Annotated in this window: 116 protein-coding genes, 1 pseudogene and 4 riboswitches (2 of these 121 cut by a window edge); of the genes and pseudogenes, 75 read left to right on the top strand and 42 right to left on the bottom strand. The window is 29.8% G+C overall.

Annotated elements, in window-relative coordinates; all coding sequences use genetic code 11:
- From H3N56_RS04615 to H3N56_RS04600, 4 genes are all read left to right on the top strand, one after another.
- Positions 1-423 carry the 3' portion of a hypothetical protein gene (locus H3N56_RS04615; protein ID WP_185880099.1) on the top strand. It extends 744 nt beyond the left edge of the window, so only the last 423 of its 1,167 coding nucleotides appear in the window; its start codon lies off the left edge, out of view; it ends in the stop codon at positions 421-423.
- 35 nt (positions 424-458) lie between these two features.
- Entirely contained in the window at positions 459-1,937 is a 1,479-nt protein-coding gene (lysS, locus tag H3N56_RS04610) for a lysine--tRNA ligase (RefSeq protein ID WP_185880098.1), read from the top strand.
- Between the two features lie 61 nt (positions 1,938-1,998).
- Positions 1,999-2,346, top strand: a complete 348-nt coding sequence (locus H3N56_RS04605; RefSeq protein WP_185880097.1) for a CidA/LrgA family protein — start codon at positions 1,999-2,001, stop codon at positions 2,344-2,346.
- Positions 2,343-3,035, top strand: coding sequence for an LrgB family protein (locus H3N56_RS04600; protein WP_185880096.1), 693 nt, complete (start codon positions 2,343-2,345; stop codon positions 3,033-3,035). Before H3N56_RS04605 ends, H3N56_RS04600 begins: the two co-directional genes overlap by 4 nt.
- Positions 3,036-3,325: 290 nt before the next feature.
- Here H3N56_RS04600 and H3N56_RS04595 read toward each other — a convergent pair whose 3' ends face one another.
- The 3 genes from H3N56_RS04595 to H3N56_RS04585 all read right to left on the bottom strand — a co-directional run bounded on the left by H3N56_RS04595 (position 3,326) and on the right by H3N56_RS04585 (position 4,569).
- The gene (locus H3N56_RS04595) at positions 3,326-3,571 is read right to left on the bottom strand and encodes a hypothetical protein (RefSeq protein WP_185880095.1); all 246 of its coding nucleotides are present in this window, start codon (positions 3,569-3,571) and stop codon (positions 3,326-3,328) included.
- 78 nt (positions 3,572-3,649) lie between these two features.
- Positions 3,650-4,144 carry a toxin-antitoxin system YwqK family antitoxin gene (locus H3N56_RS04590; protein WP_185880094.1) on the bottom strand — a complete coding sequence of 165 codons (495 nt, stop codon included), beginning with the start codon at positions 4,142-4,144 and terminating at the stop codon, positions 3,650-3,652.
- Between the two features lie 5 nt (positions 4,145-4,149).
- Positions 4,150-4,569 (bottom strand): SoxR reducing system RseC family protein, encoded by a 420-nt coding sequence (locus H3N56_RS04585; RefSeq protein WP_185880093.1) that lies wholly within the window; start codon positions 4,567-4,569, stop codon positions 4,150-4,152.
- A 141-nt stretch (positions 4,570-4,710) separates the two neighbouring features.
- Here H3N56_RS04585 and H3N56_RS04580 point away from each other — a divergent pair, with 141 nt between their 5' ends.
- The 11 genes from H3N56_RS04580 (at position 4,711) to H3N56_RS04530 (ending at position 14,279) form a co-directional block, all read left to right on the top strand.
- Entirely contained in the window at positions 4,711-5,613 is a 903-nt protein-coding gene (locus tag H3N56_RS04580; RefSeq protein WP_185880092.1) for a hypothetical protein, read from the top strand.
- Positions 5,588-6,166, top strand: a complete 579-nt coding sequence (locus H3N56_RS04575; protein ID WP_185880091.1) for a nucleoside triphosphate pyrophosphatase — start codon at positions 5,588-5,590, stop codon at positions 6,164-6,166. The genes H3N56_RS04580 and H3N56_RS04575 overlap by 26 nt, the downstream gene beginning before the upstream one ends.
- A gap of 21 nt (positions 6,167-6,187) precedes the next feature.
- Entirely contained in the window at positions 6,188-7,234 is a 1,047-nt protein-coding gene (locus tag H3N56_RS04570) for a rod shape-determining protein (RefSeq protein WP_185880090.1), read from the top strand.
- Positions 7,235-7,245: 11 nt separating this feature from the next.
- On the top strand, positions 7,246-8,817 hold the full coding sequence (locus H3N56_RS04565; RefSeq protein ID WP_185880089.1) for a hypothetical protein: 1,572 nt from the start codon (positions 7,246-7,248) through the stop codon (positions 8,815-8,817).
- Positions 8,818-8,831: 14 nt separating this feature from the next.
- Positions 8,832-9,362 carry an SMC-Scp complex subunit ScpB gene (gene scpB, locus H3N56_RS04560; RefSeq protein WP_185881070.1) on the top strand — a complete coding sequence of 177 codons (531 nt, stop codon included), beginning with the start codon at positions 8,832-8,834 and terminating at the stop codon, positions 9,360-9,362.
- Positions 9,352-10,056: a pseudouridine synthase gene (locus tag H3N56_RS04555; RefSeq protein ID WP_185881071.1), complete on the top strand. Its 705-nt coding sequence runs from the start codon at positions 9,352-9,354 to the stop codon at positions 10,054-10,056. Before scpB ends, H3N56_RS04555 begins: the two co-directional genes overlap by 11 nt.
- Before the next feature lie 36 nt (positions 10,057-10,092).
- Entirely contained in the window at positions 10,093-10,383 is a 291-nt protein-coding gene (gatC, locus tag H3N56_RS04550) for an Asp-tRNA(Asn)/Glu-tRNA(Gln) amidotransferase subunit GatC (protein WP_185880088.1), read from the top strand.
- A gap of 27 nt (positions 10,384-10,410) precedes the next feature.
- Positions 10,411-11,847 (top strand): Asp-tRNA(Asn)/Glu-tRNA(Gln) amidotransferase subunit GatA, encoded by a 1,437-nt coding sequence (gene gatA, locus H3N56_RS04545; protein WP_185880087.1) that lies wholly within the window; start codon positions 10,411-10,413, stop codon positions 11,845-11,847.
- On the top strand, positions 11,847-13,292 hold the full coding sequence (gatB, locus tag H3N56_RS04540; RefSeq protein WP_185880086.1) for an Asp-tRNA(Asn)/Glu-tRNA(Gln) amidotransferase subunit GatB: 1,446 nt from the start codon (positions 11,847-11,849) through the stop codon (positions 13,290-13,292). Before gatA ends, gatB begins: the two co-directional genes overlap by 1 nt.
- Before the next feature lie 3 nt (positions 13,293-13,295).
- Complete coding sequence (locus H3N56_RS04535) at positions 13,296-13,916, top strand: helix-turn-helix transcriptional regulator (RefSeq protein WP_370521054.1); 621 nt, start codon at positions 13,296-13,298, stop codon at positions 13,914-13,916.
- A 78-nt stretch (positions 13,917-13,994) separates the two neighbouring features.
- Positions 13,995-14,279 carry a DUF1540 domain-containing protein gene (locus H3N56_RS04530; RefSeq protein WP_185880084.1) on the top strand — a complete coding sequence of 95 codons (285 nt, stop codon included), beginning with the start codon at positions 13,995-13,997 and terminating at the stop codon, positions 14,277-14,279.
- Between the two features lie 61 nt (positions 14,280-14,340).
- On the opposite strand, the gene H3N56_RS04525 is transcribed toward H3N56_RS04530, so the two are convergent.
- Both H3N56_RS04525 and H3N56_RS04520 read right to left on the bottom strand, forming a co-directional pair.
- Positions 14,341-14,670: a DUF1904 domain-containing protein gene (locus H3N56_RS04525; RefSeq protein WP_185880083.1), complete on the bottom strand. Its 330-nt coding sequence runs from the start codon at positions 14,668-14,670 to the stop codon at positions 14,341-14,343.
- 4 nt (positions 14,671-14,674) lie between these two features.
- Positions 14,675-17,446 carry a pitrilysin family protein gene (locus tag H3N56_RS04520; RefSeq protein ID WP_185880082.1) on the bottom strand — a complete coding sequence of 924 codons (2,772 nt, stop codon included), beginning with the start codon at positions 17,444-17,446 and terminating at the stop codon, positions 14,675-14,677.
- A gap of 133 nt (positions 17,447-17,579) precedes the next feature.
- Here H3N56_RS04520 and H3N56_RS04515 point away from each other — a divergent pair, with 133 nt between their 5' ends.
- The 4 genes from H3N56_RS04515 to H3N56_RS04500 all read left to right on the top strand — a co-directional run bounded on the left by H3N56_RS04515 (position 17,580) and on the right by H3N56_RS04500 (position 22,787).
- The gene (locus H3N56_RS04515) at positions 17,580-19,109 is read left to right on the top strand and encodes a putative glycoside hydrolase (protein WP_185880081.1); all 1,530 of its coding nucleotides are present in this window, start codon (positions 17,580-17,582) and stop codon (positions 19,107-19,109) included.
- A 72-nt stretch (positions 19,110-19,181) separates the two neighbouring features.
- On the top strand, positions 19,182-20,039 hold the full coding sequence (gene truB / locus H3N56_RS04510) for a tRNA pseudouridine(55) synthase TruB (RefSeq protein ID WP_185880080.1): 858 nt from the start codon (positions 19,182-19,184) through the stop codon (positions 20,037-20,039).
- Positions 20,040-20,061: 22 nt separating this feature from the next.
- Entirely contained in the window at positions 20,062-21,867 is a 1,806-nt protein-coding gene (gene typA / locus H3N56_RS04505) for a translational GTPase TypA (RefSeq protein ID WP_185880079.1), read from the top strand.
- A gap of 74 nt (positions 21,868-21,941) precedes the next feature.
- A complete protein-coding gene (locus H3N56_RS04500; RefSeq protein WP_185880078.1) occupies positions 21,942-22,787 on the top strand; it encodes an ankyrin repeat domain-containing protein in 846 nt (281 codons plus the stop codon).
- A gap of 21 nt (positions 22,788-22,808) precedes the next feature.
- On the opposite strand, the gene H3N56_RS04495 is transcribed toward H3N56_RS04500, so the two are convergent.
- The 10 genes from H3N56_RS04495 to H3N56_RS04450 form a co-directional block, all read right to left on the bottom strand.
- Entirely contained in the window at positions 22,809-23,843 is a 1,035-nt protein-coding gene (locus tag H3N56_RS04495; protein WP_185880077.1) for an asparaginase, read from the bottom strand.
- 42 nt (positions 23,844-23,885) lie between these two features.
- Positions 23,886-25,310, bottom strand: a complete 1,425-nt coding sequence (locus H3N56_RS04490) for an aspartate ammonia-lyase (protein ID WP_185880076.1) — start codon at positions 25,308-25,310, stop codon at positions 23,886-23,888.
- 210 nt (positions 25,311-25,520) lie between these two features.
- Complete coding sequence (locus H3N56_RS04485; RefSeq protein ID WP_185880075.1) at positions 25,521-26,063, bottom strand: peptidylprolyl isomerase; 543 nt, start codon at positions 26,061-26,063, stop codon at positions 25,521-25,523.
- A 123-nt stretch (positions 26,064-26,186) separates the two neighbouring features.
- Positions 26,187-26,840: a hypothetical protein gene (locus H3N56_RS04480; RefSeq protein WP_185880074.1), complete on the bottom strand. Its 654-nt coding sequence runs from the start codon at positions 26,838-26,840 to the stop codon at positions 26,187-26,189.
- A gap of 13 nt (positions 26,841-26,853) precedes the next feature.
- Positions 26,854-28,068, bottom strand: coding sequence for an NAD(P)/FAD-dependent oxidoreductase (locus H3N56_RS04475; RefSeq protein WP_185880073.1), 1,215 nt, complete (start codon positions 28,066-28,068; stop codon positions 26,854-26,856).
- Positions 28,068-29,192, bottom strand: a complete 1,125-nt coding sequence (locus H3N56_RS04470) for a class I SAM-dependent RNA methyltransferase (protein ID WP_185881069.1) — start codon at positions 29,190-29,192, stop codon at positions 28,068-28,070. Before H3N56_RS04470 ends, H3N56_RS04475 begins: the two co-directional genes overlap by 1 nt.
- Positions 29,193-29,214: 22 nt before the next feature.
- Positions 29,215-30,300 (bottom strand): AI-2E family transporter, encoded by a 1,086-nt coding sequence (locus H3N56_RS04465; protein ID WP_185880072.1) that lies wholly within the window; start codon positions 30,298-30,300, stop codon positions 29,215-29,217.
- 9 nt (positions 30,301-30,309) lie between these two features.
- Positions 30,310-30,702: a NusG domain II-containing protein gene (locus tag H3N56_RS04460; RefSeq protein ID WP_185880071.1), complete on the bottom strand. Its 393-nt coding sequence runs from the start codon at positions 30,700-30,702 to the stop codon at positions 30,310-30,312.
- A complete protein-coding gene (locus H3N56_RS04455; protein ID WP_185880070.1) occupies positions 30,680-31,585 on the bottom strand; it encodes a phosphatidylserine decarboxylase in 906 nt (301 codons plus the stop codon). Before H3N56_RS04455 ends, H3N56_RS04460 begins: the two co-directional genes overlap by 23 nt.
- A gap of 9 nt (positions 31,586-31,594) precedes the next feature.
- Positions 31,595-33,109 carry a nicotinate phosphoribosyltransferase gene (locus H3N56_RS04450; RefSeq protein WP_185880069.1) on the bottom strand — a complete coding sequence of 505 codons (1,515 nt, stop codon included), beginning with the start codon at positions 33,107-33,109 and terminating at the stop codon, positions 31,595-31,597.
- Between the two features lie 132 nt (positions 33,110-33,241).
- Between H3N56_RS04450 and dtd the strand changes: the two genes are divergently transcribed.
- Together dtd and H3N56_RS04440 are read left to right on the top strand one after the other, a co-directional pair.
- Positions 33,242-33,697 carry a D-aminoacyl-tRNA deacylase gene (dtd, locus tag H3N56_RS04445; protein WP_185880068.1) on the top strand — a complete coding sequence of 152 codons (456 nt, stop codon included), beginning with the start codon at positions 33,242-33,244 and terminating at the stop codon, positions 33,695-33,697.
- A 20-nt stretch (positions 33,698-33,717) separates the two neighbouring features.
- On the top strand, positions 33,718-34,737 hold the full coding sequence (locus H3N56_RS04440; RefSeq protein WP_185880067.1) for an alpha-hydroxy-acid oxidizing protein: 1,020 nt from the start codon (positions 33,718-33,720) through the stop codon (positions 34,735-34,737).
- Positions 34,738-34,785: 48 nt separating this feature from the next.
- Here the strand turns inward: H3N56_RS04440 and H3N56_RS04435 are convergent, their stop codons facing one another.
- The gene (locus tag H3N56_RS04435; protein ID WP_185880066.1) at positions 34,786-35,526 is read right to left on the bottom strand and encodes a DUF368 domain-containing protein; all 741 of its coding nucleotides are present in this window, start codon (positions 35,524-35,526) and stop codon (positions 34,786-34,788) included.
- Between the two features lie 10 nt (positions 35,527-35,536).
- The gene (locus H3N56_RS04430) at positions 35,537-36,613 is read right to left on the bottom strand and encodes a Mu transposase C-terminal domain-containing protein (RefSeq protein ID WP_185880065.1); all 1,077 of its coding nucleotides are present in this window, start codon (positions 36,611-36,613) and stop codon (positions 35,537-35,539) included.
- Positions 36,614-36,807: 194 nt separating this feature from the next.
- Here H3N56_RS04430 and ptsG point away from each other — a divergent pair, with 194 nt between their 5' ends.
- The 3 genes from ptsG (at position 36,808) to H3N56_RS04415 (ending at position 40,102) form a co-directional block, all read left to right on the top strand.
- Positions 36,808-38,286: a glucose-specific PTS transporter subunit IIBC gene (gene ptsG / locus H3N56_RS04425; RefSeq protein ID WP_185880064.1), complete on the top strand. Its 1,479-nt coding sequence runs from the start codon at positions 36,808-36,810 to the stop codon at positions 38,284-38,286.
- A gap of 102 nt (positions 38,287-38,388) precedes the next feature.
- Positions 38,389-38,784, top strand: a complete 396-nt coding sequence (locus H3N56_RS04420; protein ID WP_185880063.1) for an META domain-containing protein — start codon at positions 38,389-38,391, stop codon at positions 38,782-38,784.
- A gap of 136 nt (positions 38,785-38,920) precedes the next feature.
- A complete protein-coding gene (locus tag H3N56_RS04415) occupies positions 38,921-40,102 on the top strand; it encodes an SH3 domain-containing protein (RefSeq protein ID WP_185880062.1) in 1,182 nt (393 codons plus the stop codon).
- A 25-nt stretch (positions 40,103-40,127) separates the two neighbouring features.
- On the opposite strand, the gene H3N56_RS04410 is transcribed toward H3N56_RS04415, so the two are convergent.
- On the bottom strand, positions 40,128-41,006 hold the full coding sequence (locus tag H3N56_RS04410) for a lysophospholipid acyltransferase family protein (protein ID WP_185880061.1): 879 nt from the start codon (positions 41,004-41,006) through the stop codon (positions 40,128-40,130).
- 109 nt (positions 41,007-41,115) lie between these two features.
- Between H3N56_RS04410 and H3N56_RS04405 the strand changes: the two genes are divergently transcribed.
- The 7 genes from H3N56_RS04405 to H3N56_RS04375 are packed head-to-tail and all read left to right on the top strand — an operon-like array spanning position 41,116 to position 47,424.
- Positions 41,116-41,811, top strand: coding sequence for a 5'-methylthioadenosine/adenosylhomocysteine nucleosidase (locus tag H3N56_RS04405; protein ID WP_185880060.1), 696 nt, complete (start codon positions 41,116-41,118; stop codon positions 41,809-41,811).
- A gap of 22 nt (positions 41,812-41,833) precedes the next feature.
- Positions 41,834-43,072: a folylpolyglutamate synthase/dihydrofolate synthase family protein gene (locus tag H3N56_RS04400; RefSeq protein WP_255492148.1), complete on the top strand. Its 1,239-nt coding sequence runs from the start codon at positions 41,834-41,836 to the stop codon at positions 43,070-43,072.
- Entirely contained in the window at positions 43,065-43,265 is a 201-nt protein-coding gene (locus H3N56_RS04395) for a hypothetical protein (RefSeq protein ID WP_185880058.1), read from the top strand. Before H3N56_RS04400 ends, H3N56_RS04395 begins: the two co-directional genes overlap by 8 nt.
- Positions 43,249-45,195 (top strand): HPr(Ser) kinase/phosphatase, encoded by a 1,947-nt coding sequence (hprK, locus tag H3N56_RS04390; RefSeq protein ID WP_185880057.1) that lies wholly within the window; start codon positions 43,249-43,251, stop codon positions 45,193-45,195. The genes H3N56_RS04395 and hprK overlap by 17 nt, the downstream gene beginning before the upstream one ends.
- A 17-nt stretch (positions 45,196-45,212) precedes the next feature.
- A complete protein-coding gene (locus H3N56_RS04385) occupies positions 45,213-46,109 on the top strand; it encodes a YitT family protein (protein ID WP_185880056.1) in 897 nt (298 codons plus the stop codon).
- A 27-nt stretch (positions 46,110-46,136) separates the two neighbouring features.
- Positions 46,137-47,081 carry a bifunctional oligoribonuclease/PAP phosphatase NrnA gene (locus H3N56_RS13525; RefSeq protein WP_332478564.1) on the top strand — a complete coding sequence of 315 codons (945 nt, stop codon included), beginning with the start codon at positions 46,137-46,139 and terminating at the stop codon, positions 47,079-47,081.
- Positions 47,082-47,106: 25 nt separating this feature from the next.
- Entirely contained in the window at positions 47,107-47,424 is a 318-nt protein-coding gene (locus H3N56_RS04375; RefSeq protein ID WP_185880055.1) for a cell division protein SepF, read from the top strand.
- Between the two features lie 32 nt (positions 47,425-47,456).
- On the opposite strand, the gene H3N56_RS04370 is transcribed toward H3N56_RS04375, so the two are convergent.
- Positions 47,457-48,098: a toxin-antitoxin system YwqK family antitoxin gene (locus H3N56_RS04370; protein ID WP_185880054.1), complete on the bottom strand. Its 642-nt coding sequence runs from the start codon at positions 48,096-48,098 to the stop codon at positions 47,457-47,459.
- Positions 48,099-48,252: 154 nt separating this feature from the next.
- Here H3N56_RS04370 and H3N56_RS04365 point away from each other — a divergent pair, with 154 nt between their 5' ends.
- From H3N56_RS04365 to pyrE, 8 genes and pseudogenes are all read left to right on the top strand, one after another.
- The gene (locus H3N56_RS04365) at positions 48,253-49,221 is read left to right on the top strand and encodes a thiamine ABC transporter substrate-binding protein (RefSeq protein WP_185880053.1); all 969 of its coding nucleotides are present in this window, start codon (positions 48,253-48,255) and stop codon (positions 49,219-49,221) included.
- Positions 49,222-49,284: 63 nt separating this feature from the next.
- Positions 49,285-49,455 carry a hypothetical protein gene (locus H3N56_RS04360; RefSeq protein WP_185880052.1) on the top strand — a complete coding sequence of 57 codons (171 nt, stop codon included), beginning with the start codon at positions 49,285-49,287 and terminating at the stop codon, positions 49,453-49,455.
- Between the two features lie 18 nt (positions 49,456-49,473).
- Positions 49,474-50,535, top strand: a complete 1,062-nt coding sequence (pyrB, locus tag H3N56_RS04355) for an aspartate carbamoyltransferase (RefSeq protein WP_185880051.1) — start codon at positions 49,474-49,476, stop codon at positions 50,533-50,535.
- Between the two features lie 28 nt (positions 50,536-50,563).
- On the top strand, positions 50,564-51,364 hold the full coding sequence (locus H3N56_RS04350; protein ID WP_185880050.1) for a dihydroorotate dehydrogenase electron transfer subunit: 801 nt from the start codon (positions 50,564-50,566) through the stop codon (positions 51,362-51,364).
- Between the two features lie 16 nt (positions 51,365-51,380).
- Positions 51,381-52,304 (top strand): dihydroorotate dehydrogenase, encoded by a 924-nt coding sequence (locus H3N56_RS04345; protein ID WP_185880049.1) that lies wholly within the window; start codon positions 51,381-51,383, stop codon positions 52,302-52,304.
- A 4-nt stretch (positions 52,305-52,308) separates the two neighbouring features.
- Positions 52,309-53,031: an orotidine-5'-phosphate decarboxylase gene (pyrF, locus tag H3N56_RS04340; protein ID WP_185880048.1), complete on the top strand. Its 723-nt coding sequence runs from the start codon at positions 52,309-52,311 to the stop codon at positions 53,029-53,031.
- A pseudogene (locus tag H3N56_RS04335) lies at positions 53,025-54,152 on the top strand (dihydroorotase family protein); the annotation flags it as partial. The gene pyrF and the pseudogene H3N56_RS04335, both read left to right, overlap by 7 nt.
- Before the next feature lie 66 nt (positions 54,153-54,218).
- Positions 54,219-54,842 carry an orotate phosphoribosyltransferase gene (gene pyrE, locus H3N56_RS04330; protein WP_185881067.1) on the top strand — a complete coding sequence of 208 codons (624 nt, stop codon included), beginning with the start codon at positions 54,219-54,221 and terminating at the stop codon, positions 54,840-54,842.
- Between the two features lie 54 nt (positions 54,843-54,896).
- Here pyrE and H3N56_RS04325 read toward each other — a convergent pair whose 3' ends face one another.
- The 3 genes from H3N56_RS04325 to H3N56_RS04315 all read right to left on the bottom strand — a co-directional run bounded on the left by H3N56_RS04325 (position 54,897) and on the right by H3N56_RS04315 (position 56,283).
- Positions 54,897-55,160: a glutaredoxin domain-containing protein gene (locus tag H3N56_RS04325; protein ID WP_185880047.1), complete on the bottom strand. Its 264-nt coding sequence runs from the start codon at positions 55,158-55,160 to the stop codon at positions 54,897-54,899.
- A gap of 130 nt (positions 55,161-55,290) precedes the next feature.
- The gene (locus H3N56_RS04320) at positions 55,291-55,923 is read right to left on the bottom strand and encodes a hypothetical protein (RefSeq protein ID WP_185880046.1); all 633 of its coding nucleotides are present in this window, start codon (positions 55,921-55,923) and stop codon (positions 55,291-55,293) included.
- 105 nt (positions 55,924-56,028) lie between these two features.
- Positions 56,029-56,283, bottom strand: coding sequence for a hypothetical protein (locus H3N56_RS04315; protein ID WP_185880045.1), 255 nt, complete (start codon positions 56,281-56,283; stop codon positions 56,029-56,031).
- Positions 56,284-56,385: 102 nt separating this feature from the next.
- Here H3N56_RS04315 and H3N56_RS04310 point away from each other — a divergent pair, with 102 nt between their 5' ends.
- Positions 56,386-57,072, top strand: coding sequence for an SIMPL domain-containing protein (locus H3N56_RS04310; protein WP_185880044.1), 687 nt, complete (start codon positions 56,386-56,388; stop codon positions 57,070-57,072).
- A gap of 34 nt (positions 57,073-57,106) precedes the next feature.
- On the opposite strand, the gene H3N56_RS04305 is transcribed toward H3N56_RS04310, so the two are convergent.
- Genes H3N56_RS04305 through H3N56_RS04290 form a run of 4 tightly spaced genes read right to left on the bottom strand, consistent with a single transcriptional unit; the run spans position 57,107 to position 61,647 of the window.
- A complete protein-coding gene (locus H3N56_RS04305; RefSeq protein ID WP_185880043.1) occupies positions 57,107-57,904 on the bottom strand; it encodes a Cof-type HAD-IIB family hydrolase in 798 nt (265 codons plus the stop codon).
- A gap of 12 nt (positions 57,905-57,916) precedes the next feature.
- Complete coding sequence (locus tag H3N56_RS04300) at positions 57,917-58,723, bottom strand: MipA/OmpV family protein (protein WP_185880042.1); 807 nt, start codon at positions 58,721-58,723, stop codon at positions 57,917-57,919.
- Positions 58,724-58,736: 13 nt separating this feature from the next.
- Complete coding sequence (locus H3N56_RS04295) at positions 58,737-60,518, bottom strand: polysaccharide deacetylase family protein (protein WP_185880041.1); 1,782 nt, start codon at positions 60,516-60,518, stop codon at positions 58,737-58,739.
- Positions 60,519-60,531: 13 nt separating this feature from the next.
- Positions 60,532-61,647 (bottom strand): aminopeptidase, encoded by a 1,116-nt coding sequence (locus H3N56_RS04290; protein WP_185880040.1) that lies wholly within the window; start codon positions 61,645-61,647, stop codon positions 60,532-60,534.
- 142 nt (positions 61,648-61,789) lie between these two features.
- Positions 61,790-61,907, top strand: a riboswitch (FMN riboswitch).
- Between the two features lie 84 nt (positions 61,908-61,991).
- Here H3N56_RS04290 and ribE (H3N56_RS04285) point away from each other — a divergent pair.
- The 8 genes from ribE (H3N56_RS04285) (at position 61,992) to H3N56_RS04250 (ending at position 70,219) form a co-directional block, all read left to right on the top strand.
- Positions 61,992-62,456, top strand: a complete 465-nt coding sequence (gene ribE, locus H3N56_RS04285; RefSeq protein WP_185880039.1) for a 6,7-dimethyl-8-ribityllumazine synthase — start codon at positions 61,992-61,994, stop codon at positions 62,454-62,456.
- A gap of 9 nt (positions 62,457-62,465) precedes the next feature.
- Positions 62,466-63,557, top strand: coding sequence for a bifunctional diaminohydroxyphosphoribosylaminopyrimidine deaminase/5-amino-6-(5-phosphoribosylamino)uracil reductase RibD (gene ribD, locus H3N56_RS04280; protein ID WP_185880038.1), 1,092 nt, complete (start codon positions 62,466-62,468; stop codon positions 63,555-63,557).
- 11 nt (positions 63,558-63,568) lie between these two features.
- Entirely contained in the window at positions 63,569-64,225 is a 657-nt protein-coding gene (gene ribE / locus H3N56_RS04275) for a riboflavin synthase (RefSeq protein WP_185880037.1), read from the top strand.
- A gap of 17 nt (positions 64,226-64,242) precedes the next feature.
- Positions 64,243-65,439: a bifunctional 3,4-dihydroxy-2-butanone-4-phosphate synthase/GTP cyclohydrolase II gene (locus H3N56_RS04270; protein ID WP_185880036.1), complete on the top strand. Its 1,197-nt coding sequence runs from the start codon at positions 64,243-64,245 to the stop codon at positions 65,437-65,439.
- A gap of 225 nt (positions 65,440-65,664) precedes the next feature.
- Positions 65,665-67,113 carry a hypothetical protein gene (locus H3N56_RS04265; protein ID WP_185880035.1) on the top strand — a complete coding sequence of 483 codons (1,449 nt, stop codon included), beginning with the start codon at positions 65,665-65,667 and terminating at the stop codon, positions 67,111-67,113.
- 122 nt (positions 67,114-67,235) lie between these two features.
- Complete coding sequence (locus H3N56_RS04260) at positions 67,236-68,111, top strand: carbohydrate ABC transporter permease (protein ID WP_185880034.1); 876 nt, start codon at positions 67,236-67,238, stop codon at positions 68,109-68,111.
- Complete coding sequence (locus H3N56_RS04255) at positions 68,108-68,947, top strand: carbohydrate ABC transporter permease (protein ID WP_185880033.1); 840 nt, start codon at positions 68,108-68,110, stop codon at positions 68,945-68,947. Before H3N56_RS04260 ends, H3N56_RS04255 begins: the two co-directional genes overlap by 4 nt.
- Positions 68,948-68,965: 18 nt before the next feature.
- Positions 68,966-70,219 carry an ABC transporter substrate-binding protein gene (locus tag H3N56_RS04250; RefSeq protein WP_185880032.1) on the top strand — a complete coding sequence of 418 codons (1,254 nt, stop codon included), beginning with the start codon at positions 68,966-68,968 and terminating at the stop codon, positions 70,217-70,219.
- 7 nt (positions 70,220-70,226) lie between these two features.
- Here H3N56_RS04250 and H3N56_RS13520 read toward each other — a convergent pair whose 3' ends face one another.
- A complete protein-coding gene (locus H3N56_RS13520; RefSeq protein WP_370521069.1) occupies positions 70,227-70,415 on the bottom strand; it encodes a DUF454 family protein in 189 nt (62 codons plus the stop codon).
- Between the two features lie 141 nt (positions 70,416-70,556).
- A riboswitch (purine riboswitch) is annotated at positions 70,557-70,654 on the top strand.
- Between the two features lie 80 nt (positions 70,655-70,734).
- Between H3N56_RS13520 and H3N56_RS04240 the strand changes: the two genes are divergently transcribed.
- The 3 genes from H3N56_RS04240 to H3N56_RS04230 are packed head-to-tail and all read left to right on the top strand — an operon-like array spanning position 70,735 to position 73,479.
- The gene (locus tag H3N56_RS04240; protein WP_185880031.1) at positions 70,735-71,694 is read left to right on the top strand and encodes a BMP family protein; all 960 of its coding nucleotides are present in this window, start codon (positions 70,735-70,737) and stop codon (positions 71,692-71,694) included.
- Between the two features lie 34 nt (positions 71,695-71,728).
- The gene (locus H3N56_RS04235; RefSeq protein ID WP_185880030.1) at positions 71,729-72,529 is read left to right on the top strand and encodes an outer membrane protein OmpK; all 801 of its coding nucleotides are present in this window, start codon (positions 71,729-71,731) and stop codon (positions 72,527-72,529) included.
- A 29-nt stretch (positions 72,530-72,558) separates the two neighbouring features.
- Entirely contained in the window at positions 72,559-73,479 is a 921-nt protein-coding gene (locus H3N56_RS04230) for a nucleoside hydrolase (protein WP_185880029.1), read from the top strand.
- Between the two features lie 23 nt (positions 73,480-73,502).
- Here the strand turns inward: H3N56_RS04230 and H3N56_RS04225 are convergent, their stop codons facing one another.
- Entirely contained in the window at positions 73,503-73,958 is a 456-nt protein-coding gene (locus H3N56_RS04225) for a threonine/serine exporter family protein (RefSeq protein WP_185880028.1), read from the bottom strand.
- On the bottom strand, positions 73,958-74,746 hold the full coding sequence (locus tag H3N56_RS04220; RefSeq protein ID WP_185880027.1) for a threonine/serine exporter ThrE family protein: 789 nt from the start codon (positions 74,744-74,746) through the stop codon (positions 73,958-73,960). The genes H3N56_RS04225 and H3N56_RS04220 overlap by 1 nt, the downstream gene beginning before the upstream one ends.
- A 158-nt stretch (positions 74,747-74,904) precedes the next feature.
- On the opposite strand from H3N56_RS04220, the gene H3N56_RS04215 reads away from it, so the two are divergent.
- Positions 74,905-76,215: an APC family permease gene (locus H3N56_RS04215; protein ID WP_185880026.1), complete on the top strand. Its 1,311-nt coding sequence runs from the start codon at positions 74,905-74,907 to the stop codon at positions 76,213-76,215.
- A 65-nt stretch (positions 76,216-76,280) separates the two neighbouring features.
- Here the strand turns inward: H3N56_RS04215 and H3N56_RS04210 are convergent, their stop codons facing one another.
- Positions 76,281-76,691: a single-stranded DNA-binding protein gene (locus tag H3N56_RS04210; RefSeq protein WP_185880025.1), complete on the bottom strand. Its 411-nt coding sequence runs from the start codon at positions 76,689-76,691 to the stop codon at positions 76,281-76,283.
- 142 nt (positions 76,692-76,833) lie between these two features.
- Between H3N56_RS04210 and polA the strand changes: the two genes are divergently transcribed.
- The 6 genes from polA to corA are packed head-to-tail and all read left to right on the top strand — an operon-like array spanning position 76,834 to position 84,649.
- Entirely contained in the window at positions 76,834-79,491 is a 2,658-nt protein-coding gene (polA, locus tag H3N56_RS04205) for a DNA polymerase I (protein WP_185880024.1), read from the top strand.
- A gap of 9 nt (positions 79,492-79,500) precedes the next feature.
- Entirely contained in the window at positions 79,501-80,400 is a 900-nt protein-coding gene (gene whiA, locus H3N56_RS04200; protein ID WP_185880023.1) for a DNA-binding protein WhiA, read from the top strand.
- Between the two features lie 13 nt (positions 80,401-80,413).
- Entirely contained in the window at positions 80,414-81,373 is a 960-nt protein-coding gene (locus H3N56_RS04195; protein WP_185880022.1) for a bifunctional riboflavin kinase/FAD synthetase, read from the top strand.
- Positions 81,348-82,028, top strand: a complete 681-nt coding sequence (locus H3N56_RS04190; protein WP_185880021.1) for a ScpA family protein — start codon at positions 81,348-81,350, stop codon at positions 82,026-82,028. Before H3N56_RS04195 ends, H3N56_RS04190 begins: the two co-directional genes overlap by 26 nt.
- Before the next feature lie 17 nt (positions 82,029-82,045).
- Complete coding sequence (locus H3N56_RS04185; RefSeq protein WP_370521053.1) at positions 82,046-83,575, top strand: TaqI-like C-terminal specificity domain-containing protein; 1,530 nt, start codon at positions 82,046-82,048, stop codon at positions 83,573-83,575.
- 9 nt (positions 83,576-83,584) lie between these two features.
- Entirely contained in the window at positions 83,585-84,649 is a 1,065-nt protein-coding gene (gene corA, locus H3N56_RS04180) for a magnesium/cobalt transporter CorA (RefSeq protein WP_185880020.1), read from the top strand.
- A gap of 42 nt (positions 84,650-84,691) precedes the next feature.
- Here corA and H3N56_RS04175 read toward each other — a convergent pair whose 3' ends face one another.
- Both H3N56_RS04175 and H3N56_RS04170 read right to left on the bottom strand, forming a co-directional pair.
- On the bottom strand, positions 84,692-85,894 hold the full coding sequence (locus H3N56_RS04175; protein ID WP_185881120.1) for a hypothetical protein: 1,203 nt from the start codon (positions 85,892-85,894) through the stop codon (positions 84,692-84,694).
- Positions 85,895-86,519: 625 nt separating this feature from the next.
- The gene (locus tag H3N56_RS04170; RefSeq protein ID WP_185880019.1) at positions 86,520-86,921 is read right to left on the bottom strand and encodes a hypothetical protein; all 402 of its coding nucleotides are present in this window, start codon (positions 86,919-86,921) and stop codon (positions 86,520-86,522) included.
- Positions 86,922-87,122: 201 nt separating this feature from the next.
- On the opposite strand from H3N56_RS04170, the gene H3N56_RS04165 reads away from it, so the two are divergent.
- On the top strand, positions 87,123-87,665 hold the full coding sequence (locus H3N56_RS04165) for an HD-GYP domain-containing protein (RefSeq protein WP_185880018.1): 543 nt from the start codon (positions 87,123-87,125) through the stop codon (positions 87,663-87,665).
- Between the two features lie 66 nt (positions 87,666-87,731).
- Here the strand turns inward: H3N56_RS04165 and H3N56_RS04160 are convergent, their stop codons facing one another.
- From H3N56_RS04160 to H3N56_RS04145, 4 genes are all read right to left on the bottom strand, one after another.
- Entirely contained in the window at positions 87,732-88,910 is a 1,179-nt protein-coding gene (locus H3N56_RS04160; protein WP_185880017.1) for an NADP-dependent malic enzyme, read from the bottom strand.
- Positions 88,911-88,912: 2 nt separating this feature from the next.
- Positions 88,913-89,449, bottom strand: coding sequence for a Fe-S-containing hydro-lyase (locus H3N56_RS04155; RefSeq protein WP_185880016.1), 537 nt, complete (start codon positions 89,447-89,449; stop codon positions 88,913-88,915).
- Positions 89,446-90,288, bottom strand: a complete 843-nt coding sequence (locus H3N56_RS04150) for a fumarate hydratase (protein ID WP_185880015.1) — start codon at positions 90,286-90,288, stop codon at positions 89,446-89,448. Before H3N56_RS04150 ends, H3N56_RS04155 begins: the two co-directional genes overlap by 4 nt.
- A gap of 72 nt (positions 90,289-90,360) precedes the next feature.
- Positions 90,361-90,858, bottom strand: a complete 498-nt coding sequence (locus H3N56_RS04145) for a PTS glucose transporter subunit IIA (protein ID WP_185880014.1) — start codon at positions 90,856-90,858, stop codon at positions 90,361-90,363.
- A 143-nt stretch (positions 90,859-91,001) separates the two neighbouring features.
- Between H3N56_RS04145 and clpB the strand changes: the two genes are divergently transcribed.
- Entirely contained in the window at positions 91,002-93,569 is a 2,568-nt protein-coding gene (clpB, locus tag H3N56_RS04140) for an ATP-dependent chaperone ClpB (protein WP_185880013.1), read from the top strand.
- An 83-nt stretch (positions 93,570-93,652) separates the two neighbouring features.
- Positions 93,653-93,750, top strand: a riboswitch (purine riboswitch).
- Between the two features lie 110 nt (positions 93,751-93,860).
- A complete protein-coding gene (locus H3N56_RS04135) occupies positions 93,861-95,147 on the top strand; it encodes an NCS2 family permease (RefSeq protein WP_185880012.1) in 1,287 nt (428 codons plus the stop codon).
- A gap of 43 nt (positions 95,148-95,190) precedes the next feature.
- Here the strand turns inward: H3N56_RS04135 and lepA are convergent, their stop codons facing one another.
- A complete protein-coding gene (gene lepA, locus H3N56_RS04130) occupies positions 95,191-96,993 on the bottom strand; it encodes a translation elongation factor 4 (RefSeq protein ID WP_185880011.1) in 1,803 nt (600 codons plus the stop codon).
- A gap of 154 nt (positions 96,994-97,147) precedes the next feature.
- On the opposite strand from lepA, the gene H3N56_RS04125 reads away from it, so the two are divergent.
- The 4 genes from H3N56_RS04125 to H3N56_RS04110 are packed head-to-tail and all read left to right on the top strand — an operon-like array spanning position 97,148 to position 99,860.
- Positions 97,148-97,600, top strand: coding sequence for a YhcH/YjgK/YiaL family protein (locus H3N56_RS04125; protein WP_185880010.1), 453 nt, complete (start codon positions 97,148-97,150; stop codon positions 97,598-97,600).
- A 34-nt stretch (positions 97,601-97,634) separates the two neighbouring features.
- The gene (locus H3N56_RS04120) at positions 97,635-98,294 is read left to right on the top strand and encodes a YoaK family protein (protein WP_185880009.1); all 660 of its coding nucleotides are present in this window, start codon (positions 97,635-97,637) and stop codon (positions 98,292-98,294) included.
- Positions 98,295-98,306: 12 nt separating this feature from the next.
- Positions 98,307-98,504 carry a hypothetical protein gene (locus H3N56_RS04115; protein WP_185880008.1) on the top strand — a complete coding sequence of 66 codons (198 nt, stop codon included), beginning with the start codon at positions 98,307-98,309 and terminating at the stop codon, positions 98,502-98,504.
- 30 nt (positions 98,505-98,534) lie between these two features.
- Positions 98,535-99,860, top strand: coding sequence for an MATE family efflux transporter (locus H3N56_RS04110; RefSeq protein ID WP_185880007.1), 1,326 nt, complete (start codon positions 98,535-98,537; stop codon positions 99,858-99,860).
- 16 nt (positions 99,861-99,876) lie between these two features.
- On the opposite strand, the gene H3N56_RS04105 is transcribed toward H3N56_RS04110, so the two are convergent.
- On the bottom strand, positions 99,877-101,178 hold the full coding sequence (locus H3N56_RS04105; RefSeq protein ID WP_185880006.1) for an asparaginase: 1,302 nt from the start codon (positions 101,176-101,178) through the stop codon (positions 99,877-99,879).
- A gap of 23 nt (positions 101,179-101,201) precedes the next feature.
- A complete protein-coding gene (locus H3N56_RS04100) occupies positions 101,202-101,912 on the bottom strand; it encodes a sulfite exporter TauE/SafE family protein (RefSeq protein ID WP_185880005.1) in 711 nt (236 codons plus the stop codon).
- 156 nt (positions 101,913-102,068) lie between these two features.
- Here H3N56_RS04100 and H3N56_RS04095 point away from each other — a divergent pair, with 156 nt between their 5' ends.
- The 5 genes from H3N56_RS04095 (at position 102,069) to H3N56_RS04075 (ending at position 107,197) form a co-directional block, all read left to right on the top strand.
- On the top strand, positions 102,069-103,730 hold the full coding sequence (locus tag H3N56_RS04095) for an amidohydrolase (protein ID WP_185880004.1): 1,662 nt from the start codon (positions 102,069-102,071) through the stop codon (positions 103,728-103,730).
- A gap of 27 nt (positions 103,731-103,757) precedes the next feature.
- Positions 103,758-104,576: a nitroreductase family protein gene (locus H3N56_RS04090; RefSeq protein WP_185880003.1), complete on the top strand. Its 819-nt coding sequence runs from the start codon at positions 103,758-103,760 to the stop codon at positions 104,574-104,576.
- Between the two features lie 67 nt (positions 104,577-104,643).
- Complete coding sequence (locus H3N56_RS04085; protein ID WP_185880002.1) at positions 104,644-104,865, top strand: hypothetical protein; 222 nt, start codon at positions 104,644-104,646, stop codon at positions 104,863-104,865.
- A 178-nt stretch (positions 104,866-105,043) separates the two neighbouring features.
- Positions 105,044-106,111, top strand: coding sequence for a hypothetical protein (locus H3N56_RS04080; protein WP_185880001.1), 1,068 nt, complete (start codon positions 105,044-105,046; stop codon positions 106,109-106,111).
- 603 nt (positions 106,112-106,714) lie between these two features.
- Positions 106,715-107,197, top strand: coding sequence for a hypothetical protein (locus H3N56_RS04075; protein ID WP_185880000.1), 483 nt, complete (start codon positions 106,715-106,717; stop codon positions 107,195-107,197).
- Positions 107,198-107,227: 30 nt separating this feature from the next.
- Here H3N56_RS04075 and guaA read toward each other — a convergent pair whose 3' ends face one another.
- Complete coding sequence (gene guaA, locus H3N56_RS04070; RefSeq protein ID WP_185879999.1) at positions 107,228-108,766, bottom strand: glutamine-hydrolyzing GMP synthase; 1,539 nt, start codon at positions 108,764-108,766, stop codon at positions 107,228-107,230.
- A 71-nt stretch (positions 108,767-108,837) separates the two neighbouring features.
- Positions 108,838-108,935: riboswitch (purine riboswitch) on the bottom strand.
- Between the two features lie 83 nt (positions 108,936-109,018).
- Here guaA and rnmV point away from each other — a divergent pair.
- Positions 109,019-109,570 carry a ribonuclease M5 gene (rnmV, locus tag H3N56_RS04065; protein ID WP_185879998.1) on the top strand — a complete coding sequence of 184 codons (552 nt, stop codon included), beginning with the start codon at positions 109,019-109,021 and terminating at the stop codon, positions 109,568-109,570.
- Between the two features lies 1 nt (position 109,571).
- Entirely contained in the window at positions 109,572-110,276 is a 705-nt protein-coding gene (locus H3N56_RS04060) for a radical SAM protein (protein ID WP_185879997.1), read from the top strand.
- A 24-nt stretch (positions 110,277-110,300) separates the two neighbouring features.
- Here H3N56_RS04060 and H3N56_RS04055 read toward each other — a convergent pair whose 3' ends face one another.
- Entirely contained in the window at positions 110,301-110,447 is a 147-nt protein-coding gene (locus H3N56_RS04055) for a hypothetical protein (RefSeq protein ID WP_185879996.1), read from the bottom strand.
- Between the two features lie 201 nt (positions 110,448-110,648).
- On the opposite strand from H3N56_RS04055, the gene H3N56_RS04050 reads away from it, so the two are divergent.
- Entirely contained in the window at positions 110,649-111,980 is a 1,332-nt protein-coding gene (locus tag H3N56_RS04050) for an APC family permease (RefSeq protein ID WP_185879995.1), read from the top strand.
- Positions 111,981-112,034: 54 nt separating this feature from the next.
- Here H3N56_RS04050 and H3N56_RS04045 read toward each other — a convergent pair whose 3' ends face one another.
- Positions 112,035-112,865: an N-acetylmuramoyl-L-alanine amidase gene (locus H3N56_RS04045; RefSeq protein WP_185879994.1), complete on the bottom strand. Its 831-nt coding sequence runs from the start codon at positions 112,863-112,865 to the stop codon at positions 112,035-112,037.
- Positions 112,866-113,080: 215 nt separating this feature from the next.
- On the opposite strand from H3N56_RS04045, the gene H3N56_RS04040 reads away from it, so the two are divergent.
- Together H3N56_RS04040 and fusA are read left to right on the top strand one after the other, a co-directional pair.
- Positions 113,081-113,356 carry an HU family DNA-binding protein gene (locus H3N56_RS04040; RefSeq protein WP_185879993.1) on the top strand — a complete coding sequence of 92 codons (276 nt, stop codon included), beginning with the start codon at positions 113,081-113,083 and terminating at the stop codon, positions 113,354-113,356.
- Between the two features lie 153 nt (positions 113,357-113,509).
- Positions 113,510-115,343, top strand: the 5' portion of a protein-coding gene (fusA, locus tag H3N56_RS04035) for an elongation factor G (protein WP_185879992.1). It continues 227 nt past the right edge of the window; 1,834 of the gene's 2,061 nt are visible here — the first part of the coding sequence; the start codon lies at positions 113,510-113,512; its stop codon lies beyond the right edge, outside the window.

The following is a 115,343-nucleotide window of genomic DNA, read 5'->3' as shown; positions in this document are numbered from 1 at the left end:
GAGGATAGTATAACTCCAACTGAAATCTTACCAAATAAGGTAGAAGAAGTTAGAGTATCACCAGCACAATTTGGCAAAAATTTTGAAGATGGGAAAAGAGCTTTGGACCAATCTAGTTATGCAGAGGCTTTAGTACTATTTGAAAAAGCTAAAGTTAGAGCGACCGAAGATGAAAAAACAGCATTGAATTTTTATTTAGGAAAAGTTTATTACATGAGTGGAGATTATAATTCAGCAAAATTAAGTCTTCAAAATGTAAAAGATATAGATCAGAATATGGCAGAAGCAAACTACTATTTAGGAGTTATTGCTCATAAAGAAGGAAATATATCTAAGGCAAAAGATTATTTGAATAAATCTAGAAACAATAACCCAAGTAGTACTTGGGGAAGAAAAAGTAGTATATATTTAATGAAATTATAAATATTAAAAATTCGTAGTGAAAGGGAGAATGTTTTATGGAAAGATACTTCGATAGAGTAGCAAAAGAACATCTTGTGATGGAACAATGGGAAAAAGTTAAAGAGATAGAAGAACTGGGTGTATATCCATTCGGAAAAAGATATGATAAGAAAAATATGGTAGGAGAAATTTTAGCTTCTTCACCTGAGGCTGAGGTTGAATTTAAAACTGCTGGAAGAATCATGGGATTCAGAGAGCAAGGTAAAGCTGTATTTGCTCATATAGAGGATCAAACTGGGAAAATCCAAGTTTATATAAGACAAGACCAAATTGGAGAAGAAAACTTTAATGTTATCAAAAAAATTGGTGTTGGAGATATTCTTGGTGTAACAGGAAAACTTTTCATGACTCAAAAAGGTGAATTAACTTTAAGAGTTTCTGAGTGTGAACTTCTTTCAAAAAATGTAAGACCTTTACCAGATAAGTATCATGGATTAACAGATGTTGAAACAAGATATAGAAAAAGATATTTAGATCTAATAATGAATAGAGAAGTAAAGGATACTTTCATAAAAAGAATTAAAATAATAAATGGAATTAGAAGCTTCCTAAATACTAAAGGGTTCTTAGAAGTTGAAACTCCTATGATGCATCCAATAGTTGGAGGAGCAGCAGCAAAACCATTTATAACTCATCACAATGCTCTAGACATGGAACTATACTTAAGAATAGCTCCAGAACTTTATTTAAAAAGACTAATAATTGGTGGATTTGATAAGGTTTATGAAATAAATAGAAACTTTAGAAACGAAGGAATGTCTACAAGACATAATCCAGAGTTTACAATGATGGAACTTTACCAAGCATATGCAGATTATAATGATATGATGGATTTAACAGAAGAATTATTTAAATACTTAGCTAAAGACGTTTTAGGAACAACTCAAATTGAATACAATGGAAAAGAAATAAACCTTGATGTATTTAAGAGAGTTCATATGGTAGATATGGTTAAGGAAGTTACAGGTGCAGATTTCTGGCAGCAACTTACTGTAGATCAAGCTAAAGAGCTTGCTAAAGAGCATGGAGTTGTAGTAGCAGGTCATATGACTTCAGTAGGACACATAATAAATGAGTTCTTTGAACAAAAATGTGAAGAGACTATAGTACAGCCAACATTTGTATATGGACATCCAGTTGAGATATCACCTCTAGCTAAAAGAAACTCTCAAGATTCAAGATTTACAGATAGATTTGAACTATTTATAGACGCAAGAGAATACGGAAATGCTTTCTCAGAGTTAAATGATCCTGCGGATCAAAGAGGAAGATTTGAATCTCAAGTTGAAGAAGCTCTATTAGGAAATGATGAAGCAACAGCGGTTATAGATGACGATTATATCGAAGCTTTAGAGTATGCTCTTCCACCAACAGGAGGACTTGGAATAGGTATTGATAGAACAATAATGTTACTAACTGGTGCACCATCAATTAGAGACGTAATCTTCTTCCCTCAAATGAAGAAGAGAGACTAGTTAATATACATGAGGCTGATCATAATGATCAGCCTTTATTTTATTATTAAGGGAGAACTATATGATATTTCAACTATTATTATTATTAGGAATAAATTATGCAGGAATGATTATTGGAGAAGGATTAAAGTTACCTACCCCTGGAGCAGTAAATGGATTATTACTCCTATTTTTTCTTCTTTATACAAAAGTATTGAAGGTAAATGATATAGATAAGGTTTGTGATTTTTTACTTATAAACATGATAATAACATTTCTTCCAGCAGGCGTAAGATTGATAGATTCATTAAATCTATTACAAGAAAGTTTTTTTAAACTAATTATGCTTCTTATAATAACTACAGTTCTTACAATGGCTGTAACAGCTCTGAGTGTAGATTTTTTAATTAAAAGGAGAGATAAAAAATGAGAGATATTATTTTTAATACACCATTCTTCGGAATTATAATAAGTTTTTTATGTTTTGAAATAGGGAAAAGAATATTTGTGAGAACAAAAAATCCTTTGTTTAATCCACTTTTAATAGCAATAATATTAGTGATAAGTTTTTTAAAAGTATTTAATGTACCTCTTGAAGAATATGAGTTAGGAGGAGGTATAATAGGATTTTTCTTAGCTCCAGCAACTGTTGCACTGGGTCTTCCACTTTACAGACAATTTGATACTTTAAAAAAAAATTTTTTACCGATAATGGTGGGATCTGTGATAGGTTCAATAACAGCAATTTTATCAGTTATTGTGTTTGGTAAATTGTTAGGAGTAGAGAAGATACTTTTAGTTTCTTTCATCCCAAAATCGATTACAACACCTATAGGAATAGAAGTTAGTAAATATTTAGGAGGACTTCCAGCAATAACGGTATTTGCCATAATAGTAACTGGAGTAGCAGGAAATATATTTGCTCCAATTGTATGTAACGTTCTAAAAATAAAAAGTCCTGTTGCAAGAGGTCTTGGAATAGGTGTTTCAAGTCATGCTGTTGGAACAGCAAAAGCTATGGAAATGGGAGAGGTTGAAGGTGCAATGAGTGCTCTTTCAATAGTTATAGCTGGAATAGTAACGATATTTCTTGCTCCTTTATTAGTATCATTAGTCTAGAATTGTAGTACAGAATATCTGAGAAATATAAAAAACCTCCTGAAAAACAGGAGGTTTTTTATATAACACGGGGGAGTGTTAAAAATAAAAAAGATTAAAATAGATTTTGGGGGGTTATTAATTATCTACTTAAATCAAATTTGGTCTCATGAAAGAGTATACAATAAATATTGTGTTTAGTCAAGAATAAATTGCATAATATTTGAAATGAAATATTAATTTCCCATTCATAAAACATATGTTAAAAAACCAATTAAAATGGATAATTGTACTACAATTATCCATCAAAATTAATCTATTGTTTTTTCTTTCTTTATAACAGCTAAAGCAAATTGATGAGCATCAACTAATGCTGAAGAATAAGCAAATTTTGTTTCACCTTCAAATAATCCATTTAAAAGTATTTGTTGCTGTTCTGTTATGTTCATTTCTAAAGTTTCAACACTTAATGAACCTTCTTTATATTCTTCCATAAGAGCGTAGTAAATAGAATCAAAAGTACTGTTATAGATTTCCTCTTCAATATTTGCAAACATAAATTTCCACCTCACATTTATTAGTTTAATTTGATTTTATAATAACATTGTTTACCAAAATTGTCAATTATTATACTGCTAATTATTTTGGTCAAAATAATTTTGTTTTTTTCCATAATTAACTTTTCCTGTTAATTTACCTTCCTTACTATAATAGTTCCAAACTCCATAAGGATTTCCGTTTGAAAACATTCCTAAAATTTGAAGCTGACCATTGTCATGATAAAGTTTAAAGAGTCCATTATCTTTTCCTTCTTTGTAAACAGTCTCAAAAGTTTTTGTTCCATCTTTTCTGTATATTACATACTTTCCATCTAAAGATCCTTTTTTCCAATTCTCAATAGATTTAAGTTTTCCATTAGGGTAAAAGGTTAACCATTTTCCATCAGGAATACCCTTTGTGTAAAATTCTCGATCTTTTTTATCTATCACCATTCCAGTAAAGGGAGTAGATTCTTTTGTAACATGTACTATTCCATTTTTTTCAATTGTTTTTGACACATCGACATTTCTTAATTTAGCATGTGCTAGTATTGTTGATATAAAAAAAAGAAACATTAATTTTTTCTTCATTTTAATTACTCCTTACCTTCAACTTTTTTAATAGATGAAATTACAATATCATTTTCAAAATGATTTTTTCCAAGTTTTTTGTCATAGAAATAAACTCCAATAAAAGATAGAACTAGAGCTAAAAAACTAAAGATTATACAAGTGGGTTCATCATAGTTTAGAGTACTGCTCAGGTAGTAACCTAGAAACATTGCTATGATAGGTATAATATAAACTATTGTAGCGGCTTTTAATACTTTTTTATCTTCAATTTCAAACGTAACAATATCTCCAACTTCAAGTTTTTTGTCTGTATTGAATTTAAAATCATTGGTTACTTTATTGCTATCACTACATTTATTACAGTGAGAGCATGCAGTTTCTTTGTACATAGATAGAGTGACCAGTGTTCCATTTACATTTTTAACAATACCACTATTTTTCATAAAGCACCTCATTATTAGAATCATTATATTTGGATTATATCACAAAAAAAAACTTTAAAAAAGTAGAGGGTATATTTCTTGAAAACTAAAAATCTCTATGATACAATGTTATAAGCGTTGAAAACTAAGAGGTAGCATTTTATGAAAAAAATAATAAGTGTATTTACTATAAAAAATATATATTTAATTTCTGTAGTATATTTTTTTTACGGTTATTTTTTTACAAATTTTTTGGATAAATTTTCTTTTTATGAAAAGATTAAAAACTATCTGGGAGTATTCCAATTATTGTTTTTAATTGTCTTAGCAGTTTCTCCATTTCCTATGTATATGAAAAATAAAAAGAAAAAAATTGTCTTAAAAACAAGATTGATTTTCTTTGTAATATTTTGTTTTTCAGTAGTTTATGGTTATTTATTGGATTTAATCTATAAATTAGATTCTATTTCCGATATAGAATCTTATATTATAGAGATGGGAGTTTTTGATTATAATATAGGAACACTTCCAACTTATCTGTTACTTGAAATTTATAATAGGTTTGAAAAAAAATGGATCTACTCTGTTTTAGGATTTTTAATTTTTTTATCTGTATTGATATTAATAGCAAAAGAAGTAAGAATAACGGTATGTGCTATTATAAATGCAATACGTAATAGAAGAGAGAGAATTAAAAAAGAAAAATTACTAAAAGAACAGATTGCTATTAAAGAATATCAAGAGAAGCTAGAGATAAGCTATGTAGAGGCGTTAGAGAAACAAAGAGAAAAAGATATTCAAGATGCGGTCGAAGAAGCGATACAAAATAATCTTGTTTTAAAACAAATCGAAGAAGAAACAGAAGAAATAGTAAAATTAAAAATAATTCTCAATGAAGATCTTGAGGAAACTGAAAAAGTTGAAGAATTTATTGAAGAGGAAACTGAGATTTTACTAGAAGAAGAGAAGGTAGAAGAAATAGAAACTGAAAAAGTTGAAGATGAAGAGAAAACTGAGGAAGAGGAGGAAATAGAAAAAAATGATACTAGCATCCAAGTCTCCTAGAAGAAAAGAAATTTTGGAAAATTTTGGATTTAATCTTAAAATAGCTACAGAAAATGTTGATGAAGTAAGTGACAAAATAGAAATTACAGATCAAATTATGGATATTTCAAGAAAGAAGACAATTGCTGTTGCAGTAAAAAACCCTGATGAATACGTGGTTGGAGCAGATACTGTTGTAGAGTTAGATGGAAAAATTCTAGGGAAACCTAAAGATTCTAAAGATGCATTTGATATGTTAAGAGCTTTATCAGGAAAAAAGAACAGAGTTATTACTGCTTATACAATAATTTGCTTGAATAAAAATATTGAGATAAATAATTATGAAACTACAGATGTTTATTTCAAAGAATTAAAAGATGAAGAAATCAATTGGTATATAGGAACATTAGAGCCTATGGATAAAGCCGGTGCATATGGTGTACAGGGAAAAGGGGCTGTTTTTGTGGATAGAATTGATGGAGATTTCTTTGGAGTAGTTGGATTTCCGATTGGAAAATTTATAGAAAATTTAAAAAGGATAGGAGTATCCTTAGAAGAAATGGGAAATATATGAAAAATTTTAGAGGTGAATTGAATGAAAAAATATTTAGGTAAATTTTGGGGAATATTTTCAGAGGATTTAGGAATAGATTTAGGAACTTCTAACACTCTTATCTGTGTAAAAAATAAGGGAATAATTTTAAATGATCCATCAGTAGTTGCTGTAAATAATAAAACAAAAGAGATGTTTGAAGTAGGAGAAAAAGCTAAGCAGATGCTTGGGAAAACTCCTCAAAGTGTAGATGCTATAAGACCATTGAAAAATGGAGTTATTGCTGATTATGAAATTACTGAAAAGATGTTAAGAGAGTTCTATAGAAGAGTAAATAGTAGCAGATTCTTATCTAGCCCTAGAGTTATAATATGTGTTCCAGCAGGAGTTACACAAGTTGAAAAAAGAGCTGTAATGGATGTTACAAGAGAAGCAGGAGCTAGAGAGGCATATCTTATTGAAGAGCCAATGGCTGCAGCTATAGGAATGGGTCTTAACATATTTGAGCCGGAAGGAAATCTGGTTGTAGATATTGGTGGAGGAACAACAGAGATTGCGGTTATATCTTTAGGAGGAATTGTAAAAACAACTTCACTGAAAATAGCTGGAGATAAGTTTGACACTCTTATAATAGATTATGTTAGACAAAAACATAACCTATTAATTGGAGAAAAAACTGCTGAAGAAATAAAAATTTCAGTTGGAGCAGTAATGGATTTAGAAGAGGATATATTTATAGAAATAAGTGGAAGAAATATATTAAATGGACTTCCTAAAAATGTTAAAATTCATTCTTCAGAAATCGTAGAAGCATTGGATGAAGCTATCTATCAGATAATAGAAGAAATCAAAGTTATATTAGAAAAAACTCCACCAGAATTATCTTCTGATATAAAAAGAAAAGGAATATATTTAGGAGGAGGGGGAGCCCTTCTTAGAGGAATAGATAAAAGAATTGCAGAAAACTTAAATCTTAATGTTACTACATCTGATGAACCATTAAATGCGGTAATAAATGGAATACAAGTTCTTTTAAAAGAATTTGATAAGTATAGTAAAGTTTTAATATCTCCAGAAAACGACTATTAAAAGGAGTTGTTATGAAGAGATTAATACTCTTGTATATATTAGTATTTTCTATAGTTCAGGCAGACTATCTCACCACCAATGGAGAGATAGCTCTTTTTTATGATAATAAAATTAATAGATTAAAATATGTAAGAGGGGATATATTTCAACTTATTGATATTTCTCAGATGGGAATATATTTTAAAAAAAATAATGAAATGTATTCTATGGAGGCAGGCTCATATAAGGTTATAGCGGAAAATAGTAATCTTTTAAAGATAGAATATCTAATCGATGGGAATAAAGTGACAACTCATATATTCCCATCTGTCTCAGATAAAAGAGTACTATATATGATGACCGATACTTCTAATCTCAATTGGAAAGGAGATTTTCAGATAATATATATGATATCTCCATCTTCTGAGTCGGTAGATATAGAATTTGATGGAATGTACTATTACTTTGGAGACACAACTTCTTTTAACTCGATAAATAATACAGGACTTTTATTTATCGCTAAACCTGTGGAATTTTTAAAATTTAATATGACTCCTGTAAATGAAAAAATAAGAAAAAATACTGGTCAGAGATTATATTTTTTTACAGAAGTTAAGGATAAGATGCAGGGGGATAAATTAGTTTTTAATTTTAAGCATAAAAATGTAGTGGACTACACAGAAGATAATAATAGATTTTTAAAAGAACAACATATTTTTTGGAATGATTTTACTAAAAATTTTTTAGGAATGAAAAGTCTAACTATAAAAGAATTAGAGTTTTTAAAGATGATTTCAGAAAATAATGTAATTCCTCAAAGTATAGCATATAATAAAAGTTTACCAAGTTTTCAAGATAGATTAAGAATAGCATATATATTGTCTGTATATGGTGAAAATGATTTAGTTAATAAAGTTGTTCAAGATATATCTAGTGAAAGAAAAAATAATTTAGAAAATATAGAATACTATTTATATTTGTTTAAAATTATTAATACTGGTAAGTTGAAAATTGAAAAAGATGTATTTACGGAAGTAATACAACCAAATATTGATAATTCATTGAAGGAACTTCTTGAAAATAAGGATAGAATTGAAACAGAATCAGATCTAGAAAATGCCTATACTCTTTGGAGATTTTTAAATATTTATAAAAATTTTGTTCAAAATGAAACGTCGTTAAACTATATGAGATTCCATTTTGAACATATAGGAATAGAAATAAAAAATACAATTTTGAGGTTGCCAGGTGGATTTGACAACTTAAAATCCATAAAATACTTGGAAATATTACCATCAAATGAGAGAATAAAGATATTGGAGAAAATGTATATAAACTATTATGATAAAAAAATTGGAGTTTTGAAATCTTCTGAAAATTCAGAAATAGATTTAGAAAACAATTTAGAGTACACTTTAAAACTTTATGAAAATGGAATGACCAGAAAAGGAGATATTCTATTTAGTAGGTTAGAAGAACTAATAAAAGGAAATAAAGGATACATAGTTCCTAAATTACAAATTGAAGATGAAAATTTTATAGGTATATATACATATCCTCTATATTTATATTTAAAGATAGTTCAGTATAGGGGGATGCAATGAATTTAAGAAATCAAATAGGATTAAAAACACAAGTTGAGTCAATTTTATTATTGGGCGGAGATGAAATAAAGATAAAAGATTTATGTAAATTTTTTTCTCTGTCTTTAGATAAAATGCTTTTACTTTTGCAGGAATTAAAAAATGAAAGAAAAGGAACCGGAATAAACATAGAGATGCATGAAGAGTTAGTATATTTAGTTACAAATCCCATTTGTGGAGAAGTAATCAATAAATATTTTGAACAAGATGCAAAACCTAAAAAACTCTCAGGAGCCTCTTTAGAAACACTTTCGATAATAGCTTATAACCAACCGGTTACAAAGACTGAAATTGAAGCGATAAGAGGGGTTTCTGTAGATAAAATTATTCAAAATTTAGAGAATAAAAAATTTATTGTGGTTTGTGGAAAAAGAGAAAGTATAGGAAGACCAAATTTATATGAAATAACTGATAAGTTTTTAGGTTATTTAGGAATAGATTCGGTAAATGAACTTCCTAACTATGAAGAAACAAAGGAGAAAATAAGTGGAAGAAATAAGAATTAATAAATATTTATCATCAGTAGGGATAGCGTCAAGAAGAGAGATAGACAGATTAATAGAGATAAAGGCTATAAAGGTTAATGGAGTACTAGCAACTGCAGGATTAAAAGTTACTGGGGAAGAAGTTATAACTATAAATGGAAAACCTTTAGAGAAAAATAAAGTGGAAAGAAAAGTTTATTATATGCTAAATAAACCAAAAGGTGTTTTAAGTACAGCTAAAGATGATAGAGGAAGAAAAACAGTTATTGATTTAATAGATTGTCCAGAAAGAATTTTCCCAATAGGTAGACTTGACTCAGAAACTGAAGGTCTGATACTTTTAACAAATGATGGAGAACTTTTTAATAGAGTTATACATCCAAAAGCTGAAGTATATAAAGAATATTTTGCAATTATAGCTGGAGAAGTAAAGGATAAAGAATTATCAAGATTAGCTAAAGGTGTTATATTAGAAGATGGAGCAACTCTTCCAGCAAAAGTAAAGATTATTAGAAGAGAAAAAGGTAAGAGTGAAGTTTCGATTGCAATTAGAGAAGGAAGAAATAGACAAGTAAGAAGAATGTTTGACGCTATAAAGCATCCAGTAAAGTTTCTTAGAAGAGATTCTATTGGAAAAATCACTCTTCGTGGTTTAGAAGTTGGAAGTTACAGAAAATTAACTAGAGAAGAAGTATTATATCTTCAATCTATGTAAAATAAATATTTAAAACTATTTTTAGGAGGAAAAGGGATGTCTTTAACTAGAGAAGAAGTCTTAAATGTTGCTAAATTAGCAAGACTTGAATTTAAACTTGAAGAAATTGAAAAATTTCAAAATGAATTAAACGATATAATAAAATATATTGATGTTCTTAGTGAGGTAAATACAGATAATGTAGAGCCTTTAACACAGGTGAATGATGGAGTAAATAATTTTAGAGAAGATGAAATTAAGCCATCAATTAGTGTTGCAGATGCAATATTAAATGCACCAAGTTCTGAGGATGGAGCAATAATAGTTCCAAAAGTTGTAGGAGAGTAATAAATTACTAATAAGGAGGATTCTCTAATGGAAAATATTTACAAATTAACAGCTTTAGAGATTAGAGATAAAGTTGTAACAGGACAACTAACAGCTGAAGAAGTCGTTAATGCGATTTTTAAAAGAATAGAAGATACTGATAATGAAATTGGAAGTTTTGTATCTCTTAGGAAAGAAAAAGCTCTTGAAGAAGCTAAATTAATAGATTTAAAAGTTAAAAATGGTGATAAATTAGGAGCTTTAGCAGGGGTTCCAGTTTCAATAAAAGATAATATGGTATCTGTTGGAGATTTAACAACAGGAGCATCTAAAATTTTAAATAATTATATTGGTATCTATGATGCAACAGTTGTTGAAAAGCTTAAAGCTGCAGATGCAATAATAATTGGAAAAACAAACATGGATGAGTTTGCAATGGGTTCTACTACAACTACATCTTGTTATGAAAAAGTTACAAAAAATCCTTGGGACTTAGAAAGAGTTCCTGGTGGAAGTAGTGGAGGAGCGGCGACATCTGTTGCAGCTGAGCAGTGCTTCATCTCTCTTGGATCTGATACTGGTGGAAGTATAAGACAACCAGCTTCATTTTGTGGAGTTGTAGGTCTTAAACCAACATATGGAAGAGTTTCAAGATATGGACTTATGGCTTTTGCTTCATCACTTGATCAAATAGGTCCTTTTACAAAAACTGTAAAAGATGCTGCTTTGGCAATGAATGTTATAGCTGGGATGGATGAGTTTGATGCTACTCTTGAAGATGTTAAGGTTCCTAACTATTTGGAGTCACTAACAGGAGATATAAAGGGAATGAAGATTGGAGTTCCTAAAGAGTATTTCATAGAAGGAATTAGACCTGAAGTTAGAGATGTTGTAGAAAGATCATTAGAAACATTTAGAACGTTAGGAGCTGAAATTGTTGAGATTTCTCTTCCTCATACAAAATATGCTGTTCCAACGTATTATGTTTTGGCACCAGCGGAAGCTAGTTCGAACTTAGCAAGATATGATGGTGTTAGATATGGTTATAGAGCAGAAAACTTAAAGGATATAAATGATCTTTATGTGAAATCAAGAAGTGAAGGATTTGGAGATGAAGTTAAGAGAAGAATCATGATAGGAACTTATGTTTTAAGTGCAGGATTCTTTGATGCTTATTTCAAAAAAGCACAAAAAGTTAGAAGACTTATAAAGAATGATTTTGACGTAGCATTTGAAAATGTAGATATCATATTTACTCCAGTTACTCCATCTACGGCATTTAGAATAGATGAGAAAAAATCTCCAGTTGAGTTATACTTGGAAGATATATTTACTATCTCTGCAAATTTAGCAGGAATACCAGGAATTTCAGTTCCAGCAGGACTTGCTAACGGATTACCTGTAGGTATCCAGTTATTAGGAAAACCATTTAGAGAAGAAGATATATTAAGAGCAGGAGATGCTTTTGAAAAGGGGAGATTTTAATGGTAAGAGAATGGGAATCAGTAATCGGACTTGAAGTACATCTTCAGCTAAAAACAGGAACTAAGGTTTGGTGTGGTTGTAGTGCTAACTATGATAACGCAGATTCAAATAGTCATACTTGTCCTATATGTTTAGGACATCCTGGAGCATTGCCAAAACTTAATAAAAAGGTTGTAGAGTACGCTATAAAAGCTGCTCTTGCACTAAATTGTAAAGTAAATAACGTGAGTGCTTTTGATAGAAAAAATTATTTCTATCCAGATACTCCCAAAAATTATCAAATAACTCAATTTGAAACACCATACTGTGAAAAGGGTCATTTGGAATTTAAGATGAATTCAGGAAAAGATATTAGAGTTGGAATTACTAGAATTCAAATAGAAGAAGATGCTGGTAAATCAATTCATGCTGGAGAAGAATCATTTATAAACTTTAATAGAGCATCTATGCCATTGATTGAGATTATATCAGATCCTGATTTAAGAAGTTCAGAAGAGGCATATGAGTATCTTAATTTATTAAAAAGTACAATAAAATATACTGGAATCAGTGATGTTTCAATGGAACTAGGATCATTAAGATGTGATGCTAATATCTCTGTAAGAGAAAAAGGGACAGAGAAATTTGGAACAAGAGTTGAGGTAAAAAATCTTAATTCATTTAAAGCTGTTGCTAGAGCAATTGATTATGAGATTGGAAGACAGATTGATGTTATTGAGAATGGTGGAAAAATTGATCAGGAAACTAGACTTTGGGATGATGAATCTCAAGTAACAAGAATTATGAGAAGTAAAGAAGAAGCTATGGATTACAGATACTTCTCAGAACCTGATCTATTAAAGTTAGTTATAACTGATAAAGAAGTAGAAGAAATAGCTAAAACTATGCCAGAATCAAAAGTAGAAAAAGTAGCGAGATTTATAAAAGATTATTCTATTCCAGAATATGATGCTCAAATTTTATCTGAAGAAATTGAACTTGCAGATTATTTCGAAGCTGTGACAAAAATTACCAAAAATCCAAAACTTTCTTCTAACTGGATAATGACAGAAGTATTAAGAAATCTAAAAGAATCAGGAAAAACTATTGAAGAATTTACAATTTCATCGGAAGATTTGGCAAAAATAATAAACCTAATTGGAACGAATGTAATATCTTCAAAAATAGCAAAAGAACTGTTTGAAATTAGATTAACTGATATAAGAGATCCAGAAGTTATAGTTAGAGAAAAAGGAATGCTTCAGGTAGCTGATACGGGTGCAATTGAAGAGATGGTAGACAAAGTTCTAGCAGAAAATCCTCAAATGATAGAAGATTATAAAAATTCAGATGAGGGTAGAAAACCAAGAGTATTAAAAGGGCTTATAGGACAAGTTATGAAAATTTCTAAAGGGAAAGCCAATCCTCAAATGGTAACAGAAATAGTTGAAAAAAAGTTATCTTAAGAGGTGAATAGTTTGGAATTAACAAGTAGACAAAAGGAAATAATAGAAATTGTTAAGATAAATGGTCCAGTAACAGGAGATTCTATAGGGCAAAAACTTTTACTTACAAGATCAGCACTAAGAACCGATTTTAGAATTTTAGTAGAATTAGGATATATAGAATCAAAACCAAAAAAGGGATATATTTTTAAGACAGATAATATAAAGTCTAAAATGTTGATAAATACTGATATTGAAGTAAAAGATATAATGAGTCCTTCTGTTAGTGTTGAAGAGTCAATTAGTATTCATGAAACTATTGTTATGATGTTTTCAAAAGATGTAGGAAGTATTTTTGTCACTTCTGGAAAGTTTTTAAAGGGAATTGTTTCTAGAAAAGATTTATTAAAAGTTGTTATGGGAAAGATAGACACTGAAAAAACTCCAGTATCTCTTGTTATGACCAGAGTTCCAAATGTTATTTTTACTGAAAAGAATGACAAAATTAGAGATGCAGTGAAAAAACTCATAGAACATCAGATTGATTCTATGCCAGTTATAGAAAAAAATGGAAATAATTATGAGGTAATCGGAAGAATTACTAAGACTAATATAGCAAAATTATTTCTAGAGATATTTCAATAAAAAGTTGAAATAAAAAGGAATTTCTTTTCTATTTTTGTAAGAGAATTTCATGAAGGAGAAGAGGAGGGATTGCCTGATATGCCAATGACTAAAATTATTGAATGTGATGCGGAAAAGTGTGTTTATAACAAAGATAAAAAATGCCACACATATGGGATAAACGTCGGGGATGATCTACCAATTTGCGATACTTTCATGAAAGGAATAGAAAAAGCAGGAGCTTCATCTAGAACTATTGGTGGGATAGGCTCTTGTAAAGTTAAAGGTTGTACTTATAATGAAGGATTAGAATGTCATGCTGGTGGAGTGCATATGCATAAAACACGTGGACATGTGGATTGTAAAACATATCAAGAGAAATAAAAAATAAATGAATTCTCCTTCTAAAAAGGGGTATCTACAATGTAGATACCCCTTTTTTATTTTAGAAATGAACTCCATTATCGTAATAATTTTTTCCTTCTAGAGGATAGAAGATAACAGTAGTGTCGTTATTGTTTTTTAATTTTTTGCAAAAATCAGTTATAAGAGTAGCAACCTTATCTTGAGTTTCTTGACCACGATCAAACCACTGAACATCAACAAAGATGTATCCATCAACAATAGCACCATCAAAGATATATTCTGTTTCAGAGTGCTCGATAGTAAACCAAGTTCTATCACACTTTATAAGGGCTGTTAAGCCGTCTATTAGCTCTTTACTGTTCTCTATAAGTATATTTTTATCAATCCCTCTAAATTTTAAATGTGGCATGAAACTATTCCTCCTTTTCAGGTAGTAAAACTACCTCTACGTAATTATCCTTATCAATTAAGGTTTTTAAAAATTTTATCATATTTGCTTCTGTAATTAAAGAAGAATATTCATTAGGCGTTGGAACTGAGTAATCTTTTATAAATGAACTTTTATAGATAGATTGAGCCCAGAATAAATTTTTCTTTTGAGAAGTTTCATAATCAAGTTTATAATTTTCTAAAACATCTGCTATTTTAGAAGAATCTATTTGTCCAGAAACTAGATTATTTACAACATTTTTTACTGCTATAGATACTTCATTAACTCTTTTGATATCTGTACTAAAGCTTATTCTTAAATTGTTCTCGCCATAGTTAAACTGTTCGAAGTCAGATATTGAGTATATTGAATAAACTCCACCTAATTTTTCTCTAATTTCTTCAATTAATATTATATTTAAAATTTTAGAAAAAGCATTTGCCATAATTCTGTTATTGTTATCATATTTTAATGTATATGGATATATTATAGTGACAGTAGCTTTCTTATCTACACCTTTAACTAAAGTTTCTTTAATTATACCACTAGGTTTTTTTATATTTAATGGTGTAATATTTACATCTGTATTTGATACTGGAAGTGTTGCAAAATATTTTGTTATTATCTTTTCAAAAGTTTCTTTATCAATAGAACCAACTACGATAAGTTTAAAATCTTTAAAATTTGAAAATTTATTTTTAAATACAGCAATACTATCTTTTTCATTTATTTTATCTAGGTCTGAAAGTGTCAGTGGTGTTCTTCTAGGATTGAAATTACTCATAATTCCTTTTATTTTATCAGAGTAAACTAATTTTGGTGAATTTTCTCTATTTTTAATTTGTTCAGATAATTTCTCTTTTGTATTATTAAAAATTTCAGTATTAATTTGTGGATTCTCAATAATAGTTCTCATTAAATCTAAAGATGTAGATAAATTTTCTTTGTCAGAAGTTATAGTAAATCCTTGCTCATAATCTTCTATGTATAAATTTACTGAGAAATTTTTACCTTTCATAAAGAGTTCAACTTCTTCATAATTTAAATTTCCAACTCCAGAATTTGAAATTAAATAAGGAGCAACTAAAGAGTTTAAATAAAGATTGAATTTTTCATCAGAACTTCCCTCTTCTTTGAAAAGTTGCATTGATATTTTATCTTTATCAAAATCCGTTTGTTTATAAAAAACTTGTAATCCGTTTGATAATGTATAGGTAGTATAGTCTTTTTTCTCTACAGTACTTTTGATAGTTCCAACTCCAAAATCAGAAGTTTTAAGTTTTAAATTATTATAATTTAAATTGTTATCTACAGTCTTCTCATTTTTAACTTCAGATATAATAGTTTTGATTTCATTATCAGTTGGAAGATTTAAGTTTTCTTTAGTTGGAGCAGTCATAAATATAACTTGTTCACCATTATAGATATTTGAGGCTCTGTTTTGTATATCTTCAGGAGTGATAGATGGAAGTAGTTTCTCAACTTCTAAAAGTTCGTTTTCAGGTTCCATAAAAGTATTCTTTGATAAGTAAAATTCTTTTATAGATTCAACGAATGTTCTATTTTGAATACTAGTACGATTGTTTACAATTTGTTTAATTGATGATAAAAGTTCTTTTTTTGCACTTTCTAACTCTTCATTTGAAATCTTAGTTGTTGCTAAGATTTTTAAAGGTCTGATACTTTCCTTGATACCCTCATTTATTTTATCCTCTTTTAAAGCTGTGCTCATAAAAGATAAGTTGTCAAAATTTCCAAAATTATTAGAATAATGATAGCCTACTAAAACTGGAGAATCTTTCTTTTTAGATAGTAGAGAGAAACGAGTATTTAAAATTTCTTCCATAATTTGAGAAATTAAATAATTTTTTAAATTTTGTTCAGAATTTATGGGATAACTATCTTCACGAGTAATAAAATTGATATTAACCGAAGTAAGTTCTGGATCAGAAAAAACCACAATTCTATTTTTAAAAGAGTTTCCGATTGCATAATCTTGAGGTTCTTTAAAGTCAGGAACACCTTCATAATTAAATGTTTGTTCTATATACATTTTTAAAGTTTCTGGAGTGAAGTCTCCAACTGCAATTACGGCCATATTTTTAGGTTGATACCATTTTTTATAATAACCTTTTAAAGTTTCAGAAGTAGCGCTATTAATTGTACTTGTAAGCCCTATTGGAAATCTTTCAGAATATCTCGAATCTCCAAAGATAGCAGCTTTTTGACTATCCCCAAGTCTTTGAGATAGACCTTGACGAAGTCTCCACTCTTCTAAAATTATATTCTTTTCACTTTTTACTGCTTCTTCTGCTAAAGTGACTTCTGTTGCCCATTCTTTTAAAACTTCTATTCCAATTTTTAAATCTTTTTCATTGGAAGGGATGTCTAACTTATAGACTGTTTCACCAAAGCTAGTGTATGCATTCAAGTCACCACCAAAGCTAAGACCAATGGATTGAAGATATTTAATCATTTCATTTTTTTCATACTTAGTGGTACCGTTAAATGCCATATGTTCTAAGAAATGAGCAATCCCTTGTTCTTTGTCTGTCTCTACAAGAGAACCAGATTTCACTACTAAATTTAGAGTGGCTCTGTTCTCAGGGTTAGAATTTTTGTATATAAAATATGTTAAACCATTGGGAAGAGTTCCGGTTAAAAGATTTTCGGAACTTTTCAGATCGTTACTAAAAGAAATCAGAGTGTAACAAATTAAAAATGTAAAAAAGAAAAAATTTCTGAATAGTTTCATTTTTAAACTCCTTTGATTAGTTGTTAGTTAATTTTAACAAAGAACTGTAGGTTTTTCTAGTCAAAGATAAAAAAAAATGATACCTTATTTAGTGAAGTGAGTTAAAATATCGAATATAGATACGGAGGAAAAAGTGAGAGTTAGAAGCAAAAGAAGATTTTGTAGTTTTTTAACATTTTTATTTTTGTTATTAGGGCTGGGAATATTTTTACTTTTTAATAAATTAAGTAAGGACGAAAAGCCACAAGAAAAAGTTATAGAAGTGATTGAGATAGAGCTTTTTCCAAAAGAGATAGAAAAAAAAACTGAAAAATCAATAGAGAAATCAATAGAAAATAATGAAGTTACAGAAGAAGTTAAGGTTTTGGAAAGTCAAAGTTCAGTAAAATACATAAATACAAATAATCAGAAAGTAACGGATAGTTTAGAATCAGATAAAAAAATAGATTTTTTAAGAAAAGGAACTAAGATTAATATTTTAGAGACTAAAGTTAAAAAAGATAAAGAAATGAATGAAAATTGGGTCAAGATAAGTTATAAGAAAGATTTGAAAGAAAGAACAGGATGGGTTCCAGAAAAGAGTTTAGTTAGTAGTTTACTACAAACTCTGCCAAAAGATTGGGCAAATTTAGATTTTAGCTACGATAAACCAATGGCTGATTACCCAAATAATAGAAAGGTTGTAGTAAAGGGCGTATATATAAATATACATACTATGGCGAGCGAGAAAAAATTAGAAAGACTTATAGCACTTACAAAAAAGACTGAGATAAATGCCTTTGTAATAGATGTTAAAGATGATAATGGAGTTCTTTTATTTAAAATGGATGCTGCTGATAAGTATAATCCTTTAGCAAATAAATATATTCCTATAAAAAATATAGATCAAATAATGAAAAAATTAAAAGAAAATAATATTTACACAATAGCTAGAATAGTTTCATTTAAAGATCCACTATATGCAAAAGCTAATCCAGATAAAGCTATAACGAATAGACAAACTAATGAGCCTTTCACAAATAGTGATGGAATAATCTGGGTTTCACCACATGATAGAAACCTTTGGGCATATAATATATCTGTTGCAGAAGAAGCTGCAAAAATCGGATTTAATGAAATACAGTTTGATTATGTTAGATTTCCAGCTTCCAATGGAGGAAAGCTTGATAAAGTTTTAGATTATAAAAATACAAAAAAAGAATCAAAGCCAGAAACTATACAACAATATTTAAAATATGCTAGAAATAGACTATCTCCTCTACAAGTTTATACAAGTGCAGATATTTATGGACAGATTGGAACTTTTCCAGATGATATGGCTCTTGGACAGTACTGGGAAGCTATAGCTGGAGTAGTTGACTATGTTTCACCGATGAAATATCCGAGTCATTACGGAAATGGTGCTTATGGAATCCCAGTTCCAGATGCTCAGCCATATAAAACAATTTATGCTTCTACAAGAGATTCTGTAAACAGAAATGAAAATATTGAAAATCCAGCTATTATTAGACCGTGGATTCAGGCTTTCACTGCTAAGTGGGTAAAGGGAAATATACCTTATAGAGAGAAGGAAATTAAAGAACAAATAAGAGCTATGAAGGATTTAGGAGTGAACGAATATCTGCTTTGGAGTCCTAGTAATAATTATGACATAGGTGCATAAAAAATAGATGTTCAAAAAAAGTATAATGTATGATATAATATCATGTGAATCTGTAAATGGAGTTGATTTCTTTTGGAAGGAATAGTAATAATTGACAAACCGACAGGGATTACTTCTTTCGATGTGATAAGAAAACTGAGAAGAATTCTTAAAGAGAGAAGAATTGGACATACTGGAACTTTAGATCCTTTGGCAACAGGAGTTTTAGTTGTGTGTGTTGGAAGAGCCACAAAATTAGCACAGGATATCGAAGGTTATGATAAAATGTATATAGCTGATTTTGAATTAGGATACAAAACAGATACATATGACACTGAAGGAAAAATTATTCTTACAGGAGAAAAAAATAGTGTATCAAAAGAAGAGTTACTTAAAACTCTTGAAAAATTTAAAGGTCCAATTAATCAGATTCCTCCGATGTACTCTGCAATAAAGATTGACGGTAAAAAACTTTATGAGTTAGCTAGAGAGGGAAAAGAAATTGAAAGACCTGCAAGACCTGTAGTTATAAAAACTTTAGAATTATTAGAGTTTGATGGAACTAAGGGTAAAATCAAGTGTGAAGTTTCAAAAGGAACGTATATAAGATCTTTAATAGATGACATAGGTATAGATTTAGGAACTTATGCTACTATGAGTGGACTTAGAAGAACTGAAGTTGGAACTGCTAATGTTGAGAATGGCTTTACATTTGAGATGTTAGAAAAGATGGCTGAAGAAAATGATTTCTCATTTTTAAAAAGCATTGAAGAATATTTTGATTTTGAAAAAACTGAAATAACAGAAGAGAAGGATTTAACTCTATTTAGAAATGGTCAGAGAGTAAAAAAAGATTTGGCTGATGGAAAATACAGAGTTTATTGTAATAAAGAATTTCTTGGTTTAGCGGAATGCACAAGGAATTTATTAAAAGGTTATAAATACTATTAATTATATATAGAGAGGATGAGATATGAAAATAAAAAACATAGCGATTATCGCTCACGTTGACCATGGAAAAACAACTTTGGTTGACTGTTTATTAAGACAATCTGGAGTTTTTGGAGCACACGAATTAGAGAGAGTTGCTGAAAGAGTAATGGACTCGAATGATATCGAAAAAGAGAGAGGAATCACAATATTCTCTAAGAATGCTGCAGTAAACTACAAAGATTACAAAATCAACATAGTTGATACTCCAGGCCATGCTGACTTCGGAGGAGAGGTTCAAAGAATAATGAAGATGGTTGACTCAGTAGTTTTACTAGTTGATGCATTCGAAGGACCAATGCCACAAACTAAATACGTTTTAAAGAAAGCTTTAGAGCAAGGTCATAGACCAATAGTTGTTGTAAATAAAGTTGATAGACCAGGAGCAAGACCAGAAGAGGTTCTATACATGGTTTACGATTTATTTATAGAGCTAAATGCTAATGAACTTCAACTTGAGTTCCCAGTAGTATATGCTTCAGGAAAAGCAGGATTTGCTAAGAAAGAATTAGAAGATGTAAGTGAGAACATGTTACCTCTATTTGAAACTATTCTTGAGCACGTTGAAGATCCAGAAGGGGAAATCGATAAGCCATTACAATTCCTAATTACAAATATAGAGTACGATAACTATGTTGGTAAACTTGGAGTAGGTAGAATTGCAAACGGAACTATCAGAAGAAACCAAGACATCATGCTTATAAAGAGAGATGGAAAAATGGTGAAAGGTAAAGTTTCAGTTCTTTATGGATATGAAGGATTAAAAAGAGTAGAAATTCAAGAAGCTTTTGCTGGAGATATAATCTCAGTAGCTGGAATGGAAAATATAGATATCGGAGAAACTATGGCAGATATCAACAATCCTATAGCTTTACCAGTTATCGATATTGATGAACCAACTCTTGCTATGACATTCATGGTAAACGATTCTCCATTTGCTGGAAAAGAAGGAAAGTTTGTAACTTCTAGAAACATATGGGATAGACTTCAAAAAGAGCTTCAAACTAACGTAAGTATGAGAGTAGAAGCAACTGAAACTCCTGATGCTTTCGTAGTTAAAGGAAGAGGAGAACTTCAACTTTCTATATTACTTGAGAACATGAGAAGAGAAGGGTTTGAAATTCAAGTTTCAAAACCAAGAGTTCTTATTAAAGATATTGACGGTGTTAAGCATGAGCCAATCGAGTTAGCTATGGTTGACGTTGATGAGGCCTTCACAGGTATCGTTATAGAGAAGATGGGAATCAGAAAGGGAGAAATGGTAGCAATGACTCCTGGAAATGATGGATATACAAGATTAGAATTTAAAGTTCCTGCAAGAGGACTTATAGGATTTAGAAATGAATTCTTAACAGATACAAAAGGATCTGGAATTCTTAACCATTCATTCTACGATTATGAAGTATACAAAGGAGAAATCCCTACAAGACCAAAAGGAGTTCTAATATCTTTAGAGATGGGTAAGACAATTGCTTATGCTTTAGGTGGACTTCAAGATAGAGGAATTATGTTCCTTGATCCAGGTGTAGATGTATACGAAGGTATGATCGTTGGAGAACATAACAGAGAGAACGATTTAGTTGTAAACGTATGTAAGACTAAAAAGTTAACAAACATGAGAGCTTCTGGAAGTGATGATGCTGTTAAACTAGCTACTCCAAGAAGATTAACTCTAGAGCAAGCTCTAGATTACATAACAGATGAAGAACTAGTAGAGATTACTCCAACTAATGTTAGAATCAGAAAGAAATATTTAAAAGATTCAGATAGAAGAAAGAATTCTAAGTAGTTTTTGAATAATTTTAGCTTCAAGAAAAAACCGTATACGGGGATTTCTTGAAGCTATTTTTATAGGGGGGAATAATGAAAAAATTTATTATTTTTATTTTATGTTCGATATTTTTTTTGAGTTGTAGTAATCAAAAATTAAAACAGCAATATTTAGATGAAGAAATTGTGTCGGCGATATCAGCTGATAATCCATATATTTTAAATAATTTTTTGAATTCAGGATTTCCAATCAATTATAAATTTTCAGATGGAAATACATTAATTACATTAGCATTAAGACAAGATTCTATAGAAAGTTTAAAAGTTTTGCTTGAAAAAGGTGTCAATATTAATCAGGAGATAGGAGAAATACCTATTTCTGGAACAGATAGAAAAAATCCAATTCAAACTCCTATTTTTTACGCTAGAAGTATGAGGGCATTAAAGTTGCTTGTAGAAAATGGTGCCTCTATAAACGCTATAAATGGAGCCGGAGATCCCTTGCTTACATATTTTATAAAGTACAGGCCTCTAGATTACTCTGAGTATTTAGTGCAATTAGGAGCTAACTTAAACTTAGTTGATAGTGGTGGATGGACACCTATATTTTGGGCCAGTATTAGTGGAAATGAAAGATTAATTAATAGTATGTACAATAAAAATAGAGATGTATTTATTCAAAGAGATGAGAAGTTAAATTATCCAATATATTATGCATATGACTCTGAAAATATAAGAGCTCTTATAAAAGGAAATTATGATATGAAAGCTAGAAATATATATAAAGAAAATATTTTAGGAGAAGTTTATCTTCGTTTAGTATTTAATGGAGATGAGGATCTAGCAAAATTACTTATAAAAAAAGGTGTTAATCCCAAATATACATCTTATGGTCAAAATGTTTGGAGTGAGCAAAAAGAGGCACAATCTAAGAAATGAATCTTAGGTTGTACCTCTTTTTTAATTATTGCTTTGCTCTCCGATTAAATTTAATTCCATAAGTTTTTGAATTTCATTCTTTGGAAGATTTTTACCAAGAAGATACATAAGCTTTGTGATTGCAGTTTCTGGAGTCATATCATGGCCACTGATAAGACCTACTTTAGATAAGAGAGCACTAGTCTCATAAAGTCCCATTTTAACTGAACCTGTAATGCACTGGGTGATATTAATTATAATAATATCTTTTTTAGAAATATATTCTAAAACATCTAAGAACTCTTTTTCTGTTGGAGCATTACCATTTCCAAAAGTTCTAAGAATTATTCCTTTTAAATCAGTAGAGGAATCAATCAGAGCTTTTAAATACTTAGGTTTTAATCCAGGGAACAATTCTATTACAAGAATGCTATTATCAGCAACTGCATCTACATAAAATTTTTCATTTGATATAGGAAGTACTCTTTCTTGGAAAATGCTGATTTCTGCACCTACTTCACCAAGTGGAAGGTAATTAGGTGATGAAAATCCAAAGTAATTTCTAGCATCAATTTTTCTAGCTCTATTTCCTCTTAGTAGAGTATCTCTAAAAAAGATACATACCTCAGGAACTAATGGAACTCCATAGATTTCATTTCCTGCAATTTCAATAGATGTTATCAAGTTTTGCAAAGCATCACTTCTTGAAAAATTTAAAGGAACTTGAGAACCTGTAAAAATTATGGGCTTATTTAGATTTTTAAGCATAAAGGAAACCCCGGATGCACTAAATGCCATAGTATCAGTTCCATGTAATATAACAAACCCTCTATAGTTATCGTAGTTTTTTTCAATAACCTTAGCTATATCAATCCAAATTTGTGGATTCATATTAGAAGAATCTATAAGTTTTTTAAATTGATAGTAGTCAGTTTTATATTTTTGTAAAATTGGATGCTCTTTTGCAATCTCGTTCCAATTTGTAGCTGGTCTTAAAGGGCTATTAGAATCATTTGGATCATCATTGACCATTCCAATAGTTCCACCGGTATTTATTATTAATATCTTTTCTAACATGAATCCTCCAAAATATAAAGTGATGTCTTATATACTATTCTATCACTTTTGTTTGTTTTTTAGAATTCTTTTTCCTGGGATTCCAGGCTTTGTCATTTCAAATGGATCTAAAATTATATCTAGTTCTTCTTTCGTTAGAAGTTCTTTTTGAAGTACTAATTGAGCAACAGGAATTCCAGTTTTTATAGATTCTTTTGCAATAGCTGCAGCATTTTTATATCCTATATGAGGATTAAGAGCTGTTATGATACCAACACTTCTATCTACCCAATGTTTGCAATTTTCTTCATTTGCAGTTATTCCAGAAATACAGTTGTCAATTAAAGTATCAACACCATTTTTAAGTATTTCTATAGATTGGAAAAGATTGAAAAATAAAACTGGTTCAAAAACATTTAATTCTAATTGTCCAGCTTCAGCAGCTTTAGTTATAGTTAAATCATTTCCAAAAACTTGGAAGCATATTTGGTTCATTACTTCAGCAATAACTGGATTTACTTTTCCAGGCATGATTGAAGACCCTGGTTGCTGTTGTGGAAGGTTTATTTCTGCGATACCAGCTTTAGGTCCAGAAGCCATAAGTCTAATGTCATTAGCCATTTTAGAAAGATTCACAGCACAAACTTTTAAAGCTGATGATAACCAAACAAAACTATCTAAGTTTCTAGTCCCATCAACTAAATCATATGATTGATGGAATTCTATTCCAGTAACTTCTGAAAGGATTCTAACAACATTATGTACGTATTCGATATCTGCATTTAATCCAGTTCCAACAGCAGTTGCTCCCATATTAACATATCTTAAGTCGTCAAGAGCTGTTTTAATTCTCTTGATATCTCTTTGTATAGGTTGAGCATAAGCTTTGAACTCTTGTCCTAATCTAATAGGTACAGCATCTTGAAGATGTGTTCTTCCCATTTTTATTACATGGTCAAATTCTTCACTTTTTTTCATAAGAGTTGAATACAATCTCTCAAGAGTAGAGATAAGTTCAGTTGTCATAATTTGAATAGTAACTTTTCCAGTTGTTGGAATAACATCATTTGTAGATTGTCCGTAATTAACGTGATCGTTAGGATCAACTTTGTCATATTTCCCAAGTTCTCCACCAAGTATTTCTCCGGCTCTATTTGCAATGACTTCATTCATATTCATATTCATAGATGTTCCAGCTCCACCCTGGATAACGTCAGTTATGAATTGGTCTTTGAATTGTCCTTCTATAATTTCGTTTGATGCTAATATCATAGCATCAGAAACATCTTGAGATATTACTCCTGCATCAAAATTTGCAATAGTTGCAGCTTTTTTTACATATGCTAAAGCTTTTATAAAATTATCTCCTAATCTATAGCCAGTTATATTGAAGTTATTTTGTCCTCTTAAAGATTGTACCCCATAATATGCTTTTTCTGGAACTTGAATAGTCCCGATTGAATCACTTTCTAATCTGAATTTTTCCATTCTAACCCTCCAAATGTATTTAGTAATTTTATAATACATCTTGTGTTCTTTAATTGCAAGATTTTTTTGAAAACAACCTAAAAATAGTAAAACAGAACATATATATGACAAATAACACACTAAAAAAAATAAAAATGGAAAAATAATTTCATGTAATTAAATAAAAAAAACACCAACTTACAGAATTATAAGTCAGTGTTTTTAAGTTAATTAGTATTGTCTAAGGTTTGGAAATTGAGAATCTAAGATTTCATCCATATTAGAAGTAAATTCAGCATTTTCTTCATTTTTTAAGAATTCATCAACATCTCCAGTTATTTCTATAGTAGTTATTAAATCTCCTTGAGAAATTGAATCTACTACTTTTTGATCATCTTCAGAAACTACTTCACCAAATATTGTATGTTTGTAGTTTAACCAAGGAGTCTCAACGTGAGTGATAAAGAATTGAGAACCATTTGTTTCAGGTCCTGCATTAGCCATAGCTAATTTTCCTTTCTTGTCGAAAACTACACCCTCTTCAAACTCATCGATAAATTGGTATCCTGGTCCACCAGAACCAGTTCCAGTAGGATCTCCTCCTTGAATCATGAAGTCAGAAATAACTCTGTGGAATTTTAATCCATCATAATACCCTCTTTTTGCTAAATGAGCAAAATTTAAAACTGTAACGGGTGCAACCTCTGGGAAAAGTCTTAAGTTGATTTCCCCTTTTGAAGTAACTATTTTAGCATTTAAAACTATGTTATCCATTAATTTTACCTCCCTATTTTTTCCTAATATTGGTTTATTTTTTGTAAAAACTTTCTTAAAAGTAAAAAAAGTTGTGAAGACAATTGCAAGTATAAAGAAGTATTTTGAAAACTTAAACATGAATTATTCCCCCATTTTAAAACTGTTTTTATATACTTTTAAAAGTTCATCCTTAGAGATTGTACCATAAATTTCATAATTCCATTTGAAATTTATTTTTTTTCTAAGAGTTTTTATTGTGCTATCTAACTTTAATAACTGGGCCTCTAAAACTCTATATTCTTCTCTCACAGGTTGAAGCTTATAAATTATATCAAATTGAGCCTCTTCTTGTATAGTATCTTTTAATTCATTTTCAAGAATTGTTTCTTGATCTAAAATAATATTTATTTTATCTATCAAAATTTGTTGAGCATTTAAAAGTTTTGAAAGTTCGTAGTCAAATAAATTTTTAACTACTTCAGCTCCAGAATTTCCCTTTAGGTTTTCTCTTTTTTCTTGTTGTGACTTTATAAAGTTTGAACTTAAATTATTATTTTTTAAAATTTCTTCAATAGTTGTTTCGATAAAGTAAAATTTTTCATCTTCTAATTCTGAAAAATCTAATCCTATTATTCCTAAATAGATTTTTTCATATTTATCAATAACATCTTTTTGTATGATTTCTGTAGCAGAAATATCACCAATATTATTATACTCATCAATTTGTGCATTTGCAATTTTTAAAACTTCAAGTATAACTTCAATTGCAAAATTTTTAAATTCTATTCTATTCACTAAAGATTCCTCCTTAAATTATATTTTTAGAAACGAGTACACCCATTGAGATAGCTGCTTGAATATTAAATCCACCAGTATCCCCATCAATATCTAACACTTCTCCAGCAAAATATAACCCTTTTACCAATTTAGATTCTAAAGTTTTAGGATTTATAGAATCTATTGAAACTCCACCAGTTGTTACCATTGCAATATTATAATCTCCCATTCTAGAAATAGAAAATTTATTTTTACAAAGAGAAGAGACTATTTTATTTCTCTGAATTTTGGTAAGTTCAGCTAATTTAGTATCCTCTGGAATTTCATTAATTTTTAAGATTTTTTTGATAAATCTATCAGGATAATTGAGTTCTGATAGCAATTTTTTTATAGTTCTTTTACCTTTTTCTTCAGCAGTTTCTATAATGCTGCTCTCTAACTTTTTCTCATCTAAATTCTCGAAGTTTATTTCAAGAATATCATTTTTTTCCATATATCTAGAACAATCAAGAATTCCTGGTCCACTGAAATTATCGTGTGTTATAAGTAATGGACCGATATTTTCGGCTATCTTTTTATTATCTCTTAAAATTGTAATTTTTGCTTTTGGAAAACTAATACCAGATAAATCTGAGAAAATATAATCTTTTACATAAACTGGTGTTAGCGCTGGTTTTGGTTCGATTATTGAGTGCCCAAATTTTTTAGCTAAATTGTAACCATCTCCAGTTGTTCCAACTGAAGGATAAGATTTCCCGCCAGTGGATATAAGAACATTTTTTCCAGAAATTATTAAATCGTTACTTTTAATTGAAAAAATAGTTTCTTTAGTAATGCAATCTACAGGAGAATTTAAATATAAATCTATCTTAAGATTTTTACAAATTGCTGTAAGAAGATTTACAACGTCAATAGATTTAAAAGTTTCAGGAAAATACTTTCCACTTTCTTCTATTTTAACCAAAGGAAGTCCGTTTTCTTTAAAGAAATTGATAAGTTCCTGAGGTTGATAGTTATATAAACTTGGTTTTAAAATTTTTCCGTGAGTCCCATATCTATTTAAAAAATCTTTGTAGTCACCTTCATGAGTAAGATTACATTTTCCAGCTCCGGCTACAAGTATTTTATTCCCTAATCTTTTCATTTTTTCAACAAGGGCAACTTTTAATCCCTTTTCAGCAGCGTAGATAGCGGAAAAAATTCCAGCTGGACCAGCTCCAACAACTACTAAGTCGTAAACCATCATTATTTAGCTCCGTAATATTGGTAGTAATAACACTTTATACCACCATTATAAAGTTTTCTATTTTTTGTTGCTTTCTTTCCAAAAGCATCCTCAAATTTTTCAAATGCTGTTATTACATAATAAGACCATTTAGGGAATCTCATTCTGAAGATATCTCCCATAAGACCATAAAGTCTCTCAACAGCATCATCATCAAGAAGTCTATCTCCGTAAGGCGGGTTGGTAATAATTGCACCTTTAGGAGCATCAGTTTCTAGATGTAGGAAATTTTGACAACTGAATGTAATATCTTCATCTACACCAGCTTTCTTAGCATTTAATTTAGCTATTTCTATAGTTTCCTCATCTAAGTCCGATGCGAAGATAGTAACCTCTTTATCATAGTCTTCAGCTGAGAAAGCCTCATCTCTAACATCTATCCAAAGGTCACTAGGGATGATGTCCCATCCTTCAGAAACAAAGTTTCTGTTAACACCTGGAGCTACATTTCTAGCAATCATAGCTGCTTCAATAGCGATAGTACCAGTACCACACATAGGATCAATTAGAGGAAGTTCCCCACCTTTCCATCTGCTAAGTTTTACTAAAGCTGCTGCCATAGTTTCTTTTAAAGGAGCTTCATTGATAAGGTTTCTATAACCTCTTTTATGGAGAGCTTCTCCACTTGTATCTAGCATGATTATAAAGATATCGTTATGAGCTTGGATTTTAATTTTATAAACTGGACCATCTTCAGGAAAAACATCTATGTTATAACTATTTTTAAGTCTTTCAACCATAGCTTTTTTTACAATCTTTTGAATATCAGATTTTGAAAAAAGTTTAGATTTTACAGAACTTACCCAACTAACTGGAAATTCTCCATTGATTGGAATAATTTCTTCCCATGCAATTTTTTTAATATTTTGAAATAAATCTTCAAAAGTTAAGGCTTTAAATTCAGCCATCTTGATATAAACTCTATCAGCACATCTAAGGTGAATATTTGCGGCTACTATTTCTTTTGCAGCTCCCTCAAATTCAACTCTTCCATTAAATGTTGTAACATTTTCAAATCCTAAATCAACACATTCATCTTTAACAACACTTTCAAGCCCCATAGAAGCAGAAGCAACTAAAGTCATTTTTTTCATATACACTTCCTTTTTAGTTAAATTTTTCATTTAACTTTTTAATATAAATCAATTTAATAATACCAAAAATTGGAACTCCTAAGAAGAGTCCAATAGGACCCATAATATTACCACAAACTAGTACTGCTACTATTGTCCAGAAGCTACTCATTCCAACTGTTTGAGATAAAATTTTTGGTCCAAGAATAAATCCATCAACACTTTGTCCTATAGCAATAGCTAGGAAAAGATAGATAATTTTGGCAGGTGCTGCAAGAACGATTAAAAACACAGCAATAATTCCTGCTACAATAGATCCGACATAAGGAATCATATTTCCTAATCCAATTAGCAAAGCACTAATTAAAGCGTAAGGGACGTTAGCAATGAGCATAACTATAAAAGCTGTAATTCCAACAGCTGCAGAAGTTATTACTCTTCCAAATATATATTTTAGAAAAATTTCTTGAGTTTTATCTAAAAAGATAACTATTTCAGTAGCTTTCTCTTTAGTCGTAAAAAGAACAAAGAAATTTTTTAAAAAACTAAGATAGTACTCTTTATCCTGTATTAGGAAAAGAGCTAAAAATATTCCTAAAAAGAAATTTAGAACACCTAAGACACCTTGAAAAATATCTAGTCCTAAAGTTAGAATTAGATTTCTAAGATTACCTAAATTACTTTTGAATAATCCAATTAAATTATTTTCAATTTCTGCTGGATCAAAAAAGAGCAGGTTCTTTTCCCTTAAAAATTCAATAATATGTGCAGCATTCGTATTTAGTGAAACTAGCATTTGTGGGAACCTACTAATCAAATCGTTTGTACTCATAATTAAATTTGGAACTATAATAAGAAAGACACCAATTATAAAGAGTACAACTAGCGAAACACTTAAAAGAATACTTAAGGTTCTATTGATTTTTAGGGAACGTCCTAATAAATTAACAATAGGATTTAAAAGTATAGCTATAAATATAGCATAAATAAAAGGTAGTGTCGCAGAGATTCCAGATTTAAATACTTCCATAAGAGAAGTATAGTTTTGGAAAAAACTTTGAAACAGTACTAATAAAAATCCTATAAAAAAAATTTTAAAGTAAAACTTTTTATCGAACATATTTCTCTCCTATCTGATGATAAAATCTATATCATCATCATTTTTTTTGTCACCAATAATCTTAACTATTAATTTATCAGGAACACCAACGATAACATCTCCGGGATTTTTTATCCAACCTTGCTTAACGCAAAGTTTTAAAGGAGAGTTTGAAGATGTTACTCTAACCATGTTATTTTCAATTTTTATATTAACTCCACCAATTTCAGTGTCTACAAATATATATTTTTCTTTTTCTTGAAGGGGATAAACATATTTTAAATTTCCATCCACATATATTTCAGTTTTAGAAGGTTTTTCATCTTCAAATTTACTAATGGAATTTCCTAATACGGAAAAACAACAAATTAGAAAAAGATAAATTATTAAATCTCCCTTTTTAAAGTACGTTCCCTTGGCCAATTTTCTCTCCCATCATTACTTTTGTCTCAATACCTTTTTTACTATTGTCTATAATATCTCTATCAATTGTTACTTTTCCTTTTTCAAAAAGTAGAATACAAGATGAACCTCCAAAATAGAAGTACCCTTTTTCATCCCCTTTTTTAACAAATGAATTAGGTATATAGGTCTGTTTTATTCCTCCAACCATAGTAGCTCCAATTTCACTCATAACTATATTTCCAAAATTTTTAGTAGAAAGAACAGAGTATTCCCTTTTGTTTTCACAATATATTCTGAAATTTTTTCTTATTGCATATGGAGACACAGAATAATAATACCCACTTATTTCTTTAGACTCACTAATAGTACCATCGGCAGGGAAATGGAATCTATGATAATCCACAGGAGCCAATCTTATAATTAGAAGAGTACCACCTTCAAATTTTTTAGCCAGAGAATCATCCATTAAAAATTCTTTTAAATTAAACTCGTCTCCTTTTAAAAAGAAGTTAGTGGTTTCTTTTAAGTTATCGAAAACTAGTATTTTACCATCGGCAGGTGAAGTTAAAATATTTTCACCCATAGCTATTGGTCTTGAACTAGGTTGAAGTTCTCTGATAAAAAAGTCATTGAAAGATTTAAAATCTTCAATTTTTCTCTTAGATTCATTCATATTTATATTGTGACTAGTTACAAAAGGTTCTATTTTATCTTTAGAATTAGGAGAATCCATTTGTTTTCCATAAAAAGAAGTCAGACATTTTTTTCTAACTACAAGATTTAAAGGCAAGATGCCCATAGGATTATAGTATAAAAATTTAAGAAAGTTTTCTCCTGGAACACATTCAACTAAAGTTTTTCCAGAAGCTCTATCAACATATTCAATTTTTTTAAAATTCATAAGATCTCCTTATTTTGTTATTTCTTGCTTTATTTTTTCAATAAGAGTGTATTTTAGAGTTCTAAGATCCTCTGATAAATCTACTTTGTAGTGGTGAGGATTTTCTAATCTTTTTCTTTCTTCAGAAACTTTTGAAAGAGCTTGTAAGTAATACTCTCTAGATTTTTGAATATCTGATAAAAGAGCGTATTCTTCAAGATTGATAGAACCTTTTAAAACGAAATTTTTTGTTAATTTCTTAGAAGTATATTTTCCTTCTTTTAAGGTACTAGATTTAAAAGAATAACTTTCATCTCTTATAGTTATTTCTTGTTTGTTTTCTAAAGTGTTTTTATCTTTGTCGTTATTTACTAAAGTTATTAAGTCGGCATATGCAAAACCATCTTTATCATAAAGTCTGTAGACTTCTTTAAACCCTGGATTAGAAATTTTAATAATATCTTCAGATAGTTTTATAACCGGGTTTTCATTGATTTCAACAATTTTATAAACACCACCAAAGCAAGGATTTGATTTACTAACAGCAATGGCATCTCCTACCCCAAATAAATCAACTGAGGCTCCTTGTTCTTTTAAAGATTTAATAAGAGATTCGTTCAGTGCATTTGTTAAGAAAATACGAGCTTTAGTCAGTCCTGCTTCATCTAACAATAATCTACATTTTTTTGAAAGATATGCTAAATCTCCAGAATCGATTCTAATTCCGTAAGTACCTTTATAACTGTCATCAATGCCATTTTCTTTAAAGGATGCAATAGCATTTTTTATTCCAATTTCTAAAGTGTTATATGTATCTATTAGTAAAATAAGTGTATTAGCATTTCTATTTCTTCTGTGTTTTATGAAAGCATTGAAGGCCTTTTTTTCAGAACAACTTCCAACTCCGAAGGTTTGGATAAATGAATGAGACATAGTACCAACACTAGGAATTCCATATTTATATTCAGTGACAAGATTTGAATGAGAAAGACATCCACCGATAAGTGAAGCCTTAGTTCCAGAAACTGCACTATCAAAACCATGAGCTCTTCTACTTCCAAAAGAACTGACAGGAATTGGATCGGCTGCTCTTGTGATTCTAGAGGCTTTAGTAGCTATTGCTAGTTGCATATTCATTATATTTAAAATAGGAGTTTCTAAAATTTTTGCCTGGATAAGAGGAGCTTTAATAGTTATTATGGGCTCATTAGGATAAGCAATTTCTCCATCTCTCATAGCATAAATATCTCCTGTAAATTTTAATTTACTTAGATAATCAACCAGTTCAGTTTCTTCTATAAGTTTAGAAAAATATTTTCTTTTTTCATCTTCAGATGTACTATTTAAGATATCAATAAGATCAATAACTTCTTGAACTCCGGATACAACCGCAAATCCCCCATCTTCGGTTTTTCTAAAGTACATATCAAAAATTGCTTCTTGTTCTTCTAACGATTCCATAAGGAAAATATCGCTTTCTGTATATTGATATCTGTCTGAGTTGATAACTCTTGCAAAGTCTGTAAGCAGGTTTTCTTTTCTCATTTTTCATCCCCTCTAAAAATTAAACTTTATGTCAAATTATAACATTTATTTAAATAATTTCCAAATACTATCTCCTTGCAAAATCTTCTCTAATGTAATAAAATTGCATAAAAGATGTTTTGGAGGAAAGAGATGAGAGCTGTACTACAAAGAGTTACTTCTGCTTCAGTAAAAGTTGATGGAGAAACTATCGGAGAAATAAAAAATGGAATTTTAGTTTTATTGGGAATAACACATTCGGATACTGAAAAAGAAATAAACTGGTTAGTTCCGAAGATTAAAGATTTAAGAATTTTTGAAGATTCAGACGGAAAGATGAATTTAGGATTAGAAGAAATAAATGGAGAGCTACTTATAGTATCTCAGTTCACTCTTTATGGAGATTGTATAAAGGGAAGAAGACCATCTTTTATTTCAGCTGCTAGACCAGAAATGGCCGAAGAATTATATGAGAAGTTTGTAGAAAAGGCTAGAAGCTTGGGAGTAAAGGTAGAAACAGGGAAATTTGGAGCTGATATGAAAGTAGAATTATTAAATGATGGTCCAGTGACAATTATAATAGATACGCCAGAAAATTTGAAAAAATAAAATTATAATGGGGGAAGAGATTGGATATAAAATTAGTTAGAGATAATGCACGTGAAAGAATGAAGGGTTTTTGTGCTATTTGTAAAGAATGTAATGGAGTATGGTGTGCAGGACAAGTTCCGGGTATGGGTGGAACAGGAAGTGGAGAAACTTTTAAGAGAAATCATGAAAAGTTAAAGGATGTAAAAGTAGTTTTAAGAACTCTGCATTCAGTGAAAGAACCCAAATTAGATTGTGAACTATTTGGAGAAAAGCTATCTTTTCCAGCAATGGTAGCACCGATAACAGGAGCTAAATTCAATATGGGTGGATATGTTACTGATGAAGAATATTCAGAAGATATTGTTTTAGGAGCTGTTGATGCTGGGACTATTGCAATGATTGGAGATACAGGAGATCATAATTGTTATGATTCAGGAATAAAATATCTTAAAATGACTGGTGGTAAAGGAATAGCGATAATAAAACCAAGAGAAAATAGTGAAATAATAGATAGAATAAGAAAAGCAGAAGAAGCTGGAGCTATTGCGGTTGGTGTGGATGTTGATGGTGCTGGGCTGATAACAATGAAGTTATTTGGGCAACCAGTTGGTCCAAAAAGTTTAGAGGATTTAAAAGAATTAGTAAACTCAACAAATCTGCCGTTTATAGTGAAAGGAATCTTATCTCCAGACGAAGCTAGACTTTGTGTTGAAGCTGGAGCCGCAGCGATAGTAGTTTCAAATCACGGAGGAAGATGTTTAAATGAAACTTTATCAGCTATAGAAGTATTAGAAGATATTGTAAAAGAGGTTGGAGACGAAATAATTGTATTAGCTGATGGAAGTGTTAGAGAGGGTGTTGATATTTTAAAATATCTTGCTTTAGGGGCTAAGGCAGTTTTAGTTGGAAGACCAATTATTTGGGGTTCTGTAGGTGGAAGAAGAGAGGGTGTTCAAACAGTATTAGAAGGGTTGAAAACACAGTTATTCCAAAGCATGATTTTAACAGGAACAGCTGATGTAAATAAAGTTGATATTTCAAGAATAAGAAAAGTATAAAAGATTAAAATATTGGCCAGCAGAATTTCTTCCGCTGGCCAATATTTTTTAAAATACTCTAAAGATTATATCAAACATTGATACAACGATAATTCCAACTATAAAATGGAGAGTATTACTACGATACTTATTTAAAAGAACATTTATAAGTTTTGCAAATCCAACAAGTCCGATTGCTGTTCCAGCTCCAAAAAAGATAAGTGGAATTATTTTAAAAGAGCTTATGTATGAAAGAATATTGTAGTATTCTCCCAAAACAAGAAGCAAAAGAGATCCTGAAATACCAGGGATAATCATGGCCCCAGCAGCGATAATTCCGCATATAAAAAGTTTGATTCCGTATGCAATAGTGAATATATTTGAGGTAGTAGCAAGAGTATCTTCCTTTTTAAATATATATGTCAATCCAACAAAACACATTGTAAATATTACTCCTGAAAAAAATGCTAATAGATTCTTTTTGTTTAAAAAATTCTCCCCTTTTAAAATAAGTGGAATAGATGGAATAATTAAGATTACAAAACCAATGGTAGTTATTTTAGGATATGTACTATACAAAAATGCCACTAATTTAGCAAATAAAAGAATTCCAATAACAGCTCCAGCACCAATTTGACCAACGAATTTTATATATTCTATTTTCTTTTTCATTGGAACTATAAAAAAGTTTCCAATTGCCTCTGTCAGTTGATCATATATTCCAAGAATAACAGCTAAGGTACCACCAGAAACTCCAGGAAGTACATTGGCAATTCCGATGGCAATCCCTTTTAAAAAATTTTTCAACATGAAAATCCTCCTAATTTTTAACTAAAAATCCCTCACATAAAAAACTATTATTGTAAAAGATAAAGATAGTGTCTTTGTCTAGTTGAGAATATTTGACATGAACGATTTTATCGGTTAACTTTTCTAATAACGGATTAAAATATATTGAATTTTTAACTCTAATTCCATAATTATATACTTTTCTATTGGAGTTTGAAAGAAAAAAATCTAATTTTCTAACATCAAATACTTTTTCAGATTTTTTTAGATTTGTAGAATGAGTGTCTTCTCCGAAGAAGTATAAATTAATAAAGTTATTAACTTTTTCTAAAGATAAATTAATCTCATTTTCAAACACTTTTTTTAAATCGGATTGTATGAAGTTACAAAGTTTTTTTAATTCACTTAAATCAAAAGAATCAGTTTCTGTAAAAATAATTCCAGTTTCAAAAAAACATTTTCTCAATTTGTTATTGGAAAGTTCCCCAATAGTATTAGTTAAAATAATTTCTTTTGGATAGAAATTACATTTTAAGATTGATTCTCGTATAAATGGAAATAATTTTGTAAAGTCATGTGCAGTTTGATCAAATGAAAAATTTATTATTTTAAAAGTTTTAATTTCAAAAAAAAGAGTTAAGTAAAAAACAGAACACTCAAAATTCAAAAATGGGAAGTATATTGGAAATTGAAATATGGAAAAGATTTCTTCAGGTTTACTAATTTTTTCTATATGAAAATTTGAGGATTTTTTAATAAATTCATCTAGACTACTTATAACTCTATAAAAAGTAGGATAACTAATTTCACAATTTATAGAGGAGAGAGTAGAAAGTGATTTTTCGTAAAGTTTGGAGATTGAAAGATTATAATTTTCCATATATAGATTTTTTATAATGTCCATTTTTTCATCATCAATTTTTTTGTGATTATTTTTATCAGATCTTTCTTTTTTCTCAAGACCATCTATTCCCTCTTTTTTATATGATGTTACCCATCTTTTTAAAGTTGAGTAAGATATGTTAGATTCATTTTCTATATCTATAAGTTTTTTTTCTTTTTTGAAAAAAGGCTCAATTATTTTAAAGCGTTCTTTTGCTAGTTTCATCTTCAACTCCCGAGTTATGATATACTTTTTTCTATATTTTTTTTCCTAAATGATACTATTTAAATGTAAATGAGTCAAAGTAAAAAATAAAAAGCTCATTTTGTGTGATAAAAAACTTGACTTTTTTTAAATAAGAATGTATTATCGATTTTGTTGAAGATAAAATAAAATTTAATATATTTTAGGAGGAACAAATGAAGATTTTTGCAGAAGTACAAAAGATTGGAAAAGCATTAATGACACCAGTAGCAATACTTCCAGCAGCTGGAATATTTTTAGCCGCTGGTAATAAATTGGGAATACCTCTTATGGAACAAGCAGGAGGAATTATATTTGGAAACTTACCACTTCTATTTGCTGTTGGAGCGGCAATAGGTTTAGTTGGTGGAGATGGAATAGCTGCATTAGCGGCAATAGTAGCAATTTTAGTTATGAACGTAACTATGGGGGTTCAAACAGATGCAGCAGCAGGAGTTGCAGCAGGAGATGGAGCTTTCGCTACAGTAATGGGAATTCCAACACTTCAAACTGGAGTTTTTGGAGGATTAATAGCGGGTATAATAGCAGCTATATGTTACAACAAGTTTTACAAGACAGAATTACCATCATTTTTAGGATTCTTTGCTGGAAAAAGACTAGTTCCTATAATGACAGCTGTAGTAGCATTTTTAGTTGGACTTGCAATGCCGTACATATGGCAACCAATCCAAGCTGGATTAGCTCAATTATCATTCTTAGCAAATGAAACAAATACTAACGTATCAACATTTGTATTTGGACTTATAGAAAGAGCATTAATACCATTTGGATTACATCATATTTTCTATGCTCCTTTCTGGTATCAATTTGGAGAGTATACAAATTCAGCAGGACAAATAGTTAATGGAGATCAAGCTATTTGGTTTGCAATGTTAAAAGATGGAGTTAAAACTTTCTCAACACCTCAATATGCAGGAGCAGGTAAGTTTTTAGCAGGGAAATTCCCGTTCATGATGTTTGGACTACCAGCAGCAGCGTTGGCTATGTATAACGAAGCAAAACCTGGTAATAAAAAAATAGCAGGAGGAATTTTATTCTCTGCTGCATTGACATCATTTTTAACTGGAATTACAGAACCAATCGAGTTCTCATTCTTATTTGTTGCACCAGTTCTTTATGGACTTCATTGTGTATTTGCAGCTCTATCATTTATGCTTATGAATATGTTCAAAGTAAGAATAGGGATGACTTTTTCAGGTGGAGTAATTGACTATATTATGTTTGGAGTTCTACCAGGAACTGAAGGGTTCGAAACTAACTGGCCAATGGTAATTGTTGTTGGATTAGGATTCTCTGTAATATATTATTTTGGATTTAGATTTTTTATTAGAAAGTTTAATTTAATGACTCCTGGAAGAGAAGAAGCTTCTGAGGCTTCAGAAGAAACAGTTACACTTGGAAATCATGAATTAGCAGTATTGGTAATGAATGCACTTGGTGGAAAAGATAATTTAGTTTCTATAGATTCTTGTATAACGAGATTAAGATTAGAAGTTAAAGATAGTAGCTTAGTAAATGATGCTGAACTTAAAAAATTAGGTGCAAGCGGAGTTTTAAAAGTTGGTAAAAATGGAGTACAGGCTATATTTGGATCAAAGGCTCAATTCATAGCTAACGATTTAAAAGCTTTATAATTTAAACTAAATAATAAACCTCCTTTAAAGAAGAGATTTGACAAAATTATGGAACTATAGCATAATTATAATCATGATCTTAGAAATTTGGGAGGTTTTTTTATGAAAAAAATTATATTTTTACTATTGTTAACTTTAGGAATTTTAGGATGTAATAATATTGATAAGAAAGAAAAAGAGGTTGAAATTTCGAAAATTATGGATAATGAATATACTTTAGTTAGTGAGTATAAAGATTTAGGAATTACAATAAACTTTGATAAAGATAGAGTTTATGGATTTTCTGGAGTAAATAGATATTTTGGGAACTATAAAATTGATGGTGATAAGATAAAAATTGGACCTCTTGCAGGAACTAGAATGGCAGGTCCTATAGAGTCACTTCAGAAAGAACAAAAATATTTAAAGCAATTAGAATCAGCAAAAATATTAAAGCTGAAAGAAAATTCTCTTTTAATAGAAACAGCAGATAAAACATTATATTTTGAAAAAAAATAGATAAATATTTATTAGAAGGGAATTGACATATAATTTTGTATATTATGACAATTAGTAAATATCAAAAATAACTTGAATAAGCATGAGAATAGTGTTAAAATTTACAAGATTATTTAAAGAAAATGGGTGATGTGAGATGAAAATAAACAAAAGTTTTTTAGTTAGTTTTATTATGTGTGGATTATTTTTAGTTGGTTCTAAAAACGCACAAGCGTCTAGTTATGTTAAAGAAATTAACAAAACTTATGACAATGTTATTCCAATGGATATACCAATAAATTTAAAAACAACGGAAGGGCAACCAAGATACTTAGATTACGTTTATGTAAGAAGTACGGAAGCTCCTGTAAGAAAAGATCCAACTACAAAAGCTGAAGTTTTAGCTAAGTATGTATTTAATTCAAAACTCCAAGTTTTAGAGCAAATTACAAGTAAAGCTGGAAGTGTATGGTACAAAGTTCACACTGAAAATGGAAAAGTTGGATATATTTCTGATAGACTTGTTGGTGTGAGAGAGTTTAGATTTACAGAAATGATGAATAGAATACAGAAGTTAGATAAGTTCGTGAAGCAAGAAACATCTAAGGGAAGAGAGCTAGTTTCTACAAATACGTATGTTCCGAATCCTAATAATGTTAATTTCAAAAGAGACAAAGATAAGTATGGAACTTCTTTAGATCAAAATACGATGGGATACTACGGTGGAGAAAATATAGTTGTACCAGATAGATCTGTTATGTCAGTTATTTCAGAAAATGGAAATATGACAGCAGTAAATGTTCTATCGATAGCGGAATCACCTATAAATATAAAATCTAATGTTATTTCAAGAAATCCAAAAATAAATCCTAATTTTACAAAAGTAGTTGTTATAGACATAAAAAATCAGAATCAAGGAGCTTTTCAAAAGATAAATGGAGAATGGCAATTAATTGGTTATGTTTATAATAAGACTGGAATGGAAAGTCAAGTAGGATTTGAAACACCTAGAGGATATTTTGTTGTTCCAATGCTAAAATATGAAATGGGTTATAGAAGTGAAATAGGAGAAAATCAAGGATATGCTAAGTATGCTATCAGATTTTCGGGTGGAGGATATTTACACGGAACTCCAATAAATTTTGAAGAAGAAATAAACAGGGAATTCTTCATGAAACAAAAAGAAGGAACTCTTGGAACTGTACCTGGAACTAGAAAATGTATAAGAAATGTAGAGGAACACTCTAAGTTCTTATTCGATTGGATGTTGGCAGGGAAAAGTGACGGAAAAAGCAATGAACAAAGACCAGCTGAAAACGTAATGTTTATAACATTCTAATAAAAAAGTAAGGGAATAAATTCCCTTACTTTTTTATTTTTGTAAGTTTTTTGTATAGACTCCATCTATCATGGAACCACATCCATTGCTCAGGATGTTCAGATATTATTTTCTCCATTTTATAAATTAAAAGTTGAGTATTAAATACAACATCTTCTTTTGGAGAGTTTGTTCTTACAAGTTCAATTTCTTCAACAACGTGTACAGTGCAAGAGTTATCTTTATTCATAACATTATAACTCAAAACTAAAGGAATATTATGTTTTAAAGCTAATGAAACAGCTCCTGTTGGAGCAACTGTAGTTTCTCCAAAAAAGTCCACCGAGGCACCTTTGTCTCTGTGATCACTAAAAAGAGCAATAATTTCATTTCTTTCGATATGTTCCATAAGTTGTCTAGAAGTTTGCTTATCTTTTTTTAAAAGAGTAATATTCATTTTTTCTCTAGCTTTTGTAATAAAGTCATCCATATATGGATTTCTTTGTTTTTTTGCAACAGTCACCACATGATAATCTTCAGCAACTTTTAAAGAGGCTTCCATATTTCCCATGTGTAGGGTAGTTACAATGACACCCTTATTTTTTTTGTAAGCAGATTCGAAAATTTCAAATCCCTCAATTTTAACTTTTCCTTGCTCGTTTAAGTATTCTTCAAACCAAAGAGTTGAAAGGAAAGCCTTAGACATTATTTTAAAGGACTCTAAAGCGATTGCTTCTCTTTCCTGTTCAGTTTTTTCAGGAAAAGCTAACTTTAAATTAGCTAGAGCTATAATACGTCTTTTTTTGATAAGTTTATAAGACAATCCTCCTAAAAATTCAGCAAATTTGAATCTACTTTTTTCAGGAAAAACTTGTAAAGTTGTGTTGAAGATTTTAAAAATAATAAATTGTAATTTATGAATCATTTTTACCACCTAAAATTTGTATAAAGTATAATTGGTATTATAGCATATAATTGTTAAAAGTTAGCTAATATGATATAATTTTTTTGAATATAAAGTAGGAGGTAGTATAATGAAAATTGGAATAATCGGAGCTATGAATGAAGAGGTAGTTGAACTAAAAGAAATAATGGAAATATCTTCAGTAGAAAAAAAGGGAAATTTAACATTTTATGTTGGAAAAATTGAAAATAAAGAGATAGTATTAGTAGAATGTGGAATAGGAAAAGTAAATGCGGCTATCTGTGCAACAATACTGATAAATCATTTTGGGGTTGACAAAGTTTTATTTACAGGAGTAGCAGGAGCATTAAATCCTGATATAAATATTGGGGATATAGTTATATCTACGGATCTTGTAGAGCACGATTTTGATGCAACTGCTTTTGGATATGAAGCTGGAGTTATACCAAGAATGGAAGTTTCAAGATTTAAAGCCGATGAGCAGTTACAAAATTTAGCAGCAATAGCCGCAAAAGAAGCTTTTGGAAATGAGAAAGTTTGGCAAGGAACTATTTTAAGTGGAGATGTATTTGTAGCATCTGTTGATAGAATAAAAAATTTAAGAGAAAAATTTAATGGAGAATGTGTAGAGATGGAAGGAGCTTCTGTTGCTCATGTTTGTCACTTATTTGAAACTCCATTCTTAATAATAAGATCAATTTCTGATAAAGCAAATCATGATGCAGAATCTAATTTTAATGAGTTTGTAAAGCTTGCAGCTACTAATTCAAAAGTGATAATAGAAAATATATTAAAAACAATCTAATATAGAGAAAATGGGGGAAGACATGGATATAAATCAACTTTTAGATGAACTTTATTCATATTCTATGCATGGAATAAAGCTTGGTCTAAGTAACATAGAAAAATTATGTGAAGAAATGGGAAATCCTGAGAAAGATTATAAAGTAATCCATGTAGGAGGAACTAATGGAAAAGGTTCTACCTCAACAACTATAGAGACAGTTTTAATAGAAAATGGAAATAGCGTTGGTAAATATACGTCACCTCATATTCTTAAGTTTAATGAGAGAATAAGAGTTAACGGTGAGGATATTTCTGATAGCGAAATAGCTTATTATTATAAAATAGTAAAAGAGGCAGTGAATAAAATTGGAATAACTCCAACGTTTTTTGAAGTAACTACTGCTATGATGTTTAAATATTTTTCTGATAAAAAAATTGAATATGCAATAGTTGAGGTTGGACTTGGTGGAAAATATGATGCAACGAATGTTGTTTTACCTGAAATGGTAGTTATTACAAATGTATCATTAGATCATACAGAATTTTTAGGAAATAATGTATATGAGATATCAAAAGAAAAAGCTGGAATAATAAAAAATGGAGCTGATGTAGTAGTTTCATCTCTAGATTTAGATTTTATAACAGCTATAGAAGAAAAGACAACTGATTATGTGAATGTTTTAAGCAAATACTCAGAAAGTAAATATGAGTTAGATTTTAAAAATTTTATAACTGAAATTACACTAGAAAAAGAGAAATATGAATTTTCTCTTTTTGGTGGATACCAGTACAATAATTTTTTATGTGCCTACGAGGTCTTAAAAAAATTATCTGTTCCAAATTCTATTATAAAATCGGGTATAAAAAAGGTTGTTTGGCCTTGTAGATTTGAAGTTTTAAAAACTGAAGAAGAGATAACTGTTTTAGATGGAGCTCATAATTTTGATGGGGTATCAAAATTAAAAGAGATTCTTAAAGATGGGTATGAAAGTGATGAGGTAGTTACAATAGTATCTATTTTAAAAGATAAAGATATAAATAAAATGGCACCTGTCATTGAAAGTTTTTCTAACAATATAATTCTTACATCTTTGGAAGAAAATAAAAGAGGAATGACGGGAGAGGAATTAGCTAAAAGTTTTGTATCTAAAAATATAATAATAGAAAACAAAATTTCAAAGGCTTATGAACTAGCTAAAAGTATGAATAAAAAAGTTATAGTTTTGTGTGGATCCTTTTATTTATTAAGTAAATTTAAAGAGGAGATATTTAATGGCTAAAAAGGGAGCGTTTTTAAGGATAGTTTATATTTTATCTATCTTTTCAATCTTTAGTTATGTAGAATATGGACTATATCAAAAATTAAAAGATATTTATGAATACAATAGAATAAATAGAGAACTAAAAATGAAAGAGATAGAGACAAACTATCCACTGAGAAAAGAGGGGTTTTGGGGTGGAGATAAAAACTAAGGTAAAAAAAACTATATCAATTCAAGAATTGGCCAAAAAATTAAATTTAGAAAATTTGGTAGAAAAAGATACAACTAACGTAATAATATCTCCTAGTATTTATAGAATCGGGTATGAACTAACGGGATTTTTTAATGAGTCAGGAGAAGAGTTAAATAAATATATACATGTATTAGGTAAAAAAGAGGCTGTATATCTTGAGGGAATGAGCTCGGAAAAAAGAAGAGAATTTATGGAAAAATATTTTTCTTTTGATTTTCCTGTTCTTATATTAACTTATGATTCATTTGTTAATAATGAATTTATAGAATTAGCTAAAAAAAATGGAAAACCTCTTTTAAAATCGAAGCTTAGAACAACAGAGCTTATAAGGGCAATGAAGTTTTACTTGCAAAGAGAGTTGGCTCCTGAAACGATAATAAATAATCATATACTTCTTGATATATATGGTGTTGGAATGCTTATAACTGGTGATGAAGAAGCAAAATTAGGAGCTACAATAGAACTCTTAGAAAGAGGCCATAAATTTATTACTGATACAAAAATGATTGTAAAAAAAATATCGGATGATGAACTTGTTGGAATTAATAGTTCTGATAAAAATAGTCCAGATAAGCACTTCTTTTTGTTTGGAAAAGATGGGAATTCGATTGATTTAACTAATCATTTTGGAATAAAAAGTACAAGAAAAAGAAAAAAAATAAATATGTTAGTAGTTTTAGAAAAATGGGACGAAAAAAAATTCTATGATAGGTTAGGATTAGATGAGGTTTATGAGGAGATATTAGATTATAAAATTCCTAAAGTGACTCTACCTGTAAGAAAAGGAAGAAATTTAGCTATTATTATTGAAACAGCAGCAATAAACCATAGATTGAAAAAAACTGGAGTAAACTCAGCTGAGTATTTTTGGGAAGAATCTAAAAAGATGATTGCAGAAAATAAAAAAAGAAGCCAAAGGGGACAAGAAATGGACAATAGAAAACTTCTTCCAGTCAGAAAAATAAAAAATCAATTTAATTTAGAAATATTAAATGGAGAAAAGTTTTTAGATACTAGGTATATTACAACAACTGGCATACACAGACCTTCGTTAGCTCTCTCTGGATATTTTGATATGTACGAAGAAGAAGGATATAATGGAGTTCAGATTTTTTCTAATGTCGAGTTTAAATTTTTAGAGAGTTTAGATGAAAAAGAAAGAGAAAAAAACTTGAGAAAATATTTTGATTTTGGTTTTCCTATGATAATTTTATCAGGAGTAGAAGAAATACCTGATTATTTTATGGATATTATAAAGGAAAAAGAAGTCATTTTACTGAGAAGTCCTTATGAAAGAACAAGTGAAATAGTTGCAAAATATAGTGGATATTTGGAAACTTATTTTGCACCAAATATATCTATTCACGGAGTCTTTGTAGAGATGTATGGTTTTGGAGTTTTACTAACAGGAAAGAGTGGAATAGGAAAAAGTGAAACAGCTTTAGAACTTATACACAGAGGTCATAGACTTATTGCTGATGACATGGTTAAATTTGTAAGAGGAATATCTGGGGATGTTGTAGGAAAAGCAGCAAAGCTTCCCTATTTTATGGAGATAAGAGGACTTGGAATAATTGATATAAAAGCTCTATATGGACTAGGAGCTGTTAGAATTAGTAAAAGATTGGACGCTATTATAGAGCTTCAAGAACAAAAATCTGAAAATTATTTAACTTCAGTTAATTACATGAGTAGTACTACAGAGATCCTTGATAATAGTATCTATAAAGCTGTTTTGTATATATCTTCGGGAAGAAATGCGGCAGCAATGGTTGAAATAGCAGTTATGAATCTTATGGCCAAAAGGCTTGGATATGATTCAGAGAAATCATATCTAAAAGGAAAAGAATTACTTACTAGAAAGGAACGAATTTTATTAGAAGATTAATACTTGGGGGATAAAAATTGAAAAGAAAAAAAGTGAGTATTGCATTAGACTATTTCCTAATTTACGTGGGAACTTTAATAGTTGCATTTGGAATAGATGTATTTTTAGTTCCAGCAAATTTGGCTCCTGGTGGAGTTACGGGAATTTCTATTATAATAAATTCTTTTACTGGAATATCTTTAGGAAATTTAATTTTTGTAATTAATATTCCAATATTTTTATTTGGACTAAAAGTTTTTGGAAAAAGTTATGGGTTAAAAACTTTATTGGGAATAAGTTTTTTGTCAATTAATATTGACATGATTAAGTATTTGATTCCTTCATATGGAACTCTTATAGATTTTACAAAAGGAGGGAATCTTTTCTTAGCTCCAATTTATGGTGGATTATTTATGGGAATTGGACTTGGAATTGTTATAAAGAGGGGTGGGACAACTGGAGGAAGTGATATTTTATCGGGGATAATGAATAAATATTTTAAAATTCCAGTAGGACAAGCACTAATTATAATAGATTTCTTTGTTATAACAGCAGCAGCTTATATTTTTGGAGTTGAAAAAGCCCTTTATGCTTTGATAAACCTTTATACAACTGGAATTGTAATAAATAAAGTTATAGAGGGACAAGGTGGAGCTAAGATGGCTTATATAGTTACTTCTAAATATAAAGAGGTAAGAGATATAATAGTTAATGATTTAGGAAAAACTGGGAATTGTTTTAAGGCAGAAGCTCTATATTCTTTAGAGAAAAAAGATGTTATTATGACAGTTTTAAGAAATAGAGAAGTTTTTATACTAAAAGATATGATTTCACATGTAGATAAAGAGGCTTTTGTTGTAATATCAGAGGTTCATGAAGTTATGGGAAGAGGTTATACATTTGAAGTTAATCCAGAAAAATTAAAAAAGTTATAAAACTTAAGGAAGTGATTAAAAATAGTAGTGAAAGATATAAAGGAAAAAATATTAAATTCAGAAAAAATAGTTATTACGAGTCATGTTAATCCAGATGGGGATGCTATAGGTTCAGGAATAGCTCTTTATTTAGGACTTGTAAAAAAATTTCCTAATAAAAAAATTAAATTTATTTTACAGGACAAGGTTCCGAAAAATCTAGAATTTCTAAAAGGTACTGAATCTATCTTGCTATCGTCTGAAATACAGGGGAATCTGGATTCAGATTTAGCGATAATAGTAGATTCTGCAACACTTGAAAGAATTGGAGACGTGAAAAATAAAATAGAGAATATATTTAAAATTAATATAGATCATCATATAAGTAATCCTTTATATGGGGATATAAATTTAGTAGAAAATATATCTTCAACATCTGAAGTGATGTACTCTCTTTTAAAGGATTTAGAAATAGATTTGGATTTTAATATGGCAGAAGCCATATATACTGGGATTGTAAATGATACAGGGAATTTTTCTCATGATAATGTAACAAAGAAAACCTTTGAAATAGCAGGAGAATTAATAGAATTAGGTGTAAATAATTCTAAAATAGCAAAAGATTTTTATGCAAGTAGGACTTATATTGGAATGAAAATTTTAGGAAAAGCTTTTGAAGAAATGAGATATATTCCTGAAAAAAAACTGACATATTTCTATTTGCCGTATTCTGAATTAAAAGCACTAAGCGGGACAAAAGACGATACAGAAGGTTTGGTTGAGGAAATTAATAGTAATATTGAAAGCGAAGTATCTCTATTTTTAAGAGAAGAAGAAAATGGAACCATCAAAGGAAGCATGAGAAGTAAAAAAGATGCAGATGTAAATGCTATTGCATCAAAATTTGGTGGTGGAGGACACATTAAAGCCTCTGGATTTAGTTCTACTCTTCCAGCGGAAGAAATTTTAAAAATTGTTGAACAAAGTTTATAATAAAATTTAGAGAGGAGAAAATATGATGGATTATGAAATAGTATTTTTTAAACCTATAAAATTTGAGGATTGTATGAAATGTGTTGAGTATATAAGAGAAGAGAAGATAGTACATATAAATCTATGTGATTTAGATGCTGAAAATTCTCAAAGAATTTTAGATTTTATTAGTGGTGCAGTTTATATTCAAGAAGGTCAGATAGTAAATCCAGGAGAGAAAGTTTTTTGTTCAATTCCTAAAGATAAGAAATATTTGATGGATTATAAAGAGAAAGTTCCAAGCGTGTTAGATTCGAGATATGATGAAGAAGAGGAAATAATTCCGCAGTATAGAAAAAGATAAAAAAAGATGGCAATTTAAGCCATCTTTTTTTATTAATAGGAAGTTTTAACAGTTTTTATAAGAGTTCCATCAGGTGAATAGAATTTCCAAATGTTATTTTTTATACCATTTTTGTAATAACCCTCAATTTGTTTTGTTCCATGTCTATAATGGAAAAGATAAGGCCCATGAAGTTCATCATCAGCATAACTTGTAGAAATATTTAATTTTCCATTATCGTAATAAAATTCCCACGGTCCAGTTCTTTTACCATTTAAATATTTACCCTTAGATTTTAACATACCATTATCATAGTATGATATCCAATCACCATTTAATAATCCGTCCTTAAAAAATTCCTTATTGCTAATTTGTCCGTTACGATAATAAGATTTCCAAACTCCATTTTTTTCTCCAGATTTGTAATTACCTGTAGCTCTTAAAGGACCATCATCGTAGCATTTTACTATTTCACCATGTAAAATACCATCAGAATAAGTTGACTTAGGCTTTACTTTACCCACGAAAGAATTATTTACAAGAACACCTGTATAAGGTGAATTTGAATCAGATAAATAAGTAATTCCATTCTGAGTTTTTTTCATAGAAAAATCATTTGTTTGACTTTCTTTTGTGGTTGTAGTTGTACAAGAAACTATTAAAATTGACGTAATAAAAATTAATAAAATCTTCATAAGGAACGCCTCCAATCTTGGTTATACTTAATAATCATTGTACTTCAAATAAAGCAACATCCTTTAAAATAGGTCAAAAATAATTTCAAAAAAATTGACAATTGTTTTATTTTGTTATATATAGTTTATGAGTAAGAAAATATTGGGAGGAAAAATGAAAAAAATATTTTATGTATTAATGTTGATAATCAGTAGTTACAGTTTTTCAGACGAGGTTATTATATATGGTCCAAATTCAATGAAATGGATAGAAAAAAATTATGGAGAAATTTTTCATAAAAATACAGGACATACATTAAAATTTATATCTGTAGATGGACTTGTTGCTAGATTAAAACTTGAGAAAAAAAATCCGAAAGCTGACGTGGTGATAGGATTAACTCAAGTTATGGGAGAAATAGCTAAAAAAGATAACTTACTTTCTAAATACTCTGTGACAAATATAGATAAAATAGAAAATAAAGAATATATCTTAGACAGTGAAGGATATTTGACTCCTTTTGACTATGGTCTAATGGCTATAAATTACGATACTACTAAAATTAAAAAAGTTCCAAAAAATTTAAAAGAAATTGGTGAAATTAAAAAAAGTTTATTTGTTGAAAGTCCTATGGAGACTACAGGGCAAGAGCTTTTATTTTGGAGTATAGCTTTGTATGGTGAGAATTGGAAAGAGTTTTGGAAAACTATAAAGCCATCAATATATGCAGTGGAACCTGGATGGAGTGAAACTTTTGCAAAATTTAGTGCAGGAGAAGCTCCCATGATGACAGGTTATGCCACAAGTTCTATATTCTTTAATATGAATAAAGATAATAAATTTCAAAGTTTTATTCCAGAAGATGGCGGATATGTATATTTAGAAAATGCTAGTTTGGTTCAAAAAGAAAAAATAAAAGATGGATCTATAGCATTTATGGAATCAATTTTAAGTGAAGAATTTCAAAAGTTAATTACAACAAAAAATTATATGTTTCCAGTTATAAAAACTGATCTTCCTGATAGTTATGATAGTATCCCAAAGGTAGAAAAAACAGTTATATTGTCTGAGGAACAGGTAAAGGATGTTACTGCAAATATAGATAAATATAAAAAAGAATTGTTAGAAATTTTAAAAAAATAGTTGCAAAATAAAAAACAGTGTGATAAACTCTTACAAGTATGTAAAAAAAGGAGGGTGTCAGCGGTGCTAAAAATTCAAAAGTTTAAGAAGAGAAGTAAGTATATTTATAGTTTCTTTTTAAATATTATTTTAGAATTTTTTAATTTTATGACATCTATTTTATTTAATATTTCAAAGAGAATAGTAACTACATTAATTTGTAGTTCTATTCTCTTTTTTTTTATAGAAAATTAAAGAATCTGGGAGGAAGTTATGAACAGTTTCATTTCAATGAAGGATTTTACAAAAGAGGAGATTTTGGAAATCTTAGAAATTGCTAAAAATTTAAAATGTAAAACTAATAATACTCTTATGTCAAATGATATTGTATCAAGTCTTTTCTTTGAGCCTTCTACGAGAACGAGACTATCATTTACATCAGCTGCCTACAGGTTAGGTGGAAAAGTTTTAGGATTTGATTCTCCGGATGCAACTTCTTTAAAAAAGGGAGAAACATTAAGAGATACTATTAAAATGACATCAGCTTACTCAGATGTTATAGTGATGAGGCATCCTAGGGATGGAGCAGCCAGATTTGCAGAAGACATGGCGTCTGTACCAGTTATAAATGCGGGAGATGGTTCAAACGAACATCCAAGCCAGACGTTACTTGATCTATATACAATACAAGAAGAAATGAAAGGCATTGAAAATTTAAAAGTCGCGTTTGTTGGTGATTTAAAATACGGGAGAACAGTACACTCTTTAACAAAAGCTTTATCGATGTTCAATTGTGAGTTCTTTTATGTAGCACCAGATGTTATTCAGATACCTGAGTACATTTTAAAAGAATTAAAAGAAAAGAATATAAAATTTACTTTGGTGGATGATTTTAAAGATATTTTAAAAGAGATAGATGTTTTATACATGACACGAATTCAAAAAGAGAGATTTGAAAACATAGATGAATATGAGCAAGTAAAAAACGTTTATGAAATAAATAAAAGTAATATTATTGGAAAATGTAAAGAAGAGATGATAATTCTTCATCCTCTTCCAAGAGTGGATGAAATTTCAATAGATCTAGATGATACTAAGCATGCATTATATTTTAAACAAGCTAGTAACGGAGTTCCTGTAAGGGAAGCGATGTTTGCAATAGCTTTAAATAAGTTTGAGTTTAAAAGAGAAAAGAAATCGAACGAAGTTAAAAAGAATGAAAAAGTTATCTGTAGTAATAAAAACTGTATAACTCACTTTGAAGTTACTGAAAATAAAACAATTTCAAAAAATAATGAGAAAAACTGTTACTACTGCGGAAGAGAAGTTAAATAAAAAATTAATATATATTTGGGAGGGAAAAATGTTTTTAGAGGAATGTCAAATCTTAGAAAACAAATTTGTTGGAGACAGATATTATTTAATGAAAATCCAAGCTGGTAAATCAGCAGGAGTTTCAAAAGCTGGACAATTCTTTATGCTAAAATGTAAAAATGATATAAGGGTTTTAAGAAGACCAATAAGTTTACATTTTGCGGACAGTGAAAACTCAACTCTAGAATTTTACTATGAAGTTAAAGGGGGAGGAACTAATGAGTTTTCATCTTTAAAACCTGGAGATAGTATAAATGTTCAAGGACCACTTGGAAATGGATTTAATACTGAAGTTGAAGATAAAGAAATTATGGTAATTGGTGGTGGAATGGGGATTGCACCTACTAAATACCTGATAGAGAAGTTAAGTAAAAATAATAGAGTTACATTTATAGCTGGTGGAAGAGATGCAGGTGCTGTAAAAATTTTAGAAAACTTAAACTTAGATGGAGTTAAAGTTTGCGTAGTAACTGATGATGGATCAGTGGGTGAAAAAGGGAATGTGGTTTCTATTATGCAAAAAGTTTTAATAGATAATAAAATTGATTTAGTTCAAACGTGTGGACCTCATAAAATGATGGAAGCTGTTGCAAAAGTAGCTCTTGAAAATGATATAGAATGTGAAGTTTCTTTAGAAGAGAGAATGGCATGTGGAATAAAAGCATGTGTGGGATGTTCTATAAAAACTTTAGATGGAATGAAAAAAGTTTGTTATGATGGTCCTGTATTTAATGCCAAAATAATAGTTGATGTAAATCCAAAAGAGAATGTAGGATGTTCTTGTAACTAAAAAGGGGTGTGTAAAATTGAATAGATTAGAAACAAATTTTTTAGGAATGGTATTTAAAAATCCAATGGTAACATCTTCTGGATGCTTTGGATTTGGACTTGAATATAAAGATTACTTCGATCCAAATGAACTTGGAGGAATAGTAGTAAAAGGAATTACGCTTGAGCCAAGAGATGGGAATTATGGGACAAGAATAGCAGAAACTCCAGGAGGAATGCTAAATTGTGTAGGACTTGAAAATCCTGGTGTGGAGTACTTTGAAAATGTTATTTTAAAGGATATGAGAGCATCTGGAATAACATCTCCAATAATTATAAATATAAATGGTAAAGTAATAGATGAGTATGTTGAACTAGCAAAAAGAGTTGAAAAAATGGATGAAGTGGATATGATTGAATTAAATATATCTTGTCCAAATGTTAAAGATGGGGGAATGGCTTTTGGATCAAATCCAGATGTTGCAGGTGCTGTAACTAAGGCTGTTAGAGAAGTTACAACAAAACCTTTAATAGTTAAACTTTCTCCAAATGTAACAGATATAGTAAAGATAGCTAAAATAGTAGAAGAAAATGGTGCAGATGCAGTTTCTCTTATAAATACACTACTTGGGATGGCAATAGATATTAAAGGAAGAAAACCAGTTTTAGGAAATACTTTTGGAGGGTTCTCAGGACCGGCAGTTAAACCAGTAGCGCTAAGAATGGTATATCAAGTTTCTCAAAGTGTTAAAATTCCAGTGGTAGGAATGGGTGGAATATCTTCAACAGAGGATGCGTTAGAGTTTATGATGGCAGGAGCTACCATGGTATCGTTAGGAACAGGACTTTTCTCAAATCCAATTTTACCAGTTGAAATAAAAAATGGACTTGAAAAATTTTGTATAGAAAATAATATTGATAATATTTCAGAAATAGTTGGAGCAGCACATAAAAGGGGGTAATAAAATGGATGCAAGAGATAGAATGATAATAGCTTTGGATTATTCAAATCCAGAAGATGCAAAGAAAATGGTAGAGGTGTTAGGGGATACAGCTACATTTTATAAAGTAGGACTTGAACTATTCTTAAATTCAAAAGGAGAATTAGTAGATTATCTTACAAATAAAGGTAAAAAAGTTTTCTTAGATTTAAAGTTTCATGATATTCCAAATACAACTACAATGGCATCAATATTTGCAGCAAAAAGAAATACATTTATGTTTAATGTGCATGCTTCAGGTGGAAAGAAAATGATGGCATCTGTAGTAAAAGAAGCTAAAAAAATAAATCCAGAAACACTAGCTATAGCTGTAACAGTTCTTACTAGTTTTTCAGAAGCAGAAGTAGAAGAAACTTTCAGAAGTACACTTTCATTAAAAGAATTGGCAGAAAATTGGGCAAAACTTGCAAAGGATGCTGGAATGGATGGAATTGTATCGTCACCTTGGGAAGCTAAATCTATAAAAGAGATATGTGGAGAGGATTTTAAAACTATATGTCCAGGAGTAAGACCTAGATGGTCAGCTTCAAATGATCAAGAAAGAATTATGACTCCAAAAGATGCTATTTTAAATGGATGTGACTATTTAGTTATAGGAAGACCAGTAACTAAGCATGAAAATCCAGTGGTAGCTGCACAGTTAGTTCTTGCTGAGATAGAGGAGGGGCTAAAAGAGATAAAATGCTAATAAAAAATTGTAAAATTATTCTAAATGACGGACAAATCAGGATTATAGATATTCTTATAAAAAATGAGAAAATAGTTGAAATAGAAGAAAATATAACTATAGTTGATGAAGAAATTATAGATGCAAAAAATAATTTTGTATTTCCTGGGTTAATAGATGTACATACTCATATGAGAGATCCTGGATTATGTCATAAGGAAGACTTTACAACGGGAAGTATGGCATGTGCAAAGGGTGGAATAACAACATTTATAGATATGCCAAATACAATACCAAATACTACTACAGTGGAGATTTTGAATAAGAAGAGAGAAAACTCTGTTGGTAGGAGTTATACTGACTATGGTTTCCACTTTGGGGGAAGTAGAAACGATAACAGTTTAGAGATAGAAAAGATTAAAGACGAGGTTGCATCAACAAAAATATTTTTGAATATGTCGACAGGTGATATGTTAGTAGAAGAGGATAGAACACTTGAGAATTTATTTAATAGTTCGAAAATAATATCAGTTCATGCAGAAGAGGGAATGGTTGAGAGAGCTATAAAGCTATCTGAAAAATATGATAAAACACTTTATCTTTGTCACCTTTCAAAAGAAGAAGAAGTGGAGATGTTAAGAGAAGCAAAGAAAAAAGGTTTAAAAGTATTTGGAGAAGTAGCTCCTCATCACTTATTTCTTAATAGTTCAGATGTAAATGAATTATTAAGAATGAAACCTGAATTGAAAGAAAAATCAGATTGCGAAGCACTTTGGGAAGGATTAAGAGATGGAACTATAGATTGTATAGGTACAGATCATGCTCCGCATACAATGGAAGAGAAAAGACAAAAGTTAACGTTTGGAATTCCGGGTGTGGAAAATTCTTTAGAACTTATGCTATCAGCAGTAGATTCAGATAGAATAACATTGAAAAGAATGATTGAAGTAATGAGTGGAAATCCAGCAAAAATTTTTGGTTTAAAGGATAAAGGAAATATAGAAGTGGGATATGATGGAGATTTAATTATAGTTAATACTGAAGATAAAGGTATTATAAATGATAAAAATATCATATCTAAATGTGGTTGGACACCTTATGTTGGGAAAATGACTGGTGGGAAAGTGTTGACTACAATTTTAAGAGGAAGTATCATATATAATGAGGGAAGTTTCAAAAATAAAATTGGTAAGGAAGTGGGATATAACATGGATAGAGAAAAGAAAGTTGCAAGAGCATTATTATCAACAGAAGCGGTTAGATTAAATGTAGAAACTCCATTTACATTTGTGTCTGGAATAAAAAGTCCAATCTATTGTGATAATAGAAAGATGATAGGGTTTCCAGAGGAGAGAAAAGTAATAGTTAAAGAATTTATAAAAAAATTAGAGCAAAAAGATTTTGATATAATAGCAGGAACAGCTACGGCAGGAATTCCTTGGGCAGCGTTCATAGCTACTGAAATGAATAAGCCTATGTCTTATATCAGAGGAGAAAAGAAGGCTCACGGAGCTGGAAGACAAATAGAAGGTGCAGATTTTGCAGGAAAGAAAGTTGTTGTAATAGAAGATTTGATATCTACAGGAGGAAGTTCTATAAAGGCTGTAGATGCGGCAAGAGAAGCAGGAGCTACAGAAGTAGAAGTGCTTGCTATATTCTCTTATGAGTTCGATAAAGCTTATAACAACTTCAAATCGGCAGGAATTCCTTGGGAATCTTTATCAAACTTCAGTACTTTAATACAAGTTGCAGAAGATGAAAAATATTTAACAAAAGAAGACGCTGAAACAGCATCTAAATGGAATAAAACTCCAGATACATGGGGAAGATAATAAAATGAAAAAGAACCTCTCAGCCATTAAGGCTAAGAGGTTCTTTGTTATAAATTAATGTCCGCAGCTACATCCACATCCACCAGATGGGTTAGCTTGGTTGTCTACAAATTGTGAAATTTGATCAAGACCAGTAAATACTTGTGCTCCACTACATTTTTCAACAACTAAAGCAGGAACAGATCTAATTCCATACATTTGAGCTAAATCTAAATTTTGTGTAGCATCTATATATTCTACACCGTCTACATCAGTAAGTAACTCTTTAGCTGGTCCACAGTATTGACAAGTAGGTGTTGTAAATAACATTATTTTCATATTAATCCTCCTAAAATTTAAAATATACTTATTTTGTATATATAAATAATAATAAAATTTAGTAAAAAAGTCAAGAACATTTTTTTAATAAAAAAAACTAGAACAGTATTAGAACCGTTCTAGCTTTATTTTAGTAATCTGAAACTGTTGGAACTAAAGTTCCGGTAGCTTGGTCTTGAGAAACATCAACATAAACTATTTGATTGGAACTTCTATTTACAAATGGGGAAATTCCAGATACTAGATAATCAAAACTTCCTCTTATTTCAGAGTTGAAGCTCTTCATAGTTCCAACAACTTGCCAAACAGGTTTTCCGTTAGCAGAGTATGCAGAAACTTCTAATTTCTTAACAAAATAAGTTGTAGCCTCTACTGAGTTCACCCATTGTGGACCAAAATAACCATCATAAATACCACCATACATATCAGGTCCGCTACTCCACCATGGATTTACAGGAACTTGGTAAGATTGCATTGAAGTTAAAGGCCCAGTTGAACTATAGTTAAAAACGATGTTGTATTGAGCAGCTTTTTTATTGTAAACTCTAGCATATCCTTTAGCAGCTAACATTTCCGAAAGATTCATAGCAAAAGCTTCTTGTTGCAATTCTAAGTCTTTTGTTTCACTAGAAAGATAATATGTACCACCGGGAACTGGAACTGTGGAGTATGAGTCTACAGCTACAACTTTACTATTTAGAGAACTACACCCCTGTAGTATCAATAAAAAAGTAACCATCAAGAATATCCAAATCTTTTTCATATCACCATCTCCTTTTAAAATGAAAATGCTTTTATAAATTCAGATTAATATTCTAGAAAGTTTTTGAACATCCTCTTTATTAAAAAAATAAAGGAAATTGAAAGTTTATTTATTATAAGTAATTACATCTAGTAATTTCCAATCGTCTCTTTCTATTTTTTGAGAAATTCTGATTTCTGAATCGGGTTTAAGATTTTCTATAAGATTAGAAATAGATCTTTCCGCTAGGTCGATATTTTTATAAATTTCACGAGACAAAAGAGTATCGAATTCTTCGCCGTTATGTTTCATTTTTTCTCCGTATAACTCGATTTTATAAGAAGATTTTTTTTGAATATTTTCAACTTTTATAAATCCCATCTAAACATCTCCTAAAATTTTTATAGTCTATTATATTATTATAACATTTTTTTGAAGAATTAGTGGATTTATTTTAAAAATAAAAAATAAGGATGGTATAACATGAAGAAAATGGTCGTATTAATATTTATAATTTTAGGTTCTTTTATTTATTCTGAGGGGATAGAACAGAAATTATCTCTTCAAGGAAAAGGAATTATAAAATTAGCTCCTGACAGAGCGGATATTGATTTTACAGTTTTAAGTATTAATGAAGATTTAAGTAAAGCTACAGAAAATAATAGAAAAATTATGGAACAGGTAGACAATGAATTGAAAAATTTATCGATAGATAAAAAGGATATAAAAACCAAAGAATATTCACTTAATAGGGCAAAAGAAAACGAGAAAGACACAGTTTCAAAATATTATGTAAGAAATAGATTTAGTATCACGGTGTCTGATTTAGAAAAAATTGGTTCAATTATAGCAGCGCTTGAAAAGTCGGGTGTAAATGAAGTTTCAGGATTAAATTTTTATTCGAGTAAAGAAGATGAGATGTTAAAAGAGGCGATGGTTTTAGCTTATAAGGATGCGTATGGAAAAGCTCAGGCAGTAGGTCAAGAGGCTGGATATAAAAATATAAAGCCTTTAAATATAGAATATGATTATAATTATATGCAAAGACAACCTTATATGATGAGTCTTTCAGCAATGCCAAAACAGGATGTGCAAATATATTCACCAGAAAGTTTAGATTTACAAGTTAATGTAAGAACAATATTTTTATTAGAAAATGGTAAAAAATAGAAAAAGCCTCCAAAATTTATTTTGGAGGCTTTCTTTATAAGAAAAGAGCGCTTAGATATTTAGCTACTCCATCTTCATCATTTGTATCAATTACTTCATTGTCGGGAAGAGCTTCCATAAGTCTATAATTTCCATTTCCCATTATAAGACCTTTTCCAACTCCTTTTAACATTTCATAATCATTTAAACCATCTCCAAATGCTATCGCATTTTCCATAGTAAGTCCCTCTTTTTCAAGAACTTGTTGGATAGCTGTAGCTTTTGAAATTCCCCTATTCATAATCTCTAAACAAGTTCCAAGAGATAAAGTTACATTCAATTTACCTTTGAATTTAGTCATAAATTCTTCTTCTAAATCTCTTATTTTTTCTTCATCTTCACAAATGTAGAAAAATTTTGTTACATCCTTTCCTTTCAGTTCTTCGAAAGGCTTTAGAACATGTGTAAATCCAGATTCTTTATGGAATTCTTCTCCATCATGAAGAGGTTTTTCTGCGTACCAAAAGTCATCTTGATATAAATTTTTATGTATTTCTTTTGATAAAGTTATATCGATAATTTCATCTGATAAATCGCTTGGAATGTTATTTGAGATAATTTCGAAACTATTTTCATCGTGGACTTTAGCGCCATTTGATGTAATCATAAAACTATCTAATTCTAACATATCCTTAAAAACTTTGGCATCTTGATAGTGTCTACCTGTAGCAATAAAGAACTTAATTCCTTTGCTTTTTACTTTTGAAATTATATTTTTAGTAAATTCTGAGATTGTATGATCTGAGTTTAGAAGAGTTCCGTCCAAATCACAGATAACTGCTTTGTATTTCATAAGTACGCTCCTTTAGAAGTAATATTTAGCTCCTACACCCATTAAATAAATTACATCATTTTCAACAAGTGGAGAATCTGATATTTCGTCTGAAAATTTTTCTATTCCTAAGAATGCCATTAATGCGATATCATCTCTTAAACGATACTCTCCTGTTAAGTTTAGACCAAGTGAATATCCTGCATCAGGAGAATATGAATTTCTAAGTTTTACGTTAGAGGGACGATATTTGAAAGTTTCTTTCGAGTCCACACCGAAATAATAGTCAGTGTAATCAGCAGAATAATAGTTAATATGTGCAGATGGAATAAGTATAAAATTATCAGTCGGAGAATAAGGTTTAAAAAGTGCTAATTGACCTCTTGAACCATGTTCGCCACCAGATACTGAAATTGTAGCTTTAATATTTTCAAACTTTGTATCAATACCCATATGAACTCCAAACATGGCTTGAAGCTCTCTATCATCAATATCTTTATATCCAGTTTCTAAATCGCTTCCCTTAACTTTAAATCCAGTTAATGGATTCATAAATATAGAGAATGCAAGTACATCATTTTGGAAAAGATCGTACCCTATATCTAGTCCCTTAACATAAAAATTTCCATAATCGATATCTAAAAGTGGGATTGGATATCCTTTATCATCAACACCTTTATAAAGTGAATTTGATACGCCAACTCCAATACCAACTCCAAACATAGTTTCTGAGTCATTTACAACTTCAGTAAAGCCACCATTATTAAGAAGCTCCTCAGAAGCAAAGATATTATTTGCAAACATACATATAATTCCAATTGTCATTAGAGTTTTTTTCATAATTCCTCCTGAATTAAAAACTTTTCCCAAGTTTATTTATTATATATTTTCCAGAAACTTTTCTTTTGAAGTTGAACATATTATTCGTAGGAAATATGGCAATTCTTCTAATTTGATATAAATCTTCAGAAAAAATTCCTGGACCAGAATCAGTAGCTACAGCAAATGGATATCCAATCTCTTTAGCAAAAGATTTTACACTTTCATTTAAATCACCGTAGGGATAAGCAAATGAATATAGAGGACATCCAATTTTATTTTCAATAGTAATTTTAGATTTTAACATTTCATTTTTAGCAAGTTCTAAGTCTATTTTAGAGAGCCTTGGATGAGTTAGAGTATGACCACCAAATTCTATTCCATATTCTTTCATTTCAAGAATTTGTTTTGTGTCCATAAGCTTGAAGTTCCTTTCAGGGTTTTCTTCGTTGTCTACATCCCACTTATTGTAGTTCAAATCAGAAACTAAATAAATGACTCCTTTAAATCCATATTTTTTTAAAATTGGGAATGCATTCTCATAGTTATCTACATAACCATCATCAAAGGTTAACATAACCCATTTTTTATCTTTATCAAATCTTTTTTTAAAGTTATTATCTAAAAGATCTTTAAATGTGATTGTTTCATAACCATTATACTTTAAATATTCCATATGTTTTTCAAAATTTTCTAAAGTAACGTAAGTTCCATGTACACCTTTTTCACTTTCATCTTTAATAACTCTATGATACATTATAACAGGAATTTCATATTTTCTTTTTTTTATAATCTGTTTTTCATAAATTAGTTCAATTTTTTTTACAATTTCATTTAAAGAAAACTCTTCAGAAATCATATTTCTTAAACAAAGTAGATTTTCATTAGAAAGAGAAAATGCATTGTCAACGTCTTTTAGTATATTTTGCCAATAAAATTCAGCTTTTGGTTCTTTTCCGATATCACCAAAATTTGAATCTAGAGCTTTTTTAAGAGTGTCCTTTGTTATAAGTCCAATTGAAGTTGCTTCGCCGATTGCAATAGTAGGTTTTCCAGATAAAATTCCTTCCACCGCAACTCTTCCAGCACCTATTACGATATCTGATTCAGCAATTTTTTCTGAAACATTATCAATATATCCTAAAAAATCTACTTCTTTTTCATATTTTTTAAATTCTTGAGGAATAACTTTTCCACCAATTACTTGTATTTTAAAATCTTTTCTTTTATATAACATTTCTAGAAGTTTTAGAGTAACCTCACCTTTTGGACCAGATAATCTTCCAATTATCGAAATTATTTTTCTATCAGAAGAATGACTTTTTCCTATAAAGGGATATTTTGTTTCGTCTATAGGATTTCTAAGGACTGAAATGTTTTTAGGATTTACACCTAAATCATTTATTACTTGATTTTTAATATTTTCACAAACAGCTATAGAGTAATCACCGAAAGATTTTATAATCTTTCTACTTAGGTGGACTGGTTGTCTTCCGTGGATTGTAGTAACAAGTGGGATACCAGCTATTTTGGCTGCAATAGAAGCGCTCCAAGATGACGCTCTAGAGTGTGCGTGAATCACATGTATATCTTTTTCTTTGATAATTTTCAATAGATTTTTAACTTGAGAAAATCTCTCAGAAAAACTTCTTTTATTAAACTGTATCTTGAAATATTCAGCCTTAGACTCTTTTGTTAAAGTATCTGAAACTATGTAAACATTATTATCTCTGCTGATTAATTCGTCACTTAAAGTTGTTGCATAAACTTCAGCTCCAGTTACCTCGAGTTGAGATAGGGCCATAAGTATGTTCATATTATTCTCCTTGTTATTTTAGATTCTCTGGATTTAAACAGTTTAACTCTTCTAAAACAAAGATTCCATCTTTTCTTACAAGAACGTCGTCAAACCATATCTCTCCACCACCGTACTCAGGTCTTTGAATCATTACTAAATCCCAATGGATAGATGATTTATTACCATTATTTGCTTTTTCATAAGCTTGACCTGGTGTGAAGTGGATACTTCCAGCAATTTTTTCATCGAATAGAGTATCTTTCATAGGTTTAAGGATGTATGGATTTACTCCAATAGCAAATTCACCTATATATCTTGCTCCATTATCAATATTAAGAATTTCATTTAATTTTTCTGTGTTGTTAGATGTAGCTTCAATGATTTTTCCATTTTCAAATTTAAAAGTGATATTTTCAAAAGTTGTACCTTGATAAACAGAAGGTGAGTTATATGTAATAGTTCCATTTACAGAATCTAGAACAGGCGCAGTATATACTTCTCCATCTGGAATGTTTCTAAGACCTGAACATTTAACAGCTGGAATATCTTTTATTGAGAAAGATAAATCTGTACCAGAACCAGTAATTCTTACTTTATCTGTTCTATTTAAAAGATTTACAAGAGATTCCATAGCATCTCCCATTTTAGAATAATCCAGATTACAAACATCAAAATAGAAATCTTCAAATTCTTCTAAAGATACATTTGCAAGTTGAGCCATAGAATTATTTGGATATCTTAAAACAACCCATTTAGTGTTGTTTACTCTTTCATTCATATGAACAGGGTTCATAAATATTTCATTATATATTTTCATATTTTTAGATTCTATATTTGAAAGTTCAGCAATATTATCAGCACCTCTGATACCAATATAAGCATCCATATCTTTCATTCTTTCAAGTTCATATTTTGCCATAAGGGCAGCTTGCTCTTCTGAAATACCTTTAAGAATTGCTCTTGTAACACTAGTATCTTTTAAGCTCACAAAAGGTAATCCGCCAGCTAAGTAAGCTTCCTCAACTAGAGCTTTTGCAAGAGATTTAGGCGTATCCCCAATACATTCTATTAAAACTCTTTCCCCTTTTTGAATTTTGCAAGAATAATTTATTAAATTTTTTGCTAAAGTTTTTATTCTTTGATCCATTACACATCCTCCCGTTTTACAAAGCATTTAATAGTATTATACTATATTTAAAAAAAATTTAAAACGAAACATTGGAAAAAAATATTTGACAATTGAAAATCTATGAAATATAATCAAAGCGAACAAACCAAATATTGAATTAGATATACTTCAGGGCAGGGTGTGATTCCCTACCGGCGGTTAGAGTCCGCGAAGCCTTTTGGCTTGAACTGGTGAAACTCCAGTACCGACAGTTAAAGTCTGGATGGAAGAAGTGTTATTTTTTAACATACTTTTTTATTTATCGCCCGGAGTCTATCTTCGGTTTTTTTATTTTATAAATAAATTCTCGAGGAGGACGACAAATGGTAAAGGTTTATGAGGGTAATTTTGTAGGAAAAGGTATTAAGGTTGGAATAGTTTGTGCTAGATTTAATGAGTTTATAGTTTCAAAACTTCTTGGTGGTGCTTTAGATGGTTTAAAAAGACATGAGGTTCCAGAAGAAAACACTCATGTAGCATGGGTTCCCGGAGCATATGAGATTCCGTTGATTGCTAAAAAAATGGCTGAAAGTGGAAAATATGATGCTGTTATCACGTTAGGAGCAGTTATTCGTGGAGCAACACCTCATTTTGACTTTGTATGTTCAGAAGTTTCAAAAGGAGTTGCTAGCGCTTCTATGGAAACAGGAGTTCCTATAATATTTGGTGTATTAACAGTAAATAGTATAGAAGAAGCTATAGAAAGAGCTGGAACAAAAGCTGGTAATAAAGGATTTGAAGCTGGAGTTTCTGCAATTGAAATGGTTAACTTAATAAAAAATCTGTAGTTGATTATAATGATAAAAAAAGATATTGAATATATGAGGCTAGCTCTAAATGAGGCTATTAAAGGGGAGGGGAGAGTAAATCCCAACCCTTTAGTAGGAGCTGTAGTAGTAAAAAATGATAAAATAATATCAACAGGATACCATGAAAAATATGGCGAAGCTCATGCTGAAAGAAATGCCTTAAATAAAATAGGTGAATTGGCAGAAGGGGCAACATTATATGTGACATTGGAACCTTGTTCTCATACAGGGAAAACTCCACCATGTGTTGATAAAATAATAGAGAGTAAAATAAAAAGATGTGTGGTAGCAACTTTAGATTCTAATCCGTTAGTTTCAGGAAAAGGCATTAAAAAATTAAAAGATGCTGGAATAGAGGTTCAAGTTGGAATTCTTGAAAAAGAAGCGCTAGAGATTAATTCAGTTTTTTTTAAATATGTGGAAGAAAAGTTGCCGTTTATATTTTTAAAATGTGGAATAACTTTGGATGGGAAAATAGCCACGAAAGATTTCTCTTCAAAATGGATAACAAATTCTTTAGCTAGAGAAAAAGTTCAAATGTATAGGAATAAATTTATGGGAATAATGCTAGGGAAAAATAGTGTATTACATGATAATCCAACACTAGATTGCAGAATGGAAGGTGGAAGAAATCCAGTTAGAATTATAATAGATTCTAAGCTAGATATTCCATATGAATATAAAGTAATTTCTAACAATGAAGATGAGAAGACTATCATAGTCACTAGTAAACAGATGGTAGAAACCCAAAAATATAGCATTCTAAAAGAAAAGTATAAAATAAAGTTTATTACTTTGCCAGAAAATGAGTTTCAGTTAAAAGATATTTTTAAACAGGTAGGAAAACTTGGGATAGATTCGATTTTAGTTGAAGGTGGAAGCAGTGTGATTTCTCAACTATTTAGAGATAACTTGATAGATGCAGGAGAAATTTTTATAGCACCCAAAATACTAGGTGATAGTACAAGCATTCCATTTGTAGACGGTTTTTCTAGAAGTTTAATTTCTGAGGCAATTGAGTTAAAAAATGTTAAGTATAATATTTACGGTGATAATATTGGTTTAGAATTTAAAAAATAGGAGGAAATAGTATGTTTACAGGATTAGTTGAAGAGATGGGAAGTGTCCTTGCTATCGAAAGTACTCCTAATGGAATAAGATTAAAAGTTAAATGTTTAAAAGTTATAGAAAATAGTAGAATTGGAGATAGCATAGCAACTAATGGAGTTTGTCTTACAGCTGTAGAAATTGGAAAAAATTATTTTTCAGCTGATGTTATGAATGAAACGGTTAGAAGAACAGGGCTTAAAAATTTAAAAATAGGAAATAAAGTTAATCTAGAAAAATCTTTAACACTTCAAACACCTTTGGGTGGGCATCTAGTAACTGGAGATGTCGATTGTGAAGGGTTAATTATAAATTTAATAAATGATGGATTTGCTAAAATATATAAAATAGAATTGCCTAAAGAGTATATGAAATTCATAGTGGAAAAAGGAAGAGTAGCTATTGATGGAGCCAGTCTTACAATAGCGACAGTTGAAGAAACATCTTTTACAGTTTCGATAATTCCACATACTCAAAATATGATTATTTTAGGGAATAAAAAATCGGGTGATAAGGTAAATATAGAAACTGATTTGATAGGAAAATTTGTAGAAAAAATCCTTTTATCTAAAGATTCAAAAGAAAATGGTTCTAAATCGTCAATAACTGGTAATTTTCTTTTACAGAACGGATTTATTTAAAAAACGGAGGTAATTAAATGTTTGATACTATAGATGCAGCATTGGAAGATTTAAAAAATGGAAAATTAGTTGTAGTTGTAGATGATGAAGGTAGAGAAAACGAAGGAGATTTAATCGGAATTGGTGAGAAGGTAACATACGAGTCTATAAATTTTATGACAAGAGAAGCTAAGGGCCTTATATGTGTTCCTATAACAGAAGAAAGAGCTGATGAACTGCACTTAAGACAAATGGTTGGAAGAAATAGTGATTCACATGGAACAGCCTTTACAGTTTCTGTTGATTCTTTAGTTGGAACAACAACTGGAATTTCTGTAGCTGATAGATTAAAAACGGTTAGAGATTTAGCTACGGATGCAAAGAGTGGAGCAGAATTTAAAAGACCAGGACATATATTCCCTCTTGTAGCTAAAAAAGGTGGAGTTATAGAAAGACCAGGACACACTGAGGCAGCTGTTGATTTAGCAAGGCTTTCAGGATGTGCCCCAACAGGAGTAATCTGTGAGATATTAAAAGATGACGGAACTATGGCAAGAGTTCCAGACTTAGCAGAATTTTGCAAAAAACATGATTTGAAAATGATAACTATAGAAGATTTAATAACATACAGAAAAAGAGTAGAATCTCAGACTGAATTGGAGTGTGAAGCTATAGTTCCAACAAAATATGGAACTTTTAGAGTTGTCGGATTTTCAAATACTATAGATAATAAAGAGCATATAGCTTTAGTTAAAGGAGATATTTCTGGGAAAGAGAATGTTTTAACAAGAATTCATTCGGAATGCTTAACTGGTGATGTTTTAGGATCATTAAAGTGTGATTGTGGAGATCAGCTTGGAGAGGCTCTAAGTTCGATAGAGAAGTCTGGAGAGGGTGTAGTCCTTTATATGAGACAAGAAGGTAGAGGGATAGGTCTTCTTAATAAGATAAAAGCTTATGCACTTCAACAACAAGGAGTAGATACTGTAGATGCTAATTTACAGCTTGGTTTTGAAGCTGATATGAGAGATTACGCTGTAGCAAGTCAAATGTTAAAGCTATTAGGTGTGAAATCAGTGAATCTAATGACTAATAATCCTAGAAAAATAAAGGGATTAGAAAAATATGGACTTAAGGTTACGAAAAGAAAGATAATACAGATTCCTTGTAATCCTGTAAATAAATTTTACCTACAAACTAAAAAAAATAGATTAAATCATATGTTGGAAGATTAGAACTGAAAATGGCGTGAAGTAAGACTTCACGCCATTTATATATATATTAGGTCCCCACCCAATAAATCCCCCCAGAATATCTCTATTCCAAACTTTTTGTACGAAATTAAGTGTTCTTGTAGAAATTATAACAATAATGTGTTAAAATGTATATTGTAAAAATTATGAATTTTAAAAGTTACAAAATTTCCATAAGAATGTAGTTTTAGAGAGGAAGAATAATAATTGAGGTTTACTTTTGAGTTTAAAGAAAAAGAATATGAATTGTTGAAATTTCTCTTGGGAAAAGAAAGAGTGAAATTAAGGACAATCCTAGAAAATGTTTCAGGAAGTGAGAGTTTGGTGAAGAAATGTTTGAGACAATTGGATATCAAACTAGTTTCAGCAAAATTTCCATCAATAAAAGTATCTCATGGAGTATATGAGATTTCATCGGATAATAAAAAAACAATACTCAAGCTTATGGGTGATAATTTCTCACCTTCTAAAGATGATCGTTGCTATTATATTTTATTTAAACTTTTGACTAATCAGAGTATAAACTTATCACAAGAATCCATAAATTTAGATTTAAATAGAAAAACATTGCAAAATGATTTAATAGAATGTAGAAAAATAGCTATAAAATTTAATCAATCTATTGAGAGCAAAAGTGGAAGTGGAATAGTTATTAAGGGAGATTTTAGAGATAAGTATAATTTTTTACAAAAGATACTTGTACTGATTTTTCTTAAAAAAGATTATCCATTTTATAGAAATATTTATAGAACATTTTTTCAAGAAGATGAAAAAAATAATATAGAAGAACTATGTAAAAAAATAATCTGTTTATTTCCCTTAAAGTTTAGTATAAGCTGTTACTACGAACTTTTATCAATATTATTAATAGGAGAAAAAATTTCAAAAAATTCTAGAGGAATTAATTTCGATGATAGTGAGAAAGAACTATCTTCTTATCAAAAAGAGTTTTTGAAAAAATATAAAGATGAGTTATTAAGTTTAAATTCAGAACTCGTAAATAAAAATATTGTAAAAATATCGATACTTTTAGCTAAAATTGATGATGAATCATTTGGCGAATTTAGTTTTGTAGAAGAAAACATTAAAAAGTTTTTCATTAGGATAGAAGGAATTCATGGAAGACTTTCTAATCGAAATAGAATGTTTATGTATAATCTTTTAATTACAGCAATACATGAAAAAGAGTTTAGTTGTTCAAGTGGAACTATGGATTATGAAAAGATGGATTATGAGTATGAAAATGAATTTCGTAAGAGCATCTATAGAATGGCAAGAGAATATGATATATTTATTCATAAACATAGTTGTTATAAAATTGTGATTTTTTTGGAGATGATAATTGAGTCTGAAAAAAGATATCATGATTCCTATTATAAAAAAATATTAGTTGTTGATAGTTCTGTTAACTTTTGGTTGGGAGAGCTAGTTATAAAAACTTTAAGTAAGGGATATTATTATGAAAGACTTCAGGTAGTTTCTTATTTTGATGATTTTAAATCAATGATAAAAGAAGAAGAGTTTGATTTGGTAATTAGAATAGATGGATATGACGATCCATTTAAAGAATTAAAAATACCGGTTCATAAAATAGATTGGATTGAATTTTCAAAAAATAGAGAGTATTTTAAGAAATTGAATATTAAAGAAAGATAAAGAAGCTAGAGTATTTTGGCTTCTTTTTTTTTGTTTTTTTTGTTTACCATTTTTTTACCAAATATTAATTTTTGATTAACATAAGAAAAGTATCATATCAATATAACTATGAGGAGGGGAAGATGAAAAATAAAATAAAAAAAGAGATGCCGGGAATATTATTTTCAATCCCAGCTCTATTGATAATAATTACTTTTTATATTTATCCTTTAATAAAAACGATGGTTTATAGTGTAACTTTTACAAATGAGCATGGAAAAATTGTAGAAATGGCATGGTTGGAGAACTTCTATGAGTTATTCACAGATAAATCGTTTTACGAAGGGTTGATAGCTACATTAAAATTTTCAGCAATAACAGTAATATTTAGTATTCTTATATCTTTAATTTTAGCGATACTATGTAATGAAAAATTAAAAGGGGTTCCACTGTTTAGAACTATTTTTTCATCTACGATGGGAATATCTGTATCGGCAGGAGCTTCAATTGTATTATTCTTATTTCATCCAAGTATTGGAATGATTAATGAATCTTTAAAGTTCATAGGAATATTACCAATAAACTGGTTTACAGATTCGAGCTATTCCATTTGGGCAGTAGCAATAACAACGATATGGATGAATATTGGATTTGGATTTTTAGTTTTAACTTCTGGATTGCAAAATATAGGAGTTGAGATAGATGAAAGCTCTCAAATAGATGGGGTTTCATATTTTCAAAAATTATTAAAAATAACTTTACCACTTTTGAGTCCCAGCATATTTTATTTGTTAATAACTACAACTTTAAAATCTTTTCAAAGCTTCGGTCAAGTTGATATTTTGACAGGTGGAGGACCTTCTAATTCGACAAACTTTATAGTGTATAGTATTTATAAAACTGCCTTTACAAATTATAGATTTGATTATGCAAGTGTTCAAGGAATAATTTTATTAACAATAATTTGTATAATAATGTTCTTCAAATTTAAATTCGAAAGAAAGGTGCATTACCAATGATAAAATTTTTAAAATTAAAAAACTTTAGACTAAGGCAAATAGTTTCCTATGGTTTACTACTGATATTTTCAATTTTAGTAGCATTTCCGCTGATATATGCAGTGATGACAAGTTTTATGAGCACAGCCGATATAATGGGTGGGAAAATCATTCCAAGTAGTTTAAATCTATCAAATTATAAATCTTTGTTGGAACAAATCCCAATCACTAACTTTTTCGTTAATAGCCTAATAACTTCAGTTTTAGGGATGATTTTACAGATAATAATATGTAGTTTAGCTGCTTATTCTATTGTATTTATAAATTTCAAATCTAAGGATAAAATATTTTTAATTATTATGTTATCTGTTTTTATTCCTTGGGAATCAATTTTTATTCCAAATTACTTCACTATTTTAAATTTGGGTCTTTTAAATAGTAGAGTTGCAATATTTTTACCTTTTATAGCAAATGGACTTGGAATATTTCTTATGGTTCAACAATTTAAAGTTTTAAATAAATCTTTAATAGAGGCTGCAAAAATAGATGGGTGTGGACATTTGTTTATATACTTAAGAATAGTACTACCACTATCAAAAGGAATTTTAAGTACATGGGGAATATATGCTTTCCTTTCAATGTGGAATATGTATCTTTGGCCTCTTATGATTTCTACCAGACCCGAATCTAGAACAATTCAAATTGGTTTAAAAATGTTGAAATCTCAAGAAACAGCCAATAATTTTGGAGTGTTGATGGCTGCAGTTATCATGGTAGTTATCCCATCTCTGGTTGTATTATTTCTTGGACAAAAGCAAATTCAAAAAGGACTTACATCTGGAGCAGTAAAAGAATAAAAAAATGGGGAGGAATAAATGAATATTTTAAAAAAGATTAGCATGATTTTAATGGGTCTATTATTTAGTACAGGGTTAATTGCAAAAGAAAAGGTTGTCTTTTGGCATTCGATGAGTGGTGGACTTGAAAAAACATTAGATAAAATAGTTGGAGATTACAATAATTCACAGGAAAAAATAGAGGTAGAAGCAATATATCAAGGATCTTATGAAGAGGCGATAGCGAAATTTAAAGCCGTTTCAGGAACAACTGAAGCTCCTGCAATAGTTCAGATGAATGATGTATCAACAGCATTTATGTACAGAAGTGGAAGTATAACACCTATTCAAAATTTTATAGAAAAGGAAAATTTTGATCAAAGTAAATTAGAGGAGCCACTTTTAAATTATTATAGAATAAATAATAAGTTGTATTCAATGCCATTTAACTCTTCAACAGCAATTTTGGTTTATAATAAAGATGCCTTTAAAGAAGCCGGATTAAATCCTGAAAAACCACCTAAAAGTTACGATGAATTTGTAGAATATTCAGAAAAATTAACAAAGAAGAATAAAAATGGAACAATTGATAGATATGGATTTTCTATGATAATGTATGGGTGGTTTATCGAGCAACTTCTTGCAAATCAAAATGGATTATATGTAGATGAAAAAAATGGAAGAAATGGAAACCTTCCAACTCAAGTGGTATACGACAAAAATTTAGAACCAGTATTTAGTTGGTTACAAAATATGTATAAAAAGAATATCGCAACATCTTATGGAAGAGATTGGGATTCAACAAGAACAGCTTTTACTTCTGGAAAAGTAGCAATGTTTTTAGATTCTTCAGCTGGAATAAAAGGGATAATAAAAAATTCGAATTTTGAAGTTGGAACAAGTTTTATTCCAAATGAAAGTGGAGAATTTTATGGAAGTTTAATAGGTGGAGCCTCACTTTGGATAACTAATTCTGTAAATGATGAGAATCAAAACGCAGCATGGGATTTTATAAAGTACGCTGTCTCAAAAGATGTTCAAACATACTGGGCAGCAAATACAGGATATTATCCAGTTAATAAAGAATCTGATGATGGTGGAGCAATGAAAGCTACGACTCTTTCATATACTACACAAGGAGCAATTTTGGGTTCTTTCCCTGAGGTTAGAGAAAAGATGGTTCAAGCTATGGAGAGAAATTATGAAGGAAAAGAAAGTGTTGTTGAAATATTAAAAAATGTTTCTGAAGAGTCAAACAAAATAATTAAAAGATTTAATAGAGTGAATAAATAGTTTAAAATCATTTCTTTTTTTTCAGATAATCACTAAGATATTTTTTAAAATATTTATTATTTGAAATCCAAAGATGAAATTTTTTTGAAGATTTACTAAATAAATATATAGATAGAATTATAAAAGGGACAGTTGGAAATATAGGAATAAAGATTCCGATTATTCCTACAAATAATGAAACAAAGGCTAAAAAAATAAGTAAATATTTGATGTTTATTTCCTCCTCTTAAATTATATTGTTAATTATATATACCATGCAATATTATAAGTAATCAATAGCAAAAAAATGAATTGACTTATCAACTTATATATTTTATAATTCTAACTATAAACCAGGTATATGGTTTAGAAAAATACTCATATATATTCTTGATATGGAAGAAAGTTTCTACGGTTAACCTTAAATTAGCCACTATGAGTGAAGAACTATAGTATAGAAACTTTTTATGTACTGGTTTTACTTCACTTATAGAGGTAAAACCAGTTTTTTTTATTCTAGAGGAGGATTTAAATTTATGAAGAAGTTAGCAATGTTATCTTTAGGAATATTAATGAGCCTAAATAGTTTTTCAAAAGAGTTAGTAAGAGTAGGATTGGTGTTATCAACTGGGGGACTAGGAGATAAATCTTTTAATGATTCTGCTTATAGAGGGTTGGAAAAAGCCAAAAAAGAGTTAGGAATAGAATTTAAATTTGTAGAACCAGCTTCACCAGCTGAAGATGAGGAGTTTTTAAGAGAGTATGCAGATGCTGATTATGATCTTATAATTGGAACAGGATTTTTAATGACAGATGCTCTAAAATCAGTTGCAAATGATTACCCTGATAAAAAGTTTGCGATAATAGACGATGTTGTTGAATTACCAAATGTGAGATCTCTAAATTTCAAAGATCAAGAAGGATCTTTTCTTATGGGAGCTCTAGCAGCTATGATGTCTAAAACAGGGACAGTTGGATTTGTTGGTGGAATGGAAAGTTCTTTAATAAAAAGATTTGAATCTGGGTATGAGCAAGGAGCAAAATATATAAATCCAAATATAAAAGTTCTTTCAGTTTATACGACAGGAACTAATCCATTTAACGACCCAGTAAGAGGAAAAGAAAATGCAATTTCTGAAATAAATCAAGGAGCAGATGTTGTTTATCACGCTGCCGGAGGAACGGGAATGGGAGTTATAGATGCAGCAAAAGAAAAGGGTGTATATGCTATAGGTGTTGATTCAAATCAAGATGAGGTTGCACCAGGAGTTGTATTAACATCGATGCTTAAAAATGTTGACGTTGCAGTTTATAACGCAGTAAAAGATATTCAGGAAAATAAATTCACTACAGGTAATGTAATTTATGGAATTGCTGAAAATGGAGTTGGAACTACTGAATTTGAATTTACAAGAGAGATAATAGGTGAAGATAACTTAAAAAAACTAGAAGATATAAAAACAAAAATATCAGATAAAAGTATTATTATAAAATAAAATTAAAACACTACGAGAAGGAGCATAAATTTATATGAAAACAAAATTTTTAATAGGTGCATTTGCATTATTATCAACAGTATCATTTGCAAAATATGAGCCCTATAATTTTAACATGTTAGGACTTAGCATCTATAAAGGCCATAATCAACCTGATGCTTTTGGAGCGGCTGGTAGAGACAGTTATTTAGAGGTAGAGGGAGCAAATAGATATAAACTTTTAGATTTATATTGGTTTTTAGATAGAAACGATATTTTTAAAGACCCTAAGAGTAGCAAATACAATAATTCAGAAACAGTATTTGTAAAAATTAATCCAAGAATTTCTATAGATGGACTAATAAATAAAGATCTTTCAATAGGACCTATAAATGAGTGGTTTTTATCTTATACTTACAAAGGTACAAATGGAAATCATGGAAGATTAGATTATCATTATGTAGGTTTAGGTGTAGATTTAAATGTTCCTAAGATGGATTTCTTTAAAGCCAATTTATATTCTAAGTATAATAACAAAAATTTTGGTGCACATGAAAATCAATGGGATGGTTATACTGTAGCAATTTCATATGGAGCTACAATACATGATTTCCAAAATGGATTTAAATTAACTTTCGGAGGTTGGGGAGATTATGATTTTGATCTTAAGACTAGCGAAAGAGGAGAGAATGCTAAAAAAACTGCTTTAGCTTTAAATAATCAAGTTAGATTGAGTTATAATAATTTTGGAGTAAGTTATACTTATCAAATAAATGATAACTTTACTGGAAGAAATCAGGCAAATTCTGATGAAAATAATCATTCGTATGGGGTGCATTACACTATAAATTTTTAATTTAACTAAATATTAAGGGGGAATTATAGATGAAAAAAATACCAGTTATAATTGATTGTGATCCTGGATGTGACGATGCAGTAGCTCTTATATTGGCTTTTTCAAGTGAAAAATTAGATGTAAAAGCAGTAACGGCGTCAGCAGGAAATGTTACTATAGAAAATACAGCTCAAAATGCTTTAAGATTAGTTAGTATGTTAAATGAAAATATTCCAGTAGCTAAAGGTTGTGGAAGTCCTCTTATGAGAACAATTGTAACAGCTCCAGAAGTACACGGGGAAAGTGGAATAGGTGGGGTTGTTTTACCTAAAACTTCTAAAACTTTTGAAAATATTAGTGCGGTAGAACTTATAGCAAAAACTCTTAGAGAGAGTGAAGAAAAGGTAAATATTATTGTAACTGGACCTATGACAAATATAGCTGGATTTTTATTGTCATTTCCAGAGCTGAAGGAAAAAATAGATCAGTTCACTATTATGGGTGGAGCGGATAATGGAGGAAATGTAACACCATCGGCAGAGTTTAATATCTATGTAGACCCAGAAGCTGCTCATATAGTATTTAATTCAGGAATTCCAATAGTTATGTGTGGTTTGGATGTAACTTTAAAGGCGGTAGCTTATGACTCTGATATTGAGGCTATGAGAAATTCTGGAACTGAAATTGGAAAAATAGCAGCAGATGTTATAGAACATGCTTTTGGTTATCATAAGGGGTCTGGAAAAGTTGGTGTTCCACTTCACGATCCTTGCGCAGTGGCTTATGTAATATGTCCAGAAATGTTTAAAGGTGAAGATGCGTATGTTGCGATAGAAACAAAAGGTGAATATACATCTGGAGCTACTATTGTAGATAAAAACAATAAGTTTGGGAAAAAGCATAACACTAAAGTAATATATGATTTAGATAGAGATAAATTTATGTCTATGTTACTAGATTCTGTAAAATAATAAATAGAAAGAGCTATCAAAACTTAAAGATTTTGATAGCTCTTTTTTTTAACCAGATAATAATAAACTTGTGAGAATGTTGATACACTAAGAATTCCAATTGCAATGGAGCCAGAAATAATAAATGTTTCAATTCCTTTACCAACGGCTCCCTCTATATTATTTTGTACAAGATTATACATTGTAAAATATATTCCACCTCCAGGAACTAATGGTATCATACTCGGAAAGAGAAGTGCAATAACTGGAACTTTTAATTTTCTAGATAATAATTCTGAATATATTGTTATTGTAGCAGAGGCTATAGTATAAGATATAAGGTATGTGAAATTATAATGATTTAGAATGCTATATACAAGCCATCCTATTCCCCCACAAAGACTGGCGCAAATATTTACTCTACCTTTCACATTAAAAACAATACCGAAACCATAAGTTGCAAGGATTGAAGCAACAACTTGTATAAAATTTTTAAGCATTATAGACCTCCCATTGTTTTAATAATAGAAAGGGTAATTCCAGAACCAACGGCTAGTGCTGTACCAACCATAAAAGCTTCAACACCTCTTGATATCCCGGAAACCAAATCTCCCGCTATAACGTCTCTTATTGCGTTTGTAAAGGTAATTCCAGGAACCAGCAACATAAGCGTAGAAATAATAGAAACAGAAATATCTGTAATTAATCCAGTTTGAAGAAAAAAATAAGATGTTATAGAGGAGAGAATTCCTCCAGAAAGATTTATAAAGAAATTATTTATTTGTAGTTTATTAGAATAATAAATCAAAAATGAAATAATAGCTCCACTCATAAAAGATGCAATACAATCTTTGTAATCACCGTTAAAAAAGAAAGCGAAAGCTCCGGCAGCTAAGCAGTTTCCTAAAATTATAGAATGGAATGGATATGGTTTTTCAGTATCTATCTTTTTAATTTCATTCGAAAACTCAAGAAATGTATAATTTTCTATAGCTCTTACTAGATTGCTTATTTTTGAAATTTTTTCAAGATTTATAGATCTTGATTTAACTTTTTCTATATTTGTATAAAATTTATTTTCTTTTCCACGAACGGATGCAAGTACACTTGTAAGAATAGCAAAACAACTCACCCTTAAACCATAGTGGGTACAAATTTTATCAACTATATCTTCAGCTCTGTAAGTTTCACCACCACATTCTAGAATTAGTTTTCCAACATAACAAGCTAAATCCAAAATATCATTTGTTTCAATATCGCTATCATTATTTATTAATTCATTATCCATAGTACACCTCATAAAGTAATTAATTTTTATTCCACTATTCAATTTTTTTCTTTTTTTTCCTTTAAAACTAAGAGAATAAAAAGTTAGGAGAGGATTTAGGATTTATTCTAGTAAATAAGGGTATAATTTTTATAGGGAAAACAAGGAGTTGGTTAGAGATGGAGGATTCAACTAAGAAAAAAATGGGGTTTATGAGTATATTTTTTCTAGGAGTAAATTCAATAATAGGTTCTGGAATATTTTTACTGCCAAATAAAGCTTATGCAGATGTTGGAAATGCAAGTCTTTTAGTAATATTGTTAAATACCGTGTTAGCACTTTCTCTAGCATTATGTTTTGCAGTATCAGCAAGTAGATTTGATAAGAATGGATCGGCATTTGTATATACTAAAGCTGCATTTGGTGATTTTGCAGGGTTTGAGGTTGGAATTTTCACTTGGTTTATTGGAATGAGTAGTTGGGCAGCAGAAACACAAGGTTTTTTGACGGCTCTAGGAAGTTTGTATCCGTATTTTAATGATCCATTTGTAAATAAGGTAAGCGTTGTTATAATGTGTACTTCACTGGGATTATTGAATTATTCAGGAGTTAAATTCTCTAAAATATTAAATAATATAATTACTGTCACTAAACTTTTACCGCTTGTTTTGTTTGTTGTAGTAGGAGTTTTTTTTATAAAGGGAGCAGAATTTGAACCTTTTATACCAGGGATAAAAGCTGGGCTTACTAATGGAAGTTTTGGGGCAGCAACACTTGTTATATTTTATGCATTTACAGGATTTGATTTGTTGGCAGTAGCAGCTGAAGATATGGAAAATCCTAAAAAGAACTTACCTAAGGCCATAATAACAGTTATAAGCTTTTGTTCTGTTTTTTACTTTTTAATAATGGTTGTAAGTATAGGAATAATGGGAAAAGAATTAGGAGATACCCAAGTTCCGATAGCTGCAGCAACAGCTAAAATTTTAGGAAATGGTGGATTTTTATTTGTAACTATTGCTTCAATTATAGCAATAGGAGGAATTGCTATTGCTCTATCTTTTATAGCTCCCCGTTCTGCATCGGCTTTAGCTGAGAATGATTATTTACCTAAAATATTTAAGAAGAATGGAAGATTTGGAACACCAGGATTTGCAATAATGTTAACAACAATAATAGTTATATTTTTGGCAACATCAGGAAATTTCATATTTTTAGCAGGTCTTACTGTTATAGCTAGATTGGTAGAGTATATACCAACAGCATTGTCAGCATTAGTACTGAAAAGAAAAAATCTAATGCCGGCAGAGTACACTATGCCATTAGGGCCAGTTATTCCAATATTTGCAGTATGTACTTCATTATGGCTTATGAGCCAAGCGTCACTTGAAAAACTTGCATTTGGAGCAGGTGGACTTATAATAGGAGCATTTATTTATCTAATCTTAAAAAGAGAACAAAAAAGAGATAGTGAGGAAAATAAAAAATAAGAGCAAATAAAAAACAGTATTCATCTCCAAAATATATTAGGAGTGAGTACTGTTTTATTTTTTACTTAGAATGGGAATTCATCATCATCAAAACTTGAAGGTGCTTCAAAATCATCCGATTTAGTAGATGGAGTTGGAGCTGAAGATTTTGTTTGTGGATAAGAAGTTTCATTTCCTTTTCCTTCTATAAACTCCATAGATTCAACTAAAACATCATAAGTAGTTTTCTTTTCTCCATTAACCTCGTATCTATTCATTTGAAGTCTACCATTTACGGCAACTTTTCTACCTTTTCTAAGGTATTCTCCTATAAGTTCTGCAGTTTTTCCAAATGCAACACAGTTGATAAAATCAGCTTCACCTTTTTGAAATGGTCTGTCTACAGCTAGACTAAATCTAGAGTAAGCTTTTCCACTTTGTCCGAACTTTAATTCAGGATCTCTTGTTAATCTTCCGATTAAAACAACTAAATTCATAAATCTCCTCCCACAATTAAATGTAAATATAATTCAATATTTTACTAAATTATACCAGAAAAACCATTAAAAGAATATAGTTTTATAAAATAAAAATCCTATGGTATAATGTACTTAATTATGGAGTCTTGGAGGGCGAAAAATGAAAAAAGCAGTACTATTGGATGTAAGTGCTATAATGTATAGAGCTTTCTATGCTAATTTGAATTTTAAAACAAAAACAGAACCGACAGGAGCAGTTTATGGATTTATAAACACTCTTTTAAGTATAATAAATGAATTTAATCCAGAGTACATGGTAGCAGCTTTTGATGTGAGTAGATCTAGTTTAAAGCGTAGCGAACTGTATAGTGAGTATAAAGCAAAAAGAGATGCCGCTCCAGAAGACTTAATAAAACAAATTTCAAGAATTGAAGAAGTTTTAGATTGTTTCGGAATAAAGAAAATTAAAATAGATGGACATGAAGCAGATGATGTTTTAGGAACAGTTGGAAAGAAACTTTCAGCTGATAATATTAAGACATATGTTGTAACTGGAGATAAAGATTTAGCCCAAATTTTAGATAAAAATATAAGTATAGCATTACTTGGAAAAGGTGATGGCGGAGGACTTAAAATTTTATCAACACCAGAACAAGTTGTAGAACAAATTGGTGTTAGACCAGAATTAATTCCTGATTTATTTGGACTTATTGGAGATAGTAGCGATGGAATTCCAGGTGTTAGAAAAATAGGAGTTAAAAAAGCTGTTCCTATGATTGATAAATATGGAAATTTAGAGGGAGTTTATGAAAATCTTGATAAATTAACAGAACTTCCAGGAATTGGGAAATCTCTTGTTCAAAATATGATAGATGATAAAGAACTTGCATTTTTAAGCAAAAAACTTGCAACGATAGAAATTTTACCACTTGATATAAATTTAGAGGATTTAAAGTACAAAATTCAAGAAGATAAGATGTTAAAATTATTTCAAGCATTAGAATTTAAATCACTTATAAAGAAAATGAAATTATCTGAAAAAGAAGAAGTGGTAGCAGTAGAAAAGGTTTCCACTGCAGGAACACAACTTGGACTTTTTAATTTTTCAGGAAATGAGATGGAAACAGAAAGTGGATTTAGGATAATAGACGGGAAAAAGTTATCTACAATAAATAACGGACCAGTATCTATCTATTATTCAAAAGAGGGAATGGCTATATCTGTAGGAACTAAAGATATGTATTTACCCCTAAATTCAAAAGAGAACATAGATGAATTAAAAAACTTTTTACAAAAAGACATCGAATTTGTCACATATAATTTTAAACCAATTTTAAATGATGGATTTAAAATTAAAAATATGAAGTTTGATACGATGATTGCATTTCATTTACTAACATCACAAACAAGAGAAGAAGTGGAAGTTATGTTAGATAGAGTTGTAGATGAGGATTTAGAAAAATATTCAGAAGTTTTTGGAAAAACAGATTCTAAAATACTGAGTTCTGAAGAATATGGACAGTTTTTAGTTAAAAGATCTAGAGGTATTTTAATGGCTTATGATGAATTGGTTAAAGAAATACAAGATAATTTATTGACTGAAGTTTTACAAAATATAGAGATGCCTCTTATAGAGATTTTATCGAGTATGGAAGTTGAAGGAATAAAAATAGATAAAGTTTATTTTGAAAATTATAGTAAAGAATTAGAAATAAAACTTGAAAAATTAACAGAAAAAATATACGAAATAGCTGGTACGGAATTTAATATAAATTCACCGAAGCAACTTTCAGAAATTCTATTTATAAATCTAAATTTAAATCCAATCAAGAAAAATAAAACAGGACTTTCTACAAGTGTTGAAGTTTTGGAAGAACTTCAAGATAAGGGAGTAGAGATAGCAAAATATATACTAGAATTTAGAAAACTTACAAAATTAAAGACTACATATGTAGATCCACTTCCAAAGATAGCTGATAAAGACTCTAGACTTCACACGACATTTAATCAAACGGGAACAGCAACAGGAAGATTATCATCTTCAAATCCAAATCTACAAAATATTCCCGTAAAAACAGAAGAGGGAATAAAAATAAGAGAAGGATTTGTTGCAAAGGATGGGACACTTCTATTAGGTGTAGACTATTCTCAAATAGAACTAAGAGTTTTAGCTGAACTGTCAGGAGATGAACAGCTTATAGCTGCTTACAATAGAAATGAGGATTTACATAGTTTAACGGCTAAGAAAATATTCCAACTAAAAGATGACGAGCCAATTTCTCGTGAACAAAGAACTGCAGCAAAAATAGTAAACTTTAGTATAATATATGGGAAAACAGCATTTGGATTATCACAAGAGCTAAAAATAACCCCAAAAGAAGCTGGAGAATATATCGAAAGATATTTTGAACAATATCCAAGGGTTAAAGAATTAGAAGGTAAAATTCTTAAATCAGCTTCTGAAAATGGATATGTAGAGACGTATTTTAATAGAAAAAGAATAATAGAGGGAATAAATTCTAAAAATAATAATATTAGAAAACAAGCAGAAAGAATGGCTGTAAATAGTGTTATACAAGGAACAGCAGCAGAGATTTTAAAAAAAGTTATGATAGAATTATATAAAGTTTTAAAAGATAAAACAGATATTAAGCTTCTTTTACAAGTTCATGATGAACTTATATTTGAAATAGATAAAGATAAGGTTCAAATGTATAAAGAAATTATTGAAAAAACAATGACAGAAACTATTAAATTTAAAAATGTAAAACTTGAGGTAAACAGTTCGGTAGGAAAAAATTGGGCTGAAACAAAATAGGAGGATAAAGTGTCTTACACTTATAATATAAAAAATGAAATCCTTAAAAGAGAAGTAACCTCTTTAGATGATAAATTTGCTGAAATTAGAGCGATATTAGTAAGTAAAAATGCAATCTTATCTGATAAGATTGAGCTCAGATTAGAAAATAGGGAATTAGCAGAAAGAGTTTACAAGTATTTAAAGGATATAACCGATTTAAGAATTGTTATAAAATATTCGACCAGTAAAAAGTTGGGAGAGCATAATGTTTATATAATCTCAATTCAGAATCAAAATGGATTTAAAAAATTTACAGAAGAACTTTCAAAATATGGAATAGAATTAATAGAAGGAAACGAAAAACTTGAAGCTAGCTTCATAAGAGGACTTTTTCTAGCGTGTGGTTATATAAAATCTCCAGAAAAAGAGTATGCACTAGATTTCTTTATAGATAGTGAAGAGATAGCGGAGGAAGTGTACTCAATCTTAAAAGATGAAGGAAAAAAAGTATTTAAAACAACTAAAAGAAATAAACCACTTGTATATATGAGAAATTCAGAGGATATAATGGATATTATTGTTCTTATGGGATGTATGAAAGAATTTTATAAATATGAAGAGATGACAATAATCAAAGACTTAAAAAATAGAACAATTAGAGAAATGAATTGGGAAGTTGCCAATGAAACTAAAACTTTAAATACGGGTAATAAACAGATAAAAATGATAAATTATATAGGTAAAAAAATAGGTCTTAATAGTTTAAGTCCAGTTTTAGAAGAGATTGCGTTTTTAAGACTTCAAAATTCAGAGAGTTCTTTACAAGAGCTTGCAGAAATTATAGGAATGTCAAAATCGGGTGTTAGAAATAGATTTAGAAGAATTGAAGAAATTTACAATGAACTTTTAGAAAAAGAAAGGGAGTAGACAATTTACTGATATGAAAATAATAAATGATATTTTACATTGTGAGGATAATTTTGGGAAAAGCTATGTTGCAATTGGAGCCTTTGATGGAATTCATATAGGGCATAGACAACTTATAGAATTAGCGGTACTGAAAGCGAAGCAAAATGGTGGGAAATCAATTGTTTTTACCTTTGCTAACCATCCTTTAGAAACTATAGATGTTGCTAAAGCTCCGAAACTTATAAATTCAAAAGAGGAAAAAATTCATATTTTAGCAAGTCTAGGGGTAGACTATCTTATTATGCAACCATTTACTAGGGAATTTTCTGGAATGGAACCAGAGGCTTTTGTAGAAAATATTCTAAAAGATAAACTTAATGCAAAAGAGATATTTGTAGGATTTAATTTTTCATTCGGAAAGGGTGGAAAAGCCACTACAAAGGATTTAGAGAAGATTTCAAAGAATCATGGCATAAAAGTTAATGAGATAGAGCCTGTTATGATTGGAGGGCAAGTGGTTAGCTCAACAATGATAAGAGACTTGATAACAAGAGGAGAGTTGGAAACTACAAATATGTTTTTAGGAGCTCCATTTTTAATTATTGGAGAAGTTGTCCATGGAAGAAAATTGGGAAGACAGATGGGATTTCCAACGGCAAACTTAAAAATTTTAAATAAAATTTATCCACCATTTGGAATATATGGAGGAAAAGTTTTAGTAGAAAATGAAAAAGTTGAAAGAGATGCGGTCATAAATATAGGGAAAAATCCTACTCTAAAACCAGGAGAGCAAAGCATAGAGGTTCATATATTAGATTTTGATGGAGATTTATACGGGAAAAAAATATATGTTAGAGTTTTAAAGTTTTTAAGAGAACAAAAAAAATTCCAGTCGATGGAAGAATTAAAATATACTATCAATTCGGATGTTGAAAAATGGAGAGTATGTTTAGAAGAGGAAAAAAATGGAAATTGTATTAAAAATAGATAATTTTGAAGGTCCTTTAGACCTTCTTTTACATTTAATAGATAAAAAAAAATTAAAGATATCGGAGATAAAGATATCACAGATTATTGATGATTATTTGCTGTATTTAGAGGAAGCAAAAGAAGATAGTTTAGAAATAAAGGTAGAGTTTCTCGTTATAGCTTGTGAACTTTTAGAGATAAAAGCTTTTTCTCTTTTGAGTATGAATAAAGAAGAAGAAAAAGAAAAACTTTTAAAGCAAAAATTAGAAGATTATAAGTTATTTAAAGAATTGGCAGAAGAAATTGGAAAAATTGAAAATGAATATAACCTCTCCTATTCTAGAGGAGAGGGAAAAAAGATTGTAAAAAAAGCTTCAGAAGATTATGATATCACAAAACTAAAGTTACAAGATATATATGACTTGTACAATAAGTATTTGAATAAATTGGAAACAGAAATTTTAGAAATTGAATTTGAAAAGAGATATTCTTTAACAGAAGAAATGGATAGAATTCATATGTCACTTTTTAATGGAGAAAAAAGTATGGAACAGATGTTTGTAAGAGCTGAAAACCGAACTCATCTGGTTTACATATTTTTAGCTATTTTAGACTTGTATAGAGATGGAGTTATAGATATAGATGAAAATTATAGCTTAAAGCTATATAAAAATTAATAGTGGAGTTTGAAAAAGTGGAAAAAGAACAATACAATTATAAAATATATACTCCATATGAGTTTGCAATAAATATGATTAAATTTTCTTTAGAAAAATATTTCAAAGGAAATATAACGAAAGAAAATTTAGAATCAGTTAGAATTTTAGATTTATCATGTGGAACAGGAAATTTATTATTAGTGGCTTTGGAAGAACTACTAAAATACTCGAAGGAGATATACGGAGAGTATAGATACAATAGTAAATGGATAAAAGGATATGATATAGATAAAATAGCTTTAGAAACATGTAGAAGTTACGGAAAAGAAATTTTAAAAAAGTATGGGATTGATTCAGATATAGATATATTAGAGCAAGATTCATTATATCTAGAAACAGAAAAAAGATATGATATAGTTCTAGGGAACCCACCATATTTAGGTGAAAAGAATAATAAAGAATTATTTCATGAAATAAAAAAATCTAATTTTGGAAAAAAGTATTACGAGTCTAAGATGGATTACTTTTATTTCTTTATAGAAAAAGGAATGGATCTTTTAAAACAAGAGGGAATTTTATCATATTTAACAACGAATTATTGGTTAAAGGCCGATAGTGCCACTAAACTAAGAGATAAATTAAAACAAGAGGGAAGTTTTTTGAAGATTGAAAATTTTGAATTTTCACTTTTTAAAACAGCTGTAGGACAGCACAATATAATATTTTCATGGATAAAAGGAATTAAAGAAAAAGAGTTTCCTATTTTAGAGGAGGGAACTGTATTTTGGGGAGATAATAAAAAGATCTATAATGAAAAAAACAAAATAATTTTAGCTCCTGAGTACATCATGGAACTTAATGAAAATATAAATAGAAAAAAAAATTGTTATTTAGGTGAAGTTTTAAATATAAACCAAGGTATAGTTACAGGACACGATGAAGCATTTGTATTTGATAGTTTTAGAGAGGAATTTAGAGATTATCTAAAACCATTCTATAAGAATAAAGATGTAGGAAAATATAAAACAACTGTAGAACCTCCTTTTTGGATTTTATATTTGGATAGGCATGTAAATATAAATGAAAAATTAAATTCTCATTTAGAAAAATTCAAAGATAAACTGATTCAAAGAAGAGAGGCAAAAATAGGAAAAATAAATTGGTGGGAACTTCAATGGGCAAGGGATAAGGAGATATTTTGTAAGCCCAAGATAGTAGTTAGACAGAGGTGCAAATCAAATAATTTTGCATACGATGACAAGGAATTTTATGGAAGTGCAGATATATACTATATGACAGGAAAATCTGAAGAAATTGATTTGTTTTATATTTTAGGATATTTAAACTCTTCGATTTTTTATAAATGGTTCAAATATAATGGGAAAATAAAGGGTAAGAATTTAGAATTTTATTCAACACCTTTAAAAGAAACGCCAATATTTTACTCTGAAAATATTGAAGAGAGAAATCATATAAGTTCTTTGGTAAAAGAACAGATAAAAGATTATAATGAAGAAGTACAAAAGGAAATTGATTTGTATTTCTATAAACTTTTTGGACTTTAGGGAGGGGAAATGGCTAAGAAGCAGGATCATCGTAAGAAATCAAAAAAAATCGGATTAGCTCCAGGAACCTTAGTATATACGGGATTAAGAGAAAAAGAAGAGATAGGGATAATTTGTTATTCATATAATGTTGAAGAGGTAGAAGTTAATATTTATAAACAAGATGTGGATATAGAATTGTTAAAACCTAAAAAAGATATCACATGGATAGACGTAGATGGAATACATAATGTAGATTTAATAGAAAATATAGGTAAATTATATAATATAGATTATTTAATTTTGGAAGACTTATTAAATAATGGTCAGAGACCAAAACTTGATGAACGGGAAGATTTTATTTTTATAGTACTGAAGATGATAACTTTAAAAGAGAATACAGATGAAATAGAGTATGAACAAGTATCATTTATTCTAGGCTCTAACTTCTTAATAACTTTCCAAGAAAAACCAAAAGATATCTTTAAATTGATAAGAAATAGGATAGATCATGGACTTGGAAAAACCAGAAAAAGAGGGGCAAGCTATTTGACATATGGTTTGCTAGATACTATAGTGGATCATTATTTTTTAATTTTAGAAAAATTCGAATTACAGATAGAAGAGTTAGAGGATAAAGTTTTAAATCAACCTACTAAAGAAGATATGGGTAGAATAATGGACTTGAAGCAAAATGTTGCAAATTTTAAAAAATCAATATCTCCTATTAGAGAGATTGCAATAAAACTTGAAAATAGTGAATTTTTTGAAGATAATGTAAAAATTTACTTGAAAGATTTATATGATCACAGTATTGTAATTTCAGAAAATACAGAGGCTCTTCATACAAGGGTATCAGAACTTATTCAACTATACCATTCATCTATTGGGAATACAATGAATGAGACAATGAAAGTATTAACGATAATATCAACTATATTTATGCCGTTATCATTTTTAGCAGGTCTTTATGGAATGAACTTTGAGTATATGCCAGAATTAAAAATGAAATATGGATATTATGGTTTAATTATAATAATGATTTTTGTAATGACTTCTATGATAGTATATTTTAGAAAAAAGAAGTGGTGGTAAAATAAGCTCCTAAAACATATGTTTTAGGAGCTTATTTTGAAATTAGAGACTATTGTCTAAATAATTTTTTTCATATGATAATATTTTATTATTGAAAATTAAATAAAAAATGATATTTTCTATTTGAAAAAAATTATGGTATTCAATAAGTGTAAATTTATTAGATTGTTCAGGAAATCGATTTTTAAAATATATAAAATCAATTTGTGAAGTAAATAAAATATAATCTGCATTATTTATAGTATGAATAGGTATATTTTCTGAACTTTCATTAAATATTTCAATAGTTGATTTTTTTAAAATACGTTCAAAAGATAATTTCAAATTTTTACCTATCCAGTTATTAAGAGAGAAATCAATTGCTAAAATATGTTTTTTCAATAATCGAATTTTCTTTTGTAAAATTTGATGGTAAAAAAACAGTGAAATTTTAAAGTAATCATCTTCTAAAAAATTTAGATTATATTTCAATAAAAAGCTTTTAAAAAAAGAAACAATATTTATTGGAATATTAAAATCATTACCAGACGTAGTGTAATTACTAAAATTATAAAGTTCAAAATTTTTTTTGAAATTTGAACATTCAAGAATACTTATGAAAAGATGTTTATCCACAGGAGAAAACTCTGTATCAAAATAAAGGTCTAGCTCAGACACTATTTGGCCGTATAAAGAATTTTTCTTAGGATAAAATTCTCCATATAAAGTTAGAATTGTAAAAATAATATAAGGAAGATTATCTTTTAATATTTGATGATTTTTCAAAATACTTGTATTATAAACTTCATTATAATAATGTGTATATAATTCTTTTGTTTTAAAAGAAAATTTAGCAATAAAACATTGGATATTTATATTTTTATTTTCGATGTATAAGTATATAAGTGTTGCTTCAATAGCTTTAAATCCATAAAAATCCAATTCTAAATTAAGTGACTTTGTTAATTTTTTTGTTAATAAAAATAACTCATTTTTAAGTTTTTCAGAAATCAAATTATCTAAATATATTTTTAGGATAGGATTTAGAAAAATTTTTGATTTTAAAATATTAATTTCAGATTCAGTTATTATTTTAAGTAGTAGCTGGACAAAGAATTTTCGAATATCTTCATTAGCTCCAACTAAAAATGTGCCCTTCCATTTAACTTTTGACAAAGATAAATCATATTTTGAAAGTAATGCTGTAATTATTTTAAGATATAGTGATAGGTAATCATTTGAAGTAATCTTTAGATTTTCCCCCACTCCACACCGTACGTGCGACTTTCACCGCATACGGCGTTCCATCAACATAAGAAGTTGACTAAGGCCCATTCCTCCCCCACTTATTATCATAGGTTCATTGGTACTATGACCTCGCTCTCATAGAATTAAAGAAATTTCATTAAAAAATTAATTTATATTCACCAATATAAATATTGTATTCTACTTTCCACGTTCCATATTTTCTATCATAAAATTTACTTAGGTGGTTACTATAAGCCTGTGAACTTTATATTGCTATAGCAATACAGAGATTTTCATAGCGCAGATTTTTACTCATCTCCATTCACCTTAACTAAAAGTTAAGTAAAACATTTCTATTTTAACGTTAATCTAGACTTTTTAATTCGTAACTTCGCCAGCTAAAAGCATCTCACCATATAAATTTGACCTCCGGTCTATCATCATCTCGATCATTTCTGATTCGCATTTCCTCACCATTAGATGTTTAGGGATAATTCTCAACCGACTTCACCGAGCTTTACACCATTAAATTTAGTTAAATTTAATCGCATATCGGAGTATTAAGGAAAGCATTTCTGGGAATTATTCCATCATTCTACTTTTCGAAAATATAGTTCTCTACTACTTTGATTAATTTTTAAAATCAATTTAGCATGTTATAGCTTTTCACTATAAAACGTGTCACACCTGCACTTAACGTTAGTTTTGTTATGTTTAGCGAATTGATTAAATTTGTTGAATCAATTTTTTTTTCAACCATTAAAGTCAAAAGAATATAAGTTTGTCTACATTTTGCTGATAAGTTAAAGGTAGCAAAAATTAATTCAGGATTAAATTCTTTAGAAGTTATTGTTAGAGAAAGAGAAGCTTTGTGTTTACTAGTAAATCCTAAATTATTAGTAAGTAAAAAAAGATCAATTTTTTGTAATCCATTCTTAACCTGAGAAGAAGTAAGATTAAGAAAAGTTGAAATTTCTTCAGAAGTGAGAATTTTTTGTTCTAGAAAAGTTTTTAAAATATCAATATCATTTTTATTCAAATGCACTATGTATTATACCTCCTTAATATTCTGTTCCTATAGTTGTACAGTGTATATATCTATATTCTTTTTTTTTTAAATTTTCTAGGTATAAAAAAATAAATAAAAACAAATAAAAATTATGTATAGAGAAAAATATATCGAAATGGTATATTTTAAAAACAATAATTTAAGGAAAGAGGAGATAGAAAAATTAAGGATTTAAATTTGGAGAGAGTTCAAGAGCTGGACTTAAAGAATCATATGATAAGAGTAGCTGAATATGCTGAAATTATGGGAAATTTATTGTATTTAGATAATAGAGAAATAAAACTTTTAAAAAAAGGTGCTCTATTCCATGATATAGGAAAAATATTAGTGGATAAGGATATTTTAAATAAATCATCGCAATTAACAAAAGAAGAGTTTGAAAAGGTAAAAGAGCATTCTAGCTTAGGATTAAAGGTATTAAATGAAGAGTATAAAAATGAAGTTATAGAAAATATAATATTATTTCATCATGAAAAATGGAATGGAAAAGGATATCCTTTAGGATTAACAGGAAAAAATATTCCATTGGAAGCGAGAATAGTATCTGTTGTAGATTGTTACGATGCGTTGACAAGCAAAAGGACATATAAAAACAAAATGTCTCATGAAGAAGCTCTTAAAATTTTAAAAGAGGAGAGTGGAATTTGTTTTGACCCAGATATAATATCTATATTTGAATTGTTTGAAAATAAATTTAGACAAATGTTGAACAAATATTAAGTGTTCGTATATAATCTTAAAATAAGCTCCTAAAACATATGTTTTAGGAGCTTATCACTTTGTTAACTATTTTCTTGTGATTCCTTGCTCTTCAGCTATTCTCATAACTTCACCAGCAACAACTTTTGCAACTCTTGGATCGAAAGGATTTGGAATTACAAATTCTGCATTTAATTCATCATCAGAAACAAGTTTTGCAATACCAATGGCAGCTGCAATCTTCATTTCTTCAGTTATTTTTTTAGCTTTTGCATCTAAAGCTCCTCTGAAAATTCCAGGGAACGCTAAAACATTATTTACTTGGTTAGGATAATCTGATCTTCCTGTACCAACTATTTTAGCTCCAGCAGCAAGTGCATCTTCTGGCATAATTTCAGGACTTGGATTAGCCATAGCAAAAATGATAGCATCTTTATTCATAGTTCTAACCATATCTTGAGTTAAAACATTTGCAACAGAAACTCCGATGAATACATCAGCATTTTTAATAGCAACCTCTAATCCCCCTTTTAGATTTTCAGGGTTTGTAAGTTTTGCAAGCTCACTCTTAGAGAAGTCATAAGAAGCCATATCGTCTCTATTTAAGATACCATCTCTATCGTGAACCACAATGTTTTTAGCTCCCATTTTAAGAAGAAGTTTTGTAATTGAACTTCCTGCAGCTCCAGCTCCATTAACAACAAATTTTGCTGTTTCAAAAGTTTTTCCTACTATCTTAAATGAATTTATAAGTCCAGCAACAACAACGATTGCAGTACCATGTTGATCATCATGGAAAACAGGAATATCAAGTTCTGCTTTTAGTCTAGTTTCAATTTCTATACATCTAGGTGCAGAAATATCTTCTAAATTGATTCCACCAAATGATGGAGCAATAAGTTTTATAGTTTTAATAATTTCTTCAGTGTCAGTTGTATCTAAACAGATTGGGAATGCATCAACATTAGCAAATTGTTTAAATAGAATTGCTTTACCTTCCATAACTGGAAGAGCAGCTTCTGGTCCGATATCTCCAAGACCTAATACAGCAGTACCATCAGTAATTACAGCAACCATATTTCCTTTTGAAGTATATTTATATACATCTTCTTTGTTTTCTTTTATAGCCATACAAGGAGCGGCAACTCCAGGAGAGTAAGCAAGACTCAACTCTTCTCTATTTGTAACGGCAACTTTTGAAATAACTTCAATTTTACCGTTGTGTACTTCATGTAACTCTAATGATTTTTCATAAACAGTTGACATAATTACCCCTTTCTAGCAATCTCATAAAGATCGTTTCCTGCAGCATCGTTTATAACGATAGCTGGGAAATCAACAACTTCTAATTTTCTTATAGCTTCTGCTCCTAAATCCTCATAAGCTATGATTTCACAACTTTTTACAGATTTAGCTATTAGAGCAGCAGCTCCACCAACAGCAGCAAAGTAAACAGCTCCATTTTTTATGATAGAATCTTTAACACCTTGATCTCTAGCCCCTTTTCCAATCATTCCTTTAAGACCTTGATCTAAGATAGCAGCAGAGTATGAATCCATTCTGTAACTTGTAGTTGGTCCAACACTTCCAATTGGTTGACCAGGTTTAGCTGGACTTGGACCAGCATAATAAATTATTTGTCCTTTAACATCAAAAGGAAGTTCTTTTCCTTCTTCAAGTAATTTAACAAGTCTAGCGTGAGCAGCATCTCTAGCAGTATAGATAGTTCCTGTTATAGTAACAGCATCACCAGATTTTAATTTAGCAATATCCTCATCTCTTAAAGGTGTAGTTAATCTAATCATAATGTAACCTCCTTATGTCTAGCAGCATGGCAGTTAAGATTTATAGCAACAGGTAGTGAAGCAAAGTGACAAGCATGAGTCTCAACTTTAACAGCAAGAGCAGTTGTTGAACCTCCAAGACCTTGAGGTCCAACATTACTAGCGTTTATAAGTTCTAATAATTCACCTTCTAATTTTGCATTGATTGGATCAGGACTGTGATCATCAATTTCTCTTAAAAGAGCTTCCTTTGCAAGTTGAGCAGCCTTTTCAAAGCTTCCACCGATTCCTACACCAACAACGATAGGAGGACAAGGGTTTCCACCTGCAGCTTTAATAGTTTCAACAACTAATTTCTTAACTCCTTCAACACCATCAGCTGGTTTTAACATTTTAACTGTACTCATGTTCTCAGAACCTCCACCTTTAGGTGCAACGATAATTTTAACTTTATCTGATCCTGGTACTAATTTAGTATGAATAACAGCAGGAGTGTTATCTTTAGTATTTACTCTGTCTAAAGGATGTCTTATTACAGACTTTCTAAGATAACCTTTTTCATATCCTCTTCTAACACCTTCATTAACAGCAGCATAGATATCCCCAGGAATCTTTACTTCTGTTCCAATTTCAAGAAAAACAACTACAAGACCTGTATCTTGGCACATAGGTACAAACTCATTAGCGGCAATTTCATCATTTTGAATGATTTGTCCTAAAATAACCTTTCCTAATTCGCTTGTCTCTGTTTTTTGACATTCTTTAAGTTTATCAAGAACATCTTTTCCAATAAAATAGTTAGCTTCGATACAAAGTCTTTCTACTTCATTAGTAACTTTTTGTAAGTCTAATTCCTTCATTGTGTATCCCCCTTATATTTGTGTTTAATAAAATATATTAATAAATAAAGGCACCTCATGGGTACCTTTAAGTTATTTTTTTATCTTAACTTTCATTAAAAGGTCCCCAGCTTTAACTGTTCCAGTTGCAACAACTTCTAAAGCTTCAACTATATCCATATTAGAAATAATAATAGGCGTCTTTACAGACTTTGCATTAGCTCTGATATAGTCAAGATCATACTTAACTAACTCTTCTCCAACTTTTACAGTTGATCCAGGCGTAGCAATTCTTGTAAATCCTTCTCCATTTAATTTAACAGTATCAATACCAAAATGCACTATAATTTCTAGTCCATTTGGAGTTTCAAAACTAACAGCGTGATTAGTAGCAAAAATATCTATTTCTCCATCAACTGGTGCATAAATTGCTCCCTCAGTTGGGTCTATCCCGCATCCGTCTCCGATCATCTTTTGTGCAAAAGCTTCATCAGGAATTTCACTTAAAGGGATTACCTTTCCGTTAAGAGGGGAATATATTTCAAACCAATCCTCTTCTTTTTTCTTTTTAAAAAAATCAAATAAACCCATAACTACCCCTTTCTTAAATCACAAGTTTTAAAATATTTTCAAATACAACATATTATTTCATATTTCTAAAAGGAAATCAATAATTTATTTCAAAAATATAAGATATAAATGTAAATTTATATCAAAAAAGAGGAGGAAATGTTATGAATCCAAATAATTTTACAGAAAATTCGATGCTAGCCTTGACAGAAGCGCAAAGTTTATCAATGAAGTACAGACAACAAAGTATAAAGCCAGAAGTATTAGCTTTAGCTTTAGTAAAAAATCCTGAAGGTTTAATTTCAAGGATATTGAAAAAGATGGAAATCAACCATAAACTTGTTGTAACGAAACTTGAGGAATTATCGGATAGACTTCCTAAAGTGGAGACCAAAAATTTTGGTGAAATTGGATTAGATAATAAAACAAACAGAATTTTAGTAAAAGCACAAGAAATTATGGAACTGATGGGAGATGCTTATATAAGTGTTGAACATATTTTCATGGCAATATTGGAAGAAACAGACTTTTTAGAAAGAATAGGAATTAATAAAAAGCAATTTGATATAGCTGTAAAAGAGGTGAGAGGGAATAAAATAGTAGATTCACCAAATCCAGAATTAAAATATGAGGTTTTGGAAAAGTATGGACGTGACTTAGTAGAACTTGCAAGAGAGGGAAAAATTGACCCTATAATTGGAAGAGACAGTGAAATAAGAAGAGCTATTCAAATTATCTCAAGAAGAACAAAGAATAATCCAATTTTAATTGGAGAACCTGGTGTAGGTAAAACTGCTATAGCAGAAGGACTTGCACAAAGAATTCTAAATGGAGACGTACCTGATTCACTAAAAGGTAAAAAGATATTTTCTCTGGATATGGGATCTTTAATAGCAGGAGCAAAGTTTAGAGGAGAGTTTGAAGAGAGATTAAAAGCTGTTTTAAAAGAAGTGGAAGATTCTGAAGGAGATATAATTCTATTTATAGATGAGATACATACAATAGTTGGAGCTGGAAAAACAGATGGTGCAATGGATGCTGGAAACTTATTAAAACCGATGCTTGCAAGAGGAGAGATAAGAGTAATAGGAGCTACTACAATTGATGAGTATAGACAATATATAGAAAAAGACCCAGCATTAGAAAGAAGATTCCAACTTGTAATGGTTAATGAGCCATCAGTAGAAGATACAATTTCTATACTTAGAGGTCTTAAAGAAAAATTTGAATTATATCATGGAATTAGAATAACAGATGCTTCAATCGTTGAAGCTGCAGTTTTAAGTAATAGATATATTACTGACAGACAACTTCCAGATAAAGCAATAGATTTGATAGATGAGGCAGCTGCAATGATAAGAACTGAGAGAGATTCTATGCCAGAAGAGCTAGATGAATTAACTCGTAAAACAATGCAACTAGAAATAGAAAAACAAGCTCTTAAAAAAGAAACAGATATGGCTTCTAAAGAAAGATTAGATATTTTAGAAAAAGAATTATCAGAATTAAATGATAAAAAATCTGTATTAAAAGCTCAGTGGGAATCAGAAAAAAGAGAAATGCTTAAACTACAAGAGATAAAAACTGAAATAGAAAAAGTGAAGTTAGAAATGGAAGCTGCTGAAAGAAAGTATGATTTAAATACTTTAGCAGAATTAAAATATGGTAAATTAGCCACTTTAGAAAAAGAATTAGAAGCAGAGCAAGAAAGACTAGAAGGAGAAAAGAAGAATACTCTTATAAAACAAGAGGTAACTACAGAAGAGGTTGCGGATATAGTTTCTAAATGGACAGGAATACCTCTTAATAAGCTTGTTGAGAGTGAAAAAGAAAAACTTCTTAATTTAGCAAAAAATCTAAATGAAAAGGTTGTAGGACAAGAAGAGGCAGTAGATGCAGTAGCAGATACTATCTTAAGAGCAAGAGCTGGACTTAAAGATCCAAATAGACCAATAGGATCATTTATATTCTTAGGACCTACTGGTGTTGGTAAAACATACCTTGCTAAATCTTTAGCTTATAATTTATTTGATAGTGAAGATGATGTTATAAGAATTGATATGAGTGAGTATATGGATAAATTCTCGGTAACTAGATTGATTGGTGCACCTCCAGGATATGTTGGATATGAAGAGGGAGGACAACTTACAGAGGCTGTTAGAAGAAAACCATATTCTGTTGTTTTATTTGACGAAATAGAAAAGGCCCACCCAGATGTATTTAATGTTTTACTTCAAGTTTTAGATGATGGAAGATTAACAGATGGGCAAGGAAGAGTTGTAAACTTTAAAAATACTTTAATAATAATGACTTCAAATATTGGAAGTCAAAAGATATTAGACGATCCATCTCTATCTGAAGAGACTAAGGTTGAAGTACTTGATACATTAAAAGCTAACTTTAGACCTGAGTTTATAAATAGGGTAGATGAGATTATAATATTTAAATCTCTAGGTTTAGATGCAATAAAAGATATTGTTTTACAACTTCTAAAAGGAGTACAAGAAAAATTAAAAGAAAGATATGTTACATTGGAATTCTCAGAACCAGTAGTAGAATATCTAGCTATAAATGCTTATGACCCACAATATGGTGCAAGACCTCTAAGAAGATTTATTCAAAGAGAACTAGAGACATCAATAGCAAAAATGATTCTTAAAAATGAAATAAAAGAGAGAGATCATGTAGTAGCAGAGATGTCTGATGGAAAAATAATATTCAAAGTTAAATAGTTGTATGAATTGGCCACTAAATGTATATCATAGTAGTGGCCAATTTTATTATATCTTGACAAAATTAAAAATATAAAATATTATTTAGGAAGAAAAATAAATCCCATATATACTCCTAATACGGTGGAGAGTTTCTACGAGTTACCGATAATAACTTGCTATGGGCCAAAATAGAAATATGAATAATTACATTATTATTCATATCTTTGAGAGGGCCTATATATTTTATATAGGCCCTTTTTAAATATTGTTAAATAAATATTAATTTATAGAAATTTTGCAGGAGGAGAGATGGAAAAGATTTTTAAATTACAGGAGCATGGTACAACAATAAAACAAGAAATCATTGCAGGGGTAACAACATTTTTAACAATGGCGTATATTATTTTTGTAAATCCTTCAATACTTAGCATGACAGGGATGGATAAGGGAGCTCTTATAACAGTAACATGTTTAGCTTCGGCAATAGGAACAGCTATAACAGCACTTTGGGTTAATGCCCCACTGGCTATGGCACCTGGAATGGGACTGAATGCATTTTTTACTTTTACACTTGTACTTGGAAAAGGAGCTACTTGGCAACAAGCTTTAGGAGTAGTTTTCATATCTGGAGTATTATTTATGGTTCTTACATTTTCTGGACTTAGAGAGAAGATAATAGATGCAATACCTACAGAATTAAGATTAGCAGTTGGAGCTGGAATAGGATTATTTATAGCTTTCATCGGAATGCAGGGAATGGGACTTATAGTTTCAAATCCAGCAACACTTGTAGGAATTGGAAAGTTTGATATAAAAGTTGTTTTAGGACTTTTTGGATTTGCAGTAATGGGATTATTAGAAATGAGAAGAGTAAAAGGTGGAATTTTAATAGGAATAGTTGCAACAACTGTTCTTGGAATAATGTTAGGGGCAGTTGGACTTCCAACTGAGATAGTATCTTTACCACCTAGTATAGCGCCAATAGCTTTTAAGCTTGATATTCTTGGAGCATTAAAACCAGCACTTTTCGGAGCAATGTTTTCGTTCATGTTCGTTGATTTATTTGATTCATTAGGAACAATAATGGCGTGTGCCCACGAAGCTGAAATGATAGATGAAAAAGGAAAAATTAAAAATGTAAGTAAAATTTTAGAAGCTGACGCTGTAGCTACAGTAATAGGATCTCTTCTTGGAACATCAACAACAACAACATTTGTTGAATCGGCTTCAGGAATAGCAGTTGGAGGAAGAACTGGATTAACAGCTCTAACAACTGCAACATTATTTTTAGCATCGCTGTTATTTTCACCAATAATAGGAATAGTTCCAGCATTTGCGACAGCTCCAGCACTTATATTAGTTGGGGTATATATGTTTAAAAACTTATTAGATATAGATTTCCATAACATAGAGATTGCAATACCATGTTTTTTAACTATAATTATGATGCCTTTAACTTATAGCATCTCAACAGGAATAGCATTTGGATTCCTATCTTACATCTTAGTTTGTTTATTTAACGGAAGACCAAAAGATGTAAAGCCAGTAATGTGGATAATAGGATTAGGTTCACTTATAGAACTAATGACTAAATAACAAAAAGTAAAAAGGGACAGAATTTAATCTGTCCCTTTTTTTATTAGTCGTTAAGTTTAAGTACTGATACGAAAGCTTCTTGAGGAATCTCAACGTTACCAATCATCTTCATTCTTTTCTTTCCGGCTTTTTGTTTTTCTAATAGTTTTTTCTTTCTTGATATATCTCCACCATAACATTTAGCAAGTACGTTCTTTCTATATGCTTTGATAGTTTCTCTAGCAATTATTTTAGCACCTAGTGCAGCTTGGATAGGTACTTCAAATTGTTGTCTAGGAATAATATCTTTTAATTTTTCACAGATTGCTCTTCCTCTAGAAGCAGCGTTATCAGCATGTGCTATGAAAGAAAAGGCATCTACAACGTTTCCTGAAACTAAAATATCAACTTTAACAAGTTTAGCTTCTTTGTAACCAATCATTTCATACTCAAATGATGCGTAACCTTTTGTTCTAGATTTTAGTTTATCATAGAAATCGATAACTATTTCAGCAAGAGGTAACTCATATACAACCATAGCTCTAGTATCGTCTATATATTTCATATCAATATAAACTCCACGTTTTTCTTGGCAAAGTTCCATTACGTTTCCAACATAATCTTTAGGAGTAAGTATGCTTCCTTTGATATAAGGTTCTTCAACAGAATACTTTAACTTTCCACCTTCTGGGAATTCACAAGGGTTATCGATAACATTTGTGTTTCCAGCTTCGTCGATAATTCTGTATTCAACTGATGGAGATGTAGATATTAAATCTATATCATATTCTCTTCTTAATCTTTCTACGATAATTTCCATATGTAAAAGTCCTAAGAATCCACATCTAAATCCAAAACCTAAAGCAAGTGAAGTTTCAGGTACAAATGTAAGAGATGCATCATTTAGTTGAAGTTTTTCAAGAGCTTCTCTTAAATCTTCGTAATCATCTGTAGAAAGAGGATATAATCCCGCAAATACCATTGATTGAGCTGGTCTAAATCCATTTAGAGGCTCTAAACAAGGATTTTTAGCATGAGTTATAGTATCTCCAACTTGAGTATCTTGGATTGTTTTGATACCAGTTATGATATATCCAACTGATCCAGAAGAAAGTTCAGGTCTTTCTTTTTTAGTAGGAGCAAATATTCCACATTCAAGAATATCGAATTCTTTTCCAGTTGACCAAATTTTAATTTTGTCACCTTTTTTGATTGAACCGTCTAAAACTTTAACATAAGTTATAACTCCTCTATAATCATCGAATAGTGAATCGAAAATCATAGCTTTTAAAGGTGCTGTCTCATCGTAGTTAGGAGCAGGAATTCTCTCAACAATTGCTTCAAGAAGTTCTTCAATTCCTATACCGGCTTTAGCTGAAGCAAGAACTGCGTTATCAGCAGGAAGTCCAATAATATCTTCAATTTCATTTTTTACCTTATCAACATCTGCTGCAGGTAAATCGATTTTATTGATAACAGGAACAATTTCAAGATTGTTCTCAAGAGCTAAGTATACGTTAGCAAGAGTTTGAGCTTCAACACCTTGAGCAGCATCTACAACAAGTAGTGCACCTTCACAAGCTGATAGTGATCTAGAAACTTCATAGATGAAGTCAACGTGTCCTGGAGTATCAATTAGGTTTAATTCATATTCCTGTCCGTCTTTTGCTACATATTTTAAAGTAACAGCCTGAGCTTTTATTGTAATTCCCTTTTCTCTTTCCAACTCCATCGAATCTAGAAGTTGTTCTTTCATATCTCTTTCAGTAACTGTTCCAGTAACTTGAAGAAGTCTATCGGCGATTGTAGACTTACCATGGTCTATATGTGCTATAATAGAAAAATTTCTTTTAAATTTTTGTAACACTGATGTCCTCCCAATTATTAATTTATTCACACTACATTATAAAAGAATTAACAGAAAAAATCAATCTAAATAAGAAGTAAAAATATCAATTGACAATAATTTTAAAATATGAATAAATATTACTTGTGAGTTATTAAAAAAAGGGGGATGAAAAATGATATTTGGAAAAATGAATGAGTTAAAATTTTATAAGGGAATGTCTAGCTCTTTAGATAAAGCTATTGAGGTTATTGAGAGTGGTGAATACCTTAACGGTAAAGTTGGAAAGAATGAAATAGATGGAGATAACTTATTTTTTAATATTCAAGAAATAGATACAAAGTTAGAAAAGGATTGTTTCTTTGAAACTCATAAGAAATATGCAGATATTCATGTTTTAATTGAAGGAAATGAATCTATTGGATATTCTTTAGAAGAGGAACTAGAAGCTGATTTACCATATGATTCAGAAAAAGATTTTGCAGCACTTAAAGGAGAACCTAAGCAAATTTTTGAAATGAAAAATGATAGATTTATAATATTTTTTCCTGACGAGCCACATATGCCAATAATGGCCACTGAAAAACCAGAAAAAATAAAAAAGGCAATTTTTAAAATAAAGTATTAAAATGGAAATAAATAAAGTCATATTTGAGGGGATTATGGAAGAGGAAAATAGAACACTACTGTATTGGATAAATTTTATAACATTTTTGAGTGGAGCATTGAATGTGGCAGGAATGCTTGCGTTTTCTATATCAATATCTCATTTAACAGGAAATTTATCAAGAGTTCCAATTGATATATTTTTAGGAAACGTTCAAAATCTATATAAAGTTCTTGGTGTTCTTATCATGTTTTTATGTGGTGCAATAGTTTCAGGAATTTTAATTGGTGAGAAAGAATTTAAATTGAAAAAAAGATATGGAGTAACATTTATAGTTATGGCTTTAATAGTTGGTATTTCCAATAAACTTTTATATGGAAATATTGTTTTTATGCTAATTTTAGCAATGTTAATGGGACTTCAAAATGGGCTTTTTATAATGTATAAGGGGACTGTAATAAGAACAACACATATTACAGGATCAGTTACAGATTTAGGTATATATATAGGACATTATTTAAAAGGGAATAAAAGTGTAGCTTGGAGACTTAGATTTTTTACTTATAATATTTCATCATTCACATTAGGTGGAATTTTAGGAGTTATAGGATATAAAACTTTTGAAGAAAATTTCTTTTACTTTTTCTCATTAGCGTACGTCTTAGTAGCATTATTTTATTTTGAAATTAGAAGAAGATATTATAGTCAAGTTTAGAGGAAGGTGAAAATGGAAAAGTATTTAATAAGTTTAGAAGAGAAAAAGGAATTTTTAAAAGAATTCCCAGTTTTAAATTGTGAAAATTCAATAGGAATAGTTTATGACGGTTATACATCGGTAAAATGCAAAAAAATTACAGGAACTTGTACTTATAGAAATAGTACAGGCGATGAGTATAAAAATTGCAAAATTTTAAATATAAAATAAGAAAAACATTGGGGTGTAAAAGTTCGCAAAATGTCAAAAAAAATTGATTTAGAAAAAGATTCGGTAAAAAAATTATTTTATAGGTTTGCAATTCCAGCAGCTTTAGGTATGACAGTTAATTCTTTATATGTTGTAGCAGATGGAGTTTTTATAGCAAGGGGGATTGGAAGTCAAGGGATTGCAGCAGTTAATATAGGATATCCTCTTATCAATCTTATGGCAGCATTAAGTTTAATGTTTGGAACAGGTGGAGCAACGTTAATTTCAATTAAAAGTGAAGATATACAGTATAGAAATAAATGTTTCTCTTATATAATTTTCTTAAATGTTATATTTTATACATTTATAGCTTCTATTGTATTTATGTTTACCAATCCTTTGATGAAAGTTATGGGAGCAGATGAAAATTTACTTCCAATGGTAAAAGGATATATGTATCCTTGTATACTAGCTACTCTTTTTCTAATGTTATCGATTTCGCTAAATGCTATAGTAAGAAATGATAATGCACCTAAAAAAGCCATGTATTCTCTGGTTATAGGAGCGATTACTAATATAGTACTTGATTATGTTTTCATATTTAAAATGAATATGGGAATAGAGGGAGGAGCTTATGCTACTGCTATTGGCCAAGTTCTTTCAGCAGGTTATCTGTGTACACATTTTATTGGATCTACATTTAAATTTAAAATTAATTTAAAAGAGATAGAATGGAACATAATAAATAAAATACTTTCTGTCGGATTCTCTTCATTTGTATTAGAATTTGCTGTTATGGTTATAACAATTCTTTTAAATATTGTTTTAATGGAAAGAGTTGGAATCATAGGGGCTTCTGCTTTTGGAATTATCTCTTACTCATTTGTAATACTAAGAATGTTTTTTACTGGGTTATCACAAGGAATTCAACCAATTGTTAGTTATAACTACGGTAAAAACAATATGGGAAGAGTTAAAGAAATATTTAGATTTGCTCATAAGTTTTCTTTCTTAGCTGGAGTTGCATCTCTTATTTTAGTAAAAGTTCTTGCAGTTCCAATAGTTAGATTATTTACGGAGGAAGCTGAACTTATTCCTTTAACAGCCAAAGGATTACTGCTTTATTCAAGTGCCATAGTGTTTGTAGGAGCTAATTTTATGAACATCTCTTATCTACAATCTATGGGAAGAGCTAAAGTATCAAATACAATAGCCCTTTTAAGAGGAGTTGTGTTTATAGTTATTTCATTAATGATTTTACCAAATCTTTTAGGAATAAATGGAATTTGGTTAGCACTACCATTTTCTGATTTGTTAACGTTTATAACTACATTATTAGTATTTAAATTTGTATTAAATAAAGAGCAAGCTTTTTAGCCTGCTCTTTATTTTTTTATACATCTGCTGTATAAACCATGAAGTCGATACAATCGGCTAAAAATTCAGTTTCAGTTTCAATAGTAATTTCTAACCCATTAGAATATCTTAGTAAAGATTCTAAGGATGTATCAACTGGAAAAATAATTCCTTTTTCTAGATGACCTCCGTATTTAATTACTAACTGACCAGACGATAAGTTTTTATTTTTTATATCGAGTTTATTAGATATAGTGACTAATGCAGTTGGAGAGATAGTATTTTTCCAGTGTAAATTAATAGCTCTAACAACACCTTTCACAAGATTTTCATCTCTTTCTTTTTCTGGGATATCTATTGAAAAATTCAACTGTTTTGTAAAATTATCAGAGTCTATTTTTAATGAGTAATTACTAATTGTTTGCTCTCCAGCCATATCTATTTGTAAAAGTTTTTTAGTTTCTTCAATGGATAAATTTTTAGCTAGTAGATGCATAAGTTTTGTAATAGCTGCCTCACATGTCATATCTTGACCACTGATAACTCCAACTTTAGAAAGTTTAGAACTTGACTCATAAAGTCCAGTTTTTACTATTCCTGTTGGACACTGGGAAATATTTAAAATAATAACTCCTTGATTATTAATAAAGTTTAAAACATCTAAGAAGTCATTGGTAGTCGGGGTATTTCCGTTTCCAAAAGTTTTTAAAATTATCCCTTTAAGAGAGGGATTAGATAATACGATATTTTTTAAAAATTCAGGATTTAATCCAGGAATTAAATCGATTGTTATCACATCTGTACAGAAATTATCTTCAATATAAAATTTATTCTTAGGAGATTTTAAAGTTCTATTTCTAGAGATTTTCAACTCATTATCTATTTCACCAAGTGCTGGGAAATTAGGGGAGTCAAAAGCAAAGAAATCAGATGCATTCATCTTCTTTGATCTATTACCTCTTAAAAGTACATCTTGAAATAAAACCATAACTTCTGGAACTAAACGTACATCAAAGAGTTCATTTCCAGCAATATAAACAGCTGACATAAGATTTTGATAGCTATTAGTAATGACAACTGGTTTTTCTAAGTTTTTTAGCATAAAAGATAGAGCAGACGCAGTATAAGACATTGTATCAGTTCCATGAAAAATTACAAAACCACGATAAAAATTATAATTATTTCCTATGATTTTTGCTATTTGTTTCCATAAATCTGGTGTCATATTTGAAGAATCAATAAGAGGTTCCAATTCAAAATAATCGACTGGTAATCCATTTAAGGAAGGATTCTTATCAATCATTCCCCCTGTATTAAGAATTAAAACTTTGTTTTCCATAGTATCCTCCTAAAGTTTAAAAATTAAAAGAGCATTTTTAATGCTATAAGCAAACTAGTAAAAATTACAATTTTATCAAAGACGTCCTTATCTATATGTTTTAATAAAAGCTTAGCTAAAAATATACCAACAAAAATCATAGGGATAGCAATAAGAGCTCTGCTTATAGTGAAAAAATTAATATTTTTAAATATATAGATATATAGAAAAAGTTTCACCATATTAAAATAGATATAAATAAAAGCTCTTGTACCTATAAAGTTTTTTTCTTCTGGGTTGAAACTAAGTAAAAAAATATTAAAAACTGGTCCAGCAACATTGGCCAGATAGGACGAGGCTCCACCTAACACTCCGAAAAACCATCCAAATTTTTTTAATTTTGAACTGTATTTTTTGGTGAAAAAAAATATAGATACAAATATTATTAAAATTGCAAAAACTTTATCAAACATTTCGTCTGAGATATCTTTTCCAAAATATGCAGCTAAACCCATTCCTAAAAATGCAAAAGGTAAAATCTTTAAAACAATAGTTTTATTATAGTTATTTCGATGTTTGTAAGCTACGTATAAATTAGCAAAGAAAAAAGGAATAAACATTATTCCGTTTGCTAACCTAGCTCCATAAAAAATCGCCATTAAAGGAGAATAAAGAATAGATGTAGACATTCCCATTACACTAAATCCAATTCCAATTCCCATAAAAATTGTAAGAATAATATCTAAGATAGGCATAATAAATTTCCCCTTTTTAAATTATTTTTGTTTATTAGTTTTATATATAAAAACAACTTATATTCCTCTATTTTTATAAAAAACTATACCAAAATTTTGGTTTTTAATTTTTATGGAGTATACTAATAACAATTTTAGATATTTAGGGGGATGAATATGAAAAAAACTATGTTATTATTGGCCTTTTGTGGGATAGGAGCTATATTACAAGCTGGTGAAGGGATTGACACAATACTTTATAATGGTTCGGTTTTAACGATGAAAAATGAAAACGATTCGGTTGAGGCTATTGCTGTAAATGATGGGAAAATTGTATCTGTAGGAAAGAGTAATGATATATTAAAGTTAGCAGACAAAAATACTAAAAAAATTGATTTGGATGGAAAAACAGTTATGCCTGGGTTAACTGATACTCATCTTCATTTCTTGAGATTTGGTCTTACTTTTCTTCAAATAAGAGGAAATGGTAAAACTAAAGATGAAATTTTATCAGATGTAAAAGAAAAAGCAAAATTGGCACAAAAAGAAAATTGGGTTAGAGGAAGAGGTTGGAATGAAACTATTTGGGATGATAAGAAACTTCCATTAGCGAGTGATTTAGATACAGTTTCTAAAAATAATCCAGTTGTATTATTTAGAAGTGATAACCATGCAATATGGGTAAATAGTGAAGCTCTTAAAATTGCAGGAATAAATAAAGAAACTATGGATCCTGATGGTGGAAAAATCATAAGAGATTCAAATGGTAATCCCACAGGAATTCTTGTGGATTCAGCAATGAATCTTGTAACTGATAAAATGCCGGCTTTAAGTGAAGAGGAAATGGAAACTGCTTATCTTTTAGCAGATAAAGAGTATTCAAGACTTGGTCTTACAACAGTTTTTGATGCTGGTGATGATATTTCAATTCCATTAGTAAAAAGACTTATTTCAGAGGGGAAAATAAAGACTAGAATAAATGTTGTTTTAGATGGAAAAACAGCAAAAACATTTTTAGATAATGATATAAAGGCTGAACATAATACATTAAATGATCATATGTCTATTAGAGGTTACAAGATTAAATATGATGGGGCTCTTGGAAGTAGAGGGGCACTTATGGGTGAGGAATATTCAGATTCAAAAGGGAATTTTGGAAATAGACTTATTCCTGTAGATGAATTAAATAGATTGGTTGAAAAATCTTATGAGTTAGGTTATCAGCCTCATGTACATGCCATTGGTGATAAGGCAAATGAAGAAGTTTTAGATTCATTTGAGAAACTATTTAAAGAAAAAGAAAAAACAAATAAAGAATTAAGATACGGAGTTGTACATTCACAAATTCTTACAAAAAGAGATATAGGTAGATATAAAGAGATGGATGTTATTGCAATCATGCAACCAATTCATGCAACATCAGATATGAATATGGCTGAGGATAGAATAGGTGCAGATAGAATAAAAGGAGCTTATGCTTGGAAAACTTTAAATGATAGTGGGGTTATCATAACAGGAGGATCTGACAACCCAAATGATTATATTGAACCTTTTTACGGTATACATGCTGCAGTTACAAGAAAAGATATGAAAGGAAATCCTAAAGATGGATGGTATCCAGAAGAAGCAATAGACTTATATTCGGCACTAAAAATATATACTCAAAATCCTGCTTATCTTTGGTTTATGGAGGATAAGTTAGGAACAATTGAAGATGGAAAATATGCAGATTTAGTAGTTCTTTCTGATAATATAAAAGAAGTGAATAAGGATGATTTATGGAAAGTTAAACCAACATTAACTTTTATAGACGGAGAGGTGGTTTATAAAGTAAAATAGTCTTAAGATTATGAGGAGGGAAAACAAATGTTTAAGGTTGATAAAGAAAAATGTATAGGTTGTGGACTTTGTGTGAAAGATTGTTTTGTGAGTGATATTAAATTAAAAGATGGAAAAGCTGAAATAAGAAATGTTACATGTATTAAGTGTGGGCATTGCGTAGCGATATGTCCAAAAGATGCAGTTTCAACAGATGAATACAATATGAATGAGGTAAAAGAATATGATGAAAAGAGTTTCCATTTAGATTCTGAGAACTTATTAAACTTCATAAAGTTTAGAAGAACTGTAAGACATTTTAAAAATAAAGATGTAGAAAATGAGAAACTTTTAAAAATTATAGAGGCGGGGAGATTTACTCAAACTGCTAGTAATGCTCAGAATGTATCATATGTTGTCGTGAAGGATCAAATTGATGAGCTAAGAACACTCACATTAGAAAGTCTTAAGGATTTAGGGGAAGTTATTCTTCAGACATCTACAACTCCTCCGCTTTATAAAAGATATGCCAAGAGATGGATTAGCATGTATAATGAAAATATATCGAATCCGGAAGGAAAAGATGATTTATTTTTTAAAGCACCAGCAGTTATCTTAGTAATTTCTGAACATCCAGTTAATGCAGCCTTAGCCTCTAAAAACATGGAACTGATGACATTTGCTTTAGGGCTTGGGACATTATTTAGTGGATTTTTAGTTAGAGCAGCACAAGATAATTCTAAGATTAAAGATTTCTTAGGACTGAAAGAAAATCAGCAAGTTGTTACTTGCATGGTAATAGGATATCCAGATGTTAAATATTTTAGAACAGTACCAAGAAAAGATGCAGAGATATTGTGGAAATAAGATGCAAATGACATAGTAAGGACATAAAGGAATGATAAAATGCTATTAAAAGAATATTTGGAGGTTTATGAGTATGATTTTAATAGCTATAATTTTATTATTTTTAGTTTTAGATGGAAGAAATGAAAATAGAAGTCCTTTGTTAGGAAGAAAGGTTTTACTATTTTTATTGGCTTTGTTTGTAATAGTTTATGTAGTATTACCAGTACTAGGTATATTTTTACCAAATATACATGGGTTTAATATGATGAGTAGAGGGTTTGGAAGAAATCTACTTAGATGCTTTTAAGTAATTTAAATTTAAAAAATAAACACCTTGAAGACTAATAGCTTTCAAGGTGTTTTATATTTATAAAATTATTCCCACTCAAGTTTAGTGCATTTTGGGTGCAAACATATTTTAACGATTGATTTTTTTAAATAAGTAAAGTATAACCAAAATATACAAGTAAAAAATGGAGGAGATAATGTCAGAGCTAATATATAAGAAATCTAACGTGAATCTTCAAGATGAAAATACCATGTTAGAAATAAAAGAAAAAATAAAAATGCCGAACGGAACGATACTCATAATAAATGATTTTTCTAAATTAAATGATTTATTTTCAAATGTTGATATTTTAAAAGTAGCATCAGGTGGACATATATTTATTATAAGAAAACGAGGGCGAAAATTAACTTTTTATAAACACTCTTTATCTACGGGAACTTTAGCATGTGAAATAGAACTATTTAGAGAGGTTGGAGAAGTTTCATTAGGAATTAATTGGGGTTACAAAAAGATAGAAATGTTTATTTTAAGCAACAATTCAAAAAGAACTTTATCGGGAAAAATGATAGAATCGGATATTGAATTAATAGAAATAAATGAAAAAATATTAGAGGTTAAGGGAAATTTAAAGAATAGTCTATATTTATATAATAAAACAGGTGAAGTTAGATTAACAGCAATTAATTCCTGGAATGAAATATTAAAAGGGATAAGTTTACTAAAAGAAGAAGTATTAAAAGAAAAATCAAAAGAAATAATAGTAGTGAATTTATCAATTTTATCATTAGTAAGTGGCTTTGAATCATATTTAAAAAAAAGATTTTTAGAATTAGAAAAAGAAGGAATAGAAATAAATTATGATAAAATATACTCTTTTATATTAACAAAAGATGAAAAGGAAAATATGAACGAAATAATAGAAGAAGCTGCTGAAAAGAATATTTCAGAATTAGAACTTTTAATTAATGAAAAAGGAAAAATAAATTTTCAAATATATGATAATGTAAAAAAAGTATTTTCTAAAGCTTATAATATAAAAATATCAGACTTAGAAATAGATTCAAAAGAGATTGAATATTTAAAGAGAATAATACAATACAGGCATAAAATAACTCATGTTTCACCAATGTTGCCTGTTCTAAATGCAGATAAATTAAAAGTAGAGGAAACTGAATATTCAACAATTAATTTATTAGAAAAAGCTATCGAAATATATAGTAATTTTATAAATAAGGTTCATAGTAAAACATTAGAATTAAATTGAAAATATAAAGTGGAGATAAAATAGAAATTAAAAGTGCTTCAACAAATAACTTAAACTCTTCTGGTATCAAGAAATCCATTTTCTCAGCATGGATTTTTCTAATACTGTCAGCTTGATGACAAGGGGTTTCTTGTAATGAATGAAACTTAATAACATAGTTAAAAATAGCTATGAATAGTTTTAATATGAGTTTCCATTACTTGGATTCTTAGTTTTTAAAAGTTCATTTTGCCATTCCATTCTAAAATACAAGAAATTCTTAAAGATCCAATAGCTGATATTGCCCATTCTATACTTGAAGCTGAAATTGAAGAAGATTTAGGATATTTTAAATATGATTATAGCTTCTGAGGGAGAATTTGTCATTGAGATAGGGAAGAGAATTTTGAACTTAAAGTTGTTAAAAAATATTTTTTATGTATACCAAAGAAATGACTACGCGAGACACTTAGAATAATATTAAAGAAATGCAGATAATTGAAGTGTCTATTTGATAATATATGCGTAAAGGATAATCCTTATTACAACGCCCACGTAGAATATTTTTATTCAGTTTAAAAAAGAACGGATTTATTAAAGCTAGAATTAAAGGGGGAATAATGAATGAAATGTAAATATAATCAATATACCTTAACATGTTTTTTTGGAAATATAGGTTATAGACCTGGGAATTGTCCTTTTGGCTATTTAAAAAAAAATAATTTTAATACTTTTTATTCGGTTAATTATTATAAGAAATATTTTAATGATAAAGAATATAACGCTTTTACTGGAATATTAGAGCCAAATTTAAAAAGGGTTGAATATATTAATATTTATAATGTTTTAAGAACCGTAATTGAAATAAATAGACAATTAAAAAATATTTTTAAAATTTATAATAAGATTTTAAAAGGATATGATATTATAGAGGACTTAAAAGAGATTTTAATACATAAAACTTTAGATCAGGTAGGAGAAGAAATAAAAGAAAGTTTAAAAAGAGATGAAAAGTATCAAAGGTTATCAGAAGGGGATAAAATAATAACCTTGATATCTATCGATGCAGTAATAGGTATTACAAAAGATAAACACCTTGAAAGCTAATAGATTTCAAGGTGTTTTATATTTATAAAATTATTCCCACTCAATAGTAGCTGGTGGCTTAGATGAAATATCATAAGTTAATCTGTTTATTCCTTTAACTTCGTTTATAATTCTGTTAGAAACTTTGTCTAAGAATTCATATGGTAAACGAGACCAAGTTGCAGTCATGAAATCTATTGTATCAGCAGATCTTAAAACAGCAGTGTACTCATAAGTTCTTTCGTCTCCCATAACTCCAACTGATTTAACAGGAAGTAGAACAACGAAAGCTTGACTTACTTTTTGATATAAGTTAGCATCTCTTAATTCTTGTATGAATATAGCATCTGCATCTCTTAAGATATCAGCCTTTTCTTTATCAACTTCACCGATGATTCTTATTCCTAGTCCAGGTCCTGGGAACGGGTGTCTATCGATCATATGATCAGGAATTCCTAATTCTCTTCCAACAGCTCTAACTTCATCTTTAAACAGCTCTCTAAGAGGCTCAAGAAGCTCAAACTTCATATCTTCAGGTAATCCTCCAACGTTGTGGTGAGATTTTATTGTAACTGAAGGTCCTTTTACTGATTGTGATTCTATAACATCTGGATAGATAGTTCCTTGAGCTAAGAAATCAACGTCTACAAGCTTAGAAGCCTCTTCATTAAATACTTCTATAAACTCATGTCCAATTATTTTTCTCTTAGATTCTGGATCTGAAACTCCAGCAAGTTTTGAAAGGAATCTTTCTTCAGCGTTTACACACTTTATGTTCATATGGAAATTTTGTCCATATACATCCATAACATTTTTCCCTTCATCTTTTCTAAGAAGTCCTGTGTCAACGAATATACAGATAAGTTGATCTCCGATAGCTTTATGGATAAGCATAGCAGCAACAGATGAGTCAACTCCACCAGAAAGTCCTAATAAAACTTTCTTATCTCCAACAGTTTCTTTTATAGATTTTATAGTTTGCTCTATGTAGTTCCCCATAGACCAGTTTTTCTCAGCTTTAGCAACTTTGAATACAAAGTTTTCTAAAATTTTAGTTCCGTAAACAGAATGAGTAACTTCTGGATGGAATTGTACACAGTAGATATTTTTATCATAGTTTGCAGCAGCAGCGATACAAGAATCAGTATGTGCTATTTGAACGAAACCAGGTGCCATTACAGTAACATGGTCTCCATGACTCATCCAAACTTGGTTTAGATTTGGTACATCACTAAATAAAGGACTAGTTGCGTCATCTATAACAAGTTCAGCTTTACCAAACTCTTGCTTATCAGCACGCTCAACAGTACCTCCAAGTAATTGAGAAGTAAGTTGCATTCCGTAACAGATTCCTAAAACTGGGATTCCAGCTTCATAAAGTGCTTTTTCTAAAGTCGGAGCTCCATCTAAATAAACTGATGCAGGTCCTCCTGAAAGAATGATTCCTTTAGGTTCTCTAGCTAGGATTTTATCAAGTGGTTCAAAGAATGGAACAACTTCTGCATAAACTCCCATTTCTCTTATTCTTCTGGCGATTAATTGGTTGTATTGAGAACCAAAATCTAGTATTACAATACTATTTTTCTTCATAAAAATAAACCTCCGTGTATAGTAAAAAAGGGGACGAATCCGTAACTATGAAAAATCATAGGAATAGACTTATCCCCTTTATATTTTTTCATAGAGACCAATTTAAGGTTGGTCGTAGAGACGTTGCGCCGTATTAGCAACTTATATGACTAATTCCTTTATTAAATTGTTGTAATTTTATCACAAAAAATTCACAATGTCAAACAAATTTGGTATAATGATAATTATAGAATATTTTAGAAAGGTAACGATATGAAAAAGATTATAAAAGAGGTTATAGTAGTTGAAGGAAGAGACGATATATCTGCAGTTAAAGCGGCAGTAGATGCGGAGTTAATTCAAACTAATGGATTCGCGATAAGAAAAAAAGGTAATATAGAAAAATTAAGAAAAGCGTATGAAAATAAGGGATTAATAGTGCTAACTGATCCTGATTTTGTTGGTGAAGAACTGCGTAAGTTTATTCAAAAGCATTTCCCTAATGTAAAGCATGCTTACATCACACGTAAGTCTGGAACTAAGGATGGAGATATTGGAATTGAAAATGCTTCACCAGAGACAATAATAGAGGCTCTAGAAAAAGCAAAGTGCGAAGTGGTAAATCAAAATGAGAATCTTTTTGACATGAACACTTTAATAGAAAATGGTCTTGTTGGAAGAGATGAGTCAACAAATCTAAGAGAAAAGCTTGGAGGAGTCTTAGGAATAGGCTATGCAAATGGAAAACAGTTTTTATCTAAATTAAATAGATATGGAATAAAAGTAGAAGATTTTGAAAAAGCAATGAAAGAGATAAGGGATTAATATGGGGATAAGATATAGTAAGGTTTCAGAAGGAAATAAAAGAGAAGTGGTTTTATTGAAAAGTTTTCCATGTAAATATGGAAAATGTAGTTTTTGTAATTATATAGAGGATAACTCTTTAGATGAGAATGAAATAGAATCAGTAAACTATGAGACTTTAAAAGAGGTAACAGGAGAGTTCTCAGCTTTAGAGGTTATAAATTCAGGCTCTGTATTTGAACTTCCAAAATCAACTTTAGAAAAAATAAGAGAAGTTGTAATAGAAAAAGAAATAAAGTTAGTTTATTTTGAAATATATTATGGATATAAAAATAGACTTGATGAGATTAGAAATTTCTTCCCGGGAATAGAAATAAGATTTAGAATGGGGATGGAAACTTTTGACAATGATTTTAGAATAAATTTTTATAATAAAAACTTTGAAGTTAATGAAAAAGAGATAAAGGAACTTTCAGAAAAGTTATTTTCAGTTTGTCTTTTAATATGTGTACAGGGGCAAACTAAAGAAATGATATCAAAAGATATAGAACTTGGACTTAAATATTTTGAAAGTATAACAATCAATATATTTATAGATAACGGAACAGTTGTAAAACAAGATAAAGAACTTGTTGAATGGTTTATCAAAGAATACGCTCACTTATTGGAAAATAAAAAAGTAGAGTTGCTTTTTGATAATAAAGATCTTGGAGTTTTTGAACAATAATATATATAGAAAAAGGATGGTAAATTAATACCAGCCTTTTTTTGATTTTAATTTACTCATATTAATTAATTTATCGTAAAATCTAAGTACAAGACCAGCAAAAAGAAGAGGAAAAAGATAAATTTTAGCAGCCCAATCTACAACAGTATTGTTTTTTTTTGCTTGAAACATGATTTCACCTCATATATTTTTTTAATATAAAAAGTATAACTCATATAGGAGGTTAAATCAAGGGAAATTAATTCTATCAAAAAAATTAAAAAAATATTAAAATATTTTTTAAAAAAACTTGTATAAATATATTAGACGTGATAAACTTCTTAGAAATAAAAATACTAAAAAAAAAGTAAGAAAGTATCGGGAGGGAGAACAATGAAGGATAAATTGCAAGGAAGATATGGGTTTCCAGTAGCTTTTTCTATGGTGGTTGGAATAGTTATAGGAATTGGTATCTTTTTCAAGGCAACACAAATTTTATTAGCATCGGGAATGAATCCTAAAATAGCTATCGCAGCTTGGGCATTAGGAGGAGTTATTTCAATAATTTCAGGACTTACAGCGGCAGAAGTTGGAGCAGCAATACCTGAAACTGGGGGAATGATAGCTTGGATTAAAAGAATCTATGGACCTAAAGCAGCGTTTCTTGTTGGATGGTCACAAATGGTTATATACTTCCCTGGAATAGTTGGGTTAATAGCATATTATTTTGCAGTATTTACAGCTAGTTTCTTAGGAGTAGAAGCTACTAATGATGTATTGATACCGATTGCTTATGCGGCATTGACTTTAGTATATGCTTTAAATGTATTCACAAATAGAGTTGGAGGAATAATTCAAACAACGGCAACGGTTGCAAAATTAATCCCATTAGGGTTAATAACTGTATTTGGATTACTTTCTCTTAATAATGTTTCGGGAGCTTTTTATGTTACCCCGTCAGTTGCTAATACAACAACATCTCCACTATTACTTTTAGGATTAGCTCTTGTACCTGTAATGTTTGCATTCGATGGATGGATATACGTTGGAACAATAGCTGGAGATTTAAAAAATGTAAAGAAAGATCTACCAAGATCTATAATATTTGGATTAGGATTTATAGCAATATTTTATGTTTTACTGAACTTCTCACTATTAAAAGTATTCCCAGCTGAAGTTTTAGTGGAAAAAGGAATGTTTGGAGTAGCAGAAGAGTTATTTGGAAAAATGGGAGCTAAGTTAATATTCTTAGGAATTATGGTATCGGCATTTGGAGGATTAAACGGAATGGCAATGGTTTCAACAAGAGTACCGTATTCTCTTGCAATAGAAGGACATTTACCAAAATCAAATTTCTTTGCAAAAGTTGATCCAACTCATGATCAGCCAGTAAATTCTTCATTTGTAATGTATGGACTTACTTGTTTATTCTTAGCAGCTATGTTTATAACTGGTAATCCAGATGTTTTTGGAGATGTACCAGTAGCTTTATTCTGGTTCTTCTACTGTATGGTATTCTACGGACTATTTATATTAAGAAAGAAAGAACCAAACTTAGAAAGACCTTATATTGTTCCATTTTATCCAGTTATACCAATTCTTGCTATAATAGGTGGAGGATCAATATTTATCTATGCAGCAATAGCAAATCTTGAGTATATGGCAATATCTGTAGTATTAACAGGACTTGGAATATTTGTATATAGAAAGAAGGAAGAAAACTAAAATTTAGATATAAAAAAAGATAGGAGACTAAAAAACTTAGTCTCCTATCTTTTTTTACTTATATTTTCTATTTAAAGCCTTAAGAATTGCAAAAGTTTCTAAATCCATATTACCAGAGATATTTCTTGGTCTAAAGTGCATTTGAAAAGCGTATATAGCTTTAGTACTTTCTAAATCCCAAGTATCTGTATCATTCATATCATAGCCATATTTTCTAAATTCAGCTTTGATTTCTGGAATACTATATTTTGAATAGAGTTCTTTTTTATAATACCTATTAAAGTCCTCTTTATTATACCAAGCTCCAATGTTGTAAGTATCATGAAGTTCTTTCCATGGGAAAAGTGCTCCAGGATCTTGTTTTCTTTTAAAGGCAATATCGGAATGACCTAAAATGTTTTCAGGCTGGATATCGTACTTTTGTGAAATTGTTTTTAATAGAAAAGCTACTTTACGAATTTGATCAGGATCATAAGGAATAAACTGTTCTTTAGCTATAAAAAAATCAGAACTTTGTGGATGGAGTTTTCTTTTGCTAGGGGTTGCACCAAGATTTACAATCTCAATACCTATAGATGAATCATTGATATTATTCCTTCCAGCAAAACTACTATTTCCTGCATGCCAAGCTCTTTCCAAATCAGGAACCAGAGAATAGATTGGTTCTTTTCTATCTGTGGTAACTAGATAATGAGAACTAACATTTTTTCCCGTCAGAGCAGTTATAGACCTTTGATCATTTATTGCTGTATAGTGGACAATAAGAAAACGTATCCGACTATTTTTAGCAGTAGCTTTGTAGGTCTTACTATCAATGTCATAATTGACAGATGAACATGAAGAGATAAGTAAAAGAATCAGGGTAAATAGAATTTTTTTTAGCATGGCGCCTCCAAATTGATGAATCGGTTTTTCATAGACTAGTAAAGTATACTATAAGTTATATAAAAAAACATGATAAAATTTGAGAAAAAACTCACAAATAGCAACAAATTTAGGAAAAATGGGGCCTGGATGAAAAAATTATTTGAAAATAATTGATATATGTGATATAAAAGAATGTCTGAAATTATAAGTTACATTTTTAGGAGGGTATTTACATGACAAAAAAAGATTTTGCAAAAGTACTTTTTGAAAAGGGAGTATTTACATCTAAAGCAGATGCTGAAAGAAAATTAGAGGTTATCTTAACTTCAGTTGAAGAAGTTTTACAAGCTGGAGAAGATTTAAACTTTATAGGATGGGGAAAATTTGAAGTAGCTGAAAGAGCTGCTAGAGTTGGAAGAAATCCAAAAACTGGAGAGGAAATAACAATAGAAGCTAAGAAAACTGTTAAATTCAAACCAGGAAAATCATTAGTTGATAAATTAAACTAATTATAATTTAAGGGAGTCCAGATTATTCTGGACTCTTTTTTATTTAAAATAAAAATTTTAAATATTGACTTATTAAAAAATATTAGTTATATACAAATACTACAAGAATCTCAGAACTTAATTATCTCTTCAAATAATAAAGGAGGTAGCACCATGAAAAATTATGAGATGAACGAAATAAGAAATGTAACATTTTTAGGACACAGAGGAAGTGGAAAAACAACACTTGTTGAATCAATGCTTTTTTCTTCAGAAACTATTTCGAAAATGGGAAGCGTTGATAATGGAAGTAGTACATCAGATTTCGATAAAGAGGAAGTAATCAGGCAGTTTTCAATAAATACTTCAGTGGTTCCTCTTGAATATTTAGGACATAAATACAATATTTTAGATACTCCGGGTTATTTTGACTTTTCAGGGGAGGTTAGTTCTGCTCTCAAAGTGTCTGGTGGGGCTGTGCTTGTACTGGACGCTACATCTGGTGTCGATGTTGGGGCAGAGAAGAGCTGGCGTGTTTTAGAGGAGAATGGGACACCAAGGATTATATTTATTAACAAGATGGATAAGGGAATACAAAACTATGAAAAGTTACTTCATGAATTAAAAGAAAAATTTGGAAAAAAAATAGCTCCATTTTGCATACCTATAGAAGAAGATGAAAAATTTAAAGGGTTTATAAATGTAGTAGATTTAAAAACTAGAATATTTGATGGTAAAGATTGTCAAGATGGAAAAATACCAGCGGATAGGGATATTTCAGATATTAGAAATTTACTTTTGGAAGCAGTAGCTGAAACAGATGAGGATTTAATGGAAAAATTCTTCTCTGGAAAAGAATTTACAGAGAGTGAAATTAGAAAAGGACTTCATCATGGAACTGTTACTGGAGAATTAGTTCCCGTTCTAGTTGGATCAGCAATAAATGGAATAGGGATAAAGACTCTATTTGAGATGCTCTATGATTATATGCCTACTCCTCAAGAACTCTACAATGGAGAAAGAGTTGGGGTAAACCCACTGACTCAAGAGATAGAAAAAAGAAAAGTTAATGAAAATGAACCATTTTCAGCTATAATATTTAAAACTTTAGTCGATCCTTTTATTGGAAAGATATCTATGTTTAAGGTAAATTCGGGAACAATAAAAAGAGATACTGAGATTTTAGTTGCCAATAAAAATAAGCGAGAAAGAATATCAAACGTAGGATATTTTAGAGGAATAAAACAACTGCCAGCAGATGAGATAAAAGCTGGAGATATTGGAGCTACGATGAAACTTCAATATGCTCAAACTGGGGATACGATTTGTGATAAAGACAATCCTATAATGTATCCAACTATTGAATTTCCAAAACCATGTCTATATTTTGCTGTAGAACCAGCTGAAAAGACTGATGATGAGAAGATAAGTACTTGTCTACAAAGACTGATTGATGAGGACCCAAGTTTTCAAGTTAAGAGAAATTTTGAAACTAAGGAACTTTTAATTGGAGGACAAGGAGAAAAGCATATAGGGATAATACTGAGTAAATTAGAAAATAAATTTGATGTCCACGCTAAAATAAATAACCCAAAAGTTTCATATAGAGAAACCATTAAAAGTTCTGTATCGGTTCAAGGAAAGCATAAAAAACAATCTGGAGGAGCTGGACAATATGGAGATGTTCATATTAAATTTGAACCATTTGAAGATGAGTTTAAATTTGTTGATGAAATACGTGGTGGAGTAGTGCCAAGACAATATATTCCAGCAGTTGAAAAAGGGCTTATGGAAGCAAAACAAAAAGGAGTTTTAGCAGGATATCCAGTTATTAATATAAAAGCAACGTTATTTGATGGTTCATACCACGCGGTTGATTCAAATGAAATTTCATTTAAGCAAGCAGCTATGCTAGCTTTTAGAAAAGGAATGCAGGATGCTAGACCAATACTTTTAGAACCTATCATGAGAATTGAAATAACAGTTCCAGATATTTATACTGGAGACG

Origin of the sequence: Cetobacterium sp. 2A, assembly GCF_014250685.1 — a bacterium.
Classification (GTDB): domain Bacteria; phylum Fusobacteriota; class Fusobacteriia; order Fusobacteriales; family Fusobacteriaceae; genus Cetobacterium.
Note: the sequence above shows the minus strand (reverse complement) of the source record. Positions and strands in the feature narration are given on the sequence as shown.

What these genes read in the sequence shown, in the direction of transcription:
- lysS (WP_185880098.1), top strand. Translation starts at nt 459, where the DNA reads ATGGAAAGATACTTCGATAGAGTAGCAAAAGAACATCTTGTGATGGAA.
- H3N56_RS04605 (WP_185880097.1), top strand. Translation starts at nt 1,999, where the DNA reads ATGATATTTCAACTATTATTATTATTAGGAATAAATTATGCAGGAATG.
- H3N56_RS04600 (WP_185880096.1), top strand. Translation starts at nt 2,343, where the DNA reads ATGAGAGATATTATTTTTAATACACCATTCTTCGGAATTATAATAAGT.
- H3N56_RS04595 (WP_185880095.1), bottom strand. Translation starts at nt 3,571, where the DNA reads ATGTTTGCAAATATTGAAGAGGAAATCTATAACAGTACTTTTGATTCT.
- H3N56_RS04590 (WP_185880094.1), bottom strand. Translation starts at nt 4,144, where the DNA reads ATGAAGAAAAAATTAATGTTTCTTTTTTTTATATCAACAATACTAGCA.
- H3N56_RS04585 (WP_185880093.1), bottom strand. Translation starts at nt 4,569, where the DNA reads ATGAAAAATAGTGGTATTGTTAAAAATGTAAATGGAACACTGGTCACT.
- H3N56_RS04580 (WP_185880092.1), top strand. Translation starts at nt 4,711, where the DNA reads ATGAAAAAAATAATAAGTGTATTTACTATAAAAAATATATATTTAATT.
- H3N56_RS04575 (WP_185880091.1), top strand. Translation starts at nt 5,588, where the DNA reads ATGATACTAGCATCCAAGTCTCCTAGAAGAAAAGAAATTTTGGAAAAT.
- H3N56_RS04570 (WP_185880090.1), top strand. Translation starts at nt 6,188, where the DNA reads ATGAAAAAATATTTAGGTAAATTTTGGGGAATATTTTCAGAGGATTTA.
- H3N56_RS04565 (WP_185880089.1), top strand. Translation starts at nt 7,246, where the DNA reads ATGAAGAGATTAATACTCTTGTATATATTAGTATTTTCTATAGTTCAG.
- gatC (WP_185880088.1), top strand. Translation starts at nt 10,093, where the DNA reads ATGTCTTTAACTAGAGAAGAAGTCTTAAATGTTGCTAAATTAGCAAGA.
- gatA (WP_185880087.1), top strand. Translation starts at nt 10,411, where the DNA reads ATGGAAAATATTTACAAATTAACAGCTTTAGAGATTAGAGATAAAGTT.
- gatB (WP_185880086.1), top strand. Translation starts at nt 11,847, where the DNA reads ATGGTAAGAGAATGGGAATCAGTAATCGGACTTGAAGTACATCTTCAG.
- H3N56_RS04530 (WP_185880084.1), top strand. Translation starts at nt 13,995, where the DNA reads ATGCCAATGACTAAAATTATTGAATGTGATGCGGAAAAGTGTGTTTAT.
- H3N56_RS04525 (WP_185880083.1), bottom strand. Translation starts at nt 14,670, where the DNA reads ATGCCACATTTAAAATTTAGAGGGATTGATAAAAATATACTTATAGAG.
- H3N56_RS04520 (WP_185880082.1), bottom strand. Translation starts at nt 17,446, where the DNA reads ATGAAACTATTCAGAAATTTTTTCTTTTTTACATTTTTAATTTGTTAC.
- typA (WP_185880079.1), top strand. Translation starts at nt 20,062, where the DNA reads ATGAAAATAAAAAACATAGCGATTATCGCTCACGTTGACCATGGAAAA.
- H3N56_RS04500 (WP_185880078.1), top strand. Translation starts at nt 21,942, where the DNA reads ATGAAAAAATTTATTATTTTTATTTTATGTTCGATATTTTTTTTGAGT.
- H3N56_RS04495 (WP_185880077.1), bottom strand. Translation starts at nt 23,843, where the DNA reads ATGTTAGAAAAGATATTAATAATAAATACCGGTGGAACTATTGGAATG.
- H3N56_RS04490 (WP_185880076.1), bottom strand. Translation starts at nt 25,310, where the DNA reads ATGGAAAAATTCAGATTAGAAAGTGATTCAATCGGGACTATTCAAGTT.
- H3N56_RS04485 (WP_185880075.1), bottom strand. Translation starts at nt 26,063, where the DNA reads ATGGATAACATAGTTTTAAATGCTAAAATAGTTACTTCAAAAGGGGAA.
- H3N56_RS04475 (WP_185880073.1), bottom strand. Translation starts at nt 28,068, where the DNA reads ATGATGGTTTACGACTTAGTAGTTGTTGGAGCTGGTCCAGCTGGAATT.
- H3N56_RS04470 (WP_185881069.1), bottom strand. Translation starts at nt 29,192, where the DNA reads ATGACTTTAGTTGCTTCTGCTTCTATGGGGCTTGAAAGTGTTGTTAAA.
- H3N56_RS04465 (WP_185880072.1), bottom strand. Translation starts at nt 30,300, where the DNA reads ATGTTCGATAAAAAGTTTTACTTTAAAATTTTTTTTATAGGATTTTTA.
- H3N56_RS04455 (WP_185880070.1), bottom strand. Translation starts at nt 31,585, where the DNA reads ATGAATTTTAAAAAAATTGAATATGTTGATAGAGCTTCTGGAAAAACT.
- H3N56_RS04450 (WP_185880069.1), bottom strand. Translation starts at nt 33,109, where the DNA reads ATGAGAAAAGAAAACCTGCTTACAGACTTTGCAAGAGTTATCAACTCA.
- dtd (WP_185880068.1), top strand. Translation starts at nt 33,242, where the DNA reads ATGAGAGCTGTACTACAAAGAGTTACTTCTGCTTCAGTAAAAGTTGAT.
- H3N56_RS04435 (WP_185880066.1), bottom strand. Translation starts at nt 35,526, where the DNA reads ATGTTGAAAAATTTTTTAAAAGGGATTGCCATCGGAATTGCCAATGTA.
- H3N56_RS04430 (WP_185880065.1), bottom strand. Translation starts at nt 36,613, where the DNA reads ATGAAACTAGCAAAAGAACGCTTTAAAATAATTGAGCCTTTTTTCAAA.
- ptsG (WP_185880064.1), top strand. Translation starts at nt 36,808, where the DNA reads ATGAAGATTTTTGCAGAAGTACAAAAGATTGGAAAAGCATTAATGACA.
- H3N56_RS04420 (WP_185880063.1), top strand. Translation starts at nt 38,389, where the DNA reads ATGAAAAAAATTATATTTTTACTATTGTTAACTTTAGGAATTTTAGGA.
- H3N56_RS04415 (WP_185880062.1), top strand. Translation starts at nt 38,921, where the DNA reads ATGAAAATAAACAAAAGTTTTTTAGTTAGTTTTATTATGTGTGGATTA.
- H3N56_RS04410 (WP_185880061.1), bottom strand. Translation starts at nt 41,006, where the DNA reads ATGATTCATAAATTACAATTTATTATTTTTAAAATCTTCAACACAACT.
- H3N56_RS04405 (WP_185880060.1), top strand. Translation starts at nt 41,116, where the DNA reads ATGAAAATTGGAATAATCGGAGCTATGAATGAAGAGGTAGTTGAACTA.
- H3N56_RS04400 (WP_255492148.1), top strand. Translation starts at nt 41,834, where the DNA reads ATGGATATAAATCAACTTTTAGATGAACTTTATTCATATTCTATGCAT.
- H3N56_RS04395 (WP_185880058.1), top strand. Translation starts at nt 43,065, where the DNA reads ATGGCTAAAAAGGGAGCGTTTTTAAGGATAGTTTATATTTTATCTATC.
- H3N56_RS04375 (WP_185880055.1), top strand. Translation starts at nt 47,107, where the DNA reads ATGGATTATGAAATAGTATTTTTTAAACCTATAAAATTTGAGGATTGT.
- H3N56_RS04370 (WP_185880054.1), bottom strand. Translation starts at nt 48,098, where the DNA reads ATGAAGATTTTATTAATTTTTATTACGTCAATTTTAATAGTTTCTTGT.
- H3N56_RS04365 (WP_185880053.1), top strand. Translation starts at nt 48,253, where the DNA reads ATGAAAAAAATATTTTATGTATTAATGTTGATAATCAGTAGTTACAGT.
- pyrB (WP_185880051.1), top strand. Translation starts at nt 49,474, where the DNA reads ATGAACAGTTTCATTTCAATGAAGGATTTTACAAAAGAGGAGATTTTG.
- H3N56_RS04350 (WP_185880050.1), top strand. Translation starts at nt 50,564, where the DNA reads ATGTTTTTAGAGGAATGTCAAATCTTAGAAAACAAATTTGTTGGAGAC.
- pyrF (WP_185880048.1), top strand. Translation starts at nt 52,309, where the DNA reads ATGGATGCAAGAGATAGAATGATAATAGCTTTGGATTATTCAAATCCA.
- pyrE (WP_185881067.1), top strand. Translation starts at nt 54,219, where the DNA reads ATGGATAGAGAAAAGAAAGTTGCAAGAGCATTATTATCAACAGAAGCG.
- H3N56_RS04325 (WP_185880047.1), bottom strand. Translation starts at nt 55,160, where the DNA reads ATGAAAATAATGTTATTTACAACACCTACTTGTCAATACTGTGGACCA.
- H3N56_RS04320 (WP_185880046.1), bottom strand. Translation starts at nt 55,923, where the DNA reads ATGAAAAAGATTTGGATATTCTTGATGGTTACTTTTTTATTGATACTA.
- H3N56_RS04315 (WP_185880045.1), bottom strand. Translation starts at nt 56,283, where the DNA reads ATGGGATTTATAAAAGTTGAAAATATTCAAAAAAAATCTTCTTATAAA.
- H3N56_RS04310 (WP_185880044.1), top strand. Translation starts at nt 56,386, where the DNA reads ATGAAGAAAATGGTCGTATTAATATTTATAATTTTAGGTTCTTTTATT.
- H3N56_RS04305 (WP_185880043.1), bottom strand. Translation starts at nt 57,904, where the DNA reads ATGAAATACAAAGCAGTTATCTGTGATTTGGACGGAACTCTTCTAAAC.
- H3N56_RS04300 (WP_185880042.1), bottom strand. Translation starts at nt 58,723, where the DNA reads ATGAAAAAAACTCTAATGACAATTGGAATTATATGTATGTTTGCAAAT.
- H3N56_RS04295 (WP_185880041.1), bottom strand. Translation starts at nt 60,518, where the DNA reads ATGAACATACTTATGGCCCTATCTCAACTCGAGGTAACTGGAGCTGAA.
- H3N56_RS04290 (WP_185880040.1), bottom strand. Translation starts at nt 61,647, where the DNA reads ATGGATCAAAGAATAAAAACTTTAGCAAAAAATTTAATAAATTATTCT.
- ribE (WP_185880039.1), top strand. Translation starts at nt 61,992, where the DNA reads ATGGTAAAGGTTTATGAGGGTAATTTTGTAGGAAAAGGTATTAAGGTT.
- ribD (WP_185880038.1), top strand. Translation starts at nt 62,466, where the DNA reads ATGATAAAAAAAGATATTGAATATATGAGGCTAGCTCTAAATGAGGCT.
- ribE (WP_185880037.1), top strand. Translation starts at nt 63,569, where the DNA reads ATGTTTACAGGATTAGTTGAAGAGATGGGAAGTGTCCTTGCTATCGAA.
- H3N56_RS04270 (WP_185880036.1), top strand. Translation starts at nt 64,243, where the DNA reads ATGTTTGATACTATAGATGCAGCATTGGAAGATTTAAAAAATGGAAAA.
- H3N56_RS04260 (WP_185880034.1), top strand. Translation starts at nt 67,236, where the DNA reads ATGAAAAATAAAATAAAAAAAGAGATGCCGGGAATATTATTTTCAATC.
- H3N56_RS04255 (WP_185880033.1), top strand. Translation starts at nt 68,108, where the DNA reads ATGATAAAATTTTTAAAATTAAAAAACTTTAGACTAAGGCAAATAGTT.
- H3N56_RS04250 (WP_185880032.1), top strand. Translation starts at nt 68,966, where the DNA reads ATGAATATTTTAAAAAAGATTAGCATGATTTTAATGGGTCTATTATTT.
- H3N56_RS04240 (WP_185880031.1), top strand. Translation starts at nt 70,735, where the DNA reads ATGAAGAAGTTAGCAATGTTATCTTTAGGAATATTAATGAGCCTAAAT.
- H3N56_RS04235 (WP_185880030.1), top strand. Translation starts at nt 71,729, where the DNA reads ATGAAAACAAAATTTTTAATAGGTGCATTTGCATTATTATCAACAGTA.
- H3N56_RS04230 (WP_185880029.1), top strand. Translation starts at nt 72,559, where the DNA reads ATGAAAAAAATACCAGTTATAATTGATTGTGATCCTGGATGTGACGAT.
- H3N56_RS04225 (WP_185880028.1), bottom strand. Translation starts at nt 73,958, where the DNA reads ATGCTTAAAAATTTTATACAAGTTGTTGCTTCAATCCTTGCAACTTAT.
- H3N56_RS04220 (WP_185880027.1), bottom strand. Translation starts at nt 74,746, where the DNA reads ATGGATAATGAATTAATAAATAATGATAGCGATATTGAAACAAATGAT.
- H3N56_RS04215 (WP_185880026.1), top strand. Translation starts at nt 74,905, where the DNA reads ATGGAGGATTCAACTAAGAAAAAAATGGGGTTTATGAGTATATTTTTT.
- H3N56_RS04210 (WP_185880025.1), bottom strand. Translation starts at nt 76,691, where the DNA reads ATGAATTTAGTTGTTTTAATCGGAAGATTAACAAGAGATCCTGAATTA.
- polA (WP_185880024.1), top strand. Translation starts at nt 76,834, where the DNA reads ATGAAAAAAGCAGTACTATTGGATGTAAGTGCTATAATGTATAGAGCT.
- H3N56_RS04195 (WP_185880022.1), top strand. Translation starts at nt 80,414, where the DNA reads ATGAAAATAATAAATGATATTTTACATTGTGAGGATAATTTTGGGAAA.
- H3N56_RS04190 (WP_185880021.1), top strand. Translation starts at nt 81,348, where the DNA reads ATGGAAATTGTATTAAAAATAGATAATTTTGAAGGTCCTTTAGACCTT.
- corA (WP_185880020.1), top strand. Translation starts at nt 83,585, where the DNA reads ATGGCTAAGAAGCAGGATCATCGTAAGAAATCAAAAAAAATCGGATTA.
- H3N56_RS04160 (WP_185880017.1), bottom strand. Translation starts at nt 88,910, where the DNA reads ATGTCAACTGTTTATGAAAAATCATTAGAGTTACATGAAGTACACAAC.
- H3N56_RS04155 (WP_185880016.1), bottom strand. Translation starts at nt 89,449, where the DNA reads ATGATTAGATTAACTACACCTTTAAGAGATGAGGATATTGCTAAATTA.
- H3N56_RS04150 (WP_185880015.1), bottom strand. Translation starts at nt 90,288, where the DNA reads ATGAAGGAATTAGACTTACAAAAAGTTACTAATGAAGTAGAAAGACTT.
- H3N56_RS04145 (WP_185880014.1), bottom strand. Translation starts at nt 90,858, where the DNA reads ATGGGTTTATTTGATTTTTTTAAAAAGAAAAAAGAAGAGGATTGGTTT.
- clpB (WP_185880013.1), top strand. Translation starts at nt 91,002, where the DNA reads ATGAATCCAAATAATTTTACAGAAAATTCGATGCTAGCCTTGACAGAA.
- H3N56_RS04135 (WP_185880012.1), top strand. Translation starts at nt 93,861, where the DNA reads ATGGAAAAGATTTTTAAATTACAGGAGCATGGTACAACAATAAAACAA.
- H3N56_RS04125 (WP_185880010.1), top strand. Translation starts at nt 97,148, where the DNA reads ATGATATTTGGAAAAATGAATGAGTTAAAATTTTATAAGGGAATGTCT.
- H3N56_RS04120 (WP_185880009.1), top strand. Translation starts at nt 97,635, where the DNA reads ATGGAAGAGGAAAATAGAACACTACTGTATTGGATAAATTTTATAACA.
- H3N56_RS04115 (WP_185880008.1), top strand. Translation starts at nt 98,307, where the DNA reads ATGGAAAAGTATTTAATAAGTTTAGAAGAGAAAAAGGAATTTTTAAAA.
- H3N56_RS04110 (WP_185880007.1), top strand. Translation starts at nt 98,535, where the DNA reads ATGTCAAAAAAAATTGATTTAGAAAAAGATTCGGTAAAAAAATTATTT.
- H3N56_RS04105 (WP_185880006.1), bottom strand. Translation starts at nt 101,178, where the DNA reads ATGGAAAACAAAGTTTTAATTCTTAATACAGGGGGAATGATTGATAAG.
- H3N56_RS04100 (WP_185880005.1), bottom strand. Translation starts at nt 101,912, where the DNA reads ATGCCTATCTTAGATATTATTCTTACAATTTTTATGGGAATTGGAATT.
- H3N56_RS04095 (WP_185880004.1), top strand. Translation starts at nt 102,069, where the DNA reads ATGAAAAAAACTATGTTATTATTGGCCTTTTGTGGGATAGGAGCTATA.
- H3N56_RS04090 (WP_185880003.1), top strand. Translation starts at nt 103,758, where the DNA reads ATGTTTAAGGTTGATAAAGAAAAATGTATAGGTTGTGGACTTTGTGTG.
- H3N56_RS04085 (WP_185880002.1), top strand. Translation starts at nt 104,644, where the DNA reads ATGAGTATGATTTTAATAGCTATAATTTTATTATTTTTAGTTTTAGAT.
- H3N56_RS04080 (WP_185880001.1), top strand. Translation starts at nt 105,044, where the DNA reads ATGTCAGAGCTAATATATAAGAAATCTAACGTGAATCTTCAAGATGAA.
- H3N56_RS04075 (WP_185880000.1), top strand. Translation starts at nt 106,715, where the DNA reads ATGAAATGTAAATATAATCAATATACCTTAACATGTTTTTTTGGAAAT.
- guaA (WP_185879999.1), bottom strand. Translation starts at nt 108,766, where the DNA reads ATGAAGAAAAATAGTATTGTAATACTAGATTTTGGTTCTCAATACAAC.
- rnmV (WP_185879998.1), top strand. Translation starts at nt 109,019, where the DNA reads ATGAAAAAGATTATAAAAGAGGTTATAGTAGTTGAAGGAAGAGACGAT.
- H3N56_RS04060 (WP_185879997.1), top strand. Translation starts at nt 109,572, where the DNA reads ATGGGGATAAGATATAGTAAGGTTTCAGAAGGAAATAAAAGAGAAGTG.
- H3N56_RS04055 (WP_185879996.1), bottom strand. Translation starts at nt 110,447, where the DNA reads ATGTTTCAAGCAAAAAAAAACAATACTGTTGTAGATTGGGCTGCTAAA.
- H3N56_RS04050 (WP_185879995.1), top strand. Translation starts at nt 110,649, where the DNA reads ATGAAGGATAAATTGCAAGGAAGATATGGGTTTCCAGTAGCTTTTTCT.
- H3N56_RS04045 (WP_185879994.1), bottom strand. Translation starts at nt 112,865, where the DNA reads ATGCTAAAAAAAATTCTATTTACCCTGATTCTTTTACTTATCTCTTCA.
- H3N56_RS04040 (WP_185879993.1), top strand. Translation starts at nt 113,081, where the DNA reads ATGACAAAAAAAGATTTTGCAAAAGTACTTTTTGAAAAGGGAGTATTT.